The organism is Pseudoxanthomonas sp. SGT-18, from assembly GCF_003931645.1.
Lineage (GTDB): Bacteria > Pseudomonadota > Gammaproteobacteria > Xanthomonadales > Xanthomonadaceae > Pseudoxanthomonas.
Window position 1 is genome coordinate 112723 of the sequence record NZ_RRYJ01000005.1, and the last position, 110018, is coordinate 222740.

Sequence of the window (110018 nt, forward strand, 5' to 3'; positions counted from 1 at the left end):
GCGCCGGGTCATCGGCCCGAAGCGCAGCGCCGTGGCCAGCCCGTCCAGCATCTCCGGATCGGCCGCCCCGCGCGGCGTGGCCGGGACGGCGTAGTCCAGCGGCGCATCGCAGGCGATGGTGGTCAGCTGGCGGAACAGCAGTGCCAGCTCGCGCTGCTCGCGCAGCCGCGCCGCGACCTGGGCGGCGCCGCGCAGGCGCAGGAAGGCAACCTCGTCGACCCGCTCCAGCAGCGCGTCCAGGCTGCCGAAGTGGGATAGCAGCACCGCCGCGGTCTTGGCGCCGATGCCGCCCACGCCGGGGATGTTGTCCACCGCGTCGCCGGTCAGGGCCAGGTAGTCGGCGATCTGGTGCGCGTGTACGCCGTGGCGCGCCTTCACCCCGGCCGCGCCCCAGCGCTGGCCGCGGGCGAAGTCCCACTGCTCGTCGTGCTCGCCCAGCAGCTGCGACAGGTCCTTGTCGGCCGAGACGATCACCCCGCGGAAGCCCGCCGGCCGCGCCCGGTGCAGGGCGCTGCCGATCAGGTCGTCGGCCTCGTATTCGGTATGCGCCAGCACCGCCAGGCCCAGCGCCGCGCAAAGCGCCTTGCAGTGCGCGAACTGGCGGCGCAGTTCCTCCGGCGCCGGCTCGCGGTTGCCCTTGTAGGCCGGGTAGATGCGGTGGCGGAAACAGCTGTCCAGCGCCTCGTCGAAGGCGATGGCGATGTGCCCCGGGCGCTCGCGTTCCAGCAGCTCCAGCAGGAAGCGGGCGAAACCGTGCACCGCGTTGGTCGGCCAGCCCTGGGCGTCGCGGAAGGCATCGGGCATCGAATGCCAGGCGCGGAACACGTACAGGCTGGCGTCGACCAGGTAAAGCGGCGGCCGCGGCGCGGGCACCGCGGAGGCGGGCAGGCCTGGCCCGGCGGCGCTCACGGCGCCCAGTCCGACAGCAGGGCGCGGGGATCCGGACGCGGGCGTTCCGGCGCCTCGGCCTGTGGCGTGCCGATGTGGACGAAGCCGACGATGCGCTCGTTCGCCGCCAGCCCCAGCACCCGCGCCACCTCCGGGTCGTAGGCCATCCACGCGGTCAGCCACTGCGCACCGAAGCCCATGGCCTGGGCGGCCTGCAGCAGGGCGAAACAGGCGCAGCCGGCACTCAGCAGCTGTTCCTGCTCGGGCACCTTGTGCCCGGCCTGGAGGCGGGCGACCACCGCCACCACCAGCGGGGCGCGGGAAAACCTCATCCGGTCCTTCTCCACCGCCGCCGGCGGTGCCTGCGGGTCGCGCTGCAACGCACGCGCGGCGACGAACTCGCCCAGCGCGTGGCGCGCGTCGCCGGCAATGCGCAGGAAGCGGAACGGGACCAGCTTGCCGTGGTCGGGTACCCGTGCCGCCGATGCCAGCATGCGCAGCAGGGTGGCCTCGTCGGGACCGGGCTCGCCCAGTTGCATGGACGGGACGGAACGGCGCTGGTCCAGCGCCTCCAGGCTGGGGAAAGTGGGCATGGACTCCTGGCCGCGGGGGGCGGCGTATGTTGCCGAAGTCATTGATTATAGGTGAGCCGGCGCGGGAGGCCGGGGCGCGTGGGCGGCGTGGGCGCGGCACCGCAGGCAGGAGCCGCCACTGCTGTTAAAGTTCCTGACCGCCAGCCGCGAATTGCCGACCCGATCACGGTTGCTTCGCGGAAGCAGGACGTACGATGCAGGAGCGGTAGGGAGCCGCCCCCCATTCGTAATGTCCTCCGCCTTCGTGCCGGAGCCCCACGCGCATGAGTCCAGCCCAAGCCGAGTTCCACCGCCTGAAGGCCCCCGATGCCGCGCTGCTCGCGCAGGCGAAGGAAGCCTTCCTGCCGGCGCTGGGCGAGGCCTTCTCGGTGGCGGTGGCGCGCTACGACGACGTGCTGTTCGACCGCGCCGAGCGCGCCGGCTCCTCGCAGCTGCTGTTCCTGGACGGCATGCGCGAGCTGCGCCGCCGGCGCGAGGAGATCGCCGTGCGCTTCCGCGAGCACCTGGCCCGTGCCTGGCGCGCGCTGGAGCAAGGCGAGCCGCTGTCGGCCGAGGGCGCCCTGTCCGGGCAGCAGGGCGGGCTGAGCCTGGTCTCCGAGCAGGAGCTGGAATCGCGCCTGGCGGTGCGCAACCTGGCCGCCGCCCTGCAGCGCGAATGCAAGGACGTGCTGGCCCGGCTGGAGCGCCGCCTGGCCTGGGTGGCCGGGGGCGAGGTGCTGGACGCTGACAGCAACCCGATCGGCCCCGAGCACATCGGCGTGGCCGTGCACCAGGCCTTCGCCGCCTGCGAGCTGGCGCCGGAAGTGCGCCTGGTGCTGATCAAGCTGTGCGAGCGCGACCTGGCGCCGCTGGTGGCCCGGCTCTACGAGGGCCTGGACCAGCGCCTTGCCCGCGCCGGAGTGCAGGGCCCGGCCCCGGCGCGCCCGGCCGCGCGCCCGGCACCGCCGCCGCGCCCGGCCACCGCGCCCGGCGAGGACCTGTTCGAACGCGTGCCCGAGGAACCGCAGGCCGGCCAGGCCTGGGCCGAGGCGCCGGTGGAGGAGTATTCCCCGGCCTGGGCGGCGCGCTTCATGGAGCGCTGGGCCGGCGGCCAGCGCATGGCCGGCGAGCATTCCGCGCCCGGCGCTGCGGCCGCGGGTGCCGGTGCCGGTGCCGGCGGGCAGGGTTTCCTGCCCGGCGACCCGGCGGCCCAGGGCATGCTGCTGGAAGCCCTGCACCACCTGCTGGAGCACAGCCGCCAGCTGCGCGGCGGCGCCGAGCAGGCGGCCGGCACCATCCAGCAGGCGCAGGGCCAGCAGCGCCCGCTGACCCAGCGCGAGATGCTGTCGGTGCTGTCGCTGCTGCAGGCCACGCCCACCGCGACCCTGCGCGCGGCCATCGGCGACCAGCACGAGTCGCTGTCGCAGCGACTCAAGAGCGAGGTCCTGGCCAATGCCAGCCAGCTGGGCGTGGACCCGGCCAGCACCCGCCTGGATCCCAAGGACGAGGACGCGATCGACCTGGTCGGCATGCTGTTCGACGTGCTGCTGGACGAGCGCGACCTGGCCGACCGCCCGCGCGAGCTGATCGGCCGCCTGGTGGTGCCGTTCGTGAAGGTGGCCCTGCTGGACCGCCGCATGTTCGTGCAGAAGACCCACCCGGCGCGGCGCCTGCTCAACGCCCTGGCCGAGGCCTGCGAGGGCAACCAGGGCGAGAGCGCGGCCGAGCGCACGCTGCTGGCCAAGGTCGAGGAGATCATCGAGCGCCTGGTGGCCGAGTTCAACGAGAACCTGTCCATCTTCATGACCCTGGAGGAGGAATTCCGCGAATTCCTCGAGCAGCACCGCCGCCGGGTCGAGATCACCGAGCGCCGCGCGGCCGAGATCCAGCGTGGCCAGGAGCGCCTGGAGCAGGCGCGCCAGCGCGCCCAGCAGGAGCTGGCGGCGCGCGTGGAGGGGCTGGAGCTGCCGCGGGCGATTTCCGAGTTCCTGCACAACGCCTGGCAGCACCACGTGACCCTGGCGCTGCTGCGCGAGGGCGACGCCGGCGCCGCCTTCGTCGAGGCCATGGCGCTGGCCGACGGCGTGCTGGACGAGGTGGCCGAGGCGCGCCGGCACGTGGTCGGCAAGCCGTGGCTGCAGGCCTGGCAGCCGGCGCTGCTGAAGGTGCTGGCCAGCGTCGGCCTGCACGGCGACGCCGCCAGCGCCGCGATCGCGGCGATGGGCGACACCCTGCAGGCGGTCGCCGCCGCCCGCCCGGAACTGGAGAAGGCCCTGCCGGAGCTGCCGGCAGTGGCCCTGCCGCAGCCGGCGCCGGTGGAGAACAGCCCGGTCGACCTGGCCGGGCTGGACGAGGCCCAGGGCTTCGACAAGGCCGATGTCGACTACATTCGCGGCCTGCCGGTGGGCACCTGGCTGGACTTCATCGACAAGGACGGCCGCGTGCAGCCGGGCAAGCTGTCCTGGATCAGCCCGATCTCGCAGCGCCTGCTGTTCGTCAACCGCCGCGGCGTGCGCTTCTGCGTGGCCTCGGCCGAGGAGCTGGCGGCGATGGTGCGGCTGGGCCGGCTGCGCATGCACGTGGCCGACGAGGGCGCGTTCGATGCCGCCATGCAGGGCGTGATCGAGCGCCTGGACAGCGTGGTCGCCGCGCGCGGCAGCGCCACCTTGCACTGAGTCCGGGCCGCCGCCCGGGTGCGCCCGCGGCGGGCGGATGCCGCTGAAACCATCGAACCGCCGCCGGCCGCGTTTGCTAGCATCCGGCCGGTCTGACATTGCGAGGGGACGCGGCATGACGGTGGAAGTGCTGGTGCTGAAGGAAGCCGCCGCTGGCGAGCGCCGCGTGGCCGCCACGCCGGAGACGGTGCGCAAGCTGGTCGCCGCGGGGGCCACGGTGCGGGTGGAGCCGGGCGCCGGGCTGGGCGCCGGCATCAGCGACCAGGCCTATGCCGAGGCCGGCGCGCTGCCCGCCGCCGCCGATGCCCGCGCCAGCGCCGAGGTGGTGCTGTGCGTGCAGCCGCCGGCGCCGGAACTGATCGGCGCGCTGCGCGAGGGCGCGGTGCTGGTGGGCATGCTGCACCCGCAGGCCGATCCGGCCCGCGCCGCGGCGCTGCAGGCGCGCCGGATCCGGGCGTTCCCGCTGGAGCGCCTGCCGCGCACCACCCGCGCCCAGGCCATGGACGTGCTCAGCTCGCAGGCCGGAATGGCCGGCTACAAGGCCACCCTGATCGCCGCGCAGCTGGCGCCGCGCTTCTTCCCCATGCTCACCACCGCCGCCGGCACCATCCGCCCCTCGAAGGTGCTGGTGGTCGGTGCCGGCGTGGCCGGCCTGCAGGCGATCGCCACCGCGCGCCGGCTGGGCGCGCAGGTGGAGGGCTTCGACGTGCGCCCGGAGACCCGCGAGCAGATCGAGTCGCTGGGCGGCAAGTTCCTCGACCTGGGCGTGAGCGCGGCCGGCGAGGGCGGCTACGCGCGCGCGCTGACCGACGAGGAGCGCGCCGAGCAGCAGCGGCGCCTGGCCGAGCATGTACGCAACATCGACGTGATCGTGTGCACTGCCGCGGTGCCGGGCCGGCCGGCCCCGAAGATCATCAGCGCGGCGATGGTGGCGGGCATGAAGCCCGGCAGCGTGATCGTGGACCTGGCCGCCGAGACCGGCGGCAACTGCGAGCTGACCGAGCGCGGGCAGACCGTCGAGCGCCACGGCGTGACCATCGCCGGTCCGCTCGACCTGGCCAGCATGGGCGCGGTGCACGCCAGCGAGATGTACGCGCGCAACGTCTTCAACTTCGTGGCCCTGTTCCTGAAGGACGGCGCGCTGTCCTTCGACTGGAACGACGAACTGCTGGCGAAGACCGCCTGGCCGGAACCGCCGGCGGCGACCGCCGCGGCCTGAGCCGCCGGCCGCTGGCCGGCCCGCGCGACTCAGTGCGCGTCCCTGGCCGGATGCGCGCGCAGCCATTCCTGGCGCTGCGCCGGGCTCATCTGCTCCCACTCCTTGCGGAAACGCTCGCGCTGCTCCGGCGTCATCTGCCGGGTGGCCTCGAAGATCGCACGCGCGCGCTGGCGCTGCTCCGGGTCCATCTGCTCGAAGCGGCGCATGCCGCGGCGGGCGCGTTCGCGCGCCTCCGGCGGCAGTTCCTTCCAGCGCTGGGCACGCTCGAGCATGCGTGCGCGCTCCTGCGGGTTGTCGTTCCAGCGGTCGCGCAGCGGCGCGACCAGCAGCTCGCGCTGTTCGGCGCTCAGCTGTTCCCAGCGCGGCAGTTCCGCCTGGCGCGCGGCGGGTGCCGGCGCGGGCGCGGGTTGGGCGGGCCGGGCGGCGGCCACGGTCGGCAGCAGCAGCGCGGCAAGGCAGAGGGACAGGCGCAGGTTCATGGCGGTTACTCCAGGGCCAGGGCGGTGACGTCGGCCGAGGCCAGCCACAGGTAGAAGCCGGGATCCTCCTTCAGGTGGACGGCCGGATCCTCGAGCGTGGCGGCGGCCACGCCGGCGGCGGGGAGGGCGTCGGGTTGCGGCGGCGCCGGGTCCGGGCGCAGGACCACCGCCAGCACCAGGGCCGCGGCCATGGCGCCGCCGGCCAGCCACGAGGGCAGCCGCCAGGACGGGCGCTCCGTACCGGCGGAGATGGCCTCGTGACGGGCCCGGCGCAGGCGCGCGCGCACCTCGGGGGAGACATGCGCCAGCGCTTCGGCGTGCAGCTGCCGGGCGCGGCGGTCGAGGGAATCGGGTGCGGTCGTCACAGGACGTCCTCCAGTTGCGAATTCAGGGCCTGCCGCGCACGCGACAGGTGGGTCTTCACCGAGCCTTCCGAGCAGCCCATCACCTGCGCGGTGGTGGCCACGTCCAGTTCTTCCAGCACGCGCAGGGTGAACGCCTCGCGCTGGCGCGGCGGGAGCTGGCGCAGCGCCTCCACCAGGCGCGCGTAGGTCTCGCCACGCTCCTGGGCCTCGGCCGGGCCGGGGCTGGTGTCGGCCCAGTCGATGCCGGTGTCTTCGCCGCGCGGATCGTCGCTGGCCACCGCCGGCAGCATCCAGCGCAGGCGGAAGCGCGAGCGCCGCTGCAGGTCGATGATCCGCCGCCGCAGGATGCTCCAGAACAGCGGCGTCCATTCGGCGGCCGGGCGGTCCTGGTAGGCGAGCATGCGCATCATCGCGTCCTGCACCGCGTCCAGCGCATCGTCGCGGTTGCGCAGGCCGGCCTCGGCGAAGCGGAACGCGCGCGTGCCGATGTCGGCCAGGAACGCGTCCAGCGAGGCCCAGGCCGGGGTGGCGGGCGCGTCCGTGTCGGGCGATGCGGGCGGAGTCACCAGCACAGCTTAACGGCCCCCGGTACGGGTACCGTGGATCCGGGCGGACGCCACGGCCATGGCGGGCAACGGCGGCGGGATCGTCGGTTTCATCTGCACCCGTTCGTGGCGGTTCGATGCACCAGTAAACGCCCGCCGCGGGCCGCGGTTGACACGCGCCAGCCGGGTTCAGCCTGCGGTTATCATCCGGGCGGGCACGTGCCCGGGGAGGCAGGACGCAATGAACGACGGTTTCGTAGCGCTGTACATCTTCATGCTCGCGGCCATCGCGGGCCACGTGATCATCTCGCGGGTGCCGGTGATCCTGCACACGCCGCTGATGTCCGGATCCAACTTCATCCACGGCGCGGTGCTGATCGGCGCGATGGTGGTGCTCGGCCACGCCGACACCACCCTGGAAAAGGCGCTGGGCTTCATCGCCGTGGCCCTCGGCGCGGGCAACGCCGCCGGCGGCTACGTGGTGACCGAGCGCATGCTGGAGATGTTCAAGTCCTCGAAGAAGCCCGGGGGCAAGGCATGAGCGGCGGCTTCGACCTGCGCCTGTGGCTGGTCGGCGCCAGCTACCTGGTGGCCGCCACCCTGTTCCTGCTCGGCCTGCAGCGCATGGCCTCGCCGGCCACCGCGCGCAGCGGCATCCACTGGGCCGGCGTCGGCATGCTGCTGGCCACCGCCGCGACCTTCCTGCTGCCGGACCTGCACAACCTGGCGCTGATCGTCGCGGCGCTGGTGCTGGGCACGGTGCTGGCCTGGGTCTCCGGCAAGAAGGTGGCGATCACCGACATGCCGCAGATGGTCGCGCTGTACAACGGCATGGGCGGCGGTTCGGCCGCGGCGATCGGCGCGGTGGAGCTGCTGCGCTACTCCGGGCTGGCGCAGGCCGCGCCGGCCGGGGCTCCGGCGGCCGGCCCGGGCGCAGTGGTACTGGCGCTGGCGGTGCTGGGCTCGGCGATCGGCGCGGTGTCGCTGTCCGGCTCGGTGGTCGCCTGGGCCAAGCTCGACGGGCGCCTGGACAAGCGCGTGGCCTTCCCGGGCCAGCAGGCGTTCAACCTGCTGGTGGCGCTGGCCATGGTGGTGCTCGGGGCATGGGCGGCCACCAGCCTGCAGCCGGTGGCGATCATCGCCTTCTTCCTGGTGGCACTGTTGCTGGGCGTGCTGATGACCCTGCCGATCGGCGGCGCCGACATGCCGGTGGTCATCTCCCTCTACAACGCCTTCACCGGGCTGGCGGTGTCGTTCGAGGGCTACGTGCTGGGCAACGAGGCGCTGATCATCGCCGGCATGATGGTCGGCGCGGCCGGCATCCTGCTGACCCGGCTGATGGCCAAGGCCATGAACCGGCCGATCCGCAACGTGCTGTTCGGCAGTTTCGGCGCCGCCGGCCAGGCGCAGGAGATCAGCGGCTCGCAGAAGCCGATCGAGGCCGGCGACGTGGCGGCGATGATGGCCTACGCCGAGCGCGTGGTGATCGTGCCCGGCTACGGCCTGGCCGTGGCCCAGGCCCAGCACAAGATCTGGGAGCTGGCGCAGCGGCTGATCGAGCGCGGGGTGAAGGTGAAGTTCGCGATCCACCCGGTGGCCGGGCGCATGCCGGGGCACATGAACGTGCTGCTGGCCGAGGCCGGCGTGCCGTACGACCTGATCGCGGACATGGACGACATCAACCCGGAGTTCCCGAACACCGATGTGTCGCTGGTGATCGGCGCCAACGACGTGGTCAACCCGGTGGCCAAGACCGATCCGTCCAGCCCGATCTACGGCATGCCGATCCTCGACGTGGTCGAGTCGAAGAACGTCATCGTGATCAAGCGCGGCAAGGGCACCGGTTTTGCCGGCATCGAGAATGCACTGTTCTACGCCGACAACACCCGCATGCTCTACGGCGACGGCGCGGACATGGCCAACGCCCTGGTCAGCGAACTGAAGGCGCTGGACGGCGGCCATTGAGGCGGACGCGGCCCCGGCGCGCGCCGCCGGGGCCTGCGTGGCGGCTCAGCGTCCGGCGCGCAGCGCCAGCAGCGGCGCCAGCGCCAGGCACCACAGGTCCAGGCGGGTATTGGCCAGCTGGCTGAGGGTCAGCACGAAGCGCGGCCCCATCTTCGGCAGCGCCTGCCATGGTGCCATGCCCATCTGCGCGCCGATATGGCCGGCGGCAATCGCCCACTGCACCGCGACCACCACCAGCACGGTGGCCACGGCGGCGGCAACGGCGCGTCCCCAGCCGGGGCGCATCCCGCCCAGGCGCAGCATCAGTCCCGACTCCAGCGCCACCAGCAGCGCCACCCAGCCGTGCTGGCGGCCGCTGGCCAGGCCCAGGGCGCCCCAGGCGACCACCGCGGTGGCCATGGCCAGCAACAGCAGGGGAAGCCACAGCCAGGCGCGGCGTGGGCGGCCATGGGAATGCAGGGTTCGGGGCATCGGGTGGATCCGGAAGGGGTCGCCAAGGATACGCCCGGCGGGCATGCGCTAGAATGAGCGTCCTCCCCACACCGGCCGCTGGCCGCCTTGCATATGCGGGCGGGCTGCCCCATATCCGCCGCATGTACTCCCGCAGCAGCGAACCCGTCCGCTTCGAACGCGACTGCGCCGCCGTCATGGTGCCGCAGGGCGAGGCGGTGACCCTCCCTGCCGGCAGCGTCGGCTACATCACCCAGGGATTGGGCGGCAGCTATACCGTGTTCGTGGAAGGCAACCTGTTCCGGATCGCGGGCAAGGATGCCGACGCGATCGGCAAGGAAGTGCCGCCGCAGCTGGAACTGCCGGCCGACGCCAGCGACGAGGAGGTCGAGGCCATGGTCTGGAGCCAGCTGCGCACCTGCTTCGACCCGGAGATCCCGTTCAACATCGTCGACTTGGGCCTGGTCTACGAGGCCAGCCTGAAGCACCTGGACGACGGCACCCGCGGCATCGACGTGAAGATGACCCTGACCGCGCCCGGCTGCGGCATGGGCGAGATCCTGGTGGACGACGTGCGCGCCAAGCTGGAGCAGATCCCGACCATCAGCCAGGCCGACGTGGAACTGGTGTTCGACCCGCCGTGGGGCCGGCACATGATGTCCGAGGCCGCGCGCCTCGAGACCGGGATGTACTGAGTCCGCATCGCGCACCCTGGGCGCCGGGATTCGGGATCGGGATTCGGGATCGGGATTCGGGATTCGTGGGTGGCGTAGCCGGACACGGCTGCGTGCGGCTATGCGCGGCTGATCGCCGCCACCTGCGCCTGCAGCACCTGCACCGCATCCGCCGGCGCCAGCTCCAGCAGCAGGCCGCGCTGGCCGGCATTGATGAACACACTCGGCTGGGCCAGCGCGTCGCGCTCGAAGCACACGGGCGCCGGCCGCTGCTGGCCGAACGGGCTGATACCGCCGACCCTGTAGCCGCTGCGGCGCTCGGCCTCGGCCACTTCCATCATCCGCGCGGCCTTGCCGCCGGCGGCCGCCGCCAGCGCCTTGAGCTGGACCTGGCGGTCGCTGGGCAGGACCACGCACACCGCCTGGGCGTCGACCCAGGCCATCAGCGTCTTCAGTACCCGCTCCGGTGCCACGCCCAGCGCGGCGGCCGCCTGCAGGCCCTTGCCGCCCGCCAGGACGCTGGCCTCGGCGTCGTAGTCGTACGGATGCAGGCGGTAGACGACGCCGGCGGCGTCGAGGACGCGGGTGGCGCGGGTCGCCTTCGACACGGGCCTGGCCTCAGGCCGGCTCGAAGCGGTTGGCGGCCACGTTCTTGCGCACCTTGTCCGGGGTCCAGACCCGGCCGTTCATGGCGATGTACACGCCCGGCGGCAGGGTCTGCACCGCGCCGATCGCGCAGCCGATGTTGAACTCCGCGTCCGAACCGCGGAACCGCGCCGGGCTCAGTGCGCCGGTCATGACGATGGTCTTGTCCGCGATCGAGCGCAGCACCATGCCGGTCTGGACCATGGTGTCGGTGCCATGGGTCACCAGCACGTGGCGCGCCGGCTGCGCGGCGATGGTGGCGCGCACCAGCTCGCGGTCGGCGTCGGTGATGTGCAGCGAGTCCTTGCGCAGGATCGGGATCACGGTGAAGCGGAAGTTCACCCCCAGCTCGCGCAGGATCATGCCGATCTGCGGCTCGCCGATCTGGTAGTCGGATTTGTCGTCGAAGTAGATCTTGTCGATCGTGCCACCGGTGGTGACGATCAGCAGTTCTTCCATGGAGCGGCTCCTGCGGTGCGGCCGCGGCCGCACCCGTGGACGGGGGAGGGCGGTGCCGGGCACCGCCGCGGCGCGATTATCGCGCCGGTGGGCGAAAAGGTGCGAATGAAACCTTCGCTCAGCCGCGGCGGCCGAAGCGCGCCTTCAGCCCCGGCCAGCTGGAGGCCATGACCACCACCAGCGACAGCGCGATCGCGGCCCAGGCGAACAGCCCGGCTTCCGGATGCGCCCAGGCGTGCATCACCCCGTGGCTGAACCAGAACAGCGCCAGCACGCCCGACCAGAACGCGGCCTTGCGCCCGCCGCGCCAGGCCGGCCCCGCCAGCAGCAGCGGCGGCAGGGCGAACACCAGCAGCGCCGCGGCGGCGTGGCGGTCGTCGTGGAACCAGGCCAGGTAGAGCCCGGCCAGGGCCAGCAGGGCGATGCCCAGCACCCGGTGCGAAGGCGCGCGCATCAGCGGGCCAGCCTCGCGGCGATATCGGCCAGGCGCCGGCCCAGTGCGCGCGCCAGCACGGCCTCTTCCTCGCTCGGCTGCGGGTCGTCGTCGGCGCCGGCGACGTGGCTGGCGCCGTAGGGCGTGCCACCGCTGCGGGTGCTGCTCAGCAGCGGCTCCGTATAGGGGATGCCGACGATCACGCAACCGTGGTGCAGCAGCGGCACGTGCATGCTCAGCAGGGTCGATTCCTGGCCGCCGTGCAGGGTGGCGGTGGAGGTGAACACCGCCGCCGGCTTGCCAGCGAGGGTGCCGCTGGCCCATTCGCCACCAAGCCCGTCGAGGAAGTGCTTGACCGGCGCGGCCATGTTGCCGAAACGGGTGGGGCTGCCCAGGGCCAGGCCGGCGCACCCGGCCAGGTCGGCGCTGGTGACGTAGGGCGCGCCGTCCTCCGGCACCGGCGGGGCGGCCTGCTGGGTCACCGCCGCCACCGGCGGCACCGTGCGAAGCCGCGCCTGCATGCCCGGCACTTCCTCCACCCCGCGCGCGATCTGCCGCGCCAGGCGCGCGACCGAACCGCCGCGGCTGTAGTACAGGACCAGGATCTCGGCCATGCGTGCTGCTTCCTCGGGTATGCCAGGGGCGCAAGTATCGGCGATGCGGCGCGTGCGGCGCATCGGGTAGGCTTGCCCGATGCGCATGGACGGTCTGACCGGAAACTGGCGGGAACGCATGCGCGACCGCGCCCGCGCGGTCGCGTTCGCGCGCTTCCTGTGGCACCGCTTCGTCGACGACCGCCTGTTCCAGGCCGCCGCGGCGCTGGCCTACACCACCGCCTTCGCCCTGGTGCCGCTGGCGGTGGTGGTGCTGGGCGTGCTGGCCGCGTTCCCGGTGTTCGACCAGTGGAGCAACGCCCTGGTCGACTACGTGTTCTCCAACTTCATGCCGACCGCGGCGCGCGCGATCGAGTCCTCGCTGGACCGCCTGGCCGAGAACTCGCGCCAGCTCACCGCCGCCGGCGTCGTTGCGCTGGTGGTCTCGCTGCTGGTCACCCTCAACAGCGTGGAGTCCACCTTCAACCGCATCTGGCGGGTGGCCAGCGCGCGGCCGCGGCTGTCGCGCTACCTGGTGTACTGGACGGTGCTGACCCTGGGCGCGTTGCTGGCCGCCGCTTCGCTGTCGATCTCGGCGCGGATCTTCGCCCTGCCGCTGTTCGCCACCCCGGAAGGGCGCGCCATCGCCGACCTCAGCCTGGGCCTGGCGCCGGTGCTGATCGAACTGGTGGTGGTGGTGCTGGTCTACCGCGTGGTGCCGCACCACACGGTCAAGTGGCGCCACGCCCTGGCCGGCGCGGCGCTGGCGGTGCTGCTGCTGGAAGCGGTGAAGGCCGGGCTGGGCGTGTACCTGGGCAGCTTCCAGGGCTACCAGAAGCTGTACGGCGCGCTGGCCTTCATCCCGATCCTGATGCTGTGGATCTACCTGGGCTGGATCGCGATCCTGCTGGGTGCCTCGCTGGCTTCGTCGCTGGCCGCGTTCCGCTACCAGCCGGCGTCCATGCGCCTGCCGGCCGGCTACGAGGTCTATGCGCTGCTGCGGCTGATCGGCCGCTTCCGCGACGCCCGGCGCGAGGGCCATGGCCTGCACACGGCGGCGATCCTGGAGCTGGAGCCGATGCTCACCGACTCGCTGCTGCAGGAGTTCCTCGCCCAGCTGGCGGAGATCCGCGTGCTGCGCCGGGACGAGCAGGGCGAGTGGCTGCTGGGCCGCGACCTGGACGACGTCTGCCTGGGCGAGCTGTACGAGGCCTGCGGCGTGCGCGTGCCCGCGGACGAGGCCTGGCTGCCGTGCCGCGAGGACCCGCTCGGCCAGGACGCCACCGCGGTACTCGACGACCTGCGCCTGCCGCTGCGCGACGTGCTGCGGCGCCGGGTCGGCTCCCTCTACCCCCATTCCCTCGGAGATTGACCATGCGTTTCCCGATTCCCGCCCTGGCCCTGCTGGCCCTGCTGTGCGCCTGCGGGCGCCAGGCCACGGAGCCGCAGTCCGCGGCCGACGCCAGCCCGCCGCCGTCGGCCGAGGAATTGCCGCCGCCGCTGGAAAGCCCCGGCGTGGTCGACCAGACCGCCGAGTACCCGTCCTTCACCGGCACCGCGGTGGACGGCAAGCCCTACGACCTGGCCGCGCAGCGCGGGCGCTGGGTGGTGGTCAACTTCTGGGCGACCTGGTGCAAGCCCTGCCTGCAGGAGATGCCGGAACTGTCGGCGCTGCACGAGATGCGCGAGGACATCGAGGTGGTGGGCCTGGCCTACGAGGACATCGCCACCGAGGAAATGCAGGCGTTCCTGCGCGAGCGCCCGGTCTCGTACCCGATCGTGGTGCTGGATCCGTACGCGCCGCCGGGCGACTTCGCCACTCCGCGCGGATTGCCGATGACCTACCTGCTCGCGCCGGACGGCAAGGTCGCGCGCCAGTTCCTGGGGCCGGTGAGCGCCAGCGACATCGAGCTGGCGGTGGCCGGCAAGGCGGAGGGCTGAGCCATGGACGCGGCACGTTTCCTGGTCAGCGGCAAGGTGCAGGGCGTGTACTACCGCGCATCCACCCGCGAGCAGGCGCTGCACCTGGGGCTGGATGGCAGCGCGGTGAACCTGCCGGACGGGCGCGTGGAGGTGGTCGCCGCCGGCAGCCCGGAGGCGATCGACGCGCTGGAGCAGTGGCTGCGCCAGGGGCCGCCGACGGCCAAGGTCGAGGCGGTGGAGCGCTTCCCGCACCAGGAGCGGGTGCCGCCGGGCTTCAGCGTCGGCTGACGGGGCTCAGGCCTCGCGCAGGCGCGGGCGCAGTCCGGCCAGGTTGCAGGGCCGGGTGCGCGCGTCCAGCTGGTGGACGATGATCCTTTCCCAGGCCGTGCGGCAGGCCGAGGTCGAGCCGGGCAGGGCGAACAGGAAGGTGGCGTTGGCCACCCCGGCGAAGGCGCGCGACTGCAGCGAGGATGTACCGATCTCGTCCACGCTGATGGCGCGGAACAGTTCGCCGAAGCCGGGCATTTCCTTGTCCAGCAGCGGCAGCAGCGCCTCGGGCGTGGAATCGCGGCCGGTGAAGCCGGTGCCGCCGGTGACCAGGATGCCGTCCACCGCCGGTTCGGCGATCCAGGCCGACACCAGTGCGCGCAGCCTGTAGCGGTCGTCCGGCAGCAGCGCGCGGGCGTGCAGCTGGTGGCCGGCGGCCTGCAGCGCGCCGGCGAGGTAGTCGCCGGAGCTGTCGTTTTCCAGGGTGCGCGTGTCGGACACGGTCAGCACGCACAGCTGCAGCGGGGCGAAGTCGGTCTGGGCGGTCATGCCCCTAGCCTAGCGCGGGCCGCGCCGGCCGCGCTCATTCGGAGGTCAGGCGCGCCAGCTCGTCGGCCTGGTATTCCTGCTGCAGGCGGCTGACCAGCGGGTCCAGGTCGCCCTCGAGGATGTTGGGCAGGTCGTAAAGGGTCAGGCCTTCGACGCGGTGGTCGGTGATCCGGCCCTGGGGGAAGTTGTAGGTGCGGATGCGCTGGCTGCGGTCGCCGCTGCCCACCTGCAGGCGCCGGCTCTCGGCCTGCGCGGCCTGCTGGCGGCTGCGCTCGGCCTCCAGCAGCTGCGCCTTGAGCCGCTTCATCGCCTTGTCGCGGTTGGCGTGCTGGCTGCGCTCGGTCTGGCTTTCCACCACCAGGCCGCTGGGCAGGTGGGTGATGCGGATGGCCGAGTCGGTCTTGTTGACGTGCTGGCCGCCGGCGCCGGAGGAGCGGAAGGTGTCGACCTTCAGGTCGGCCGGGTTGATGGTGATCTCCTCGATCTCGTCGGCCTCGGGGATGATCGCCACGGTGGCCGCCGAGGTATGGATGCGGCCCTGCGACTCGGTGGCCGGCACCCGCTGCACGCGGTGGGTGCCGGACTCGAACTTCAGCTTGGAATACGCGCCGCGCCCGACGATGCGGGCCACGATTTCCTTGTGCCCGCCGTGCTCGCCCGGATTTTCGGACTCGACCTCGACCCTCCAGCCCTGACGCTCGGCGTAGCGCGCGTACATCCGGAACAGGTCGCCGGCGAACAGCGCGGCCTCGTCGCCGCCGGTACCGGCGCGCACCTCCAGGAACAGGTTGCCCTCGTCGCGCGGGTCCCTGGGCACCAGCAGCAGGGCCAGCTCCCGGTCCAGCTGCTGCAGGCGCTCGCGCGCGGTGGCGATTTCCTCCTCGGCCAGCCCGGCCAGCTCCGGGTCCTCGCGCATGGCCTCGGCCGCGGCGAGGTCCTCGCGGGCGCGGGCCTCGGCGGCCAGCGCGGTGGCCACCGGCTCCAGCTGGGCGAACTCGCGCGACAGGTCGCGGAAGCGGGCAGGGTCGCCCATCACGCCGGGATCGGCGAGCAGGCGTTCCAGTTCTTCGCGGCGCTCGGCCAGCGCTTCAAGCTTGCGGCGCAGGCTCGGGGTCATCGGGCAGTCGGGGCGGGGGCAGGTTGGCGGCGGCCGGGTGCGAGTACGGCGCGCGGGCGGGGAACAGGCGGTCGGCGGCGCGCACCAGCTCGGTATCGCCGGCCAGCGCGGCCTCGCGCAGGGCCGCGGTCGGCGGATGCAGCAGCCGGTTGGTGAGGGTGTGGGCGAGGAACTGCAGCACCTCGTCCGGATCGCGCCCGGAGGCCAGCTGCTGGCGGGCGCGGGCGAGGATCTCCTCGCGGGCGGCATCGCCCATGGCGCGCAGGCGGCGCAGGGTGTCCTGGCGCTCGCCGGCGCGCACGGTCTCCATGAAGCGGGACACCTGCAGGTCGATGATCGCCTCGGCCGCCTCGGCGGCCTCGTGGCGGCCGCGGCGGTTGTCCTCCACCGCGCGCTCCAGGTCGTCCACGGTATACAGGTAGGCGTCGTCCAGCGCGGCCACGCCGGCCTCGATGTCGCGCGGCACCGCCAGGTCGAACAGCAGCACCGGCTTGCGCCGGCGCACGGCCAGCGCGGCCTCGACCTGGGTGCGCAGCAGCACCGGCTCGCGCGCGGCGGTGGCGGAGAACACGATGTCGGCCTCGGCCAGGTGCCGGTCCAGCTCGGTCAGCGGCAGGGCATAGCCGCCGTGGCGCTCGGCCAGGGCCTGGGCGTGGGCCAGGGTGCGGTTGGCCACCAGCAGGCGGCGCACGCCGCCCTTCACCAGGTGGCGCGCGGCCAGCTCGATGGTCTCGCCGGCGCCAATCAGCAGCACGGTGGAATCGGCCAGTGGCGCGAACGAATCCTGCGCCAGGCGCACCGCGGTGGAGGCCACCGAAACCGGGTTCGCGCCGATGCGGGTGTCGGTGCGGGCGCGCTTGGCCACCGCGAAGGTCTGCTGGAACAGGCGGTCCAGGCGGCTGCCGAGGGCGCCGTGCTCGCGCGCCCGGGCCCAGGCGTCCTTCACCTGGCCCAGGATCTGTGGCTCGCCCAGCACCATCGAGTCCAGCCCCGTGGCGACCCGGAACAGGTGGCGCACCGCGTCGGCGTCGCGGTGGCGGTACAGGTAGGCGGAGATGCCGGCGCCGTGGCCTTCGAGCCAGTCGGCCAGCACCTGGCCGTCCTCGGCCATGGCGTAGACCTCGGTGCGGTTGCAGGTCGAGAGCAGGGCCGCCTCCGACACCCCGGGCAGGGCGCGCAGCGCGCCCAGCGCCCGGCCCAGCGCTTCGCCGGCAAACGCCACCCGTTCGCGCAGGTCGACCGGCGCGGTCTGGTGGTTCAGGCCGAGGAGCCAAAGCGTCATGTTCAGGTGCTTGCGTTAATCTGCTGGCTTGTTTGGGCCGCCATTTTACGGCCCGGTGGGTGCCAATGCCCGAATTGAAGCTTTCCACCCGCGCCCCGCTGCCTTTCCCGGGCCGCGCGCGCGGCTCCCGGGCCGGCCGCATGCGCCGCCTGGCCCTGTTGCTGGCCCTGGTCCTGGCGCCGCTGGCGCATGCCGGCGAGGGCATGCCTGCCGACGCGCTGGGTCCGCTGCTGGCCGGCGAGTTCGCGCTGCAGTCCGGGCAGCTGGAAGAGGCCGCGCGCTGGTACCTGGAGGCCGCCCGCGGCGCCAGCGACGACGTGCCGCTGGCCGAACGCGCCACCCGCATCGCCATCCTCGCCAACGACGACGCGGTCGCCGGCCGCGCGCTGGCGCTGTGGCGGGAGCGGGCGCCGGAGTCGCCGGCGATGCGCGCGGCCAGCGCCACGCTGGCCCTGCGCGGTGGCCATCTGCGCCGCGCAGGCTCGGAACTGGAGGCGTTGCTGGCCAGCGGCGACCCGCGTGCCTGGCGCTACGCGGCCATGGCCCTCAACGGCGGGCGCGAGCCGCGCGATACCGCGCGCGTGCTGGAGCGCCTGGTCCGGCGCGGCGCGATTCCCGCCGACATCGCCGCCTGGCAGGAGTTCGGGCGCATGGCCCTGCGCCTGGACGACCCGAAGCTGGCGCGGCGGATCATGGACGAAGTGGTCAGGCGCTTCCCGGGCGAGCCGCGGGTGGCGCTGCTGCGCGCGACCCAGCTGCAGCAGGCCGGGCAGGGCGAGCAGGCGCGCCGGATCCTGGCCCAGGTCGAACCGCAGGCCGAGGGCGACCCGGAGATCCGGGCGATGCTGGCGATGGCCTACGAGGCCGCGCGCGACCTGCCGGCCGCGGCCCGGGTGATGGCCCAGGGCCCGCAGGACACCTCGACTTACGGCGTGCGCGCCTCGCTGCTGGCGCGCGCCGGCGACACCGCCGAGCTGGCCGCGCTCTACCAGGAGCTGGCGGCCGACGCGGCCCGTCCGGACCCTTCGCGCCGCCTGCTGCTGGGCCGCATCGCCGAGTTCCTCGAGCGCCCGGCCGAGGCCCTGGACTGGTACCGCGGCGTGCCCGGCGGGCCCCAGCGCACCGAGGCGCGCATGCGCATTGCCGTGGTCCTGCACACCCTGGACCGCCAGGACGAGGCCTATGCCGAGGCACGCGCGCTGCAGGACGACGCGGCCCTGGCCGACGAGGTGCGCCGCGACGCCTACCTGCTGGAGGCGGAAATGCGCCAGCGCCAGGGGGATCCCCAGGGCGAGCTGGAGGTGCTGGGCCGCGGCCTGGCCGCCTGGCCGGACGACCCGGCGCTGCTGTACGCGCGCGGCTTGGCCTGGGAGCGCCAGGACCGGATCGACCGCGCCGAAGCCGACCTGCGCCGGGTGCTGGTGGTGGATCCGGAGAACGTGGCCGCGCTCAACGCCCTGGGCTACACCCTGGCCGACCGCACCGACCGCTTCCGCGAGGCGCTGGAGCTGATCGACCGCGCCCGCACCGCCGAGCCGGACAACGGTGCCATCGTCGACAGCTACGGCTGGGTGCTGTACCGCCTGGGCCGTACCCAGGAGGCGCTGGTGGAATTGCGCCGCGCCTGGGGGCTGATGAAGGACCCGGAGGTCGCCGCCCACCTGGGCGAGGTGCTGTGGACCCTGGGGCGCCGCGCCGAGGCTCGCCGCTACTTCGAGGAGGCCCGTGCGCTGGATCCGGACAACCGCGCCCTGCGCCGGGCGCTGCGGCAGTTCGGGATCAGCCTGGAGCCGGCCGCCGCGCCGGCGGACCCGGCCGGCCACGCGGAGGTGCCCTGATGCATGCCCGGATGCGCCTGGCGGCGCTGCTGCTGCTGCTGTTGCTTGCCGCCTGTACCAGCACCCCCACCCGGACCCCGGCCGCGGCGGTGCCGGCGGCCGAGGCCGAGCGCCAGCAGGCCCAGCGCCGGGAAGTACTGGAAGGGATCGCGGCCTGGTCGCTGCAGGCCCGGGTGGCGATCAGCAACGGCCAGAAGGGCGGCAGCGGCCGCCTGGAGTGGAACTGGCAGGACGGGCAGTACCGGATCTCGCTGGGCGCGCCGGTGACCCGGCAGAGCTGGTCGCTGTCCTCGCTGCCCGGCGGCGGCGCGGTGCTGGAGGGCATCGATGGCGGCCCGCGCCAGGGCGGGGACGCCTCCCTGCTGCTGCGCGAGGCCACCGGCTGGGAGGTCCCGGTGCAGGAGCTGGCCTGGTGGGTGCGCGGCCTGGAGACCCCGGGCGCGGATGCGATCGAATACGGCGCCGATGGCCGGCTTCAGCGGATGCGGGCCGCCGGCTGGAACATCGAGTACCAGGAATGGATGCCGCCGGCCGGCGGCCTGCCGGCCATGCCGCGGCGCATGCAGGCCGAGCGCGGCGAGGCGCGGGTGCGGCTGGTGGTGGATGGATGGAGTACCCCGTGAGTGGATGGAGCCAGTGGCCGGCCCCGGCCAAGCTGAACCTGTTCCTGCGCATCACCGGTCGCCGCACCGACGGCTACCACGAGCTGCAGACCGTGTTCCGCCTGCTGGACTGGGGTGACAGCGTGCGCCTGCGGGTGCGCGGGGACGGGCGGATCGTGCGCCACGGCGACTCGGTGCCTGGCGTGGCGGAGGCCGACGACCTCATGGTGCGCGCCGCCAAACTCCTGCAATCGCACGCCAACTGCGCGCTTGGTGCCGACATCGCCGTGGAAAAGCGCATTCCCGCCGGAGGCGGGTTCGGCGGCGGCTCGTCGGATGCGGCAACCGTGCTGTGCGCCCTGGACCGGCTGTGGGGGCTGGACCTGGGCGAGGACGCGCTGGCGGGCCTGGGCCTGCGCCTGGGCGCGGACGTGCCGGTGTTCGTGCGCGGCCGCAGCGCCTGGGCCGAAGGAGTGGGGGAGCGGCTGCGGCCGCTGCAGCTGCCCCCGGCCTGGTACGTGCTGGCCGACCCCGGCGTCCAGGTGCCGACCGCCGCCCTGTTCGCAGCCCCGGATTTGACGCGTAATTCCCCGCCCGCGACAATAGCGGACTTCGCTGCAGGCACGGTGCTCGACAATGCGTTCGAGCCGGTCCTGCGCCGCCGCGAGCCGGCCGTGCAGGCCGCGTTCGACGCGCTGGCGCGGATCGGCAGGCCCAGGCTCACCGGGACCGGCAGCGGATGCTTCGTCGAGTTTCCCGACCGTGGCAGCGCCGAGGCGGCGCTGGCGCGGTTGCCTCGCGGGTTGCGGGCCTGGCTCGCCGCCGGCGTGGACCAGTCGCCGCTCGGGGCCGCGCTTGCGCGCCCGGCGGCGGTGGAACCGTGACACAGGGGCGTCGCCAAGAGGTCCAAGGCACCGGGTTTTGATCCCGGCATCCGCAGGTTCGAATCCTGCCGCCCCTGCCACGGTCCCGCAGCCCCGTCCGCGGGGCGTGGATGCAAGACGCCGCACGGACTGCGGCAACCGCCAACAACCTTGTCCGAAACGCCAACGATCCGAGCCGCCGCCGGGATGAAGACGATGCAAGAAGACCGCAACCTGCTCATCTTCAGCGGCAACGCGAACCGTCCGCTGGCCGACAGCATCTGCCGCCAGCTGGGCGTGCGCCCGGGCAAGGCCCTGGTCTCCACCTTCTCCGACGGCGAGGTCCAGGTCGAGATCGAGGAGAACGTCCGCCGCCAGGAAGTCTTCGTGATCCAGCCGACCTGCGCGCCGGCGGCGGAGAACCTGATGGAGCTGCTGGTGATCATCGACGCGCTCAAGCGCGCCAGCGCCTCCTCGGTCACCGCGGTGGTGCCGTACTTCGGCTACTCGCGCCAGGACCGCCGCCTGCGCTCCTCGCGCGTGCCGATCACGGCCAAGGTGGCGGCCAAGATGTTCACCGCGGTGGGCACCGACCGGGTGCTGACCGTGGACCTGCACGCCGACCAGATCCAGGGCTTCTTCGACATCCCGGTCGACAACGTCTACGCCTCGCCGCTGCTGCTGGCCGACATCTGGCGCGCCTACGGCACCGAGAACCTGATCGTGGTCTCGCCGGACGTGGGCGGCGTGGTCCGCGCCCGCGCGGTGGCCAAGCGCCTGGACGACGCCGACCTGGCGATCATCGACAAGCGCCGCCCGCGCGCCAACGTGTCGACGGTGATGAACATCATCGGCGACGTGGAGGGCAAGACCTGCGTCATGGTCGACGACATCGTCGACACCGCCGGCACCCTGTGCGCCGCCGCCGCCGCCCTCAAGGCGCGTGGCGCGACCAAGGTCGCCGCCTACTGCACCCATGCCGTGCTCTCGGGCCCGGCGGTGGACAACCTCAACAACTCCCAGCTCGACGAGCTGGTGGTGACCGACACCATCCCGCTGTCGCCGGCGGCCCGCAACTGCCCGCGCATCCGCCAGGTCAGCGTGGCCGAGCTGCTGGCCGAAACCATCCGCCGCATCGCCTTCGGCGAATCGGTCAGTTCGCTGTACGTGGATTAAGAACCGGGATTCGGCATTGGGGATTGGGGATTCGTAAAAGCCCTTCCCAATCACGGATCACGAATCACCGCTTTTTTCCGGCTTCCCTGGTCGCGGGGAAGCCACCCAAGCCGCCGCGAGGCGGTTCATCAACCCAGGTAGTAAAAACAAATGGCAAATCATGTGATCAACGTCGAACGCCGCGAGGACGAGGGTAAGGGTGCGAGCCGCCGCCTGCGTCGCGCGGGCAAGGTGCCGGCCATCGTCTACGGTGGCGAGCTGCCGCCGGTCTCCATCCAGCTGGACCACGAGAAGCTGTGGCTGGCCCAGCAGAACGAGTGGTTCTACTCCTCGATCCTGGACCTGAGCCTCAACGGCGACATCCAGAAGGTCCTGCTGCGTGACCTGCAGCGCCACCCGTACAAGCAGCAGATCCTGCACCTGGACTTCCAGCGCGTGAGCGACGACCAGGTGCTGCGCGCCGCCGTGCCGCTGCGCTTCGTCAACGAGGCCAAGTCCCCGGCCGGCAAGACCGCCGGCGTGGTGATCATGCATGAGCTGACCGAGGTCACCGTGGCCTGCCTGCCGAAGGACCTGCCGGAGGCGGTCGAGGTCGACCTGTCCGACCTGGCCGTGGGCGGCGTCGTCCACCTGTCCGACCTGAAGCTGCCGACCGGCGTGGAGATCCCGGCGCTGGCCCTGGGCCCGGACCACGACGTGGCCGTGGTCGTGGCCAAGGCCGCCCAGGGCGAGGCCGACGAGGCCGCTCCGGCGGGCGAGGGCGAGGCCCAGTAAGTCCGTGCCGTCCCGCCCGGTCCGCCGGGCGGGACGACGGCCGTGTCGCACGCGATGGCAATCCGACTCATCGTCGGGCTGGGCAACCCCGGCCCGGAGCACGCCCTCGACCGCCACAACGCCGGGTTCCGCCTGGTCGACACCCTGGCCGCTCGGCAGGGCGCGCGCTTCGGCCTGGAGCCGAAGCTGTTCGGCGAGACGGCGCGGGTGGAGATCGGCGGGCAGCCGGTGTGGCTGCTGAAGCCGGCAACCTTCATGAACCTGTCCGGCAAGTCGGTGGCCGCCGCGCTGCGGTTCTGGAAGATCGAGCCGGAGCAGGCGCTGCTTGTCCACGACGAGCTGGACCTGCCCCCTGGCACGGCCCGGCTGAAGTTCGACGGCGGCCACGGCGGCCAGAACGGCCTGCGCGACACCATCCGCCTGCTCGGCCACGGCCGCTTCCACCGCCTGCGCATCGGCATCGGCCATCCCGGGCACAAGGACCGGGTCGTGGGCTGGGTGCTGGGCAAGCCGGGCAAGGACGACGATATCCTCATCGGGCGCGCCATCGACGACGCCATCGACGTGCTGCCGCTGGTGGTCAACGGCGACGTCAACGAGGCGATGAAGCGCCTCCACACCAGCAAACCGTAATTGGTGATTGGTGATTGGTGATTCGTGGAAGCCGCGAATCGCCAATCACGAATCACGAATCCCGGATCCTCACATGGGCATCAAATGCGGCATCGTCGGCCTGCCTAACGTCGGCAAGTCGACCCTGTTCAACGCGCTGACCAAGGCGGGCATCGCCGCGGCCAACTTCCCGTTCTGCACGATCGAGCCGAACGTGGGCGTGGTCCCGGTGCCGGACCCGCGCCTCAACCAGCTGGCCGAGATCGTCAAGCCCGAGCGGGTGGTGCCGACGGCGGTGGAGTTCGTGGACATCGCCGGCCTGGTGGCCGGTGCCGCCAGCGGCGAGGGCCTGGGCAACAAGTTCCTGGCCCACATCCGCGAGGTCGATGCGATCGCCCACGTGGTGCGCTGCTTCGAGCACCCGGACATCGTCCACGTCGCCGGCAAGGTCGACCCGCTGTCGGACATCGAGACGATCGACACCGAGCTGGCCCTGGCCGACCTGGACAGCGTGGAGAAGGCGCTCAACCGCGCCGAGCGCGCCGCCAAGGGCGGCGACAAGGATGCTGCGGCGCGCAAGCCGGTGCTGCTGAAGCTGCAGGCCGCCCTGGCCGAGGGCAAGTCCGGGCGCAGCGTCGGCCTGGACGAGGAGGAGCGGGCGCTGGTGCGCGACCTGTTCCTGCTGACCCTCAAGCCGGTGATGTACATCGCCAACGTGCTGGAGGACGGCTTCGACAACAATCCGCACCTGGAGGCCGTGCGCGCCCACGCCGCGGCCGAGGGCGCGGAGGTGGTGCCGGTGTCGGCGGCCATCGAGGAGGAGCTGGCGCAGCTGGACGACGCCGACCGCGACACCTTCCTCGCCGACCTGGGCCTGGACGAGCCGGGCCTGAACCGGGTGATCCGCGCCGCGTACAAGCTGCTGGGCCTGCAGACCTACTTCACCGCAGGCGTGAAGGAGGTCCGCGCCTGGACGGTGAAGGCCGGGGCCACCGCCCCGCAGGCGGCGGCGGTGATCCACACCGACTTCGAGAAGGGCTTCATCCGCGCCGAAACCATCGCCTTCGATGACTTCATCAAGTACCGTGGCGAGGCCGGTGCGCGCGAGGCCGGGCGCATGCGCCTGGAGGGCAAGGAGTACCGCGTCCAGGAGGGCGACGTGCTGCACTTCCGCTTCAACGTCTGATATGAAAAAAAGTTGCCGGAAGCGTTGACAGATCGTTTCGACATGACCAGAATAGCGGGCTGTTTCACCCCGGTCGCATTTGAGCCGCGGTGAGGTCCCGGAGGGATACCCAAGCGGCCAACGGGGGCAGACTGTAAATCTGCTGGCTTACGCCTTCGGTGGTTCGAATCCACCTCCCTCCACCAGTTTTTGAAGAGGTAACACGGAACAACGAGGCAAGGCCCGGAGCGGTAGGCCGGGAAAGCGGTTCCCCTCGCGGGAGTAGTTCAATGGTAGAACCTCAGCCTTCCAAGCTGATGGTGCGGGTTCGATTCCCGTCTCCCGCTCCATTGCGCCGCCCCCGTGGTTCCGACAACAGGTTTCCTGTGCTCACGTAGCTCAGTCGGTAGAGCACCTCCTTGGTAAGGAGGAGGTCGATGGTTCGATTCCATTCGTGAGCACCACCATTCGCGGGGATTCCCCGCAGGAGGCCAGGCGCCACGGCGCCTGGCCGCCACCACAGCAGTCACCCAAACACGAAAACGTCAGCGAGATAGGCAGCCATGTCCAAGGGTAAGTTCGAGCGCACCAAGCCGCACGTGAACGTCGGCACCATCGGCCACGTTGACCATGGCAAGACCACGCTGACGGCCGCGCTGACGAAGGTCGGTGCCGAGCGTTTCGGCGGCGAGTTCCACGCGTACGACGCGATCGACAAGGCGCCGGAAGAGAAGGCCCGCGGCATCACGATCTCGACCTCGCACGTCGAGTACGAATCGCCGACCCGCCACTACGCGCACGTGGACTGCCCGGGCCACGCCGACTACGTGAAGAACATGATCACCGGTGCGGCGCAGATGGACGGCGCGATCCTGGTGGTGTCGGCGGCTGACGGCCCGATGCCGCAGACCCGCGAGCACATCCTGCTGGCCCGCCAGGTGGGCGTGCCGTACATCGTGGTCTTCCTGAACAAGGCGGACATGGTGGACGACGCCGAGCTGCTGGAGCTGGTGGAGATGGAAGTCCGCGAGCTGCTGAGCAAGTACGACTTCCCGGGCGACGACACCCCGATCATCAAGGGTTCGGCGCTGAAGGCGCTGGAAGGCGACCAGTCGGAGATCGGCGTTCCGGCGATCATCCAGCTGGTGGACGCGCTGGACAGCTACATCCCGACCCCGGAGCGCGACGTTGACAAGCCGTTCCTGATGCCGGTCGAGGACGTGTTCTCGATCTCGGGCCGCGGCACCGTGGTGACCGGCCGCATCGAGCGCGGCGTGATCAAGGTGGGCGACGAAGTGGAAATCGTCGGCATCCGTCCGACCCAGAAGACCACCGTCACCGGCGTGGAGATGTTCCGCAAGCTGCTGGACCAGGGCCAGGCGGGCGACAACGCGGGCCTGCTGCTGCGCGGCACCAAGCGTGACGAGGTCGAGCGTGGCCAGGTGCTGGCCAAGCCGGGCACGATCACCCCGCACACCGACTTCGAGGCCGAGGTGTACGTGCTGTCGAAGGACGAGGGCGGCCGCCACACCCCGTTCTTCAAGGGCTACCGTCCGCAGTTCTACTTCCGCACCACCGACATCACTGGCGCCGTCCAGCTGCCGGAGGGCGTGGAGATGGTGATGCCGGGCGACAACGTGAAGATGTCGGTGTCGCTGATCAACCCGGTGGCCATGGACGAGGGCCTGCGCTTCGCGATCCGCGAGGGTGGCCGTACCGTCGGCGCCGGCGTGGTCGCCAAGATCCTGAAGTAAGCCCCCTGCGGGATCCCGGCGACGGGCTCCGCCGCCGGAGAAAGCGCGAAGGGCGGGCCGGAACCCCGGTCCGCCTTCGCCGTCTAAGGGAAGGTCGAGGTTCACGCGTACGCCAGTAGCTCAATTGGCAGAGCAGCGGTCTCCAAAACCGCAGGTTGGGGGTTCGAGTCCCTCCTGGCGTGCCACTTCCCCCGCGACGCGGGGCCGCAACGGTCCCCGCGCCGCAACAGTCAAGAGAGCGACAGCGACTTGAACAGCAAGATCGATCCGGCACAGACCGCCACCAGCGGCGGCGACATGGTCAAGTACGCGCTCGCGGCGCTGCTGGTGCTCGGCGGGCTGTTCGTGTGGTTCTGGTTCGGTGACGCCGCCCGTGCGGCCCGGCTGGGCCAGTGGGCCGGCCAGCTGCGGGCCCTCGCCGTCATCGCCGGCCTGGTCGCCGGCACCTTCGTGTTCATGCTCAGCGCCAAGGGCCGCTCCATGCGCGAGTTCCTGGCCGAGTCGCGCTTCGAGCTGCGCAAGGTCGTGTGGCCGACCCGCCAGGAGGCCACCCGCATGACCTGGGTCGTGGTCGCCGTGGTCGTGGTCCTGAGCCTGATCCTTGCTGGCTTCGATTTCTTCGTTAAGTGGGCGATCGAGCTGTTCCTGAACTTCGGCCGCTGAGGAGAATGTCCAAGTGAAGCGTTGGTACGTGGTCCACGCCTATTCCGGCTTCGAGAAGTCCGTCGCCCAGGCCCTGCGCGACCGCATCGCCATGTACGGCATGGAAGACCGCTTCGGCGAAGTGCTGGTCCCGACCGAGGAAGTGGTGGAGATGCGCTCCGGCCAGAAGCGCCGTTCCGAGCGCAAGTTCTTCCCGGGCTACGTGCTGGTCCAGATCGAGACCCACGACGAGAACGGCATCCCGCGCATCGACAGCGAGAGCTGGCACCTGGTCAAGGAGACCTCCAAGGTCATGGGCTTCATCGGCGGCACCGCCGACCGCCCGCTGCCGATCCGCGACGACGAGGCCGCCGCCATCCTGGATCGCGTCCAGGAAGGCGTGGAGAAGCCGCGCCCGAAGGTCCTGTTCGAGCCGGGCCAGATGGTCCGCGTCATCGACGGCCCGTTCAACGACTTCAACGGCGTGGTCGAGGAAGTCAATTACGAGAAGAGCCGCCTGCGCGTGGCCGTGCTCATCTTCGGCCGCTCCACCCCGGTGGAGCTGGAGTTCGGCCAGGTCGAGAAGGCCTGAGCCGCCGGCCCCGGCAACGGGGCCCCAAAGCTGGTATACTGCGCGGCTTCCTGTCCGGACAGCCGGGCTGCCCCGACGGCCGCCACCCAGGCGGCCTTTCGCGCGACGGGGTACATGAGTTCTACGCGAGGCCGGGACGCGTGATTTTCCCGGAACGATGGGGAGCCTGAACAGGCGTCAGCACCCGGAGATAAACAAAAATGGCAAAGAAAGTCGTCGGTTACATCAAGCTGCAGGTGAAGGCCGGCCAGGCCAACCCCTCGCCGCCGGTCGGTCCCGCGCTGGGCCAGCGCGGCCTGAACATCATGGAGTTCTGCAAGGCGTTCAACGCCGCCACGCAGAAGATGGAGCCGGGCCTGCCGATTCCAGTGGTCATCACCGCCTACTCGGACCGCACCTTCACCTTCATCACCAAGACGCCGCCGGCGACCATCCTGCTGAAGAAGGCCGCGGGCATCACCAGCGGTTCCAAGCGTCCGAACACCGACAAGGTCGGCAAGGTCACCCGCGCCCAGCTCGAGGAGATCGCCAAGGCGAAGGAACCCGACCTGACCGCGGCCGACCTGGATGCGGCGGTTCGTACCATCGCGGGCTCGGCCCGTTCGATGGGTCTGGTGGTGGAGGGCTGAGCACATGGCACTGAACAAGCGACAGAAGGCGATCAAGGCGGCGGTCGAGCCGGGCAAGGCTTACCCCATCGACGAGGCGCTGAAGATCATCAAGGGCTTCACCAAGGCCAAGTTCGTCGAGTCGGTCGACGTGGCCGTGCGCCTGGGCGTGGACGCCAAGAAGTCGGACCAGCAGGTCCGCGGCTCCACCGTGCTGCCGGCCGGTACCGGCAAGAGCGTGCGCGTGGCCGTGTTCTGCCCGCCGGGCGCCAAGGCTGACGAGGCCCTGGCCGCCGGCGCCGACGCCGTCGGCATGGACGACCTGGCCGAGAAGATGCAGGCCGGCGACCTGAACTACGACGTGGTCATCGCCACCCCGGACGCCATGCGCGTGGTCGGCAAGCTGGGCCAGGTGCTGGGCCCGCGCGGCCTGATGCCGAACCCGAAGGTCGGCACCGTGTCGCCGAACCCGGCCGAGGCGGTGAAGAACGCCAAGTCGGGCCAGGTCCGCTACCGCACCGACAAGGCCGGCATCATCCACGCCACCATCGGCAAGGCCGACTTCGCCGACGAGGCGCTGAAGTCGAACCTGCAGGCGCTGCTGCTGGACCTGATCAAGGCCAAGCCGGCGACCTCCAAGGGCCAGTACCTGCAGAAGATCTCGCTCAGCTCGACCATGGGCCCGGGCGTGACCATCGACCAGGGTTCGCTGTCCCTGAAGTGATGCAACGGCGCGCCCGCGCATGCGCGGGCGCCTTTGCGTTGCACCACCCCGGCGCAGGCCGGGAACCAGCGCCCCCGGGGCACGCCCGGGGCGCTGGAAGCTGAAGACATCGGGTCCCGGCTCCGGCCGGGACCAGGGTGAAGGAATCACCGCTGCCGCTTCGGGCTCCGCCCCGGGACGGTGGCGGCTTTTGAGGGCAGTCGGCGCCGCCACGGGCCGACAGCCGTCAAAGACCGCAGGTGCGGTCGGCGCACATCGACGACGGGCACGGATTGCTCGCTATGGCAGGGAATCGCCGTCGGTGCAGCGGGGCTGCTTAATCGGGTCCCCGGGACCTGGCCTGCGTAGATGGTGCCGCCTTCTGGATGTGTTCCCGGCACGACCGAACCTTCGGACGTACGGGTCAGAAAGGCCAGCACCGGGATGCCCCGGGCATCCCCGGCGCGCAGGGAGGGGCGCCGCCAAGGGCCGCAAGCGGCAGGAGCCGCGAGCGGAGTTCATACGGAGGAGTGTTATGGCTCTCAATCTGTCCCAGAAGAAGGAAGTCGTCGCCGAACTGGCCGACGTCGCCGCCAACGCGCACTCCCTGATCGCCGCCGAGTACGCTGGCACCACGGTCGAGCAGATGACCGCGATGCGCAAGAAGGCCCGCGAAACCGGCGTGTTCCTGAAGGTTGTCAAGAACACGCTGGTCGCGCGCGCCGTCGAAGGCACGGAATACGAGTGCGCCAAGGACGCGCTCGTGGGTCCGCTGCTGTATGCGTTCTCGACCGAGGAGCCCGGCGCCGCCGGCCGCCTGATCAAGGAGTTCGCCAAGACCAACGACAAGCTCAAGCCGAAGGTGGTCGCCATGGGCGGCCAGCTGTACCCGGCGAGCCACGTCGAGGTCCTGGCTTCGCTGCCGACCCGCGAGCAGGCCCTGGCCATGCTGGCCCGCGTCCTGGCCGAGCCGGTCACCATGTTCGCCCGCGCGGTCAAGGCCGTCGGCGAGAAGCAGGGTGGCGGCGAGGCTGCGCCGGCCGAGGCTGCCGCCGAGACCGCGTAAGCGTCATCGACGATTTCCGAATCCCTTTCCAGAAAACATTCAGAAGGTAATCACAATGTCCCTTACCAACGAGCAGATCGTCGAAGCCATCGCCGGCAAGACCCTGATGGAAGTGATGGAGCTGGTCAAGGCCATCGAAGAGAAGTTCGGCGTCTCCGCCGCCGCCCCGGTCGCCGTGGCCGCCGGCCCGGTCGCCGCTGGTCCGGCCGCCGAGGAGCAGACCGAGTTCACCGTGGTCCTGAAGGCCGCCGGCGACAAGAAGGTCGAGGTCATCAAGGCGGTCCGCGCCATCACCGGCCTGGGCCTGAAGGAGGCCAAGGACCTGGTCGAGGGCGCCCCGAAGGACGTCAAGGAAGGCGTGTCGAAGGAAGACGCCGAGAAGTTCAAGAAGGAACTGGAAGCCGCCGGCGCCACCGTCGAGCTCAAGTAAGCAGTACCTTGCATCGCCGGAACGCTCGGTGATGCGCCAAAGGCTGGGGGCGAAAGCCCCCGGCCTTCGGTCGTTTCCGGGGCCCATGGCTCCGAAGGGGCCCCGCGAGGGGCCTGCAGTACAGAAAACCCAGTTCCGCACAGGGGAGCTGGTAGTCGGAAGTAGCGGGAGATGGCGTGCTGGTGCCGGCAATACCAGCGACTACCGACTGACAGCTTCATGTTCCCCCGGGTCCGCGGACGCGCGGCCCGCACTGCCAAAGGTGGTACATCCATGACGACGTATTCGTTCACCGAGAAGAAGCGCATCCGCAAGGACTTCGGCAAGCAGCGCTCCATCCTCGAGGTGCCGTTCCTGCTGGCCATCCAGGTCGATTCGTACCGCGAATTCCTGCAGGCCGACACCGACCCCGCCAAGCGCCGCGACACCGGCCTGCACGCGGCGCTGAAGTCGGTGTTCCCGATCGTCAGCTACAGCGGCAACGCCGCGCTGGAGTACGTCGGCTACAAGCTCGGCGAGCCCGTGTTCGACGAGCGCGAGTGCCGCAACCGCGGCCTGTCCTACGGCGCCCCGCTGCGCGTGACCGTGCGCCTGGTGATCTACGACCGCGAGTCCTCCACCAAGGCGATCAAGTACGTCAAGGAGCAGGAGGTCTACCTCGGCGAGATCCCGCTGATGACCGAGCACGGCACGTTCATCGTGAACGGCACCGAGCGCGTCATCGTCTCGCAGCTGCACCGCAGCCCGGGCGTGTTCTTCGACCATGACCGCGGCAAGACCCACAGCTCGGGCAAGCTGCTGTACAGCGCCCGCATCATCCCCTACCGCGGCTCCTGGCTGGACTTCGAGTTCGACCCGAAGGACGCCCTGTACACCCGCATCGACCGTCGCCGCAAGCTGCCGGTGACCATCCTGCTGCGCGCCCTCGGCTACAACAACGAGGAGATGCTGCGCGCCTTCTTCGAGATCAACACCTTCCACATCCTGCCGGAAGGCGTGCAGCTGGAACTGGTGCCGGAGCGCCTGCGCGGCGAAACCCTGGGCTTCGACCTGTCCGACGGCGAGAAGGTCATCGTCGAGGCCGGCAAGCGCATCACCGCGCGCCACGTGCGCCAGCTGGAGCAGTCGGGCATCACCGCGCTGGCGGTGCCGGACGAGTACCTGCTGGGCCGCATCCTGGCCCACGACGTGGTCGACGCCAACACCGGCGAGCTGCTGGCCGCCGCCAACGACGAGATCACCGACGAGCACCTGGCCGCGTTCCGCAAGGCCGGCGTGTCCAGCATCGGCACCCTGTGGGTGAACGACCTCGACCGCGGCCCGTACCTGTCCAACACCTTGCGCATCGACCCGACCCGCACCCAGCTGGAGGCGCTGGTCGAGATCTACCGCATGATGCGCCCGGGCGAGCCGCCGACCAAGGAAGCGGCCCAGAACCTGTTCCACAACCTGTTCTTCACCTTCGAGCGCTACGACCTGTCGGCCGTGGGCCGGATGAAGTTCAACCGCCGCGTCGGCCGCAAGGACGTCGTCGGCCCGGCCGTGCTGTACGACCACAAGTACTTCGCCGAGCGCGCCGACGACGAGTCCAAGGCGCTGGTGTCCGAGCAGGGCGAGACCTCGGACATCCTCGACGTGCTGCGCGTGCTGACCGAGATCCGCAACGGCCGCGGCGTGGTCGACGACATCGACCACCTGGGCAACCGCCGCGTGCGTTCGGTCGGCGAGATGGCCGAGAACGTGTTCCGCGTGGGCCTGGTCCGCGTCGAGCGCGCGGTCAAGGAGCGCCTGTCGATGGCCGAGTCCGAGGGCCTGACCCCGCAGGAGCTGATCAACGCCAAGCCGGTGGCCGCCGCGATCAAGGAGTTCTTCGGCTCCTCGCAGCTGTCGCAGTTCATGGACCAGAACAACCCGCTGTCGGAGGTCACCCACAAGCGCCGCGTCTCGGCGCTGGGTCCGGGCGGCCTGACCCGCGAGCGCGCCGGCTTCGAGGTGCGCGACGTGCACCCGACCCACTACGGCCGCGTCTGCACCATCGAGACCCCGGAAGGCCCGAACATCGGCCTGATCAACTCGCTGGCCGTGTTCGCCCGCACCAACCAGTACGGCTTCCTGGAGACGCCGTACCGCAAGGTCGTGGACGGCCGCATCACCGACGAGGTCGAGTACCTGTCGGCGATCGAGGAGAACGAGTACGTCATCGCCCAGGTCAACGCCGCCCATGACAAGGAAGGCCGCCTGACCGAGGCCTTCGTGCCGTGCCGCCACCAGGGCGAGTCGCTGCTGAAGCCGGCCTCCGAGATCCACTACATGGACGTGTCGCCGATGCAGACCGTGTCGGTCGCCGCGGCGCTGGTCCCGTTCCTGGAGCACGACGACGCCAACCGCGCGCTGATGGGCGCCAACATGCAGCGCCAGGCGGTCCCGACCCTGCGTGCCCAGACCCCGCTGGTCGGCACCGGCATCGAGCGCGCCGTGGCGCGCGACTCGGGCGTGACCGTGAACGCCCGCCGCGGCGGCGAGGTTGTGCAGGTCGACGCCGGCCGCATCGTGGTCAAGGTCAACGAGGAGGAGATCTCCGGCGAGCAGGATGCCGGCGTCGACATCTACACCCTGACCAAGTACACCCGCTCCAACCAGAACACCTGCATCAACCAGCGTCCGCTGGTGCACGTGGGCGACGTGGTCGCGCGCGGCGACGTGCTGGCCGACGGCCCGTCGACCGACATCGGCGAGCTGGCCCTCGGCCAGAACATGCTGATCGCGTTCATGCCGTGGAACGGCTACAACTTCGAGGACTCGATCCTGCTGTCGGAGCGCGTGGTCCAGGAGGACCGCTACACCACGATCCACATCGAGGAGCTGACCTGCGTCGCCCGCGACACCAAGCTGGGCCCGGAGGAAATCACCGCCGACATCCCGAACGTGTCCGAGCAGGCCCTGGGCCGCCTGGACGAGTCGGGCGTGGTGTACATCGGCGCCGAGGTGCGCGCCGGCGACATCCTGGTGGGCAAGGTCACGCCGAAGGGCGAGAGCCAGCTGACCCCCGAGGAGAAGCTGCTGCGCGCGATCTTCGGCGAGAAGGCCTCCGACGTTAAGGACAGCTCGCTGCGCGTGCCGCCGGGCATGGACGGCACCGTCATCGACGTGCAGGTCTTCACCCGCGACGGCATCGAGAAGGACAAGCGCGCCAAGCAGATCGAGGAAAACGAGATCCGCCGCGTCAAGAAGGACTTCGACGACCAGTTCCGCATCCTCGAGGCGGCGATCTACGCGCGCCTGCGCACCCAGATCGTGGGCAAGGTCGCCAACGGCGGCCCGGGCCTGAAGAAGGGCGACACCATCACCGACGCCTACCTGGACGGCCTGAAGAAGTCCGACTGGTTCGCCCTGCGCATGAAGGACGACGACGCCGCCGAGGCGATCGAACGCGCGCAGAAGCAGATCCAGGCCCACGAGAAGGAGTTCGAGCGCCGCTTCGCCGACAAGCGCGGCAAGATCACCCAGGGCGACGACCTGGCCCCGGGCGTGCTGAAGATGGTCAAGGTGTTCCTGGCCGTGAAGCGCCGCATCCAGCCGGGCGACAAGATGGCCGGCCGCCACGGCAACAAGGGCGTCGTGTCCAACGTGGTCCCGGTCGAGGACATGCCGTACATGGCCGACGGCACCCCGGTCGACATCTGCCTCAACCCGCTGGGCGTGCCTTCGCGCATGAACATCGGCCAGATCCTCGAGGTGCACCTGGGCTGGGCCGCCAAGGGCCTGGGCAAGCGCATCCAGAAGATGCTGGACGAGCAGCGCGCCGTGTCCGAGCTGCGCGAGTTCCTGGGCAAGGTCTACAACCACGACAACGAGCTGTTCGGCCAGCGCGTGGACCTGTCGCAGTTCAGCGACGAGGAGCTGGTGGCGATGGCGCGCAACCTCACCGACGGCGTGCCGATGGCCACCCCGGTGTTCGACGGCGCCCACGAGGAGGAGATCCGGCAGATGCTGGAGCTGGCCTACCCGGACGACGACCCGGAGACCGCCCGCCTCGGCTTCAACGCCAGCAAGACCCAGATGCAGCTGTACGACGGCCGCACCGGCGAGGCGTTCGACCGCAAGACCACGGTCGGCTACATGCACTACCTGAAGCTGAACCACCTGGTCGACGACAAGATGCACGCCCGCTCCACCGGCCCGTACTCGCTGGTCACCCAGCAGCCACTGGGCGGCAAGGCGCAGTTCGGCGGCCAGCGCTTCGGCGAGATGGAAGTGTGGGCGCTGGAAGCCTACGGCGCGGCATACACCCTGCAGGAAATGCTGACGGTGAAGTCCGACGACGTGCAGGGCCGCAACCAGATGTACAAGAACATCGTCGACGGCAACCACGAGATGGTCGCGGGCATGCCGGAGTCCTTCAACGTTCTGGTGAAGGAAATCCGCTCGCTGGCCATCAACATGGAGTTGGAGGACGAGTAAGGCGCGCGGCGCGGCCCGCCACGGACGGGCCGCGCTTCCCCCGAATCGCCCGATCGACCGCCTTTACTCCTGACGGAGACAAGAAATGAAAGACCTGCTCAACCTCTTCAACCAGCAGCGCCAGACGCTGGACTTCGACGCGATCAAGATCGCCCTGGCTTCGCCGGACCTGATCCGCTCGTGGTCCTTCGGCGAGGTGAAGAAGCCCGAGACGATCAACTACCGCACCTTCAAGCCGGAGCGCGACGGCCTGTTCTGCGCGGCCATCTTCGGCCCGATCAAGGACTACGAGTGCCTGTGCGGCAAGTACAAGCGCATGAAGCACCGTGGCGTGGTCTGCGAGAAGTGCGGCACCGAGGTCACCCTGGCCAAGGTCCGCCGCGAGCGCATGGGCCACATCGACCTGGCCTCGCCGGTCGCGCACATCTGGTTCCTGAAGTCGCTGCCGTCCCGCATTGGCCTGATGCTGGACATGACCCTGCGCGACATCGAGCGCATCCTGTACTTCGAGGCCTACGTGGTCACCGAGCCGGGCCTGACCCCGCTCGAGCGCCGCCAGCTGCTGACCGAAGAGCAGTACATGCAGGCGCGCCAGGAGCACGGCGACGACTTCGACGCCGCCATGGGCGCCGAGGCGATCTACGAGCTGCTGCGCACCATCGACCTGCAGGCCGAGATGGCGCGCCTGCGCGAGGAGATCGCCGCCACCGGTTCGGAGACCAAGCTCAAGCGCCTGACCAAGCGCATCAAGCTGATCGAGGCGTTCATCGAGTCCGGCAACCGTCCGGAGTGGATGGTCATGACCGTGCTGCCGGTGCTGCCGCCGGACCTGCGCCCGCTGGTCCCGCTGGACGGCGGCCGCTTCGCGACCTCCGACCTGAACGACCTGTACCGCCGCGTCATCAACCGCAACAACCGCCTGCGCCGCCTGCTGGAGCTCAACGCGCCCGACATCATCGTGCGCAACGAGAAGCGCATGCTGCAGGAGTCGGTTGACGCGCTGATGGACAACGGCCGCCGCGGCCGCGCCATCACCGGCACCAACAAGCGCCCGCTCAAGTCGCTGGCCGACATGATCAAGGGCAAGCAGGGCCGCTTCCGCCAGAACCTGCTCGGCAAGCGCGTCGACTACTCGGGCCGTTCGGTCATCGTGGTCGGCCCGTACCTGCGCCTGCACCAGTGCGGCCTGCCGAAGAAGATGGCGCTGGAGCTGTTCAAGCCGTTCGTGTTCGCCAAGCTGCAGCGCCGCGGCCTGGCCACCACCATCAAGGCCGCCAAGAAGCTGGTCGAGCGCGAAGAGGCCGAGGTGTGGGACATCCTCGAGGAGGTCATCCGCGAGCACCCGGTGCTGCTGAACCGCGCCCCGACCTTGCACCGCCTGGGCATCCAGGCGTTCGAGCCGGTGCTGATCGAGGGCAAGGCCATCCAGCTGCACCCGCTGGTCTGCACCGCGTTCAACGCCGACTTCGACGGCGACCAGATGGCCGTGCACGTCCCGCTGAGCCTCGAGGCCCAGCTGGAGGCGCGCGCCCTGATGATGTCGACCAACAACATCCTGTCGCCCGCCAACGGCGAGCCGATCATCGTGCCGTCGCAGGACGTGGTGCTCGGCCTGTACTACATGACCCGCGCCCTGGAGAACAAGAAGGGCGAGGGCATGGTGTTCGCCAACGTGGCCGAGGTTAAGCGCGCCTACGACAACCGCGTGGTCGAGCTGCACGCCAAGGTCAAGGTCCGCATCACCGAGGTGGTGAAGGACGAGGCCGGCAACAAGCACAAGAAGGCGACGATCGTGGATACCACGGTCGGCCGCGCCCTGCTGGCCGAGATCCTGCCGGAGGGCCTGCCGTTCGAGCTGGCCAACACCGAGCTGACCAAGAAGAACATCAGCCGCCTGATCAACAGCTGCTACCGCCGCCTGGGCCTGAAGGACACCGTGGTGTTCGCCGACCAGCTGATGTACACCGGCTTCAGCTTCGCCACCCGCGCCGGCGTGTCGATCGGCATCGACGACATGCTGATCCCGGAGGAGAAGAAGAGCATCCTCGCCGAGGCCGAGGCCGAGGTGCTGGAGATCCAGGAGCAGTACCAGAGCGGCCTGGTCACCGCCGGCGAGCGCTACAACAAGGTGGTCGACATCTGGTCGCGCACCAACGAGCGCATCGCCAAGGCGATGATGGAGACCATCGGCACCGACAAGGTGGTCAACGCCAAGGGCGAGGAAGTCGCGCAGAAGTCGATGAACTCGCTGTACATCATGGCCGACTCCGGTGCCCGTGGTTCGCAGGCGCAGATCCGACAGCTGGCCGGCATGCGCGGCCTGATGGCCCGCCCGGACGGCTCGATCATCGAGACCCCGATCAAGGCGAACTTCCGCGAAGGCCTGAACGTGCAGGAGTACTTCAACTCCACCCACGGCGCCCGCAAGGGCCTGGCCGACACCGCGCTGAAGACCGCCAACTCCGGTTACCTGACCCGCCGCCTGGTCGACGTGGCGCAGGACGTGGTGATCACCGAGGCCGACTGCGGCACGCTGCAGGGCCTGACCATGACCCCGATCGTGGAAGGCGGCGACGTGGTCGAGCCGCTGAAGGACCGCGTGCTGGGCCGCGTCGTGGCCGAGGACGTGTTCCTGCCGGGCAACGACGAGGACCCGATCGTCACCCGCAACACCCTGCTGGACGAGGTGTGGGTGCAGAAGCTGGAGGACGCCGGCGTCCAGTCGATCAAGGTGCGTTCGACCATCACCTGCGAATCGCCCTTCGGCGTGTGCGCGCACTGCTACGGCCGCGACCTGGCCCGTGGCCACCTGGTCAACATCGGCGAGTCGGTGGGCGTCATCGCCGCCCAGTCGATCGGCGAACCGGGTACCCAGCTGACGATGCGTACCTTCCACATCGGCGGCGCGGCTTCGCGTGCCGCCGCGGTGGACAGCATCACGGTCAAGACCACCGGCTCGATCAAGTTCAACAACCTCAAGACCGTCGAGCATTCCGGCGGCCACCTGGTCGCGGTGTCGCGTTCGGGCGAAGTGTCGGTCCTCGACCCGCACGGCCGCGAGCGCGAGCGCTACAAGCTGCCGTACGGCGCCACCATCAACGTCAAGGACGGCGCCGAGGTCAAGGCCGGCCAGACCGTGGCCAACTGGGATCCGCACAACCACCCGATCGTGTCGGAAGTGGCCGGCTTCGTCCGCTTCGTTGACTTCGTCGATGGCGTCACCGTCATCGAGAAGACCGACGAACTGACCGGCCTGGCCTCGCGCGAGATCACCGATCCCAAGCGCCGCGGCTCGCAGGGCAAGGACCTGCGCCCGCTGGTCCGCATCGTCGACAAGGACGGCAACGACCTGACCATCCCGGGCACCGACCTGCCGGCGCAGTACCTGCTGCCGCCGCGCTCGGTGGTGAACCTGCAGGACGGCGCCCCGGTGGGCGTGGGCGACGTGGTCGCCAAGATCCCGCAGGAAGCGTCCAAGACCCGCGACATCACCGGCGGTCTGCCGCGCGTGGCCGACCTGTTCGAGGCGCGCAAGCCGAAGGATCCGGCGATCCTGGCCGAGAAGTCCGGCGTGGTCAGCTTCGGCAAGGACACCAAGGGCAAGCAGCGCCTGATCATCAAGGGCCCGGACGGCGAGGAGCACGAGGAGCTGATCCCGAAGTACCGCCAGATCATCGTGTTCGAGGGCGAGCACGTGACCAAGGGCGAGACCATCGTGGACGGCGAGCCGAGCCCGCAGGACATCCTGCGCCTGAAGGGCGTGGAGGACCTGGCCGCGTACCTGGTCAAGGAGATCCAGGACGTCTACCGCCTGCAGGGCGTGAAGATCAACGACAAGCACATCGAGGTGATCACCCGCCAGATGCTGCGCAAGGTCGAGATCACCGACCAGGGCGATTCCAAGTTCCTCAACGGCGAGCAGGTGGAGAAGCAGCGCGTGATCGAGGAGAACGCGCGCCTGGTGGCCCGCGGCGAGATCCCGGCCAAGTACGAGCCGGTGCTGCTGGGCATCACCAAGGCCTCGCTGGCGACCGAGTCGTTCATCTCGGCGGCCTCCTTCCAGGAGACCACCCGCGTGCTGACCGAGGCGGCCGTCCGCGGCACCCGCGACAACCTGCGCGGCCTGAAGGAGAACGTCATCGTCGGCCGCCTGATCCCGGCGGGTACCGGCCTGGCCTACCACAGCAAGCGCCGCCGCAACGCCACCGGCCTGACCGAGTCGGAGCTGGAGGCGCTGTCTGGCGGCTCCGAGCCGGCGGCGGTGGCCGAGGCCGAGGCGCCGGAGGCGGCCGCCCCGTCCCAGGAGGACGCGGCGGAGTGATGCACCCGGCCGCCGCCGGCGACGGCGGCGGCCCGGGGATACGGCGGGGCAGGGAGGCCCGGCCGCGCCCGCGATCCCTTCCGGCCCCGGCCGGGCGGGGCGCCGGGACCATGGAAGGTGGGTCGGTTGACGCGGTTTTTACCGTCCCGCTATACTTTCATGTCTCGGCAGGCCGTCCTTCGGCCTGCCGTCGTTTTCACGTCCGGCCCCGGTCCGCGGGGCCCCAAGCAGAAGAACCTTAGAATGGCGACGATCAACCAGCTGGTCCGCAAGCCGCGGCAGGCGGAAACGTACAAGAGCGCCTCGCCGGCACTGGAGAAGTGCCCGCAGCGCCGCGGTGTCTGCACCCGCGTCTACACCACCACCCCGAAGAAGCCGAACTCGGCCCTGCGTAAGGTCGCCAAGGTGCGCCTGACCAACGGCTACGAGGTCATCTCGTACATCGGCGGCGAAGGCCACAACCTCCAGGAGCACTCCGTGGTGCTGATCCGCGGCGGCCGCGTCAAGGACCTGCCGGGCGTGCGTTACCACACCGTCCGCGGTTCGCTGGATGCCGCCGGCGTCACCAAGCGTCGCCAGGGCCGTTCGAAGTACGGCGCCAAGCGCCCGAAGAGCTAATCGAGGAAGCCCGACATGTCCCGTAAAGGTTCCACCCCCCAGCGCTCCGTCCTGCCCGATCCCAAGCACGGGAGCGAGACCATCGCCCGCTTCATCAACATGGTGATGAAGAGCGGCAAGAAGTCGATCGCCGAGAACATCGTGTACGACGCGATGGAAGTGATCGGCCAGAAGAACCCCAACGCCATCGAGCTGGTGCAGAAGGCGCTGGACAACGTCGCCCCCGCGGTCGAGGTCAAGTCCCGTCGCGTCGGTGGCGCGACCTACCAGGTGCCGGTCGAGGTTCGCGCCTCCCGCCGCCTGGCCCTGGCCATGCGCTGGGTGATCGATTCGGCCCGCAAGCGCGGCGAGAACTCGATGGCCCGCAAGCTGGCCGGCGAGCTGCTGGACGCGGCCGAGAACCGCGGTGGCGCGATCAAGAAGCGCGAAGAGACCCACCGCATGGCCGAGGCCAACAAGGCCTTCGCCCACTACCGCTGGTAACAGCCCGCGGGCCCCTGGCGGGCCCGCGCGACCAGCCCGGACGGCGCGGCATGTTCCGCGCCCTCCGCATTTCAGGGGGTGCCGCGCAGCCGGCCCCTGCAACCGAAACGCCAAGCTAACGAGAGGCTCCCCGTGGCCCGCACTACTCCCATCGAGCGTTACCGCAATTTCGGCATCATGGCCCACATCGATGCCGGCAAGACCACCACGTCCGAGCGCATCCTGTTCTACACCGGCAAGAGCCACAAGATCGGTGAAGTGCACGATGGCGCCGCGACCATGGACTGGATGGAGCAGGAGCAGGAGCGTGGCATCACGATCCAGTCCGCTGCCACCACCGCGTTCTGGAAGGGCATGGACAAGTCCTTCCCGGAGCACCGCTTCAACATCATCGACACCCCCGGGCACGTGGACTTCACCATCGAGGTGGAGCGCTCGCTGCGCGTGCTGGACGGCGCGGTGTTCGTGCTGTGCGCCGTCGGCGGCGTGCAGCCGCAGTCGGAGACCGTGTGGCGCCAGGCCAACAAGTACCACGTGCCGCGCATCGCGTTCGTCAACAAGATGGACCGCACCGGTGCCAACTTCTTCAAGGTCCGTGACCAGCTGAAGTCGCGCCTGGGTGCCGTGCCGGTCCCGATGCAGATCCCGATCGGCGCCGAGGACAATTTCGTCGGCGTGGTCGACCTGGTCAAGATGAAGGCCATCCACTGGGACGAGAAGACCCAGGGCATGACCTTCGAGTACCGCGACATCCCGGAAGAGCTGAAGGCCCAGGCCGAGGAAGCCCGTTCGTACATGGTCGAGTCCGCGGCCGAGGCGAACGAGGAGCTGATGGACAAGTACCTGGGCGGCGAGGAGCTGACCGAGGACGAGATCTACAGCGCCCTGCGCCAGCGCACCCTGGCCACCGAGATCGTGCCGATGTTCTGCGGCTCGGCGTTCAAGAACAAGGGCGTGCAGGCCATGCTCGACGGCGTGGTCAAGCTGCTGCCGTCGCCGGTCGACGTGCCGGCGGTGAAGGGCGTCGACATGGACGACGAGACCAAGGAGATGACCCGCGAGTCGTCCGACAAGGCTCCGTTCTCGGCCCTGGCGTTCAAGATCATGACCGACCCGTTCGTCGGTTCGCTGACCTTCTTCCGCGTCTACTCCGGCACCCTGAGCGCCGGCGACCAGGTGCTGAACTCGGTCAAGAACAAGAAGGAGCGCATCGGCCGCCTGCTGCAGATGCACTCCAACCAGCGCGACGAGATCAAGGAAGTGCTGGCAGGCGACATCGCCGCCGCGGTGGGCCTGAAGGACGTCACCACCGGTGACACCCTGTGCGCCATCGACGCCCCGATCGTCCTGGAGCGCATGGCGTTCCCGGAGCCGGTGATCTCGATGGCCGTGGAGCCGAAGACCAAGTCCGACCAGGAGAAGATGGGCAACGCCCTGAGCCGCTTGGCCCAGGAAGACCCGTCGTTCCGCGTCCGCACCGACGAGGAGTCCGGCCAGACCATCATCTCGGGCATGGGCGAGCTGCACCTGGACATCATCGTCGACCGCCTGAAGCGCGAGTTCAACGTCGAGGCCAACGTCGGCAAGCCGCAGGTCGCCTACCGCGAGACCATCCGCTCCAGCGACGTCAAGTCGGACTACAAGCACGCCAAGCAGTCCGGTGGTAAGGGCCAGTACGGCCACGTCGTGATCGAGATGTCGCCGATCACCGCCGAGGACCGCGAGAAGTACGCCGACCTGATCAAGGACGACTTCCTGTTCCTCAACGAGATCACCGGCGGCGTGATCCCGAAGGAGTTCATCCCGTCGGTCGAGAAGGGCCTGCGCGAGACCATCACCAGCGGCCCGCTGGCCGGCTTCCCGGTCGTCGGCGTCAAGGTCAAGCTGGTCTTCGGTTCGTACCACGACGTCGACTCGTCGGAAATGGCGTTCAAGCTGGCCGCCTCGATGGCGTTCAAGCAGGGCTTCGCCAAGGCCAGCCCGGTGCTGCTGGAGCCGATCATGAAGGTCGAGATCGTCAGCCCCGAGGATTACCTGGGCGACGTCATGGGCGACGTGAGCCGCCGCCGCGGCGTGCTGCAGGGCCAGGACGACAGCCCGTCGGGCAAGATCATCAACGCGATGATCCCGATGAGCGAGATGTTCGGCTACGCCACCGCGCTGCGCTCGATGACCCAGGGCCGCGCCACCTTCTCGATGGAGTTCGACCACTACGAGGAAGCGCCGAACAACATCGCCGAGACGGTGATCAAGAAGGCGTAAGCGGCGGCGCCCCCGGGCGCGCACATACCAGGCAGGCCATCCCCCGGGGTGGCCCTGCCTCCCAGGAAAAATCCAAGTACAAGAGGTATTTCACCAATGTCCAAGGGTAAGTTCGAGCGCACCAAGCCGCACGTGAACGTCGGCACCATCGGCCACGTTGACCATGGCAAGACCACGCTGACGGCCGCGCTGACGAAGGTCGGTGCCGAGCGTTTCGGCGGCGAGTTCCACGCGTACGACGCGATCGACAAGGCGCCGGAAGAGAAGGCCCGCGGCATCACGATCTCGACCTCGCACGTCGAGTACGAATCGCCGACCCGCCACTACGCGCACGTGGACTGCCCGGGCCACGCCGACTACGTGAAGAACATGATCACCGGTGCGGCGCAGATGGACGGCGCGATCCTGGTGGTGTCGGCGGCTGACGGCCCGATGCCGCAGACCCGCGAGCACATCCTGCTGGCCCGCCAGGTGGGCGTGCCGTACATCGTGGTCTTCCTGAACAAGGCGGACATGGTGGACGACGCCGAGCTGCTGGAGCTGGTGGAGATGGAAGTCCGCGAGCTGCTGAGCAAGTACGACTTCCCGGGCGACGACACCCCGATCATCAAGGGTTCGGCGCTGAAGGCGCTGGAAGGCGACCAGTCGGAGATCGGCGTTCCGGCGATCATCCAGCTGGTGGACGCGCTGGACAGCTACATCCCGACCCCGGAGCGCGACGTTGACAAGCCGTTCCTGATGCCGGTCGAGGACGTGTTCTCGATCTCGGGCCGCGGCACCGTGGTGACCGGCCGCATCGAGCGCGGCGTGATCAAGGTGGGCGACGAAGTGGAAATCGTCGGCATCCGTCCGACCCAGAAGACCACCGTCACCGGCGTGGAGATGTTCCGCAAGCTGCTGGACCAGGGCCAGGCGGGCGACAACGCGGGCCTGCTGCTGCGCGGCACCAAGCGTGACGAGGTCGAGCGTGGCCAGGTGCTGGCCAAGCCGGGCACGATCACCCCGCACACCGACTTCGAGGCCGAGGTGTACGTGCTGTCGAAGGACGAGGGCGGCCGCCACACCCCGTTCTTCAAGGGCTACCGTCCGCAGTTCTACTTCCGCACCACCGACATCACTGGCGCCGTCCAGCTGCCGGAGGGCGTGGAGATGGTGATGCCGGGCGACAACGTGAAGATGTCGGTGTCGCTGATCAACCCGGTGGCCATGGACGAGGGCCTGCGCTTCGCGATCCGCGAGGGTGGCCGTACCGTCGGCGCCGGCGTGGTCGCCAAGATCCTGAAGTAATTCAGGTTCACTGACCCCCTGTCCGCCTGGGCGGGCAGGGGGCTTACCGCGAAAAGAGGTGCAGGAAGCGCCTCGTGTTCGCCAGACAGGGAAAAGTCGCGTGACGCAGAGCGCGGGACAGCCATGTGCTGTTGACGCGCCGTTTTACGCGTTCTATACTTTTCCGTCTGGGCAGGCCGGCTCGCTGGTCTGCCCGCACTTTTGGGGGTCGCCCGGTGCGGCCTCCTGTCCGGCGCGGGACCGGCCGGGCGAACGAACCATACCGGGGCAGGCATCCCAGAGGCCGCGCCCGTCGCTCTTTTAACGAAGGAACTCCGTCATGGCGGACCAAAAGATCCGGATTCGGCTCAAGGCGTTCGATCACCGTCTGATCGACCGTTCGGCCAGCGAGATCGTCGAAACGGCCAAGAGGACCGGCGCGCAGGTGCGTGGCCCGATCCCGCTGCCGACCAAGATCGAACGTTACACCATCCTCGTCTCCCCGCATGCCGACAAGGATGCGCGTGACCAGTACGAGACCCGCACGCACAAGCGCGTGCTCGACATCGTCGACCCCAACGACAAGACCGTGGACGCGCTGATGAAGCTCGAGCTCGCGGCTGGCGTCGACGTCCAGATCAAGCTCGCCTGAGGACTGCCGACATGACGAAGAAGTATTCGTTGGGTCTGGTCGGCCGCAAGGCCGGCATGAGCCGCGTCTTCACCGAGGATGGCCGTTCCATTCCGGTGACCCTGATCGAGGCCACCCCGAACCGCATCACCCAGATCAAGACCGTCGAGGTCGACGGCTACAGCGCTGTCCAGGTGACCACCGGCGCCTGCCGTGCGTCGCTGGTGAACAAGCCGCTGGCCGGCCACTACGCCAAGGCCAAGGTCGAAGCCGGCCGCGGCCTGTGGGAGTTCCGCGTCGCCGACGACAAGATCGGTGATTTCGCCATCGGTGGCGAGATCAAGGCCGACATCTTCGAGGTGGGCCAGAAGGTCGACGTCCAGGGCGTGACCAAGGGCAAGGGCTTCCAGGGCACCATCAAGCGCCACAACTTCACCATGGGCGACGCGACCCACGGTAACTCGCTGTCGCACCGCGCCCCGGGTTCGATCGGCCAGCGCCAGACCCCCGGCCGCGTGTTCCCCGGCAAGAAGATGGCCGGCCACATGGGCGCCGAGACCCAGAGCACGCAGAACCTGGAAGTGGTTCGCGTCGATGCCGAGCGCGGCCTGATCGCCGTTCGCGGCGCCGTCCCGGGTGCCCCGGGTGGCGACGTGATCGTGCGCCCGGCGAGCAAGGCGTAAGGAGAAGCACGATGGAACTCACCATTACGGGTAGCGCCAACAAGCTGTCGGTTTCCGACGCCGTGTTCGGCCGCGAATTCAGCGAGGACCTGGTCCACCAGGTCGTGGTGGCCTACCAGGCCGCGGGCCGTGCCGGCACCAAGGCGCAGAAGACCCGCGCCGAGGTCAACGGCACCACCAAGAAGTCCAAGCGGCAGAAGGGCGGCGGCGCGCGTCACGGCGCCCTGACGGCCCCGATCTTCGTCGGCGGCGGCCGGGCCTTCGCGGCCAAGCCGCGCAGCTACGACCAGAAGGTCAACCGCAAGATGTACCGCGCCGCGATCGCCGCGATCCTGTCCGAGCTGAACCGCCAGGGCCGCCTGAAGGTCGTCGAGTCGTTCGACGTCGACGCCCCGAAGACCAAGGGCCTGGTCGAGAAGCTGGCCGGTTTCGAGCTGGGCAAGCGCCCGCTGATCGTCACCGAGGACGCCTCCGAGAACCTGTTCCTGTCGGCCCGCAACCTGCCGTACGTGCAGGTCCGCGACGTCCAGGGCCTGGATCCGGTCGCCCTGGTCGGCGCCGATTCCGTGCTGATCACCGCCGATGCGGTCAAGAAGGTCGAGGAGTGGCTGGCATGAGCACCAACGAGAAGATTTTCAGCGTACTGCTCGCGCCGCGCGTGTCCGAGAAGACCGCTCGCCTGCAGGAAGTGAGCAACCAGTACGTGTTCGAGGTTTCGAACGACGCCACCAAGGCCGACGTCAAGGCCGCGGTGGAACAGCTGTTCGACGTCAAGGTCGAGTCGGTCAACGTCGTCAACGTGAAGGGCAAGAACAAGTCCTTCCGCTTCCGTTCCGGTCGCCGCGGCGACTGGCGTAAGGCGTACGTGCGCCTGGCCGAGGGCCAGAGCATCGACGTGTCCGCGAAGGCCTGAGGGTGATCCCATGCCATTGATGAAGTTCAAGCCCACCTCTGCCGGCCGCCGCTCCGCGGTCCGCGTGGTCACCCCCGACCTCCACAAGGGTGCCCCGCACGCCGCGCTCGTCGAGAAGCAGAGCAAGTCCGGCGGCCGCAACCACCACGGCCGCATCACCACCCGCCACATCGGTGGTGGCCACAAGCACCACTACCGCCTGATCGACTTCAAGCGCAACAAGGAAGGCATCGCGGCGCGCGTGGAGCGGATCGAATACGATCCGAACCGCACCGCCCACATCGCCCTGCTGTGCTACGTCGACGGCGAGCGCCGCTACATCATCGCCCCGAAGGGCCTGAAGGCCGGCGACCAGGTGATCGCGGGTTCCGACGCCCCGATCAAGGCCGGCAACACCCTGCCGCTGCGCAACATCCCGGTCGGCACCACGGTGCACTGCATCGAGCTGAAGCCGGGCAAGGGCGCGCAGATCGCCCGCGCCGCCGGCGCCGGCGTGCAGCTGGTCGCCCGCGAGGGCGCCTACGCGCTGCTCCGCCTGCGTTCGGGCGAGATGCGCAAGGTGCCGGCCGAGTGCCGCGCCACCATCGGCGAGGTCGGCAACGACGAGCACAACCTGGAGAAGCTGGGCAAGGCCGGCGCCAAGCGTTGGCGCGGCGTGCGCCCGACCGTCCGCGGTGCGGCGATGAACCCGGTTGACCACCCGCACGGCGGTGGTGAGGCCAAGGCCGGCCAGGGTAACCCGCATCCGGTCACCCCGTGGGGTGTCCCGACCAAGGGTTACAAGACGCGCAGCAACAAGCGCACCCAGAAGTTCATCGTCCGCGATCGTAGGGGCTAATCGACCATGCCACGTTCCCTCAAGAAAGGCCCGTTCGTCGATCACCACCTCCTCAAGAAGGTGGAGGCCGCGGGCGGCACCAAGAAGCCGATCAAGACCTGGTCGCGCCGTTCCATGATCCTGCCGGAAATGGTGGGGTTCACCATCGCCGTCCATAACGGCAAGAACCATGTTCCGGTTCTCATCAACGAGAACATGGTCGGCCACAAGCTCGGCGAGTTCGCTGTCACCCGGACCTTCAAGGGTCACGGCGGCGACAAGAAGTCGAAGTAAGGAGATGACCATGGAAGCGAAAGCCATCCTGCGCACCGCGCGCATCTCCCCGCAGAAGGCCCGCCTGGTCGCCGACCAGGTGCGCGGCCTGCCGGCCGAGCGTGCCGTCAACCTGCTGAAGTTCTCCGACAAGAAGGCCGCCGCCCTGATCAAGAAGGTCGTCGAGTCGGCCATCGCCAACGCCGAGAACAACAACGGCGCCGACGTGGACGCCCTCAAGGTCAAGACCATCATGGTCGACGAGGGCCCGACCCTGAAGCGCTTCATGGCGCGAGCCAAGGGCCGCGGCACCCGCATCCTCAAGCGGACCAGCCACATCACCGTCGTCGTGGGAGAGGGCAAGTAATATGGGTCACAAAGTTCATCCCACCGGCATCCGCCTGGGCATCGCCAAGGACTGGAACTCGAAGTGGTACGCGGGCAAGGGCGAGTACGCCGACTACCTGGCGGCCGACCTGAAGGTCCGCAAGATGCTGCGCAAGAAGCTGGCCCAGGCCGGCATCAGCCGCATCCTGATCGAGCGCCCGGCCAAGACCGCCCGCGTCACCATCCACACCGCCCGCCCGGGCGTGGTGATCGGCAAGCGCGGTGAGGACATCGAGAAGCTGCGCCGCGAGGTCAGCGAGCTGATGGGCGTCCCGGCGCACATCAACGTCAGCGAGGTGCGCAAGCCCGAGCTCGACGCCCAGCTGGTCGCCGAGTCCATCGCCCAGCAGCTGGAGCGCCGCATCATGTTCCGCCGCGCCATGAAGCGCGCGGTCGGCAACGCGATGCGCCTCGGCGCCCTGGGCATCAAGGTCAACGTCGCCGGCCGCCTGAACGGCGCCGAGATCGCCCGTTCGGAGTGGTACCGCGAAGGCCGCGTGCCGCTGCATACCCTGCGCGCGGACATCGACTACGGCTTTGCCGAGGCTCACACCACCTACGGCGTGATCGGCATCAAGGTATGGGTCTACAAGGGCGAGATCTTCGACTTCGCCCAGGTTGGACAGGAGAAGCAGGAAGACGCCAGCAGCCCGCGCGGCGAGCGTGGCGACCGCGAGCGTCCCTCCAGTCCGGCACGTGAAGCGAGGTAACGGCGATGTTGCAACCCAAGCGAACCAAGTACCGCAAGCAGCACAAGGGCCGTAACGAGGGCCTGAGCTGGAGCGCCAACGCCGTGTCCTTCGGCGAGTACGGCCTGAAGGCCACTGCCCACGGTCGCCTGACCGCGCGCCAGATCGAGGCGGCCCGCCGCACGATCAGCCGCTACGTCAAGCGCGGCGGCAAGATGTGGATCCGCGTGTTCCCGGACAAGCCGATCACCCAGAAGCCCATCGAGGTCCGCATGGGCTCCGGTAAGGGTAACGTCGAGTACTGGGTGGCCCAGATCCAGCCGGGCCGCATGATCTATGAAATCGAGGGCGTGTCGGAGGAGCAGGCGCGCGAGGCGTTCCGCCTGGCGGCCGCCAAGCTCTCGGTCACCACCACCTTCGTGACCCGCACGGTGCGCTAATGGCTACGATCAACGAACTCCGTGAAAAGTCGGCCGACGAACTGAAGGCTCACCTGCTGGACCTGCGCAAGGAACAGTTCTCCCTGCGCATGCAGCGGGCGACCGGCCAGCTGACGAAGACCCATGAAACCCGCCGGGTGCGCCGCGAGATCGCTCGCGTTAAGACCCTGCTCGGCAGCAACAAGTAAGGGATCGCAGCGATGAGCGAGAACAACAACAAGCCGCTGCGCACGGTCGAAGGCCGGGTGATCAGCAACAAGATGGACAAGACGGTGACTGTCCTGGTCGAGCGCCAGGTCAAGCACCCGCTGTACGGCAAGTACATCAAGCGGTCGACCAAGCTGCACGCCCACGACGCCGAAAACGCCTGCAAGGAAGGCGACGTGGTGCGCGTGACCGAGGTCGCGCCGATTTCCAAGACCAAGAACTGGCGCGTGGTTGAAGTCGTCACCCGCGCGGCCGAATAAGGGAGATCTGAATCATGATCCAGATGCAGAGCTACCTTGACGCCGCCGACAACTCCGGCGCCAAGGAACTGATGTGCATCAAGGTGCTGGGCGGCTCCAAGCGCCGTTACGCCGGCATCGGTGACATCATCAAGGTGACCGTCAAGGACGCGATCCCGCGCGGCAAGGTCAAGAAGGGCGAGGTCTACGACGCCGTCGTGGTCCGTACCCGCAAGGGCGTCCGCCGTGCCGACGGTTCGCTGATCCGCTTCGACGGCAACGCCGCCGTCCTGCTGAACAACAAGCAGGAGCCGATCGGTACCCGTATCTTCGGACCGGTGACCCGTGAGCTGCGTTCCGAGAAGTTCATGAAGATCGTCTCGCTCGCGCCTGAAGTGCTCTGAGCGGAGGAAGCAGACATGGCAAACCGTATCAAGAAGGGTGACCAGGTCGTGGTCATCGCCGGCAAGGACAAGGGCAAGCAGGGCGAGGTGATCAAGGTGGACGGCGACCGCGTGGTCGTCTCCAACGTGAACCTCGTCAAGCGGCACACCAAGCCGAACCCGCAGGCGGGCATCGCCGGCGGCGTGGTCGAGCGCGAGGCCTCGATCCACATTTCCAACGTGATGCCGCTCAATCCGGCTACCGGCAAGGGCGAGCGCATCGGTTACAAGGTCCTGGAGGATGGACGCAAACTGCGTGTGTTCCGCTCCAGTGGTGAGGCGCTCGACGCCTGAGGAATGAAGCAATGACCACGCGGCTCGAAAAGATCTACAAGGAACAGGTTGTGCCGGCTCTCATGGAGAAGTTCGGCTACACCAATCCGATGGAAGTGCCCAGGCTCGTCAAGATCACCGTGAACATGGGTGTGGGCGAGGCGGCGACCAACAAGAAGGTGCTGGAGAACGCCGTTGCCGACCTGGCCAAGATCACCGGCCAGAAGCCGGTGACCACCAAGGCCCGCGTCTCGGTGGCCTCGTTCAAGATCCGCGACGGCTGGCCGATCGGCTGCAAGGTCACGCTGCGCCGGAACCAGATGTTCGAGTTCCTGGACCGCCTGATCAGCGTCGCGCTGCCGCGCGTGCGCGACTTCCGCGGCGTGTCCGGCCGTTCGTTCGACGGCCGCGGCAACTACAACATGGGCGTGAAGGAACAGATCATCTTCCCGGAAATCGACTTCGACGCTGTCGACGCGATCCGCGGCATGGATATCGCCATCACCACGACCGCCAAGACCGACGCCGAGGCCAAGGCGCTGCTCGAGGCGTTCAAGTTCCCGTTCCGCAACTAAGGGTTAGACACATGGCAAAGACCTCGATGGTCAACCGCGACGCGAAGCGGGAGAAGCTGGCCAAGAAGTACGCCGCCAAGCGCGAGGCCCTGAAGAAGGTGATCTCGAGCCAGACCGCCTCCTACGAGGAGAAGCTCGAGGCGGCGACCAAGCTGCAGAAGCTGCCGCGCGACTCGTCCCCGAGCCGCCAGCGCAACCGTTGCGAGCTGTCCGGCCGTCCGCGCGGCGTGTACCGCAAGTTCGGCCTCGGCCGCAACATGCTGCGCGAAGCCACCATGCGTGGCGACGTGCCCGGCCTGCGCAAGGCCAGCTGGTAAGGAAGGCGAGGGCGGCCCCGGCCGCCCCCGCGGGGAAACCGGCCCCACGGGCCGGTTTTCCTGCTATTATTTTCCGCTTGCCCGGCCCAGCCGCGGCGTGGCAAGGGCCCCGGCCCCTCCCGGGACAATCCAGATTTCGCGAAAGCGGATATCGGTGCACTCAAGGAACCACTCATGAGCATGACTGATCCCATCGCCGACATGCTGGTCCGCATCAAGAATGCGGCCGCTGTGGGCAAGCCGACGGTGAAGCTGCCGTCCTCCAAGATCAAGGTTGCCATCGCCAACGTCCTGAAGGACGAGGGCTACATCTCCGACCTGCGCGTCATCCAGGGCGAGAACAACAAGGCCGAACTCGAGATCGTGCTGAAGTACTTCGAGGGCCGTCCGGTCATCGAGCAGCTCAAGCGCGCCTCGCGCTCGGGCCTGCGCATGTACCGCGGCAAGAACGAGCTGCCGAAGGTCCTTGGCGGCCTCGGCGTGGCCATCATCTCCACCTCCCAGGGCATCATGACCGACAAGCAGGCGCGCAACGCCGGCATCGGCGGCGAAGTCCTGTGCTACGTGGCCTAATCGAAGGAGTACGACGACCATGTCCCGCGTAGCCAAGAAGCCGATCGCCCTGCCGAAGGGCGTGGAACTGAACATCCAGGACACCAGCGTCACCGCCAAGGGTCCGAAGGGCACCCTGTCGCTGGCCAAGCCGGCCGGCGTGAAGATCGCCATCGAGGACGGCCAGGCCGTGCTGTCGGCCGCCGAGCCGTCGCTGATCGCCATGACCGGCACCGTGCGCGCCATCCTGGCCAACATGGTCAAGGGCGTGTCCGAGGGCTTCGAGCGCAAGCTCGAGCTGGTCGGCGTGGGTTACCGCGCCGCGATGCAGGGCAAGGACCTGAACCTGTCGCTGGGCTTCTCCCACCCGGTCGTGTTCCAGGCGCCGGAAGGGATCACCCTGTCCACCCCGAGCCAGACCGAGATCCTGGTCCAGGGCGCCGACAAGCAGCGCGTCGGCGAGATCGCGGCCAAGATCCGCGCAGTGCGTCCGCCGGAGCCCTACAAGGGCAAGGGCGTGAAGTATTCCGACGAAGTCATCATTCGCAAGGAAGCCAAGAAGGCGTAATGCGGCTTCCCCGCGCGCCGGCCCGGCCGGCGCCACGGGGGATCCGCCCAAGCCGATCCGCTTCCGAGGACAGAAACCATGAGCATCAAGAACGACGCCCGCCTGCGCCGCGCCAAGTCCACCCGCGCCCACATCCGCAAGCTCGGCGTGCCGCGCCTGTCGGTCCTGCGTACCGGCCAGCACCTGTACGCCCAGCTGTTCACCGCCGACGGCTCCAAGGTGATCGCCGCCGCCAACACCCTGCAGGCCGACGTCAAGGAAGGCCTGAAGAACGGCAAGAACATCGAGGCCGCGGCCAAGGTCGGCAAGATCATCGCCGAGCGCGCCAAGGCCGCCGGCATCGAGAAGGTCGCCTTCGACCGCTCGGGCTACCGGTACCACGGCCGCATCAAGGCCCTGGCCGACGCCGCCCGCGAGGGTGGCCTGCAGTTCTGATCCCGCGGGCCCGCTTGCGCGGGCCCGTCCTGCCGGCGCGGGTCGCGCCGGGCGCCGCCCTCCTTCTGCGGGGGCGTGACGCTCCACCGCTGTAGACCACAACGACAAGCGGCCCACGAGCCGTACAGACCCAATCCACAAGGAAACAGAAATGGCAGAAGAGCGTCAGCCGCGGGGTCGCGATCGCGACCGCAACCGCGAAGAGAAAATCGACGACGGCATGATCGAGAAGCTGATCGCGGTCAACCGCGTCAGCAAGACCGTCAAGGGCGGCCGCCAGTTCACCTTCACCGCGCTGACCGTGGTCGGCGACGGCGAAGGCCGCGTCGGCTTCGGCTACGGCAAGGCCCGCGAGGTGCCGGTGGCCATCCAGAAGTCGATGGAATACGCGCGCAAGGGCATGCTCACCGTCGAGCTGAACAACGGCACCCTGTGGCACCCGGTCAAGGCCGGCCACGGTGCGGCCCGCGTGTTCATGCAGCCGGCTTCCGAGGGTACCGGCGTCATCGCCGGCGGTGCCATGCGCGCCGTCCTGGAAGCGGTGGGCGTGAAGAACGTGCTGGCCAAGGCCGTCGGTTCGCGCAACCCGATCAACCTGGTCCGCGCCACCCTGAAGGGCCTGGAAGCCATGCAGTCCCCGACCCGCATCGCGGCCAAGCGCGGCAAGAAGGCGGAGGAACTCCTCAATGGCTAACGAGTCCAACAAGACCGTCAAGGTGCGCCTGGTGCGCGGCCTGCGCGGCACCCAGGCCCGTCACCGTCTGTCGGTCCGCGCCCTGGGCCTGAACAAGCTCAACGACGTCCGCGAGCTGAAGGACAGCCCGCAGGTCCGCGGCCTCATCAACCAGCTGCACTACCTGGTGCGGGTCGAGGAGTAAGGAGAATCCCATGCGTCTGAATACTCTCAAGCCCGCCGAGGGCGCCCGCAAGGAGCGCACCCGCGTTGGTCGCGGCATCGGCTCCGGCCTGGGCAAGACCGCCGGCCGCGGCCACAAGGGCTCGTTCGCCCGCGCTGGCAAGGGCAAGATCAAGGCCGGCTTCGAAGGCGGCCAGACCCCGATGCAGCGCCGCCTGCCGAAGATCGGTTTCCGCTCGCTGACCGCGAAGGACACCGCCGAGGTGCTGCTGTACAAGCTCGAGCTGGTCCAGGGCGACGTGGTCGACTTCGCGGCGCTGAAGGCCGCCAAGCTGGTCCCGTCCACCGCCAAGCGCGCGAAGATCGTCAAGAAGGGCGAGCTGTCGCGCAAGCTGGTCATCAAGGGCATCGCCCTGACCGCCGGCGCCAAGGCCGCGGTCGAGGCTGCCGGCGGCAGCATCGAGGAGTAAGTCGCACATGGCGCAAGCTGGCATCGGCAATCTCGGCAGTGGCCTGGGCAAGTTCACCGAACTGCGCCAGCGCCTGCTGTTCGTGCTTGGAGCGTTGGTCGTCTACCGCATCGGCTGTTTCGTGCCGGTGCCCGGCGTCAACCCCGATGCCATGCTTGCCATGATGCAGGCGCAGGGCGGCGGCATCGTGGACATGTTCAACATGTTCTCGGGCGGCGCCCTGCACCGTTTCAGCGTGTTCGCGCTGAACGTGATGCCGTACATCTCCGCGTCGATCGTGATGCAGCTGGCGGTGCACATCTTCCCGGCGCTGAAGTCGATGCAGAAGGAAGGCGAGTCCGGCCGCCGCAAGATCACCCAGTACTCGCGCATCGGCGCGGTGTTCCTGGCGATCGTGCAGGGCGGCAGCATCGCGCTGGCGCTGCAGAACCAGACCGCCCCGGGCGGCATGCCGGTGGTGTACAGCCCGGGCATGGGCTTCGTCCTGACCGCGGTGGTCGCGCTGACCGCCGGCACCATCTTCCTGATGTGGCTGGGCGAGCAGGTCACCGAGCGCGGCATCGGCAACGGCGTCTCGCTGATCATCTTCGCGGGCATCGTGGCCGGCCTGCCGGGCGCGGTCATCCAGACCTTCCAGGCCTTCCGCGACGGCAGCATGAACTTCCTGAGCCTGGTGATCATCGCCGCCGTGGTGGCCGGCTTCACCTGGTTCGTGGTGTTCGTCGAGCGGGGCCAGCGCCGGATCACGGTCAACTACGCGCGGCGCCAGGGCGGCCGCAACGCGTACATGAACCAGACCTCGTTCCTGCCGCTGAAGCTCAACATGTCGGGCGTGATCCCCGCGATCTTCGCCTCGTCGATCCTGGCGTTCCCGGCGACCCTGAGCATGTGGTCGGGCCAGGCCACCTCGGCCACCTGGCTGCAGCGCGTGTCCAACGCGCTGGCCCCCGGCGAGCCGCTGCACATGATCGCGCTGGCGGCGCTGATCACCGGCTTCGCGTTCTTCTACACGGCGCTGGTGTTCAACTCGCAGGAAACCGCCGATAATCTCAAGAAGTCGGGTGCCCTGATCCCGGGCATCCGCCCCGGCAAGGCCACCGCCGAGTACATCGACGGCGTGCTGACCCGGCTGACCGCCGCGGGCGCGGCCTATCTGGTGATCGTCTGCCTCCTGCCGGAGCTGATGCGTACCCAGCTGGGCACCTCGTTCTACTTCGGCGGCACCTCGCTGCTGATCGTCGTGGTCGTGGTCATGGACTTCATTGCGCAGGTCCAGGCCCACCTGATGTCGCACCAGTACGAGAGCCTGCTGAAGAAGGCCAACCTCAAGGGTGGCACGCGCGGCCTGCCGCGCGGCTGAGCGGCAAGATTTCCAAGTCCGGCGGACCCATTCCGCCGGCAGGCCGGCCCCACGGGCCGGACCTTCCAGAAATGGGCGGCCCGTGCGACGTCTCGCGCGCGGGTGAGACCTTGCGGTGCCGCGCTGGAGTAGCGCGGCCGGTCCCGGGAAACCGGGGCCAGCGGGGTCCGGCGCCGGAGCATGGGCACACTCCCCATGCCGGGTTCAGGGTCGCAAGGCCTTGGACTTCCAAGCAATCCGGGACATTGATAGAATTCGCTGTTCACTTTTGAACCATTCCTGTCGGGCGTGCCCCTGGGCGACCCCGACCCATCAAGTTTGGAGATCGCGTCATGGCGCGTATTGCAGGCGTCAACCTGCCGACCCACAAGCACGTCTGGGTGGGGTTGCAGAGCATCTATGGCATCGGCCGCACCCGGTCGAAGAAGGTTTGCGAGGCCGCGGGCGTCAACCCGTCGACCAAGATCCGTGACCTGTCCGAGCCGGAAGTCGAGCGCCTGCGCGCCGAAGTCGGCAAGTACATCGTCGAAGGCGACCTGCGCCGCGAAGTCGGCATCGCCATCAAGCGACTGATGGACCTGGGCTGCTACCGCGGCCTGCGTCACCGCCGCGGCCTGCCGCTGCGTGGCCAGCGCACCCGTACCAACGCCCGCACCCGCAAGGGTCCGCGCAAGGCGATCCGGAAGTAAGGGACTAGACAACCATGGCCAAGCCAGCTGCTGCCAAGACCAAGAAGAAGATCAAGCGCGTCGTCACCGACGGCATTGCCCACGTCCACGCTTCTTTCAACAACACCATCGTCACCATCACCGATCGCCAGGGCAACGCGCTGTCGTGGGCGACTTCGGGCGGCGCGGGTTTCCGCGGTTCGCGCAAGTCGACCCCGTTCGCCGCGCAGGTCGCCGCCGAGAAGGCCGGCAAGGCCGCGCTCGACTACGGCGTGAAGTCGCTGGAAGTCCGCATCAAGGGCCCGGGCCCGGGCCGCGAGTCCGCCGTGCGCTCGCTGAACAACGTGGGCTACAAGATCACCAACATCATCGACGTGACGCCGATCCCGCACAACGGGTGCCGTCCGCCGAAGAAGCGTCGCGTCTAAGGGGGCGATAAGAAATGGCTCGTTATATCGGTCCTACCTGCAAGCTCGCGCGCCGCGAAGGCGCCGACCTGTCTCTCAAGAGCCCGGCCCGTGCGCTGGACTCCAAGTGCAAGCTGGAGCAAAAGCCCGGCCAGCACGGCGCCGCGCGCAAGGGCAAGCTGTCCGACTACGCCACCCAGCTGCGCGAGAAGCAGAAGGTCAAGCGCATCTACGGCCTGCTGGAGCGCCAGTTCCGCAACTACTACAAGAAGGCCTCGACCAAGAAGGGCAACACCGGCGAGAACCTCCTGCAGCTGCTGGAAACCCGCCTGGACAACGTCGTCTACCGCATGGGCTTCGCGGTGACCCGTCCCTCGGCCCGCCAGCTGGTCTCGCACCGCGGCGTGCTGGTCAACGGCAAGCCGGTGAACCTGCCGTCGTACCAGGTCAAGGCCGGCGACTCGATCGCCCTGTCCGAGAAGGCGCAGAAGCAGCTGCGCGTCCAGGAGGCCCTGGCCATCGCCGAGCAGCACGACCTGACCCCGTCGTGGATCGAGGTCGACGCCAAGAAGTTCTCCGGCGTGTTCAAGGCCGTGCCTGACCGGGCCGACCTGCCGGCCGACATCAACGAAGCGCTGATCGTCGAGCTGTACTCGAAGTAACAAGTAGTGGCAGGCAGCCGCGCCCTCCGGGGCGCGGCGCCGCATCCCACCACCGGCCGGATCGCGTCGCCCCGCCTTCCGGCCGTCCCCGGATAAGGGGCCACACACCAGGGCCGGCGCCTCCGGATCGTCGGTCCATTGCAGGAGAATCCGCAACATGACGGTTACCGCCAACCAGGTCCTGCGTCCGCGCGGACCGCAGATCGAACGCCTCAATGGCAATCGCGCCAAGATCGTGATCGAGCCGCTGGAGCGCGGCTACGGGCACACGCTGGGCAACGCCCTGCGTCGCGTGCTGCTGTCCTCGATCCCGGGCTTCGCGATTACCGAGGTCGAGATCGACGGCGTGCTGCACGAGTACACCACGGTCGAGGGCCTGCAGGAGGACGTGCTGGAAGTCCTGCTGAACCTGAAGGATGTCGCCATCCGCATGCATAGCGGCGAGAGCACCACCCTGACCCTGAACAAGCAGGGCCCGGGCGTGGTCACCGCCGGCGACATCAAGACCGACCACAGCGTCGAGATCATCAACCCCGACCACGTCATCTGCCACCTGACCAAGGACACCGCGCTGAACATGCGGCTGAAGGTGGAGCGCGGCCTGGGCTACCAGCCGGCCACCTCGCGCCGCCGCCCGGACGAGGAGAGCCGCGCGATCGGCCGCCTGGTCCTGGACGCCTCGTTCTCGCCGGTCCGTCGCGTCGCCTACTCGGTCGAAGCCGCGCGCGTCGAGCAGCGCACCGACCTGGACAAGCTGGTCATCGACATCGAGACCAACGGCACCATCGACGCCGAGGAAGCCGTGCGCACCGCCGCCGACATCCTGAGCGACCAGCTGTCGGTGTTCGGCGACTTCACCCACCGCGACCGCGGTGCGGCCAAGCCGGCCCAGACCGGCATCGACCCGGTGCTGCTGCGCCCGATCGACGACCTGGAGCTGACCGTGCGTTCGGCCAACTGCCTGAAGGCCGAGAGCATCTACTACATCGGCGACCTGATCCAGAAGACCGAGGTCGAGCTGCTCAAGACCCCGAACCTGGGCAAGAAGTCGCTCACCGAGATCAAGGAAGTGCTTGCCCAGCGCGGCCTTTCGCTCGGCATGAAGCTGGAGAACTGGCCGCCGGCCGGCGTCGCCGCCCACGGCATGCTCGGCTGACGAGCCTGGCGACGGCTGGCGTCCCTATGGGCGCCGGCCGTTGCCGCAGCAATACCCGCAGTACCGCAAGACGGCCCCGGCGACGGGGCAACAGCGCCGACGGACCCTTAAGGTCCGCGGCGACTTTCCGGCCAGGGAGGCCGGTAGGGCCAGCGCAGTCCGATGTTCCAGCGCCAGGGATGGCGACGGCGAAGTACAAAGACCCAACATTCATCGATAAGGACAAACCGCCATGCGCCACCAGAAAGCCGGCCGCAAGTTCAACCGCACCAGCTCGCACCGCGAAGCCATGTTCCGCAACATGGCCGCCTCGCTGTTCAAGCACGAGCTGATCAAGACCACCCTGCCCAAGGCCAAGGAACTGCGTCGCGTCGCCGAGCCGCTGATCACCCTGGCCAAGGTCGACTCGGTCGCCAACCGCCGCCTGGCCTTCGCCCGCCTGCGCGACAAGGAAGCGGTCGGCAACCTGTTCACCAAGTTCGGCCCGCGCTACCAGAGCCGTCCGGGTGGCTACCTGCGCATCCTCAAGTGCGGCTTCCGCGCCGGCGACAACGCCCCGATGGCGTACGTCGAACTGGTCGACCGCCCCGAGGCTGCCGCCGAGTAATCCCGGTGTAGCGAGCGAACCGAGAACCCCGGCCCCGGCCGGGGTTTTCCGTTTCAGCTGTCACCCTTTTTCCTGTTCGCGGCCGCGATGCGGAATAATCGGCCCAATCTTTCCTGGCCGTGTCCGATGAATCCGTTCGACTGGAGCTTTCGCGCCCGTTTCCTCGCAGGCTTCCTGGCCTGCGCCGCGCTGCTGGCCTACGCGATCTACACCCAGCTCTACCAGGGGCTGGAGCCGTGCCCGCTGTGCATCTTCCAGCGCCTGGCCTTCGCCGCGCTGGCCCTGGTGTTCCTGGTCGGCGGCCTGCACGCGCCCAAGGGCATCGGTGCCCGCCGCGTGTACGGCGTGCTGCTGCTGGCGGTCGGCGCGGTCGGCGCCGGCATCGCCGGGCGCCACGTATGGCTGCAGAACCTGCCGCCGGAACTGGCCCCGTCCTGCGGGCCGCCGCTGTCCTTCCTGCAGGAGACCATGGGGCCGCTGCAGCTGGTGCGCCGGGTGCTGACCGGCACCGGCAACTGCGGCGACGTGGACTGGACCTTCCTCGGCCTGGGCATGCCGGCGTGGAGCCTGGCCTGCTTCGTGCTGCTGACCGCCTGGGGCCTGCTGGCGGCGCTGCGCCGACCGCGCGGCCGCAGCCGCTACTGAAACCCGGCCCTTTCCCTTCCTTCCGGTAACCCGCCATGAGCACCCCCGAACGCAACCTGCATCCCGTCGACCTGTCCGGTGGCTGGACCCCGGACAGCTGGCGCACCCGGCCGGCGCTGCAGATGCCGACCTACCCGGACCAGGCGGCGCTGGAGCGGGCGCTGGCCGAACTGCGCCACCTGCCGCCGCTGGTGACCTCCTGGGAGATCCTGGCGCTCAAGCGCCAACTGGCCGAGGCCCAGGAGGGCAAGCGCTTCCTGCTGCAGGGCGGCGACTGCGCCGAGAACTTCGCCGACTGCGAGTCCGGCACCATTTCCAACCGGCTCAAGGTGCTGCTGCAGATGAGCCTGGTGCTGGTGCACGGCCTGCGCCTGCCGGTGGTGCGCGTCGGCCGCTTCGCGGGCCAGTACGCCAAGCCGCGCTCGGCGGACATGGAGACCCGCGGCGAGGTCAGCCTGCCCAGCTACCGCGGCGACGTGGTCAACGGCCCGGAGTTCACCGCGCAGGCGCGCGTGCCCGACCCGCAGCGCATGCTGACCGCGCACGCGCACTCGGCGATGACCATGAACTTCGTGCGCGCCCTGATCGACGGCGGCTTCGCCGACCTGCACCACCCGGAGTACTGGAACCTCAGCTGGGTGCGCTGCTCGCCGCTGGCCGAGGACTACCAGAAGATGGTCAACTCCATCGGCGACGCGGTGCGCTTCATGGAGACCCTGGCCGGGGCCGAGGTGCACAACCTCAACCGCATCGACTTCTACACCTCGCACGAGGCGCTGCTGCTGCCGTACGAGGAGGCGCTGACCCGCCAGGTGCCGCGGCAGCACGGCTGGTTCAACCTGTCCACCCACTTCCCGTGGATCGGCATGCGCACCGCCGCGCTGGACGGCGCGCACGTGGAGTACTTCCGCGGCATCCGCAACCCGATCGCGATCAAGGTCGGCCCCTCGGTGCAGCCGGACCAGCTGCTGCGCCTGATCGACGTGCTCAACCCCGAGGACGAGCCGGGCCGGCTGACCTTCATCCACCGCATGGGCGCGGCCCAGATCGCCGGGAAGCTGCCGCCGCTGCTGGAGGCGGTCAGGCGCGACGGCCGCCGCGTGCTGTGGGTGTGCGACGCCATGCACGGCAACACCGAGAGCACCAGCAACGGCTACAAGACCCGGCGCTTCGCCAACATCCTCAGCGAGGTGGAGCAGAGCTTCGACCTGCACGCCGCCGCCGGTACCCGCCTGGGCGGCGTGCACCTGGAGCTGACCGGCGAGGACGTCACCGAGTGCACCGGCGGGGCGCGCGAACTCAAGGACGCCGACCTGGAGCGCGCCTACCGCTCCACCGTCGACCCGCGCCTGAACTACGAGCAGTCGCTGGAGATCGCCATGGCGATCGTGCGCAAGCAGGGCCAGCAGCGCGCCGCCGAAGCGCGCGGCTGACGCCGCGGCTCGGGCAGGGCCGCGTGGGGCGCGCTTGCGCGCTCCTCACGCCGGCATCGGCAGCATGGGGCATCGACCGGTGCGCCATGCCACGGAACACCGCACGGCATGGCTGCCACTCACGGCAACGCGAGGAGCAGACAGATGCCCGATCCGCACTTCCTGATCGCCGGCGTGCCGGTGCCCGACTGGCGCCTGGCCGCCGCCTACGCCATCCCGATCGGCGCGGCCCTGCTGCTGGGCCTGCTGGTGCACTACGTGCTGCGCCGCTACGCGCGGCGCATCGCGCTGAAGGACTCCAGCCGCGCACGGGTGGCGCACGCGGTGATCCTGCCGCTGGCCTTCGCCCTGCCGCTGATCTTCCTCGGCCAGGCCCTGCGCGCGGTGCCGATGCCGGAGGAGCACCTGGCCAACTGGCTGCACCTGTTGCGCCTGGCCGTGTTCGGCTGCTTCACCTGGCTGCTGGTGCGCATCGTCGGCGCGATCGAGGCCTCGATCCTGCGCCACAACCCGATGGAAGTCGCAGACAACCTGCACGCGCGCCGGATCCAGACCCAGACCCGGGTGCTGAGCCGGGTGGTGCAGGGCGGGATCATCCTGCTCGGTGCCGCACTGGCGCTGATGACCTTCCCGGCGGTGCGCCAGGTCGGGGCCACCCTGCTGGCCTCGGCGGGCATCGCCGGCCTGGTCGCCGGCATCGCCGCGCGCCCGGTGTTCGGCAACCTGATCGCCGGCCTGCAGATCGCCCTGGCCCAGCCCATCCGCCTGGACGACGTGGTGATCGTGGAAGGGGAATGGGGCCGGATCGAGGAGATCACCAGCACCTACGTGGTGGTGCGCATCTGGGACGAGCGGCGCATGGTGGTGCCGTTGTCGTGGTTCATCGAGAACCCGTTCCAGAACTGGACCCGGCGCACCGCGCAGATGCTCGGCACCGCCTTCCTGTGGCTGGACTACCGCACGCCGATGGAGGAGGTGCGCACCGAGCTGCAGCGCTTCTGCAACGAGGACCCGCGCTGGGACGGGCGGGTGTGCATCGCCCAGGTCACCGAGACCGGCGAGCACGTGATGCAGGTGCGCCTGCTGGTGAGCGCCCGCGATTCCGGCGAGGCCTTCGACCTGCGCTGCGCGGTGCGCGAGCGGATGATCGACTTCCTCGCCCGCCACCATCCCTACGCGTTGCCGCGGCTGCGCGCGCAGATCGACCGCGACGAAGCGCCGCAGCGCGGCCGCTACCAGGCCCCGCCGGACGTGCCCGATTCGCCGCGCGCCGAGGACGGCGAGGCGGTGGTCGAGCCGCCGGCGCCGGCCTGATCAGCGCGCCGCGGCTGCGTCCTGCAGTTTGGGGGCGCGGCGCGCCCGCAGCAGGGATTCGAAGGCGTGGCCGATGCGCAGCAGGCGCGCCTCGCTCCAGGCCGGGCCGTAGAAGCCCAGGCCCAGCGGCAGTCCGCCGGCCTCGCCCATGGGCACGGTGAGCGAGGGATAGCCGGCCACCGCGGCGGCGCTGTAGCTGGCCGCCACGTCCGGATCGCCGCCGGCCTCGATCTTCCAGGCCACGTCGGTGACCGGCGCGACCAGCACGTCGAGCTGGTGCGCGCGCAGGGTCGCATCGATGCCTTCGGGCCCGGCCAGGCGGCGGGCTCGCTCGCGCGCGGCCAGGTAGCCCGGGTCGTCCAGGCCGCCGGTGGCGGCCGCCTGCTCGAACAGCTCCTGGCCGAACAGCGGCATCACCGCGTCGGCGTGCTCGCGGTTGAACGCCATCAGCGCCTCCAGGGTCTGCAGCGGCGCGTCGTGTTCGCGCAGGTAGCGCTCCAGGCCGGCATGGAACTCGTGCAGCAGGACCTGGAACTCGTCCTTCTTCCACTGGCCCTCGGTCGGCAGGTCGACCTCGACCACGGTGGCGCCGGCCGCGCGCAGCACTTCCATGGCCGCGGTGGTGGCCGCCGCGGCCGCGGGCGAGACCTCCTCCACGTGCTTGCGCAGCAGGCCGATGCGCAGGCCGCGCACGACCCCGGTGCCGTCCAGCTGCGCGGCGTAGTCGGAGCCGGAGCCGGCGATCGCGGCGCTGGCCGGGTCGGCCGGGTCGGCGCCGGCGATGGCCGCCAGCACCAGGGCCGCGTCCTCGACCGTGCGCGCCATCGGGCCGGCGGTGTCCTGGCTGTGCGCGATCGGCACGATCCCGTCGCGGCTGACCAGGCCGACGGTGGGCTTGAGCCCGACGATGCCGGTGACCGCCGCCGGGCAGAGGATGCTGCCGTCGGTTTCGGTGCCGATGCCGACCACCGCGAGGTTGGCGGCCACCGCCACCGCGGTGCCGGAGCTGGAGCCGCAGGGCGAGCGGTCCGGCGCATAGGGATTGCGCGCCTGGCCGCCGGCCGAGCTCCAGCCGGAAATGGAGCGGGTGGAGCGGAAGTTGGCCCACTCGCTGAGGTTGGCCTTGCCCAGGATCACCGCGCCGGCCTGGCGCAGGCGCTGGACCAGGAAGGCGTCGCGCCGCGGGCGCAGGTCCCGCAACGCCAGGCTGCCGGCGGTGGTGGCCATCGGCGTGGCGTCGATGTTGTCCTTGAGCACCACCGGGATGCCGTGCAGCGGCCCGCGCACGCGCCCGGCGCGGCGCTCGGCGTCCAGCGCCGCGGCCTCGGCCAGCGCGTCCGGGTTGAGCGCGATGTAGGCGTTGAGCCGCGGCCCGTTGCGGTCCAGCGCCTCGATCCGCGCCTGGTAGGCCCGCACCAGTTCCTGGCTGCTGGTGCGGCCGCTGGCCATGGCCTCCTGCAGCTGCCGGATCCCGGCCTCGGCATGGGCGAACTCCGCTTCCGGCCGGGCCGCGTCGGCGGCGCAGCCGGCTCCCAGCGCGGCCAGCATGGCCGCCATCACGATCCGCAGTGCAGGCATCGGCAGTTCCCCCGGTTTGGCCCCGCGCAGCCTAGCGGCGCGCGCGCCGGCCCGCAAACGCGAAACGCCGGCGAGGGGCCGGCGTTTCGCAATCCATACGGGGCGCGGCGGGCACGCCCCGGGGCAGGACCTCAGGCCGAGCGCGAGGCGCGCTTGCGATCGCTCTCGGTCAGCAGCTTCTTGCGCAGGCGGATGGCCTTGGGCGTGACCTCGACCAGCTCGTCCTCCTCGATGAACTCCAGCGCCTGCTCCAGCGACATGCGGATCGGCGGGGTCAGCGAGATGGCGTCGTCCTTGCCGGCGGCGCGGATGTTGGTCAGCTGCTTCTCGCGCAGGGCGTTGACGGTCAGGTCGTTGTCCTTGGCGTGGATGCCGACCAGCATGCCCTCGTAGATGTCCTCGCCGGCGTCGATCAGCAGGCGGCCACGCTCCTGCAGGCCCATCAGCGCGTAGCCCGGGGCCTTGCCCTGGCCATTGGAGATCATCACGCCGTTGGGGCGCTTGGCGATCGCGCCTTCCTGCTTCGGGCCATAGTGGTCGAAGATGTGGAACATCAGGCCCGAGCCGGAGGTCAGGGTCTTGAACTCGCTCTGGAAGCCGATCAGGCCGCGCGCCGGGATCATGTAGTCCAGGCGCACGCGGCCCTTGCCGTCCAGCTCCATGTTGCGCAGCTGGCCCTTGCGGATGCCCAGCTTCTCCATCACGCCGCCCTGGTGCTCCTCTTCCACGTCGACCACCAGCTGCTCGTACGGCTCCATCATCTGGCCGTCGATCTCCTTGATGATCACCTCCGGGCGCGACACGCCCAGCTCGTAGCCCTCGCGGCGCATGGTCTCGATCAGCACCGACAGGTGCAGCTCGCCGCGGCCGGAGACCTTGAAGCGGTCCGGGTCCTCGGTGTCCTCCACGCGCAGGGCGACGTTGTGCAGGGTCTCGCGGACCAGGCGCTCGCGGATCTGGCGGCTGGTGAGGAACTTGCCGCCGGAGAAATCCTTGTTGCCGGCGAACGGCGAGTTGTTGACCTGGAAGGTCATCGAGATGGTTGGCTCGTCCACGCTCAGCGCCGGCAGCGCCTCCGGCGCGGACGGGTCGGTGATGGTGTCGGAGATTCCCAGGCCCTCGATGCCGGAGATGGCGACGATGTCACCGGCCTGCGCCTCGGCCACCTCGTGCCGCTCCAGGCCCAGGAAGCCCAGCACCTGCAGCACCTTGCCCTGGCGCTTCTTGCCCTCGCGGTCGACGATCGCCACCGGCATGTTCGGGCGCACGCGGCCGCGCTGGATGCGGCCGATGCCGATCAGGCCGACGTAGCTGTTGTAGTCCAGCTGGCTGATGCGCATCTGGAACGGGCCTTCCAGGTCGACCTGCGGCGGGTTGACGTGCTCCATGATCGCCTCGTACAGCGGGGTCATGTCGCCGCTGCGGGCCTCCGGGTCGAGGCTGGCGTAGCCATTGAGCGCCGAGGCATAGACGATCGGGAAGTCCATCTGCTCCTCGGTCGCGCCGAGGCGGTCGAACAGGTCCCACACCTGCTCGACGACCCAGTCGGGGCGCGCACCGGGGCGGTCGATCTTGTTGACCACCACGATCGGCTTGAAGCCCATCGCGAAGGCCTTCTGGGTCACGAAGCGGGTCTGCGGCATCGGGCCGTCCATCGCGTCCACCAGCAGCAGCACCGAGTCCACCATCGACAGCACCCGCTCCACCTCGCCGCCGAAGTCCGCGTGCCCGGGGGTATCGACGATGTTGATGCGGTTGCCGTTCCAGTTGATGGCGGTGTTCTTGGCCAGGATGGTGATGCCGCGTTCCTTTTCCTGGTCGTTGCTGTCCATCACGCGCTCGCCCAGCTGGGTGCGTTCGCTGAAGGTGCCGGACTGCTTCAGCAGCTGGTCGACGAGGGTGGTCTTGCCATGGTCGACGTGGGCGACGATGGCGATATTGCGCAGGTTTTCGATGGACATGTTTTCTGGGATCGGGAAAGCCGCACCCGGCTGCCAGGAGCTGGACAGGGCGCGGAAGGATGGGGCGGACGAACGGGCTATTATACCCGGTCAATGGCCCGATCCGGGCGCCTGGAGATGAACCAATGACCGTGACTGCCGTCTTCGACACCGCCAAGGGCGTGATCAAGGTGGACCTGCTGGCCGACAAGGCCCCCCTCACCGTGGCCAATTTCGTCAACCTCGCCCGGCGCGGTTTCTACGACGGCCTGAATTTCCACCGCGTGATCGCCGATTTCATGATCCAGGGCGGCTGCCCCGAGGGCACCGGCCGCGGCGGCCCGGGCTACCGCTTCGAGGACGAGACCAGCAACGGCGTGCCGCACGAGCGCGGCGTGCTGTCCATGGCCAACGCCGGCCCGAACACCAACGGCAGCCAGTTCTTCATCACCCATGTGAAGACCGACTGGCTGGACGGCCGCCACACCGTGTTCGGCAAGGTGACCGAGGGCATGGAAGTGGTGGACGCCATCGCCCAGGGCGACACGATCAACTCGGTGAAGATCGAGGGCGACGCCGAGGCGGTGCTGGCCGCCAAGGCCGACCGCGTGGCCGAGTGGAACCGCTACCTGAGCGCCTGATCCACCCGCGGGGCCGCGCGGCGGCCCCTTCGCGCCCCGCCGCGCGAGAGTTTGCGCCAATGGTTGCGATTGGCAGCGTCCGGGGCCGGCCCGGGGCCGCGTGGTAAAATCCGCGGTCCCTGAGCGACGGATTCCCATGCGCATCCTCGGCTTACTGTTGGTCATCGGCCTGGCCGGCGGCCTGTACGCCTGGTGGTCGAAAGCCCCGGCGGAGCTGCATCCGGACGATCCGCGGCGGCTGACCGGCGAGGCCGGCATCGTGATGCTGGCCGCCGACTGGTGCGGCTACTGCCGCCGCCAGCGCAGCGAATTCGAGCGTGCCGGCGTGCCCTACCGCGTGCTGGACGTCGACCGGGAAGAGGGCGGGCTGGCCATGCGCGCGCTGGGCGCGCGCGGCGTCCCGGTCACCGTGGTCGGCCAGGCCGTGGTCCACGGCTACGACCCCGCCGCCTTGGACCAAAGGCTTACCCCGCTGGGCTACGACGTCTATTAACCTGCGCGGCGCCGCACGGTCACGCCGGCGACGCCTTTCCATTACCCGCAACACACACCGAAGGACCTCCACCGATGAAGACCCCCGTTCGAGTTGCCGTGACCGGTGCCGCCGGCCAGATCGGTTATGCCCTGCTGTTCCGCATCGCTTCCGGCGAGATGCTGGGCAAGGACCAGCCCGTGATCCTGCAGCTGCTGGAGCTGCCGATGGAGAAGGCCCAGGCCGCGCTGAAGGGCGTGATCATGGAGCTGGAGGACTGCGCGTTCCCGCTGCTGGCCGGCATCATCGGCACCGACGATCCGGAAGTGGCGTTCAAGGACGCCGACGTGGCCCTGCTGGTCGGCGCGCGTCCGCGCGGCCCGGGCATGGAGCGCAAGGACCTGCTGCTGGAGAACGCCAAGATCTTCACCGCCCAGGGTGCCGCGCTGAACAAGGTCGCCAAGCGCGACGTCAAGGTGCTGGTGGTCGGCAACCCGGCCAACACCAACGCCTACATCGCCATGAAGTCCGCCCCCGACCTGCCGAAGGAGAACTTCACCGCGATGCTGCGCCTGGACCACAACCGCGCGCTGAGCCAGCTGGCCGCCAAGGCCAACGTCGCCGTCGGCGACATCGAGAAGCTGGTGGTGTGGGGCAACCACAGCCCGACCATGTACCCGGACTACCGCTTCGCCACGGTCAAGGGCGAGTCGCTGAAGGACAAGATCAACGACGCCGACTGGAACGCCAACGAGTTCATCCCGAAGGTCGGCAAGCGCGGCGCCGCCATCATCGAGGCCCGCGGCCTGTCCTCGGCCGCCTCGGCCGCCAACGCCGCCATCGACCACATCCGCGACTGGGTGCTGGGCAGCAACGGCAAGTGGGTGACCATGGGCATCCCGTCCGACGGCTCCTACGGCATCCCGGAGGGCGTGATCTTCGGCTTCCCGGTGACCACCGAGAACGGCAAGTACACCATCGTCAAGGACCTGCCGATCGACGAGTTCAGCCAGAAGGCCATCGACAAGACCCTGGCCGAGCTGGAAGAAGAGCGCGCCGGCGTCGCCCACCTGCTGGGCTGATCCGCCGCCGCCGGGCCCGGGCGTGCCGTGCGCGTCCGGGAGCCGGCGCGGAAGCGTGGAAGGGAAAAGCGCCGGACATCGTCCGGCGCTTTTTTTCATCCAGCGGCCGCGTTCCGGCGAGGCCCGCCTTATCCGCCCAGGCCGAGCACGGCGACGTAGTCCGGCAGCTCGAGCAGGCCGTGGGCCTTGCGGTGCCTGGCCGCATGGTCGCCGCCGCCCGGCGCGAAGTGGCCGGCGGCCAGCCTGCGGTTGCGGTGTTCCAGCTCCTCCCGGGTGCGCGGCAGCAGGATCGGTTCGCCATCGGTCGCCAGCGCCTGGTTGGCCTCGACGTAGGGCCGGAGCGCGCGTTCATAGGCCGCGAAGGCCGCTTCCGCGTCGGGCTGGGACGCCAGCTCCCCGGCGAGGACGTAGGCTCCGACCAGGGCGAGGCTGGTGCCCTGTCCCGACAGGAACGAGGGCGCGTAGGCGGCGTCGCCGACCAGCGCCACGCGCCCGGAGGACCAGCGTGGCATGCGGATCTGGCTGACGGTGTCGAAGAACAGGTCGTTCGCCTTCTGCATCGCCTCGACCAGGCGCGGCACCTCCCAGCCGTCGTTCGCGAACACCTCGGCCGTGCGCTTGCGTTGCATGTCCACGTCGCCATGCGAGCGGAACGGCGGCTTGTCGCTGGCGAAGGTGAGGAACGCATGCAGGACCGCGTTGTCGCCGGTCGCGTAGATCCCGGCCATCCGGCCCGGGGCGGCGTAGCTGACGCTCTCGTGGGCGTACCCGGCGTGGTTGGGCATCGAGAACAGGTTGAAGCAGCGCCCGAGGTAGTGATTGAACTTCTCCTCCGGGCCGAACACCAAGGCGCGGGTCCGGGAGTGCAGGCCGTCGGCGCCGATGACGGCATCGAAGCGTTCCCGGGCGCCGCTGTGGAACCACACGTCGATGCCCTTGCCGTCGTCCATCAGGACGTCGATCGCATCGTTGAAGCGGTAGCGGATGCCTTTTTCCCGGGTTGCCTGGTGGAGCAGCGCCGTCAGCGCTCCGCGCGGCAGCTCCAGGTCGCGGCCGGGCACGCTGCCCGTCACCGCCCCGGGCGCCAGGGTGGCGATGGCGGTCCCGTCGCCGTCGACGAAGGTGAGCTTGCGCACTTCCACCTGGGCGGCGCGCAGCCGCGGGAGCAGCCCCATGCGCTCGACCACGTCGACCGCCGTGCCCCTCACGTCGATGGGATACCCCCCGGCGCGGAACCCCTTGGCGCGCTCGACGACCGAAACCTCGAAGCCGTACCGGTGCAGCCAGTACGCCAGCGCCGGGCCGGCGATGCTCGCGCCGGAGACCAGGATCTTCCTGCGGGGAACCTTGGTGCCAGACATCGGAGTACCTTCTAGTTAAGATGCATGCATGCATCGTATTGACGATGGATCGGGTGCGTCAACAAGATGCGTCCATGTATCTTGTGTGGCAGAGTAGGGGCATGACGACCAATTCCCGCAGGCGCGGCGCAGCGCTGGACGAGGCGATCCTCGAGGCTGCCTGGGCCGAACTGATCGACAACGGCTACGCGGGTTTCACCCTGGAAGGGGTGGCCCGGCGTGCCGGCACCAGCCGCCCGGTCCTGTCCCGTCGCTGGGCGGGCAGCGCGGACCTGGCGGTCGCGGCCATGCGCCATTACATCGCGCAGAACCCGATCCGGGCGCCGGACCTGGGCAACGTCCGCGCGGAACTGGTGCGGTTCCTGCGCGAGGTATCCGATCGCCGCGCGATCACCATCGCCCGCGTGCTGTTCGGCATGAGGGACTACTTCATCGAGACGAGTTCCAGCGTGGCCGACCTGCGCAAGGCGCTGCACGAGCAGCTGGGGGCCCGCCCGGTGATCGACGACATCCTCGAGCGGGGCATCCGCCGCGGCGAGATCGATCCGCGCAAGCTGACCGCCCGCCGCATCGCGCTGCCCCTGGAGCTGGTGAGCCACGAAGCGCTCATGACGCTCAAGCCAGTGCCCGCGGCGGTCATCGCCGAGATCCTCGACACGATCTTCCTGCCGCTCGTCGCGGCGGACCGGAAAGCCGCCGCGGCGTGGTGAGCGGGCGCCTGCTGGCGATGGCGCCCGGTGCCTTGCTGCGTTCGCCGGCATGGGCGTGGCTCCTCAGGTGCCCTGGACGATGAAGGCGCGGTACCGCGCTCCCCGGAAGCGGTGGCGGGCGATCGCCTGGTAGGCGTCGCCGTGATACCAGGCACGGGCCGCATCCATGTCGGGGAACTCGAGGATGACGGCCCCTTCGATGGGCGCTCCTTCCAGCATTTCGAATTCGCCGTAGCCCACCCGCACGGTGACGGGGTGGCCGGTGAGCTTGTCCGGTGCCTGGGCGTAGGTCGCCAGTGCTTGCGGATCCAGGGTTTGTTCGCGGGTGAATACGACGTAGGCGGCCATGGGGGACTCCGGTCTGGTCGTGGGGCAGGGTGTGGTGGAGCGTGCCGCGCAGCGGAGGAGGGGGAGGGGCGCTGCGGGCGGGGTGCTCAGGGGGAGCCGGGGGCGCGGGGCGCGGCGTCCGGGAGATCGACGCGGAGCACCTCGAACGGCGGCTGCATGGTTGAGGTGCCGTCGTTGAACGGCGCGGCGCCGTCGATCTGCGCGGCCGGCAGGTAGATGTGTCCCTTGCCGTCCAGGAACGGTGCATCGGCCCAGCGCAGGCGCCGGTCGCGCACGACCGGCGCGGTCGTGCCGTCCGGACGCCGCACCACCAGCGTGTTGTCCGCCAACCGCGTGTAGTACAGGCTGCCGTCCGCCGCCATGGCCGTCCCGCCCACCGGCGGGATCCCGAACCACGGACGCACCAGGCGTGCCAGCGCTTCGTCGTCGATGTCGTCGTCGTCCAGGTAGCGCGTCTGGATCTGTGACAGCGGGCCGGACAGCGGGCCGAAATACAGCACCTGGCCGTCCGGGCTCAGTTCCAGCGGATCCGCGTTGACCTGCAGCGGCTTGCCGTCGCCGCCGCGCAGGACCTTGCCGGCGACCTCGATCGTGTCGCCCGCGCGGGCGCGGACGAACGGCTGGCCGTCGAAGCGGCGGCGGACGCGGCCGTCCTCCAGGTCCAGCACCAGGACCGCGCCTTCGCCCGCGTCGGTCAGGTACGCATGCCTGCCGTGGATGCGTATGTCGTCGACGTAGCTGTGTGCCCGGATCGCCTCGTCCGGGATCAGGTCGGTGCGGACCACCGTGTCGGTGCGGGGATCGACGTGGACCACCTTGGGGCCGTGCCGCACCGGTTCGCCGCCGAACTCCGGGGCGCCGCTGTCGACGATCCACAGGCCGCCTTGCGCGTCCTGGTGGATGGCATTGACGCTGACCAGCACGCCGGCCGCTTCCCTGCCCGGTGCCCAGCTGTTCCAGGCCGCGTCCGGGTAGGGGACCAGGGTGCCGTCTTCGCGGGCGATGGCCACGGCCGGGCGCGTGTCGCCGTTGGCCGTCCATCGCGGCGAGCCGACGATGAAACGGCCATTGCCGTCGACGACGACCGCGTTCCAGGGCATGCGGTCGTTCTGGCGCACGACGACCGGCGGCTGTGCCGCGGCGCGCGGCGCGACGGTGGCCGCGGACCCGGCATCCGGCGCGGCGCGGAGCGGCGATGCCGCGGTCATCAGCGCTGCCAGCGCCAGGGCGGCAGCGAACGGGGCGCGGGTGTTGTCCATGTGCGTCCTCCCTCAGAAGCCGGCCAGCACCACCTTGCCCTGCGCCTTGCCGCTCTCGATCAGCGCATGCGCGCGGCGCAGGTTCCCGGCGTTGATGGTGCCCAGCCGGTGGTTGACCGTGCTGCGGATCCGGCCGGCGTCCACCAGCGCGGCCACTTCGGCAAGCAGCCGGCCCTGCTCGTCCATGTCGGGCGTTTCGAACAGCGGCCGGGTGAACATCAGCTCCCAGTGCAGCGAGATCGACTTCAGCTTCAGCTGCATGACGTCCAGCGGCTCGTCGTCGATCACCGCCATGGCGCCCTGCGGCTTGAGGCTCTCGACGATTTCCGCGAAGTGCTCGCCGGTGCGGGTCAGGGCGGCGACGGCGTCGACCTGGTGGATGCCGGCGGCCCTGAGCGCGGTGGACAGCGGCTGGCGATGGTCGATCACCGCATGCGCGCCCAGCTCCAGGCACCACTGCCGGGTTTCCGGCCGCGAGGCGGTGGCGACGATCCGCAGCTGCGTGAGCTGGCGGGCCAGCTGGATCAGGATCGAGCCGACGCCGCCGGCACCGCCGACGACCAGCAGTGTCTGGCCGGCGCCGCCGCCTCTGGGAACGCGCAGGCGGTCGAACAGCAGTTCGTAGGCGGTGATCGCGGTCAGCGGCAGGGCCGCCGCGGCGGCATCGTCGAGCGAGCGCGGCGCGCGGGCGACGATGCGTTCGTCCACCGCGTGCAGTTCGGCGTTGGTGCCCGGGCGGTTGATCGCGCCTGCGTAATAGACCCGGTCGCCTGGCGCAAACAGGGTGACCCCGCTGCCCACGGCTTCGACCACGCCCACCGCGTCCCAGCCCAGGACCTCGACCTGGCCGTCGGCCGGCTTGCGGCCCTGGCGGATCTTGGTATCGACCGGATTGACGGAGATGGCCTTGACCCGCACCAGGAGATCGCGTGGGCCGTAGGCCGGGGTGGGCAGTTCGACGTCCTCCAGGGCGCGGGCGTCGGTAATGGGCAGGTTGTGGCGATAACCAACGGCTTTCATGGCGGTGCGTCCTCGGCGTGGTGCGGGTGGAGGACCGCACTCTAGGAATTCAAGCTAGAATTGATAATCCAACATGATTTAATTCATATTCAAATGTTGATTGAAAATCTTGGCGACCTGCGGGTGCTCGTGCAGACCGCGCGTACCGGCAGCCTGACCGGCGCCGCACGCGCGCTGGGGATCACGCCGGCGGCCGCCAGCGCGACGCTGAAGCGCCTGGAAGCCCAGCTCGGGGTGCGCCTGTTCGAACGTTCCACGCGGGCGATGCGGCTGACCCCACAGGGCCAGATCCTGCTGGATTACGCCAGCCGCGCGTTCGAGCTGGTGGAGGAAGGCGAGGCGCAGGCCACGGTCGACCGCGCCGGCCTGGTGGGCCTGATCCGCCTGGCTGCGCCCTCGGACCTGGCGCGCGCGACCCTGCTGCCCTGGCTGGACGAATTCATGGCCGCCCACCCCGGCGTGCGCCTCGCGCTGTCGGTCGGCGACCGCCCGCTGGACGTGGTGCGCGACGAGGTCGACCTGGCGATCCGCTATGGCCACCTCGTTGATTCGCGGCTGGTGGCGCGCAGGCTGATGGATACCGCGCCGGTGGTCGTCGCCTCGCCGGCGTACCTGGCGCGGCACCCGGCACCGCAGACGCCGATGGAACTGCTGGGCCACAACTGCCTGGCCTACGACCGCGGCGGCCGCCCGCACCGCACCTGGCGCTTCACCCGCGATGGGCAGTCGGTGGAAGTGCAGGTCGATGGCGACCGCAGCGTGGACGATGCCTCGCTGGCGCGGCAATGGGCGCTCGCCGGCGCCGGCATCCTGATCAAGACCCCGGTCGAACAGCGCCAGGACCTGGCCGAGGGACGCCTGGTGCGGCTGCTGCCGGACTGGCGGACCGAACGCTATCCGCTGAACGCGATCCTGCCCAGCGGACGCTTCGTCCCGGTGCGCGTGCGCGCGCTGGTGGATTTCCTCGCCGCGCGGTTCGAGCGCGTCTCCGCATCGCTGGCCGGATTGCTGGGCTGAACCCGCCGCCGCGAAATACGCCGGCCCCGCGGCCAGGCCCGGCGGGCACGGCGCATTGATCGCATCGATCAACCTGTGGCTTGCAGGAACGCCCGGGAAACCCGGCGTTCCGCGCATTCAGCCCGGTCTTTTCGACCAAGGTCTGACGCGCGGGTCCCATCGACGGGGACTATGCTCGGCCCATTCCCTGCAGGGGAAGTGGGAGAGGGCCATGGGTTACGAAGACTTTTACCGGCGTTCGGTGGAGCAGCCGGAGGAATTCTGGGCCGAAGCGGCCCGCGCCATCGACTGGAAGCAGCCGCCGCAGCGCATCCTCGACTACGACAACCCGCCGTTCCGGCGCTGGTTCGTCGGCGGCACCACCAACCTGTGCCACAACGCCGTTGACCGGCACCTGGCCGAACGCGGCGACCAACTGGCCCTGGTCGGCTGGTCCACCGAGACCGGCCAGGTGCGCGAACTCACCTTCCGCCAGCTGCACCGCGAGGTGAACGCCTTCGCCGCCGTGCTGCAGTCGCTGGGCGCGCGCAAGGGCGAGCGGGTGGTGATCTACATGCCGCACACCGTCGAGGCGGCGGTCGCGATGCTGGCCTGCGCGCGCATCGGTGCGATCCACTCGGTGGTGTTCGGCGGCTTCGCCGCGCACAACCTGGCCGTGCGCATCGACGACGCCAGGCCCGCGGTGCTGGTCTGCGCCGACGCCGGCATGCGCGGCGGCAAGGTGATCCCGTTCAAGCCGCTGGTGGACGAGGCACTGGCGCGCGCGCAGCACCCGCCTGCGCACGTGCTGGTGGTCAACCGCGGCCTGGCCGCCGAGCTGCCGATGCAGGAGGGGCGCGACCTCGAATACGGCCCGCTGGCCGCGCAACACGCGGACGCCGAAGTGCCGGTGGAATGGCTCGAATCCAACGAACCCAGCTACATCCTCTACACCTCCGGCACCACCGGCAAGCCGAAGGGCGTGCAGCGCGACGTCGGCGGCTATGCCGTGGCCCTGGCCCTGTCGATGTGGTCGATCTACGACGTGCGCGCCGGCCAGGCGATGTTCTCCACCTCCGACATCGGCTGGGTGGTGGGCCATTCCTACAACGTCTACGGCCCGCTGATCGCCGGCGCCACCTCGATCCTGTACGAAGGCCTGCCGACCTGCCCGGACCCGGGCATCTGGTGGCGCATCTGCGAGAAGTACGGCGTGCGCACCATGTTCTCCTCGCCCACCGCGGTGCGCGTGCTGAAGAAGCAGGATCCCAAGTGGCTGCGCAGCGCCGACCTGTCGCAGCTGCAGTACCTGTTCCTGGCCGGCGAGCCGCTGGACGAACCCACCGCCGACTGGATCACCAGCGCCCTGGGCAAGACGGTGATCGACAACTACTGGCAGACCGAGACCGGCTGGCCGGTGCTGACCCTGATGCCGGGCGTGGAACTGAAGCCGGTCAAGCTCGGCTCGCCGGGCCTGCCAGCGCCGGGTTACCGCCTGCGCGTGATCGACGAGAACACCGGCCAGGACGTGGGGCCGGGGCAGAAGGGCGTGCTGGCGATCCAGCCGCCGCTGCCGCCCGGCTGCCTGAGCACGGTGTGGGGCGACGACAACCGCTTCATCGCCAGCTACTTCAGCCACTTCAGGGAGCAGCTGTACAGCTCGCTGGACTGGGCGATCCGCGACGAGGACGGCTACACCTTCATCCTTGGCCGCACCGACGACGTGATCAACGTCGCCGGCCACCGCCTGGGCACGCGCGAGATCGAGGAATCGGTGGCCAGCCACCCGGACGTGGCCGAGGCCGCGGTGGTCGGCGTGCACGACGAGGTCAAGGGCCAGGTGCCGGTGGTGTTCGCCACCCTCAAGCGGCCCGACGCCGATCCGGCCGATGCCGCCTGCGCCATGCTGCAGACCGTCACCCGCCAGCTTGGCGCGGTGGCGCGGCCGCAGCGCGTGTACGTGGTCAGCGCCCTGCCCAAGACCCGCTCAGGCAAGCTGCTGCGCCGCTCGCTGCAGGCCCTGGCCGAGCACCGCGACCCGGGCGACCTGTCCACCCTCGACGATCCCAATGCGCTGGAGGAAGTGAAGCGCGCGCTGGAGCGCGGCGCCGACGCCGGCTGCTGAGTGACGGCATGGCGCAAGCGTCCCCCTTCCTGTAGCCGGGCGCATCCGACTCCCCCCGGATCGCCTGCCGGACGATGGAGGCCGGCAGGCGATGGATGCGTCCGGCCACGGGAACCTCCGGCTTGCCATGGAATACGCGGAACCATGGTCCCGGGTCCGGGCCTTGTTTCCACGAGGGTGCGGGTTGGCGATGATGCCGGGACTGCTGCGCAGGAGCAGTCGCGCGCGCCGCCAGGGCCGGGCATGCACGCAGCGGCCGCACGCTGCAGGAGCGGGACAGGCAGCATCCATGGCGCAAGGGGGAAACCATGAAAGAGGACGACTACGCCCGGCTCGAAGCGCTCTGCGCCGGTTTCCAACGGCAGTGGATCGCGGACCTGCGCGACACGCTCCGGGCGCATGGCATCGCCGACGAGGTGGCCAAGTCCGTCTGCGGCGATTTCAGCTTCGCGCTCTCGATGCTGCTGGACCAGGGCGAGATCGCGTACCAGGGCCGCATGTGCCGGCCGTTCGTCGCCTTCGAGGCGGAGTCCGGGGACGAGGAGCCGGGGGAAATGATCGTCGAGCCGCTGGGGCCGGAGTTCCACGAGTACGCCTACGGAACCACGGAAGAAGCCTGGGAGGACACCGGCCGGCCCGATGGCGGCAGCCCGCGGACCTGACCGGCCCCCCGCGCAGCCCGTTCCCGCGCAGACGCCGGCGCACGCTGGACGAAGGACCGGCGCCCGGCCTGGGCGTCCATCCGGCGTCCGCCACCCACGCGCTCACCGCGGCGGTGGAACGGAAACGCCTTCCTCGGTCTGCACCACCGGCTTGAGGGTGCCGTCATCGTTGTACTGCAGGTACTCGACGGTGACCGCGCGGCGGCCGAGGGCGCCTTCCTGGTCGCCGATGGTCAGGGCGGCGTTGTGCAGGAAGATGTACCACTGGCCCTTGAACTCGGCGATGCCCGGGTGGATGGTGAAGCTGTTCTTGCCCGAGCCGGTCAGTTCGCCGCGGTAGGTCCACGGGCCCTGGATCGAGGACGCGGTGGCGTAGGAGATGCGCTCGTCGGTGTGGGTGCTGCGGTCCAGCGAGGCGTAGGTGAGGTAATAGGTGTCGCCGCGCTTGTGCAGCCACGGGCCCTCTTCGAAATGCGGCGGGGTGATCTCGGTGATCGGGCCGTCAAGCTCGATCATGTGCGGCTTGAGCCGGGCGATGTAGCAGTGGCGGTTGCCCCAGGCGATCCAGGTGCTGCCGTCGTCGTCGGTGAACACCGTCGGGTCGATGTCTTCCCAGCTGTGCTCGCCCTTGGGCGTCATCTGGTTGGTGACCAGGGCCGAGCCCCGGGCGTCGACGAACGGGCCGGTGGGCGAATCGGACACGGCCACGCCGATGGCCTTGCCCGGGTGGGTGTCGTCGTGCTCGACCGCGGTGTAGAACCAGTAGCGGCCATCCTTCCCGATGACCTGGGAAGCCCAGGCATCGCCCTTGGCCCACTTGAAGTCGGTGGCCTGCATGACCGGGCCGTGGTAGGTCCAATGCTCCATGTCGCCGGTCGAGTACGCCAGCCACTGGCGCATGTTGAACATTTCCCCGTCGCGCGCCTCGTCGTGGCCGACGTAGAGGTACAGGCGGTCGCCGACCACCAGCGGCGCGGGATCGGCGGTGAAGCGGTCGCGGACCAGCGGATTGGAGCCCGGCGCAGGCCCGGGTGGATGCGCGGCGTGCGGATCCGTGCCGGCCGCGGCAGGCAAGACGGTGCTGCACAGCAGGAGCGCGAGGGCGGCGTGGCGGAGGCAGGAGAAGGTGCGGGACTTCGCAGGCATCGGTGGGCTCCGGGATCTCGGTGGTCCGCGCGGGCGGCCGGGCGAGTGTAGGCGCCGTCCGTCGCCCCACCGATTCGATCCGCGCCCGCCGGGATAACCGTCGGTATATGCCAATGCGCAGGCGCGCACGCCTGCCTCGCGCGGGAAGCGTTGCGCCGCCTGCCCGGCGCCGTGCAGGATCCGTGCCGCGGTATTTCACGCCTGTTTCACGTCGATTTCCCGCTAATCCGCGCGCCGACGCGGAAGCCCGGTTTCCGTTAGGCTCGTCCAACAATGTGGCTGGGGGGATCCGCTGGCATGCCGGGGGTCGTCCGGCTGCGCCCATTACAGGATCCCTGCATGGCCGCTCTCGACCCGCGTACGCTCACCCTCATCCAGTCCCGCCAGGACGCCATCCTCGACGCCTGGGCCGCCGGCTTCGCCCGGGCCGCGCAGGACGGGCGTGCTTCGCCGCTCGAGCTCGACGCGCAGGTGCGCGGGTTCTGGCAGGCCTTCGCCGCCGCGCTCGGCCGCGCCGACGTTTCCAGCCTGCAGGGGGCCGAGTGGGACGACACCCGCCACTTCCTCGAGGACCTGTCGCGCGACCGCGTGCTCAAGGGCTTCAGCGCCGCGGAGACGGCGACCTTCATCTTCTCGCTCAAGCGCCCGCTGTTCGACGCGGTCGAGCAGGGCCTGGCCGCCGATCCGCAGGCCATGGCCGCGCAGTTGCGCGTGGTCTCGGACCTGCTGGACCAGCTGGGCCTGCACACCGTCAAGGTGTTCCAGAAGAACCGCGAGGACGTGATCAAGCGCCAGCAGGAGGAAATGCTGGAGCTGTCCACCCCGGTGGTGAAGCTGTGGGAGGGCGTGCTGGCGCTGCCGATGATCGGCACCCTGGATTCGCAGCGCACCCAGGTGGTGATGGAATCGCTGCTGCAGCGGATCGTGGAGACCGGTTCGGAGATCGCGATCATCGACATCACCGGCGTGCCCACGGTGGACACCCTGGTCGCCCAGCACCTGCTCAAGACCGTCACCGCGATCCGCCTGATGGGCGCCGACGCCATCATCAGCGGCGTGCGCCCGCAGATCGCGCAGACCATCGTCCACCTCGGCCTGGACCTGCAGGGCATCGTCACCAAGGCCAACCTCGCCGACGCCCTGGCGCTGGCGCTCAAGCGCACCGGCGTCACCGTGGCGAAGGCGGCCTGATGGAGCGCATCCCGATCCTGCAAATGGGCGACGTCCTGCTGGTCACCATCCAGGTGGACATGCACGACCGGCTTGCGCTGACGCTCCAGGACGACCTGGCCGAACGCATCCGCGCCACTTCCGCGCGCGGCGTGCTGATCGAGATCTCGGCACTGGACATCGTCGACTCCTTCATCGGCCGCATGATCGCCACCATCTCGGCGCTGGCCGCGGTGATGGACGCACGCACCGTGGTGGTGGGCATGCAGCCTGCGGTGGCGATCACCCTGGTGGAGCTGGGCCTGAACCTGACCGGCGTGAGCACCGCGCTCGACGTGGAGCGGGGCATGCGCCTGCTGCGGCAGGCAGGCGCCGGCGTCGAATGAGCAGCGCAGGGGAGTTGCCGATCCGCACCGAGCAGGACGTGGTGCTCGCCCGCCAGGCCGCCCGCCAGGCGGCGGTGGCCTGCGGCCTGCGCCTGGTCGACCAGACCAAGCTGGTCACCGCCGCCAGCGAGCTGGCGCGCAACGCCGTGGTCTACGGCGGCGGCGGGGCGATGCACTGGCGCGTGGTCGAGGACGGAATGCGCCGCGGCCTGCGCCTGGAGTTCGTCGACCAGGGCCCGGGCATCGCCGACATCGAGCAGGCGTTGACCGACGGCTGGACCTCGGGTGCCGGCATGGGCCTGGGCCTGTCCGGTTCGCGCCGGCTGGTGGACGCGTTCGAGCTGGACAGTGCGCCGGGGCGGGGCACGCGGGTGGCGATCACCAAATGGGCATAGGGTTCGTCGGCCATCCCACGCGCTCCATCGTGGTCGAGGAGTCCTCCCAGGTCGGCCAGGTGCGGCGCGAAGCGCAGTCGCTGGCGCAACTGGCCGGATTCGCCGAACTGGATGCCGGGCGCGTGACGCTGGCGGCGGTGGAAATCGCCACCAACGTGCTGCGCCATGGCCGCGGCGGGCGGGTGCTGTTGTCGCTGCTGCAGGGCCGCGATGGCCGCGGCGTGGAGGTGTGCGGGATCGACCGCGGCCCGGGCTTCTCGCTGCCGCAGTGCCTGCCGGACGGCTATACCACCGGGGTTGGCAGCCCGGGCCAGGGCCTGGGCGCGATCCGGCGCCAGGCCCAGGTGTTCGACGTGTGGTCGGACGGGCGCGGCGCGGTGGTGCTGGCGCGCATCTATCCCGAGCGCAGCCGCGGGCAGGACCTCGGCTACGGCGCGCTGCGCCTGCCCATGCGCCAGGAAAGCGCCTGCGGCGATGCCTGGTTCCTGGGCGGCGACGGCAGCCGCGTGCTGGGCGTGCTGGTCGATGGCCTGGGCCACGGCCTGCTGGCGGCCGAGGCGGCCGATGCCGGCATCGCCGCGGCGGCCACAGCCGCGGACCTGCGCGCGGAGGAGGTGCTGGCGCGCATGCACGCACGCATGTCCTCCACCCGCGGCGCCGCCGCCGCGGTGTTCGAGCACGATCCGCAGGCCGGCGTGGTGCGCTTCGCCGGGGTGGGCAACATCGCCGCGGCGATCCACCTGCCCGGCGCGCCTGCACGCGGCCTGGCCTCGCATCCGGGCATCGTCGGCGCGCAGTACCGGCGCGCACCGGCGTTCGTGCTGCCAGCCGAACCGGGCGCGCTGCTGCTGCTGCACAGCGACGGCCTGCAATCGCGCTGGAGCCTGGGCGCGTACGAGGGCCTGGCCCACCGCCACCCGGCGCTGGTGCTGGCGGTCCTGCTGCGCGACTTCGACCGCGGGCGCGACGACACCGGCGCGCTCGCCATCCGCCTTGGAGGCCGGACGTGAATACCCCCGTTGCCACGGACACCGAACTGCAGCGCCTGCACGCGGAGAACGCCGCGCTGCGCGCCGAGCTGGAGGAGACCAACCAGGGGGTGCTGGCCCTGTACGCCGAGCTGGACCAGCAGGCCGAGCAGCTCAAGGAGGTCTCCGAGCTCAAGAGCCGGTTCCTGTCCTACATGAGCCACGAGTTCCGCACCCCGCTGGGCTCGATCCTGAGCATCACCCGGCTGCTGGAGGAGGGCATGGACGGCCCGCTCAACGACGAGCAGCTCAAGCAGGTGCGCTTCGTCAGCACCGCGGCGGTGGAGCTGCGCGACATGGTCGACGACCTGCTGGACCTGGCCAAGATCGAAGCCGGGCGGATCTCGATCTCCCCGGCCTGGTTCGACCTGATGGACCTGTTCTCGGCGCTGCGCGGCATGTTCCGGCCGCTGGTGGAGGGCGCCAACCACGTCGAGCTGGTGTTCGAGGAGCCGCCGGCGCTGCCGATGCTCTACACCGACGACAAGAAGCTGGCGCAGATCCTGCGCAACTTCATCTCCAACGCGCTCAAGTTCACCCCGCAGGGACGGGTGTCGGTATCGGCGCGGCCCGAAGGCGCGGCGCACATCCGCTTCAGCGTGCGCGACACCGGCATCGGCATCCCCGGGCACATGCTCGGCGCCCTGTTCGAGGACTTCGTCCAGGTCGACTCGCCGATCCAGAAGCGCCTGCGCGGTACCGGCCTGGGCCTGGCCCTGTGCCGCCGCTTCGCCGAACTGCTCGGCGGCAGCGTCGGCGTGCACAGCGTGGTCGGGCAGGGATCGGAATTCCACGTGATCGTGCCCATCGCACTACCGGAGAAGAACGATGACGGGAGCTAGCCGGATCCTGGTGGTCGACGACAACGCCGCCACCCGCTACTCGGTGCGGCGCGTGCTCGAGCGCCAGGGCTTCAGCGTGGCCGAGGCCGGCACGGGCAACGAGGGCCTGGCGCAGCTGGCCGCGGCCGCGTTCGACGCGCTGGTGCTGGACGTGAACCTGCCGGACATGAGCGGCTTCGACCTGGTTCGTACCTTGCGCGCCGACCTGGCCACCAGCCTGCTGCCGGTGATCCACGTCTCCGCCGCCTCGATCGCCCGTGGCGACGTGATCGCCGGCCTCGACGCCGGCGCCGACGCCTACCTGGTGCATCCGGTTGACCATGACGTACTGCTGGCCACGCTGCGCACCCTGCTGCGGGTGCGCAGGGTCGAGGACGCGCTGCACGCCAGCGAGGCGCGCTTCCGCGGGATCTTCGAGAACGTGGGCGCGCCGATCGCGGTGGTGTCCGGCGAGCTGGAGGTGCGCGATTCCAACCACGCCTTCAAGCGCCTGCTGGACGAGGCGGGGGCGCCGGACCTGTCCGCGCTGTTCGGCGATCAGCCGGTGGACGCGCTGTGCGAGGCCTTGCGCAGCGGCGGCAGCTGGAAGGGTACCTACTGCCTGCATACCCCGCGCGGCCGCCGCGTGACCGAGTGGCGGGTTAGCCCGTACAAGGGCCCGGGCGCGGGCCTGCTGTACGTGGAGGACCAGACCGAGCAGCACGCGCGCGAGCAGGAGCACCGCCAGCAGCTGCATTCGGCCACCAGCGAGCTGGCGGTGCAGATCGCCGAGCGCGAGCGCACCGAAGCCGAGCTGCAGCAGGCGATGAAGATGGACGCGCTGGGCAAGCTCACCGGTGGCATCGCCCACGACTTCAACAACCTGCTGACCGGCATCATCGGCGCGCTGGACATGATCAACGCCGCGGTGGAGAACGGCCGCCTGGAGCGCATCCCGCGCTTCGCCGGGGTCGCCACCACCTCGGCGTTCCGCGCCGCGGCGCTGACCCAGCGCATGCTGGCGTTCGCGCGCAAGCAGTCGCTGGATGCCACCGCGTTCGACATCGGCGCGCGCGTGTGCAGCCTGGCCGAGCTGCTCACCCGCTCCATCGGCGAGAACATCGACCTGGCGTTCGACCTGCCGGCGGAAGGCCTGGTCGTGGTGGCCGACGCCAACCAGCTGGAGAGCGTGGTCCTGAACCTGGTGATCAACGCGCGCGACGCGCTGAAGGGTGCCGGGCGCATCACCATCTCCGCGCGCCCGGCCACCCAGGTGCCGTCCGACCTGCCACCGGGCGAGTACGTGAGCCTGGAGGTGACCGACGACGGCCCCGGCATCCCCGCCGACATCATCGACAAGGTGTTCGAGCCGTTCTTCACCACCAAGCCGATCGGGCAGGGCACCGGCCTGGGCCTGTCGATGACCTACGGCTTCGCCCGCCAGAGCGGCGGCACCGCGCGCGTGCACAGCGTCGAAGGCCAGGGCACCACCATCGAGCTGCTGCTGCCGCGCGGGCGCCAGGCCGCGCCGGAGGCGCCGGTGGAGGAGCCGGAGGTACGCGGCGGCGCCGAGAGCATCCTGCTGGTGGACGACAACGAGCTGGTGCGCGGCATGGCGCTGGAAGTGCTGGTGGACGCAGGCTACGAAGTGGTGGCCTGCACCGACGCGGCCGAGGCGCTGCAGGCGGCCGCCCAGCGCGGCTTCGACCTGCTGCTGACCGACGTCGGCCTGCCCGGGATCAGCGGCCGCGAGCTGGCCGACCGCGTGCGCGAGCGGCACCCGGGCACCGCGGTGCTGTTCGTCACCGGCTACGCGGAGAACGCCCAGGACCGCCAGGCCTTCCTCGGCGAGCGCATGGACCTGCTGCTCAAGCCGTTCAACCTCAACGAGCTGCTGCGCGCGGTGCGGCAGAAGCTGGGCTGAGGCACGCGGCTCAGGCGCGCGGCGCGCTGTCTTCGCCGCTTTCCGGCGGCAGCCCGGTGTAGCTGGCGCGCGGCCGGATCAGCCGGCCCAGTGCCTGCTGCTCGAGCACGTGCGCCAGCCAGCCGGCCAGGCGCCCGGCGGCGAAGATCGACAGCGCCGGCGCGGCGGGCAGGCCGTACACGTAGCAGATCGCGGCCAGCATGAAGTCCACGTTGGGGCGGCGCTCGGACACGCCCTCGGCGGCGGCGACTACTTCCTCCACCAGCTGCATCGGTGCCTCCGCCACCGGCTGGGTGCGCAGCATGGCCAGCAGTTCGGTGGCGCGCGGGTCGCCGTCCGGATAAAGCGCGTGGCCGAAGCCGGGCAGGTCCTCGCCCTGGCGCCAGCGCGCGGCGATCAGGCGCTTGACGTCGCGGGTCTGGCGCGCGTCCTCCAGCAGCGCGTAAACCCGCGCGGTGGCGCCGCCATGGCGCGGGCCGGCCAGCGCCGACAGGCCGGCGCACACGGTCGCGTGCAGGTGCGCGCCGGTGGAGGCGACCACGCGCGCGGCGAAGGCGGAGACGTTGAGCTCGTGGTCGGCGCACAGCACCAGCGCGGCGCGCACCAGTTCGGCGAAGCCTTCGTCGCCGGGGCACCAGGTGCCGGCCAGCAGGCGGTGCACCGGGCCGGACGGGCGCCGCGCCACCAGCAGGCCGGCGTTCTGCCGCAGCAGGGTCGCCGCCAGGGCGCGGCGGGTGGCCTGGTCGGCCTGGAACGAATGCGGCACCTGCAGCGCCAGCAGCGGGATCACCGCCATCGCCCGCGCCAGCGGCGGCAGCTCCTGGTCGGTGGCCAGCGCCACCACCCGCGCCGGCCAGTCGCCGGGCGGATCGGCGAACGGATCCTGGCTGCCGCAGTCCCACAGCAGGCGTGCGGTGTCCTCCAGGGTGGCGCCGGCGCGGGCCATGGCGACGGCTGAACGTCCGCGGTAGTAGGGTCCGTCCGGACGGATCAGCGAAATGCGCGTTTCCAGCACCGGCAGGCCGCGGTCCAGGCTCTGCGCGGCGCCGCGCGCCGGGCCGCGGCCGAGGCGCTTGCGCTGCGCCAGCCGCTCCACGTCCTGGCGGCGGTACACCCGGCTGCGGTGGTCGCGGCCGGGGCGGGATTCCAGCAGTCCCCGGCTGACATAGGCGTACAGCGTGGCCGGGCTGATGCCCAGCAGGCGGCAGGCCTCGGTAGCGGGAATCAGGTCGCGGTCCAGGGACATATTGATTTGAAGGATCAAGATTGATCAACCGGTAACAGGGTGACACATTGCCCGCGCCACGTGAACCACGTGCCCAGGAGTCCGCCATGTCCAATGCTTCCGCCGGTGCGCGCTTCCGCGCCGCCCTCGCCGCCGAGTCGCCGCTGCAGGTGATCGGCGCGATCAACGCCAACCACGCCCTGCTGGCCAAGCGCGCCGGCTTCCGCGCCATCTACCTGTCCGGCGGCGGGGTCGCGGCCGGCTCCCTGGGCCTGCCGGACCTGGGCATCAACACCCTCGAGGACGTGCTGATCGATACCCGTCGCATCACCGACGTGTGCGACCTGCCGCTGATGGTCGACATCGACACCGGCTTCGGCCCGTCCGCGTTCAACATCGAGCGCACGATCAAGAGCCTGATCAAGGCCGGCGCCGCCGCCTGCCACATCGAGGACCAGGTCGGCGCCAAGCGCTGCGGCCACCGTCCGGGCAAGGAGATCGTCAGCCAGGGCGAGATGGTCGACCGGATCAAGGCCGCGGCCGACGCCAAGACCGACCCGGACTTCTTCCTGGTCGCGCGCACCGACGCCATCCAGGTCGAGGGCGTGGACGCGGCGATCGAGCGCGTCATCGCCTGCGTCGAGGCCGGCGCCGACGGCATCTTCGCCGAGGCCGCCTACGACCTGGACACCTACCGCCGCTTCGTCGAGGCGGTGAAGGTGCCGGTGCTGGCCAACATCACCGAGTTCGGCAAGACCCCGCTGTTCTCGCGCGAGGAGCTGGCCTCGGCAGGCGTGGCCATCCAGCTGTTCCCGCTGTCGGCCTTCCGCGCCGCCAACAAGGCCGCCGAGAACGTGTACCAGGCCGTGCGCCGCGATGGCCACCAGCGCAACGTGGTCGACGCCATGCAGACCCGCGAGGAACTGTACGACCGCATCGGCTACCACGCCTTCGAGCAGAAGCTCGACGCGCTGTTCGCCGCGAAGAAGTAAGCGCATCCGGCCCGGCCCGGGCGGCCGGCCCCCCCGAACACAGGAGCACGAAGATGAGCGACACCACCGCCACCGCCACGTTCAAGCCGAAGAAGTCCGTGGCCCTGTCCGGTACCGCCGCCGGCAACACCGCGCTGTGCACCGTCGGCCGCAGCGGCAACGACCTGCACTACCGCGGCTACGACATCCTCGACATCGCCAACGCCTGCGAGTTCGAGGAGATCGCCTACCTGCTGGTGCACGGCAAGCTGCCCAACCGCGCCGAACTGGCCGGCTACAAGGCCAAGCTCAAGGCGCTGCGCGGCGTCCCGGCGGCGGTCAAGTCCGCGCTGGAACAGCTGCCGCTGTCGGCCCATCCGATGGACGTGATGCGCACCGGCGTGTCGGTGCTCGGCTGCATCAGCCCGGAGAAGGACGACCACAACCACCCGGGCGCGCGCGACATCGCCGACAAGCTGATGGCCTCGCTCGGTTCGATGCTGCTGTACTGGTACCACTACAGCCACAACGGCAAGCGCATCGAGGTCGAGACCGACGACGACTCCATCGGCGGCCACTTCCTGCACCTGCTGCACGGGGAGAAGCCGCGCGAGAGCTGGGTGCGCGCCATGCACACCTCGCTGATCCTGTACGCGGAGCACGAGTTCAACGCCTCGACCTTCACCGCGCGCGTGATCGCCGGCACCGGCTCGGACATGTACAGCTGCGTCGCTGGCGCGATCGGCGCGCTGCGCGGGCCGAAGCACGGCGGCGCCAACGAGGTCGCGTTCGAGGTGCAGAAGCGCTACGACACCCCGGACGAGGCCGAGGCCGACATCCGCGCCCGGGTCGAGCGCAAGGAAGTGGTCATCGGCTTCGGCCACCCGGTCTATACCGTGGCCGACCCGCGCAACCAGGTGATCAAGGAAGTGGCGCGGCAGCTGTCGGCCGAGCAGGGCAACATGAAGATGTTCGACATCGCCGCGCGTCTGGAGGCGGTGATGTGGGAGATCAAGAAGATGTTCCCCAACCTCGACTGGTTCAGCGCGGTCAGCTACCACATGATGGGCGTGCCCACGGCCATGTTCACCCCGCTGTTCGTGCTGGCCCGCACCGCCGGCTGGAGCGCCCACGTGATCGAGCAGCGCCAGGACGGCAAGATCATCCGCCCCAGCGCCAACTACACCGGCCCGGAGAACCTCCCGTTCGTCCCTCTGGACCAGCGCCCCTGAAGTGCTATCGTGATCCCCGCGTATTCCTGGGGGGGAACCGATGCGCGAGGGGATTTACCGGAAGACCGAGGCGGGTCGCGACGAGATCCGCGACCGCGCCCGCAAGCTGCCGCCGCAACTGCGGACGGTCCTGCTGATGGTGGACGGCCAGCGCACGCTGGCCGAATTGCGCCAGGTGGCCGCCGGGGTCAAGGCCCCGGAGGACGCCCTGGAGCGGCTGCTGGCCGAGGGCCTGATCGAACCGGTGAGCAACGGCTTCGATGCCGCCGGGCTGGCCCAGGTCGCCCGCGGCGGCGGGCCGGGCGCACCGGTGCCGGCCGTGGCCGAAGAGGAGCCGCCGCCGGCACGCACGGCCGACGAGGCCAACGAATACGTGCGCCTGTACGAGGCCATGAGCGAGGCGGTCCGCGCCCACCTGGGCCTGCGCGGCTATTTCATGCAGCTGAAGATCGAGCGCTGCACCGACGCCGCCGGGCTGCGCGAGGTCCTGCCGGAGCTGCGCCAGGCCCTGGCCAAGGCCCGCGGCGAGGAGTTCGCCACGTTCTGGGAGCGCCAGCTTCAGGGCTGAGGGCCGCCGGGGTACTGGCGGCGCGGCGCCGTGGCCGGGCTCAGGCCAGGCCTTCGTCCCGGAGCGCGCGCTGCACGCCCGGGTCGGCGTCCATGCGCCCGCGGAAGGCGACCAGCGCGTCCAGCCCGGACAGGTCCACGCCGGTACGCGTGGCCCAGCGCAGCGCCATATAGAAGTAGGGGTCGGCAAAGCTGCGGAACCCGGCCAGCCAGTCGCGGCTGGCCAGGACCTTGTCCGCGCCCTCCAGCAAGGTGCGGATCCGGGCGCGGGCATTGCTGCGCAGCGCCTCGTGCTGCATCGGGTCGGCCACGAACGCGGCCGGCGCGAACATCGGCTTGAACGCCGGATGCAGGTCGGAATTGACGAAGGCCAGCCAGCGGGTGGCCTCGGCGCGCTGGCGGGCGCTGCCGTCGCCAGCCAGGCCGGACTCGGGGAAGCGGTCGGCCAGGTAGCCGGCGATGGCCACGTTCTGGGTCAGCACGAAGTCGCCGTCCACCAGCACCGGCACCGAGCCGGCCGGGTTCAGCGCCCGGAACTCCGGCGACTTCAGCCCGTCGGCGTCCAGGATCTGCAGCTCGAAGGGCTGGCCGGTCCAGCACAGGTCGATGTGGATCGCGGTGGAGCAGGCGCCGGGCTTGGTGTACAGCTTCATGCAGGTCGGGATGCGGGCTGGGGACGCCGGGAGAGGCGGCGCCGGGGACGGTGGGTCAGGTGCGCGGCTTGAGCCGCTGCACCCGGTAGAAGGTGTGGTCGCCGATGGTCGCCACCTGGTAGGCGTTGGACCAGCTGGGATTGGCGATGGAATGGGCGGCGAAATGGCTGGCGCCAGGCACGATTTCCTTGCGCTGCCCCGCCGGCAGCGCCCAGTTGCGCTCGGCGTCCAGGGCCACGGCCACCGAGCGGTGCCAGGCGTCCAGGTTGCGCAGGCGCGTGTCCGGCGAGACCAGGGTGGGGGCGAACTGCTTGCGCGCGGTGACCACGGCGCACATCGAGTCGCCCCACAGGCCGCTGTCCTTGCGGCGCAGCGCCACCTCGGCAACCGCGTGCTGGCCCTGCAGGCTCTGGTTGCGGGCTTCCAGGTACACGGTGGTGCTAAGGCACAGCGAGTCGGCGGCCGGCTGCGGCAGGAACTGCGACAGCCAGAGGATCCAGGCCAGCTTCATATGTATCTCCTTGCTCCGTCTTCGCGGTCGCAGGCCCGCCGGCAGGGCCGGGGGCAGGCGACGACGCGGGGCGTCATGGGGAGGCGGCCATCTCTCCACGGGCCGCCCGGGTGCCGGCGGAAGTGGTGCCGGCAGGACCCGCCAGTTGATGGGGGCGGGTCGAAGTGGCGCGCACGATAGGTGCGATTTCCCTAACCGAAACTGAATATCCCAGGTTGACAACGGTCACACTCGGTGGCCTGTGGAAAGCCTCCCGAGGGCTTGTTCGAGGCCGCGTGAAGGGCCGAGCGGCGGTTTTCCCGGGGCTTGGCGGAGGTGTGTCACCCGCGCCGGGAGCCCGGAGCAGGCGGCTGAACCGCCCCCGCGCGAACCTGAACAGGCAGGCCGGCTCCGGACCGGATCGGCGTCCACCGGAGGCGCGAATGCGCGGCTCAGAACCCGGCGGCCAGCCGGCTGCCCTGGGCGATGGCGCGCTTGGCATCCAGTTCGGCGGCCACGTCGGCACCGCCAATCAGGTGCACCGGCGCGGCGACCCCTGCCTGTTGCAGCTGCGCGTACAGGTCGCGGCGCGGCTCCTGGCCCGCGCATACGACCACCGTATCCACCGGCAGGACCTGCTCGGCGCCCTCGATCCGCACCCGCAGGCCGCCGGCTTCCATGCCCAGGTACTCGACCCCGCCGTGCATGCGCACCTGCTTGGCCTTGAGCGTGGCGCGGTGGATCCAGCCGGTGGTCTTGCCCAGCCGCGCCCCCGGCCGCCCCGGGCTGCGCTGCAGCAGCCACACCTCGCGCACCGGCGGCTCGGGCCGGGCCGGCACCAGGCCGCCGCGGCCGGAGCCAGCCAGGTCCACACCCCATTCGGCGTGCCAGCGGCCCGGGTCGAGGGTGGGCGATGGGCCCTTCTGGACCAGGAACTCGGCCACGTCGAAGCCGATGCCGCCGGCGCCGATCACCGCCACCCGCGGCCCGGCCTGGACCCGGCCCTCGAGGATGTCCAGGTAGCCGACCACCCGCGGGTCGTCGGCGCCGGGGAAATCCACCCTGCGCGGCACGATGCCGGTGGCCAGCACGATCTCGTCGTAGCCGGCCAGCTCGTCCGGGCCCGCCAGGGTGCCCAGGCGCAGTTCCACCCCGGTCTCGCCGATGCGGTGGCCGAAGTAGCGCAGGGTCTCGACGAACTCCTCCTTGCCCGGGATCCGCGCGGCCAGGTTGAACTGGCCGCCGATCCGCGGCGCGGCCTCGAACAGGGTCACGCGATGGCCGCGCTGCGCCGCCACCGTGGCGCAGGCCAGGCCGGCCGGGCCTGCGCCGACCACCGCGATCCGGCGCGGGGTGGCCGCCGGCACGTAGCGCAGCTCGGTCTCGTGGCCGGCGCGCGGGTTGACCAGGCAGCTGGCGACCTTGCCCACGAAGATGTGGTCCAGGCAGGCCTGGTTGCAGGCGATGCAGGTATTGATGGCGTGGGTGCGCCCGGCGCGGGCCTTGTTCGGCCATTCCGGGTCGGCCAGCAACGGGCGCGCCAGCGAGACCAGGTCGGCCTGGCCGGAGGCGAGGATGCGCTCGGCCACCTCCGGCATGTTGATGCGGTTGACCGCCACCACCGGCACCGAGACATGCGGGCGCAGGCGCGCTGTGATCCCGGCGAAGGCCGCGCGCGGGACCGAGGTGGCGATGGTCGGCACCCGCGCCTCGTGCCAGCCGATGCCCGAGTTGATGATGGTGGCGCCGGCCGCCTCCACCGCGCGCGCCTGCTCGAGGATCTCGTCCCAGGCGTTGCCGTCCTCGACCAGGTCCAGGAGGGAAAGGCGATAGATAAGTATGAAGTCCGGGCCGCAGGCCTCGCGCACCCGGCGCACGATCTCCACCGCGAAGCGCATGCGCCGCTGCGCGTCGCCGCCCCAGGCGTCCTGGCGGCGGTTGGTGCGCGGGGCGGTGAACTGGTTGATCAGGTAGCCCTCCGAGCCCATCACCTCCACGCCGTCGTAGCCGGCGTCGCGGGCGCGGGCGGCGGCACTGGCGAAGGCGCGGATCTGGCGCTCGATGCCGCGTGCGGAAAGCTCGCGCGGGGTGAACGGGTTGATCGGCGCCTTCACTTTCGAAGGCGCCACCTGCAGCGGGTGGTAGCCGTAGCGGCCGGCGTGCAGCAGCTGCAGGCACAGCCTGGCGCCGTGCTCGTGCACGGCGCGGGTGAGCTGGCGGTGCGGGCGCGTTTCCCAGGGCCAGGACAGCTTGCCGCCGAACGGCTTGAGCCAGCCCTCCACGTTCGGGGCGAAGCCGCCGGTGACGATCAGCCCGGCGCCGCCGGCGGCGCGTTCGGCCAGGTAGGCGGCCAGCTTCGGGAAATCCCGGGCGCGGTCCTCCAGGCCGGTGTGCATCGATCCCATCAGCACCCGGTTGCGCAGGGTGGTGAAGCCGAGGTCGAGCGGGGCGAACAGGTGCGGGTAGGGCGTGGCGCTGGCGGTAGGCGTCATGGCGGATACGCTGGCGTACGGAAGGCCGCCATCGTCGATGAAAGCCCGGCGCCGGGCAAGCTGCGCCGCGGGGTCAGTCCCAGCCGGCCAGGGCCAGCTTGCCGATGGTGCGACCGGACTCCAGCCGGCGGTGGGCCTCGCGCAGGTTGGCGGCGTTGATCGGGCCCAGCACCTCGGCCAGGGTGGTCTTCAGCTCGCCGGCCTCGACCAGGCTGCCGACGCGGTTGAGGATGCGGTGCTGGCAGATCATGTCCGCGGTGCGGAAGCGCGGCCGGGTGAACATCGTTTCCCAATGGATACCGATGGCCTTGGCCTTGTAGTCGCCGCCGATGTGCAGCGGGCCCTTCGGCTCCACGATCAGGCCCAGGTGGCCCTGCGGCGCCAACAGCCGGCCCAGTTCCTCCCAGTAGCGGTCGGTGTCGGCCAGGTTCACCGCGGCCTCCACTTCGGCGATGCCCAGCGCCTGCAGCTGCGGACCGAGCGGCTGGCGGTGGTCGACCACCTCGTGAGCGCCCATGCGCCGGCACCACTCGGCGCTCTCCGGGCGGGAGGCGGTGGCGACCACGGTGAAGCCGGCGTGCCGGGCCAGCTGGATGGCCATCGAACCGACCCCGCCGGCGCCGCCGATCACCAGCAGCCGGCGCCCGGCGTTGTCGCCGTCGAAGTCGTAGCGCATGCGCTCGAACAGCAGTTCCCAGGCGGTGAGCGTGGTCAGCGGCAGTGCCGCGGCCTCGGCGAAGTCCAGGGTGATCGGGCGATCGCCGGCGATGTGCTCGTCGACCAGCTGGTAGCGGGCATTGCTGCCGGGACGGGTGATGTCGCCGGCGTAGTACACCTCGTCGCCGGGCTGGAACAGGGCCACCGCGCTGCCGACCGCTTCCACCACCCCGGCCGCGTCGAAACCCAGCACCCGCGGCTGCGCTTCGCTGCCCTCGCGCGGGGCGCGCAGCTTGGTATCGATCGGATTGACCGAGACCGCCTCCACCCGCACCAGCAGGTCGTGCGGCCCGGGGGCGGGCGTGGGCAGTTCCACGTCCAGCAGCGCTTCGGGGTCGTCGATCGGCAGGTAGCGGGTCAGTCCGACGGCTTTCATGCGCAGGCTCCACCTTCGTGGTTGCGGGACCGTCCCATCATACGCAGCGCCCGCGGCCGGACCGGCGCAGGCTCCGGGCGCCGGCCTCTGCTGGAACCTGAACGGCGGTTTTCGTCAATTCACTTGTTACGGGACTGTTAACACCGCCTTCACATTAACGCGCCTAACCTGCGCCCCGACGTCGTGATTACGGCCGTCAGGGATATGCCGCTACCAGCGCATGTCTGCGTGAATCCTGAGGCAAGTGTTTCCACTTACTCCCCCGGATCATCCCCCGAATCATCAAGGAGCTTGAGATGAACAAGAAACTTCTGACCGCTGCGCTGCTGGGCGGCCTGGCTGTGGCCCAGTCGGCTTCCGCGCAGGAGTTTGACGACCGCTGGTACCTGACCGGCTCGGTTGGCTTCAATTTCCAGGACAGCGGCCGCGGTACCGAGGATGCTCCCTTCGGCACGATCGGCCTGGGCAAGTTCATCAGCCCGGTGTGGTCGGTTGACGGCGAACTGAACTACCAGAACCCGTCGTTCGACGACAACAACGACCTGAACTGGAGCCAGTACGGCGCCTCGCTGGACTTCCGGCGCCACTTCATCCAGGAAGGCCGCGGTTTCAACCCGTACCTGCTGTTCGGCATCGGCTACCAGTACTCCGAGGAGGAGTACACCGTCCCGTCGCCGAACTCCCCGGCCCAGCGCGCCGAGGGTAACGTCGCCGCCAAGGTCGGCGCCGGCCTGCAGAGCACCTTCGACAACCGCGTGGCCGTGCGCGCCGAAATCGCCTACCGCGCCGATTTCGACGACCAGGCCGTCAACCCGGCCCGTGCTGGCCGCGACGACGACTGGTACGGCGACCTGCTGGCCTCGGTCGGCGTCGTGATCCCGCTGGGCCCGGCCGCCGCTCCGCCGCCGCCGCCGGCTCCGGCCCCGGTCGCGCCGAGCTGCGCCGACCTGGACGACGACGGCGACGGCGTCAACAACTGCGACGACAAGTGCCCGAACTCGCAGGCTGGCCAGGCCATCGGCCCGGACGGCTGCCCGGTCCCGGTCTCGATCGACCTGAAGGGCGTGAACTTCGACTTCGACAAGGCGACCCTGCGTCCTGACGCGGTGGCCATCCTGTCGGAGGCCGTCGAGATCCTGAAGCGTTACCCCGACCTGCGCGTCGAGGTGGCGGGCCACACCGACTCGAAGGGCACCGACGCGTACAACCAGAAGCTGTCCGAGCGTCGCGCCCAGGCCGTGTACGACTACCTGACCAGCAACGGCATCGACGCCTCGCGCCTGGTTGGCCCGGTCGGCTACGGCGAGAGCCGCCCGATTGCCCCGAACACCAACGCGGATGGTTCGGACAATCCGGAAGGCCGTGCGAAGAACCGTCGCACCGAGCTGAACGTCCAGAACTAAGCTTCCGGACGGACGCAGTCCAGGAGGGCCCGGCGCAAGCCGGGCCCTTTCTTTTTGCATGGCTGCCGGGCCCGCGGGCGCGGGATCAGGACGCCGGTCGCGGCATTTCTGCAGAGGCGTTAGCGATTTGCCAAGGCTCGGTAAGATTCTTCTTGAATCGGCCTGCACGCCGTGCCTACACTCGCCCCGTCTTCCAGGGGGAGTTCCACCATGCGTAAGTTGATTGCGGCAGGGCTGTTCGGCCTCACCCTCGTGTCCGCGGCGGCCATGGCTGCCGACGGTTGCGCCAACGCCCAGCAGTCCGGGGAGAAGGGCTGCGAGGCGGCCGCCAACGCCAGTGATCCGGCTGCGTACAAGCCGCAGACCGAATACGACAACACGCCCTGGCGCTTCGACATGAGCCAGAACGGCAAGCGCATGACCGCCGACGAGTTCGACGCGTGGATGAAGGCGCGCGGGGTGCGCGTGGCCAAGGGCGCCCCGGCTCCGGCCGCGACCGCCTCGGCGCCGGCCACCGAATCGGCGGCGGCACCGACCAAGGATTGAGGCACGGGATGGGCGCGCCTCCACGGTCGCGCCGCCCGAACCCCGCCGCGCCCGGGGCTCCCCGGGCCGGCGTCCGCCATGGTCTGGCCCGGGTCCTGTCCAAGGCCGGGCTGTGCTCGCGCACCGAGGCCGCGCGCTGGATCCAGGCCGGCCGCGTGCAGGTCGACGGCCGCGTCGTGCGCGATCCCGAATACCCCATGCGCGACGGCCTGCGCGGGGTGCTGATCGATGGCCGCGCCCCTGCCGGCCCGGAACGCATCTACCTTGCCCTCAACAAGCCGCGCGGCCTGGTGACCACCGCCCGCGACGAGCAGGGCCGCGACACCGTCTACCGCTGCCTCGACGGCAGCGGGCTGCCGTGGCTGGCCCCGGTCGGCCGCCTCGACCGCGCCAGCGAAGGCCTGCTGCTGTTCAGCAACGATCCCGCCTGGGCCGCGCGCGTGCTGGATCCGGACAGCGGCCCGGACAAGACCTACCACGTCCAGGTCGACGCCATTCCCGACCAGGCCCTGCTGCAGGCGCTGTGTGCCGGGGTCGAGGCCGACGGCGAGCACCTGCGCGCGGCCTCGGCGCGGCTGCTGCGCGCCGGCACCCGCAACGCCTGGCTGGAAATCGTGCTGGACGAGGGCCGCAACCGGCAGATCCGGCGGCTGCTGGCTGCGTTCGACCTGGCCGTGCTGCGCCTGGTGCGGGTGGCGATCGGGCCGCTGCAGCTGGGCACGCTGGACAAGGGACAGTGGCGCTTGCTGGAGCCGGCCGAGCGTGATGCACTGGCGCCGGCCACCGCGGCAGGGACGACGGCGGGGTAAGCGGTCACCGCCATCACCGGATGCGGGACCGCGGCATGCCATCCTCCCCCGGTCCCCTCCAGGAGTTGCCATGAAGGTCCTGCGAGTTTGCCTGGTGCTGTCCCTTCCCGTGCTTTGCGCCTGCGCCAGCCGCCAGGCGCGCGATGCCGCAGCCGTGTTGCCGGAGCCGCCGCCGGAGCCGGACGAGGTCATCATCGTCCGCAGCGACGACCCGCTCGATTACCGCTTCCACATGGAGCAGGAAGGGCGGCGGATGAATGCCGACGAGTTCGATGCGTGGATGAAGTCGCGCGGCGTGCGCATCGCCACCGGCAAGCCGGGGCAGGCGCCGGTGCCGGCCGGCGGCAACTGAGTCGCGCCCGGCGCGGTTTCCTGCGCCGGGCCCATCCGTGCTGCGGCGCCGGCCGGGCCGATGCCGGTGGCGGCGTGGCTCAGGCCTTGGCCACGCCCAGCTCGCGGCCGATGCGGGTGAAGGCGTCGATCGCGCGGTCCAGGTGCTCGCGGGTGTGGGCCGCGCTCATCTGCGTGCGGATCCGCGCCTGGCCCTGCGGCACCACCGGGTAGAAGAAGCCGATGGCGTAGATGCCTTCCTCCAGCAGGCGCTGCGCGAAGCGCTGAGCCAGCGGCGCGTCGTACAGCATCACCGGGCAGATCGGGTGCACGCCGGGCTTGAGGTCGAAGCCGGCAGCGGTCATGCGCTGGCGGAAGTAGGCGGTGTTCTCCTGCAGGCGGGTGCGCAGCTCGCCGGCCGACGAAAGCATGTCGAAGGCCTTGGTGCCGGCGGCGACCACGTGCGGCGGCAGCGAGTTGGAGAACAGGTAGGGGCGCGAGCGCTGGCGCAGCAGTTCGATGATCTCGCGGCGCGCGGTCGTGAAGCCGCCCAGTGCGCCGCCCATGGCCTTGCCCAGGGTGCCGGTGAAGATGTCGATCTTCCCGAGCACGCCCTTGACCTCGGCCGAGCCGCGGCCGGTGGCGCCGAGGAAGCCGGTGGCATGGCACTCGTCGATATGGACCAGGGCGTCGTACTTCCTGGCCAGTGCGGTGATTTCGTCCAGCGGGGCGATGAAGCCGTCCATCGAGAACACGCCGTCGGTGGTGATCATGATGGTGCGCGCGCCGTCGGCCCGGGCCTGCTGCAGCTGCTTCTCCAGGTCGGCCATGTCGCAGTTGGCGTAGCGGTAGCGCCTGGCCTTGCACAGGCGCACGCCGTCGATGATCGAGGCATGGTTGAGCGCGTCGGAGATGATCGCGTCGTTCTCGTCCAGCAGCGGCTCGAACAGGCCGCCGTTGGCGTCGAAGCAGGCGGCGTAGAGGATCGTGTCCTCGGTGCCGAAGAATTGCGCGATCTTCGCCTCCAGCTGCTTGTGCAGGTCCTGGGTGCCGCAGATGAAGCGCACCGAGGCCATGCCGAAGCCGTGCGTGTCCAGCGCCGCGCGCGCGGCGGCGATGATCTCGGGGTGGTCGGCCAGGGCCAGGTAGTTGTTGGCGCAGAAGTTCAGCACCTTGCGCCCGTCGGCCAGTTCGATCTCCGCCGACTGCGGGCTGGTGATCACCCGTTCGGACTTGAACAGGCCCTGCGCGCGCAGGTCTTCCAGCTGGGCGGCGTAGCGGGCGATGGCGGCTTCGGACATGGGCGGACTTCGTTGCAAGGGAAAGCATCATTCTAGCCAGCGTGCGCGCGGCCGCGGCCGTCATGCGCATCCGCTATATCCACCGGCCAGCAAGTCATTTCCGGTTGGCAAACTGAATAGGGAGTATTTTGGCGCACAACCGATGTCCGGCCCCCACCACGGAACTCCCATGCCCAAGCATATCCCCCACCGCCGCCCGCGCCTGCCGGACCGTTCCTGGCTGGCCGGGGCCGTCGCCCTGGCGCTGGCCGGCCCGGCGTTCGCGCAGTCCACCCCCACGGTCGAGGAACTGGCCCGCCGCCTGCAGGCGCTGGAAGCCCGCTATGGCGCCGCCACCAGCGTCGACGGCCAGGAGACCCTGGACCTGCAGGCACTGGACCAGCGGCTGCGCGCGCTGGAGCGCAACCTGGAACTGCAGGAGGAGGCACGCGCGGCGAAGGAGAAGGCCGCGCCGGTGGCGGCGGTCAACGACCGCGGCGCCTCGTTCCGCTCCGGAGACGGTGCCTACGAGGTGAAGATCCGCGGCCTGCTGCAGGGCGACGGCCGCTTCTTCAACAGCGGCGCGCCCGGCGCCAACGACAGCTTCCTGCTGCGCACCGCGCGCCCGACCATCGAGGGCACCCTGGGCAAGTGGGTGGGTTTCCGCTTCACCCCGGAGTTCGCCGGCGACAGCGCCAGCATCGTCGACGCCTACGCCGACCTGCAGTTCTCGCCGGCGGCGACGCTGCGGGTGGGCAAGTTCACCTCGCCGGTGGGCCTGGAGCGGCTGCAGTCCTCGGCCTCGCTGCCGGAAATCGAGCGCGCCCTGGCCAGCGAGCTGCTGCCCAACCGCGACCTGGGCGTGCAGCTGCAGGGCGAGCTGGCCGGCGGCAAGGTGTCCTACGCCATCGGCGTGTTCAACGGCGCGGTCGACGGCCGCGACGCCACCACCACCAACCCGGACGACGAGTTCGAGTACGCCGGCCGCCTGTTCTTCGAGCCGCTCAAGGGCAGCGACAGCTTCTGGGCCGGCCTCGGTTTCGGCATCGGCGCCAGCATCGGCGACGTGGAAGGGGCCGGCAACAACTTCCTGCCGCGCTACCGCACCCCGGGCCAGCAGCAGTTCTTCGCCTACCGCGGCACCGTGGCAGCCGCCGGCCAGCGCAAGCGCTGGTCGCCGCAGGGCTATTTCTACCGCGGGCCGTTCGGGCTGCTGGCCGAATACGCGTCCTCCAGCCAGGAGCTGGGCGCCGGCGGCACCACCGCGGACCTGGAAACCACCGCATGGCAGGCCACCGCCAGCTGGGTGCTCACCGGCGAGGACGCCAGCTACCGCGGGGTCAAGCCCGCGCGCGCCTTCGCCCCGGGCAAGGGCGGCTGGGGCGCCTGGGAACTGGTGGCCCGCTACGGCCGCCTGGAGGTGGACGAGGCGGCGTTCCCGGTGTTCGCCGACCCGGCCGTGTCGGCGCGCGAGGCCAGCGCCTGGGTCGCCGGCGTGAACTGGTACCTCAACAACAACCTCAAACTGGTGTTGAACTACCTGCAGACCGGCTTCGAGGGCGGGGCCGCCGGCGGCGCCGACCGCGAGGACGAGAAGGCGGTGTTCACCCGCCTGCAGGCCGCATTCTGACAAAGCCCCATCCAACCGGAGGTTCGTCCCATGAATACCATCCGCCGTTCCCTCCTGGTGCTGGCCGCGAGCTTCGGCCTGACCCTCGCGGTGGGGGCCCTTGCCAAGGACGCAAGGCTGCTCAACGTGTCCTACGACCCCACCCGCGAGCTTTACCGCGAGTTCAACGCCGCCTTTGCCCGCCACTGGCAGGAGACCCGCGGGCAGAAGGTCGAGATCGAGAACTCGCATGGCGGCTCGGGCAAGCAGGCGCGCGCGGTGATCGACGGACTGGAGGCCGACGTGGTCACCCTGGCCCTGGCCTACGACATCGACTCCATCGCCGAGCGCAAGCTGATCGCGCCGGACTGGCAGAAGCGCCTGCCGCAGAACAGCTCGCCGTACACCTCGACCATCGTGTTCCTGGTGCGCAAGGGCAACCCGAAGAACATCAAGGACTGGCCGGACCTGCTGCGCTCCAACGTCTCGGTGGTCACGCCCAACCCGAAGACCTCCGGCGGCGCGCGCTGGAACTACCTGGCGGCCTGGGCCTTCGCCGAGAAGATCTTCAAGGGTGACGAGGCCAAGGTCCGCAACTTCATGACCGCGCTGTTCCGCAACGTGCCGGTGCTGGACACCGGCGCCCGCGGCTCCACCACCACCTTCGTCCAGCGTGGCATCGGCGACGTGCTGCTGGCCTGGGAGAACGAGGCCTTCCTGTCGATCGAGGAGCTGGGCCCGGACAAGTTCGACATCGTGGTGCCCTCGCTGTCGATCCTGGCCGAGCCGCCGGTGGCGATCGTCGACCGCAACGTCGACAAGAAAGGCACCCGCGAGCTGGCCCAGGCCTACCTGGAGTTCCTGTACTCGCCGGAGGGCCAGCGCATCGCCGCCAAGAACTACTACCGCCCGCGCCATCCCGAGCACGCCGCGCCGGAGGACGTGGCCCGCTTCCCCAAGGTACAGCTGGTGACCATCGACGGCGCCTTCGGTTCCTGGGCGCAGGCGCAGAAGCGGCACTTCAGCGACGGCGGCGAGTTCGACCAGATCCTCGCCGCGGCCAAGGCCCGCTGAGCCGTGGGCCCGGGGCGCAGGCCCCGGGCCTTCCCGCCGCCCCGGCAGCGGGGTCGCAGACCCGAACCCGACGAAGCGAAGCCAAGCGATGTCCAGCGTCCCCAATCCCCTGACGCCGCCGGTGGGCGGCGCGCGCGCGTCCGGCCGGCAGCGCCGGGTGCTGCCCGGCTTCGGGCTGAGCCTGGGCTACACCCTCGCCTGGCTGGGCCTGATCGTGCTGATCCCGCTGGCCGGGGTGTTCGTGTACGCCTCCGGCCTGGGCTGGGACGGGCTGTGGCGGATCTGGACCGAGCCGCGGGTGCTGGCGGCGCTGAAGATCAGCTTCGGCACCGCGCTGGCGGCGGCCGCCTTCAACGCGGTGATGGGCACCCTGGTGGCCTGGGTGCTGGTGCGCTACCGCTTCCCCGGCCGGCGCCTGTTCGACGCCATGATCGACCTGCCGTTCGCCCTGCCCACCGCGGTGGCCGGCATTGCCCTGACCGCGCTGTACGGCGGCAACGGCTGGATCGGCCGCTGGCTGGAGGCGGCCGGGTTCAAGGTGGCCTACACCCCGGTGGGCATCACCGTGGCCCTGGTGTTCATCGGCCTGCCATTCGTCGTGCGGGTGGTGCAGCCGGTGCTGGCCGAGACCGAGGGTGAACTGGAGGAGGCCGCGGCCACCCTCGGCGCGGGGCGCTGGAACACGGTGTGGAAGGTGGTGCTGCCGACGGTGTGGCCGGCGGTGCTGGCCGGCTTCGCCCTGGCGTTCGCGCGCGGGGTCGGCGAGTACGGATCGGTGATCTTCATCGCCGGCAACATCCCGATGGTCTCGGAGATCGCGCCGCTGCTGATCACGATCAAGCTGGAGGAGTTCGACTACGCCGGCGCGACCGCGATCGCGGTGGCCATGCTGCTGCTGTCCTTCGCCCTGCTGCTGGTGATCAACACGCTGCAGGCGCGCCTGGCCCGGCGCCGGGGAGGGGCTTGAGATGGCGCCACAGACGGGTGGTAACGTGCAGGGCGTCATCGCCCTGGATCCGCCGCAACTGACCATGGCCCCGAGCGCGCCCACCGTCGGTGCCCGCCCGGCCTCGCCGACCAGCGAGCCGCGCTGGGTGCAGTGGCTGCTGATCGCCGCCGCGATCGGCTTCCTGCTGGCGTTCCTGCTGCTGCCGCTGCTGCTGGTGTTCGCCGAGGCGCTACGCGGCGGGATCGGCGCGTTCCTGGCCGCGATCCGCGAGCCGGACGCGCTGGCGGCGATAAGGCTGACCCTGCTGGTCACCGCCATCACCGTGCCGCTGAACCTGGTGTTCGGCGTGGCCGCGGCCTGGCTGGTGGCCAAGCACGAGTTCCGCGGCAAGCGCATCCTGGTGAGCCTGATCGACCTGCCGTTCGCGGTCTCGCCGGTGGTGGCCGGCCTGGTGTTCATCCTGGTGTTCGGCGCCCATGGCTGGGCCTGGCCGCTGATCGACGAGGGCGTGCAGCTGTCGCTGCCGCTGCTGGGCCAGGTGCACCTGCAGCTGCCGAAGATCGTGTTCGCGCTGCCGGGCATCGTGCTGGCCACGGTGTTCGTGACCTTTCCGTTCATCGCCCGCGAGCTGATGCCGCTGATGGAGCAGCAGGGCAGCGACGAGGAGCTGGCCGCGCTGAGCCTGGGCGCCAGCGGCTGGCAGGCGTTCTGGCGGGTGACCCTGCCCAACATCCGCTGGGGCCTGCTGTACGGCGTGCTGCTGTGCGGCGCCCGCGCCATGGGCGAGTTCGGCGCGGTCTCGGTGGTGTCCGGCCACATCCGCGGGCGCACCAACACCCTGCCGCTGCACGTGGAGATCCTCTACAACGAATACGCCTACAGCGCCGCCTTCGCGGTGGCCACGCTGCTGGCGCTCAGCGCGCTGGTGACCCTGGTGCTCAAGACCTGGCTGGAGTGGCGCCACGGCGAATCGCTGGCCGCCACGCACCGGCACTGAGGACGCACGATGAAGATCGAGATCCAGAACCTGCACAAGTGCTTCGGCGCGTTCGCCGCGCTGGACGACATCGACCTGGAGATCCGCGACGGCGAGCTGCTGGCGTTGCTGGGCCCGTCCGGCTCGGGCAAGACCACCCTGCTGCGGGTGATCGCCGGGCTGGAGCATGCCGACGGCGGGCGCATCCTGTTCGGCGGCGAGGACGCTTCGCGGCTGACGGTGCAGGAGCGGCGGGTCGGCTTCGTGTTCCAGCACTATGCGCTGTTCCGGCACATGACCGTGGCCGAGAACATCGCCTTCGGGCTGAAGGTGCGCCGCGGCCGCGAGCGCTGGCCGGCGGCCCGGATCGCCGCGCGGGTGGAGCAGCTGCTGTCGCTGGTGCAGCTGCAGGACCTGGGCGGGCGCTACCCGGCGCAGCTGTCCGGCGGCCAGCGCCAGCGCGTGGCCCTGGCGCGTGCGCTGGCGATCGAACCGCGGGTGCTGCTGCTGGACGAGCCGTTCGGCGCGCTCGACGCCCAGGTGCGGCGCGACCTGCGCGGCTGGCTGCGGCAGCTGCACGTGCAGACCGGCCTGACCACGGTGTTCGTGACCCATGACCAGGAGGAGGCGCTGGAGCTGGCCGACCGGGTGGCGATCCTCAACCGCGGCCGGATCGAGCAGCTGGCCACCCCGGCCGAGGCCTACGACCGCCCGGCCAGCCCGTTCGTGTATTCCTTCGTCGGCGCGGTGAACCGCCTGCGCGGGCGACGCCAGGGCGACCGCATCGAGGTTGGCGGCCTGGTGCTGCCGCCGCCGTGCGGGCCGCTGCCGGGCGGGGACTCGGCGGAACTGGACGTGTACGTGCGCCCGGAGGACCTGCGCCTGGGCGAGGGCGGCTGGGAGGCGGTGGTGGTCGATGCCCAGCGTAGCGGCCCGCGCCTGCGGGTGCGGGCACGCCTGCAGGGCGGGCAGGGTCAGGAAGTGGAGGTGGAGCTGCCGGTGGACGCGCAGCAGGCGCATCCGCCGGGGAGCCGGGTCGGGCTGGTGCCGGTGCGCTACGGGGCGTTCGCCGGGGCCTGAGCAGCGGGCGGGGCACCGGGAACTGGTTGACGCTGCAATTGTTGCGTCGCAATATCCGCTGGGTTAAGTATTTGTGAACCGTGACGGCTCCCGGCCGCCCGCGTGCTCCACCCCACCAGAGGAGATCCAAGGATGAAGTCCTTCAAGCTCGCTGCTTCGCTCGCCGTCCTGCTGTCCGCAGTCCCGTTCGTCGCGTCCGCGCAGGAGGAGTCGCCGTTCTCCTGGGAAGTGACCGCCGTTTCCGATTACGTCTGGCGTGGCGTCTCGCAGTCCGACGAGGATCCCACGCTGCAGGCCGGCTTCACCTACACCTCGGCTTCCGGTTTCTACGCCGGCGTCTGGGGTTCGGGCGTGGACTTCGGCCCGGGCGACCCGAACACCGAGGTCGACGGCTTCATCGGCTACAACGTCGACCTGAGCGACGCGGTCAACTTCGACGTGATGATCAACCGCTACACCTACCCGGGTGCCAGCGACCTCAACTTCAACGAGCTGATCACCACCACCACCTTCGCCGAGAACTACTCGCTGACCGTCGCCTACAGCAACGACTTCGGCGGCAGCGACACCAAGGCCTGGTACGTGGCCGGCGGCGCCAGCATCGGCCTGCCGAACGACTTCAGCCTCGACCTGGGCGTCGGCCGCAGCATGTTCGACGACGACTACAGCGACGACTACACCGACTGGAGCGTCGGCCTGAGCCGCAGCTGGGGCCTGTTCAGCGCCTCGCTGGCCTACGTCGGCACCGACGGCAGCGGCCGCGACATCTTCGGCGACCTGGCCGACGACCGCGTGGTGCTGGCCCTCAGCATCGGCCAGTAACGGCCCCCGCGGCAAAGGAAAAAGGCGCCATGCGGCGCCTTTTTTCCGTTCCAGGGCCGGCCGCGTGCTCAGGTCCAGCTGAGCACGACCTTGCCGGCGCGGCCCTGCTCCATCAGGTCGAAGCCCTGCTGGAACTCGTCGATCGGCAGCTGGTGGGTCAGCACCTTGCCCAGCGGGAAGCCGGACAGCACCAGCTGGGTCATCTTGTACCAGGTCTCGTACATCTTGCGGCCGTAGATGCCCTGCACGGTCAGGCCCTTGAAGATGATCCGTTCCCAGTCGCAGCCGGCGCCCTTGGGCATGATCCCGAGCATGGCGATCCTGCCGCCCGGGTACATGCATTCGAGCATGTCGTTGAACGCGCGCGGGTTGCCGCTCATCTCCAGGCCCACGTCGAAGCCTTCCATGTGCAGGTCCGACATCACGTCGCGCAGCGACTGGTTGGCGACGTTGACCACGCGGGTGGCGCCCATGTCGGCGGCCAGCTTCAGGCGGTAGTCGTTGACATCGGTGACCACCACGTTGCGCGCGCCGATGTGCTTGCAGATGCCGGCGGCGATGATGCCGATCGGGCCGGCGCCGGTGATCAGCACGTCCTCGCCGACCACGTCGAACTCCAGCGCGCAGTGCGCGGCGTTGCCGTAGGGGTCGAAGAACGCCGCCAGCTCCGACGGCACCGGATCCGGCACCGGCCACAGGTTGGACGCCGGCATCACGATGTACTCGGCGAAGGCGCCGTCGCGGTTCACGCCGATGCCCACGGTGTGCGGGCACAGGTGCGGGCGGCCGCCGCGGCAGTTGCGGCAGTGGCCGCAGACGATGTGGCCCTCGGCCGACACCCGCTGGCCGACCTTGTAGCCGGACACGCCCGGGCCCAGCTCGGCGATGCGGCCGACGAACTCGTGGCCGATCACCAGGCCAGGCCGGATCGTGCGCTGGCTCCACTCGTCCCACAGGTAGATGTGCAGGTCGGTACCGCAGATGGCGGTCTTCTCGACCTTGATCAGCACCTCGTTGGGGCCGGGCTGCGGCACCGGGACCTGCTCCATCCAGATGCCCCTGGCGGCTTCGCGCTTGACCAGCGCCTTCATGGTTCGGGACATCGGCGGGACCTCGGTGGCAGGGAGGGGAAGGCGCGCATTATAGGTTGCCAAAGAAACCATGGCGTCGGCGGCGCCCGTGCCGGGGGTGGCCATCCCCGGGTTGTCCGGGGAACCTGCCAAAAGTCATGGGCTCTCCCGGGGCGGGCGGGGGCTAGAATCCCGGTTCCTTTCGGTTGGAACCAAATGCCCATGCGCCTGCGCACCCTTTCCCTGTCCGTATTTGCCGCCTTGCTGGGCGCGCCGCTTGCCCATGCCGTGGAAGGCATGTGGGTCCCGCAGCAGCTGCCGGAGATCGCCGGTCCGCTGAAGCAGGCCGGGCTGGAGCTGTCGCCGGAGCAGCTGGCGGACCTGACCGGCGACCCGATGGGCGCGGTGGTCGCGCTGGGCGGCTGCACCGCCAGCTTCGTCTCGCCGCAGGGCCTGGTGGTGACCAACCACCACTGCGCCTACGGCGCCATCCAGCTCAACTCCACCGCCGAGAAGAACCTGATCAAGGAAGGCTTCAACGCCGCCACCCCGGCCGAGGAACTCAGCGCCGGTCCCAACGCGCGCGTGTTCGTGCTGGACGAGATCACCGACGTCACCGCCGAGGCGAAGGCCGCGATCGCCGCCGCGCCCAACGCGCTGGCCCGCACCCGCGCCCTGGAGGCGTTCGAGAAGAAGCTGGTCGCCGAGTGCGAGTCCGAGCCGGGCTACCGCTGCCGCCTTTACAGCTTCTTCGGCGGCAACACCTACCGCCTGTTCAAGAACCTGGAGATCCGGGACGTGCGCCTGGCCTACGCGCCCCCGGGCAGCGTGGGCAAGTATGGTGGCGACATCGACAACTGGATGTGGCCGCGCCACACCGGCGACTTCGCGTTCTACCGCGCCTACGTCGGCAAGGACGGCAAGCCGGCGCCGTTCTCCCCGGACAACGTGCCGTACCAGCCAAAGCACTGGCTGAAGATCGCCGACAAGCCGCTGGGCGCCGGCGACTTCGTGATGGTCGCCGGCTACCCGGGCTCGACCAACCGCTACGCGCTGGCCGCCGAGTTCGACCACACCGCGCAGACGGTGTACCCGGAGACCATCCGCCACTACCGCAACCTGATCGGCATGATCGAGGAGGCCGGGCGCAAGGATCCGGACATCCAGGTCAAGTACGCCAGCAACATGGCCGGCTGGAACAACTACGCCAAGAACTACGAGGGCCAGCTGGAGGGCTTCAAGCGCATCGACGCGGCCGCGCAGAAGCACGCCGAGGAAGCGGCGGTGCTGGCCTGGCTCAAGGGCCAGGGCAGGAAGGGCCGCGAGGCGCTGCAGGCGCACGCGAAGCTGGTGCAGCTGCTGGAGCAGTCCAAGGCGACCCGCAGCCGCGACTACACCCTGGCCATGTTCAACAACACCGGCGTGGTCGGCGCGGCCACCCAGCTGTACCGCCTGTCGCTGGAGAAGGCCAAGCCGGACGCCGAGCGCGAGCCGGGCTTCCAGCAGCGCGACCTGCCGACCATCGAGGGCGCGATGAAGCAGCTTGAGCGCCGCTACGTGCCGGCCATGGACCGCCAGCTGCAGGCCTACTGGCTCAACGAGTACATCAAGCTGCCCGCGGCCCAGCGCGTGCCGGCGGTGGACCAGTGGCTGGGCGGCAACGACGCCGTGGCCGTGGAGCGCGCCCTGGACCGCCTGGCCGCGACGAAGCTGGGCAGCACCGAGGAGCGCCTGAAGTGGCTGTCGGCCGACCGCGCCGCGTTCGAGGCCAGCGACGACCCGGCGATCCAGTACGCGGTGGCGGTGCTGCCGACCCTGCTGAAGCTTGAGCAGGAGCGCAAGGTCCGCGCCGGCGAGAACCTGGCCGCGCGCCCGGTGTTCCTGCAGGCGGTGGCCGACTACAAGAAGAGCCAGGGCAAGGCGGTCTATCCGGACGCCAACCTGTCGCTGCGCATCACCTTCGGCAACGTCACCGGCTACGAGCCGAAGGACGGCATGGCGTACACCCCGTTCACCACGCTGGAGGGCATCGTCGCCAAGGACACCGGCGAGGAGCCGTTCGACTCCCCGAAGGCGCTGCTGGACGCGGTCAAGGCCAAGCGCTACGGCGGGCTGGAGGATCCGCGCATCGGCTCGGTGCCGGTGAACTTCCTGTCCGACCTGGACATCACCGGCGGCAACTCCGGCTCGCCGGTGCTGGACGCCCAGGGCAAGCTGGTCGGCCTGGCCTTCGACGGCAACTGGGAGTCGGTCAGCTCCAACTGGGTGTTCGACCCGAAGATGACCCGTATGATCGCGGTCGACGCCCGCTACATGCGCTGGATCATGCAGGAGGTCTACCCGGCCCCGCAGCTGCTGCAGGAAATGGGTATTACCCGCTGAAACCGTCCGGGCCACGGGCCCGGCGGTCGGGTATCATGCGGCCCCCGTCGCGCGCAGGCGCGGCGGGGGTTTTTTCCCAGAGGGGACTCCATGCGCATCCTGCTTGCACGCCACGGCGAGACGCCGTGGAACGCCGAAGGCCGCTACCAGGGCCAGATCGACATCCCGCTCTCGCCGGTGGGCGAGGCCCAGGCCCGCGCGCTGGGCGAGCGCCTGCGCGACGTGCCGGTCACCCGCGCGGTGGCCTCGCCGCTGTCGCGCGCCCGTCGCACCGCCGAGCTGGCGCTGGGCGAGGACCGCGCCGGGATGCTGCAGCTGGATCCGGACGTGCAGGAGATCGCCCACGGCGAGTGGGAAGGCCTGCTGGCCAGCGAGATCAACGAGAAGGACCCGGCCCGCCTGCGCGCCTGGCGCGAGGAGCCGGACACGGTGCTGATGCCCGGCGGCGAATCGCTGCGCCAGGTGCTGGACCGTTCCTGGCGCGGCCTGGTGCGCGCCACCGAGGGCCTGGGCGCGGACGACATCCTGCTGCTGGTCGCCCACGACGCGGTCAACCGCGTACTGCTGTGCAGGATCCTGGGCCTGCCGATCAGCAAGCTGTGGACCTTCCGCCAGGCGCCGACCACGCTGAACCTGCTCGAAGGCCCGGACGTGGAGCACCTGGAAGTGGTGCGCCTGAACGACTGCTCGCACCACACCCCGTTCTTCGGCGAAGCCAAGCACCGGGCGCTGTAAAGCCCGGCGGCGGCCGGGACGCCTGGCCGCGCGCCCGCGCCGTGACCGGTGCCGAGGCGCCCGCCCGGGCGAGCTGCCATCCTGTTCCCGCGGCGCCGGCCGATGCGGCCGCACGCCGCGCCGTGGCCGCGGCACGCCCGCGGCGCGCCACTACCCTGGACCCGCATGAGCTCCACGTCCCGCACCCTGGCCGAATGGCTGGCCTACATCGAGACCCGGCATCCGCGCAGCATCGAGCTGGGCCTGGAGCGCGTGCGCGAGGTTGCCGCGCGCCTGGGGCTGCAGCGGCCGGCGGCGCAGGTGGTCACCGTGGCCGGCACCAACGGCAAGGGCTCGACCGTGGCCTTCATCGAGGCCATCGCCCGCGCCGACGGCTGGAAGGTCGGCGCCTACAGCTCGCCGCACCTGCTGCGCTACAACGAGCGGGTGCGGATCGATGGCGCCGAGGCCGCGGACGATGAGCTGGCCGCGGCCTTCGCCGCGGTCGAGGCCGCCCGCGGCGACACCCCGCTGACCTATTTCGAGTACGGCACCCTGGCGGCGCTGTGGCTGTTCCAGCAGGCGGGGCTGGACCTGGCGGTGCTGGAGGTCGGCCTGGGCGGCCGCCTGGACGCGGTGAACATCGTCGATCCGGACGTGGCGGTGATCACCACCGTCGACGTGGACCACGTCGACTGGCTGGGCAGCGACCGCGAGGCCATCGGCCAGGAGAAGGCCGGCATCGCCCGGGCCTGGAAGCCGCTGGTGCTGGGCGAGATCGACCCGCCTTCCAGCGTGCTGCGCCATGCCTACGCCATTGGCGCCAACGCGATCCGCGCCGGCAGCGACTACTTCCACGAGCCGGCCGGCGAGGGCCAGTGGCAGTGGCGCGAGATCGGCACCGAGCTGCTGCTGCCCGATCCGCAGCTGGCCGCCCCGGTGCAGCGCGCCAATGCCGCCGCCGCGATCGCGGCCCTGCGCGCGCTGCCGCGCTCGCCGGCGGAACCGGCGTGCGCGGCCGGCGTGGCCGCCGCGCGCATCCCGGGCCGGCTGGAGCGCTTCGAGCACGACGGCGTGGAGGTGGTGGTCGACGTGGCCCACAACCCGCAGGCCGCGCGCGAACTGGCTGCCTGGGCGAAGGCGCGGCCGGCGTCCGGCGCCACCGCCATGGTCCTGGCGGTGCTGGCCGACAAGGACGCGGCGGCAATCGTGCAGGCGCTGGAAGGCTGCGTGGACCGCTGGCACCTGGCGGGTCTGGAGGGCATCGCGCGCGGGGAAGCGGTCGATGCGTTGGCCGCGCGCCTGGCCGGTACCGCGGCCGCCACCGGCAGCCGCGATGCCAGCGTGGAGGCGGCGCTGGCGCGCGCCCTGGCGCAGTCGGCGCCGGGCGACCGGGTGGTGGTGGCCGGCTCGTTCCACACCGCCGCCGCCGCGCTGGCGATGCTGCGTTCAGGGCAATGACGGTTGGCCCGGCCGGGCTCCCCCTATAATTGCCGCCACTTCCCGCCAGGCCCCCAGCTCCCGTGGATACCACGCTGAAACAACGCCTGATCGGCGCGGCCGTGCTGGTCGCGCTCGCGGTCATCTTCCTGCCGATGCTGGTGCAGGGCCCGGCCCCCGACAGTGGCGTGGCCGACGTCTCCACCCGCGTCCCCGATGCGCCGGCCAGCGGCTACGAGACCCGCGAGCTGCCCCTGCTCGGTGCGCCCGCCGAGGTGGATGCCCCGGCGCCCGCCCCCGAGGCCGAAGCCGCCGCGACCGACGGCGAGGCGGCCGAGGCCGCGCCCGACCCGGCCACCGCGGCGGGACGCTGGGCGGTGACCTTCGGTGCCTATGCCAGCGAGAAGGATGCCGAGGCGGTGATCAACCGCCTGCGCCAGGCCGGCCTGGAGGGCTTCAGCGAGCGCACCACGGTGGGCGACCGCCCGGCTTGGCGCGTGCGTGTGGGACCGTTCGCCGACCGCGCCCTGGCCGAAGCCGGGCGCCTGCGCGCGGTGCGCATCCGCAACGACGTCAACGCCCAGGTGATCGCGCTGGACGCAGGCGCCGGGGAAGCCGCGCCGGCCGCCGCCGCGGCGACCGCGCCGGATACCGCGGCCGCTGCCGCTCCTGCTGCGACTACCGCGTCGCCCGCAACGACGGCGACGACGCCGCAGCCCGCCGCGGCGCAGCCCGCGCCGGCGCGCGATGCCCCGCGCCCGGCCGCGACCACGCCGGCGCCGGCGAAGACCACCGCGACCCCGGCCAAGTCGGCCACCGCCAGCACCTCCGCGGCCACCCCGTCCACCAGCGTGCCGGCGCCTTCGCCCACGCCGGCGGCCAGCAACGTGGGCTTCGCGGTGCAGATGGGCGCGTTCTCCAGCCAGGCCGACGCCAATGCGCTGCGCGACCGCCTGCGCGCGGCCGGCTTCAGCGCCATCGTGCAGCCGGTGCGCACCGACAAGGGCACCCTGCACCGGGTGCGGGTCGGGCCGGTGGCCACGCGCGCCGAGGCCGAGCAGCTGCGCGGGCGCCTGGCCGCCCACGGCGGCGGCATGGTGGTGCCGCACCCGTGAGCAGGACCGGCGCCGGCGCGCCGGCCGCGAAGCCATGAACGCGATCGACCTGGTCCTGCTGCTGGTGATTGCCGCTTCGGCCCTGCTGGGCCTGTTGCGCGGCTTCGTCGGCGTGGTCGCCTCGCTGCTGGCCTGGATCGCGGCCAGCTGGTGCGCGTTCCACTACGGCGGGCAGCTGGCCTTCCTGATCAGCGAGGATGGACAGCCCGGCACCTCCGGGCTGCTGGCTGGCTACGCGCTGGCGTTCTTCGGCGTGCTGGTGGCGGTGAGCCTGGTCGGCTGGATCATGCGCAAGCTGCTGCACTCGGTGGGCCTGTCGGGCGTGGACCGTGTGCTGGGCCTGGCCGTGGGCGTGCTGCGCGGCGCGCTGGTGGCCTGCGTGATCGTGCTGCTGATGGCTTTCAGCACCTTGCCGCAGCAACCGGCCTGGGCGCAGTCGCGCGCGCTGCCGCTGCTGCTGCCGGGCGCGCAGTGGCTGGCGCGCTGGCTGCCGGAGTGGGCGGCCGGCGAACTGGACTTTGGCAACGGTCGGGCCGGCGGCGATAATGGCGCCCTTCACCGCGCCGGCGCCATCGTCGAATCCCTTACCGGGGCCCTTCCCGTTCCCGATGACGCGGCGCCGCCGCCACCCGGCGGGGAGCCTCCTTCCTCTTCCAGTCCCAACCCCGGTCAGTAGACCGTCGGAGATTTGCATCATGTGCGGCATCGTCGGAATCGTCGGCAACGACAACGTCGCGGGCCAGTTGTATGACGGCCTGACCGTGCTCCAGCACCGCGGCCAGGACGCGGCGGGCATCGCCACCGCCGACGGTACCCGCCTGCGCCTGCACAAGGACAACGGCCTGGTGCGCGACGTGTTCAACGCCAAGGCGATGAGCGTGCTGGAGGGGCGGGTGGGCATCGCCCATTGCCGCTATCCGACCGCCGGCTCGGAGGGCATGGACGAGGCGCAGCCGTTCTACGTCAACTCGCCCTACGGCATCGCCCTGGCGCACAACGGCAACCTGATCAACACCGAGGCCCTGCGCCAGCAGGTGTTCGCCCAGGACCGCCGCAACATCAACACCGACTCCGACAGCGAAGTACTGCTGAACGTGTTCGCGCACGAGCTGGACGTGCAGGGCGAGCTGACCCCGCAGGCCGCGATCCGCGCGGTCGCCGGGGTGCACCGCCGGGTCAAGGGCGGCTACGCGGTGGTCAGCGTGGTGCTGGGCCTGGGCCTGGTCGCGTTCCGCGACCCGCACGGCATCCGCCCGCTGGTGCTGGGCAAGCGCGA

Annotated in this window: 116 protein-coding genes, 5 tRNA genes and 1 pseudogene (2 of these 122 only partly in view); 95 read left to right on the top strand and 27 right to left on the bottom strand. The window is 70.2% G+C overall.

Annotated elements, in window-relative coordinates; translation table 11 throughout:
* Together EIM47_RS08580 and EIM47_RS08585 are read right to left on the bottom strand one after the other, a co-directional pair.
* Window positions 1-909, bottom strand: the 5' portion of a protein-coding gene (locus EIM47_RS08580) for a 5'-3' exonuclease H3TH domain-containing protein (RefSeq protein ID WP_084220864.1). 66 nt of this gene lie to the left of the window's left edge; the window shows 909 of its 975 coding nt (coding positions 1-909); it begins with the start codon at window positions 907-909; its stop codon lies off the left edge, out of view.
* Window positions 906-1481 carry a nitroreductase gene (locus EIM47_RS08585; RefSeq protein WP_028915657.1) on the bottom strand — a complete coding sequence of 192 codons (576 nt, stop codon included), beginning with the start codon at window positions 1479-1481 and terminating at the stop codon, window positions 906-908. The genes EIM47_RS08580 and EIM47_RS08585 overlap by 4 nt, the downstream gene beginning before the upstream one ends.
* A 263-nt stretch (window positions 1482-1744) precedes the next feature.
* On the opposite strand from EIM47_RS08585, the gene EIM47_RS08590 reads away from it, so the two are divergent.
* On the top strand, window positions 1745-4135 hold the full coding sequence (locus EIM47_RS08590; RefSeq protein WP_125076684.1) for a DUF1631 domain-containing protein: 2391 nt from the start codon (window positions 1745-1747) through the stop codon (window positions 4133-4135).
* A 115-nt stretch (window positions 4136-4250) separates the two neighbouring features.
* The gene (locus tag EIM47_RS08595; protein WP_125076685.1) at window positions 4251-5354 is read left to right on the top strand and encodes an NAD(P) transhydrogenase subunit alpha; all 1104 of its coding nucleotides are present in this window, start codon (window positions 4251-4253) and stop codon (window positions 5352-5354) included.
* A 29-nt stretch (window positions 5355-5383) separates the two neighbouring features.
* On the opposite strand, the gene EIM47_RS08600 is transcribed toward EIM47_RS08595, so the two are convergent.
* From EIM47_RS08600 to EIM47_RS08610, 3 genes are read right to left on the bottom strand one after another with little or no spacing between them, the layout of a single operon-like run.
* Window positions 5384-5833 carry a DUF3106 domain-containing protein gene (locus EIM47_RS08600; RefSeq protein WP_019397136.1) on the bottom strand — a complete coding sequence of 150 codons (450 nt, stop codon included), beginning with the start codon at window positions 5831-5833 and terminating at the stop codon, window positions 5384-5386.
* A 5-nt stretch (window positions 5834-5838) separates the two neighbouring features.
* The gene (locus EIM47_RS08605; RefSeq protein WP_125076686.1) at window positions 5839-6198 is read right to left on the bottom strand and encodes a hypothetical protein; all 360 of its coding nucleotides are present in this window, start codon (window positions 6196-6198) and stop codon (window positions 5839-5841) included.
* Window positions 6195-6770: an RNA polymerase sigma factor gene (locus EIM47_RS08610; RefSeq protein WP_028915652.1), complete on the bottom strand. Its 576-nt coding sequence runs from the start codon at window positions 6768-6770 to the stop codon at window positions 6195-6197. Before EIM47_RS08610 ends, EIM47_RS08605 begins: the two co-directional genes overlap by 4 nt.
* A 214-nt stretch (window positions 6771-6984) precedes the next feature.
* Between EIM47_RS08610 and EIM47_RS08615 the strand changes: the two genes are divergently transcribed.
* Together EIM47_RS08615 and EIM47_RS08620 are read left to right on the top strand one after the other, a co-directional pair.
* Entirely contained in the window at window positions 6985-7284 is a 300-nt protein-coding gene (locus EIM47_RS08615; RefSeq protein ID WP_019397139.1) for an NAD(P) transhydrogenase subunit alpha, read from the top strand.
* Window positions 7281-8708, top strand: a complete 1428-nt coding sequence (locus EIM47_RS08620; protein ID WP_019397140.1) for an NAD(P)(+) transhydrogenase (Re/Si-specific) subunit beta — start codon at window positions 7281-7283, stop codon at window positions 8706-8708. Before EIM47_RS08615 ends, EIM47_RS08620 begins: the two co-directional genes overlap by 4 nt.
* A 45-nt stretch (window positions 8709-8753) precedes the next feature.
* Here EIM47_RS08620 and EIM47_RS08625 read toward each other — a convergent pair whose 3' ends face one another.
* On the bottom strand, window positions 8754-9179 hold the full coding sequence (locus tag EIM47_RS08625) for a hypothetical protein (protein ID WP_019397141.1): 426 nt from the start codon (window positions 9177-9179) through the stop codon (window positions 8754-8756).
* A gap of 122 nt (window positions 9180-9301) precedes the next feature.
* Here EIM47_RS08625 and sufT point away from each other — a divergent pair, with 122 nt between their 5' ends.
* A complete protein-coding gene (gene sufT, locus EIM47_RS08630) occupies window positions 9302-9853 on the top strand; it encodes a putative Fe-S cluster assembly protein SufT (protein ID WP_019397142.1) in 552 nt (183 codons plus the stop codon).
* Window positions 9854-9951: 98 nt separating this feature from the next.
* Here the strand turns inward: sufT and ybaK are convergent, their stop codons facing one another.
* The 4 genes from ybaK to wrbA form a co-directional block, all read right to left on the bottom strand.
* Window positions 9952-10440, bottom strand: a complete 489-nt coding sequence (gene ybaK, locus EIM47_RS08635) for a Cys-tRNA(Pro) deacylase (protein ID WP_019397143.1) — start codon at window positions 10438-10440, stop codon at window positions 9952-9954.
* A gap of 10 nt (window positions 10441-10450) precedes the next feature.
* Window positions 10451-10936: an asparaginase domain-containing protein gene (locus tag EIM47_RS08640; protein ID WP_019397144.1), complete on the bottom strand. Its 486-nt coding sequence runs from the start codon at window positions 10934-10936 to the stop codon at window positions 10451-10453.
* A 118-nt stretch (window positions 10937-11054) separates the two neighbouring features.
* The gene (locus EIM47_RS08645; RefSeq protein ID WP_019397145.1) at window positions 11055-11390 is read right to left on the bottom strand and encodes a DUF2069 domain-containing protein; all 336 of its coding nucleotides are present in this window, start codon (window positions 11388-11390) and stop codon (window positions 11055-11057) included.
* Complete coding sequence (wrbA, locus tag EIM47_RS08650) at window positions 11390-12046, bottom strand: NAD(P)H:quinone oxidoreductase (protein ID WP_186828174.1); 657 nt, start codon at window positions 12044-12046, stop codon at window positions 11390-11392. Before wrbA ends, EIM47_RS08645 begins: the two co-directional genes overlap by 1 nt.
* Before the next feature lie 22 nt (window positions 12047-12068).
* Here wrbA and EIM47_RS08655 point away from each other — a divergent pair, with 22 nt between their 5' ends.
* The 3 genes from EIM47_RS08655 to EIM47_RS08665 are packed head-to-tail and all read left to right on the top strand — an operon-like array spanning window position 12069 to window position 14173.
* The gene (locus EIM47_RS08655) at window positions 12069-13334 is read left to right on the top strand and encodes a YihY family inner membrane protein (protein ID WP_026010193.1); all 1266 of its coding nucleotides are present in this window, start codon (window positions 12069-12071) and stop codon (window positions 13332-13334) included.
* 2 nt (window positions 13335-13336) lie between these two features.
* The gene (locus EIM47_RS08660) at window positions 13337-13903 is read left to right on the top strand and encodes a TlpA disulfide reductase family protein (protein ID WP_019397148.1); all 567 of its coding nucleotides are present in this window, start codon (window positions 13337-13339) and stop codon (window positions 13901-13903) included.
* Window positions 13904-13906: 3 nt separating this feature from the next.
* Window positions 13907-14173 carry an acylphosphatase gene (locus EIM47_RS08665; RefSeq protein ID WP_028915649.1) on the top strand — a complete coding sequence of 89 codons (267 nt, stop codon included), beginning with the start codon at window positions 13907-13909 and terminating at the stop codon, window positions 14171-14173.
* A 6-nt stretch (window positions 14174-14179) separates the two neighbouring features.
* Here the strand turns inward: EIM47_RS08665 and moaB are convergent, their stop codons facing one another.
* Genes moaB through hemA form a run of 3 tightly spaced genes read right to left on the bottom strand, consistent with a single transcriptional unit; the run spans window position 14180 to window position 17100 of the window.
* A complete protein-coding gene (gene moaB, locus EIM47_RS08670) occupies window positions 14180-14701 on the bottom strand; it encodes a molybdenum cofactor biosynthesis protein B (RefSeq protein ID WP_019397150.1) in 522 nt (173 codons plus the stop codon).
* A 34-nt stretch (window positions 14702-14735) separates the two neighbouring features.
* Window positions 14736-15818: a peptide chain release factor 1 gene (gene prfA / locus EIM47_RS08675; protein ID WP_125076687.1), complete on the bottom strand. Its 1083-nt coding sequence runs from the start codon at window positions 15816-15818 to the stop codon at window positions 14736-14738.
* Entirely contained in the window at window positions 15790-17100 is a 1311-nt protein-coding gene (hemA, locus tag EIM47_RS08680) for a glutamyl-tRNA reductase (RefSeq protein ID WP_125076688.1), read from the bottom strand. Before hemA ends, prfA begins: the two co-directional genes overlap by 29 nt.
* A gap of 203 nt (window positions 17101-17303) precedes the next feature.
* Here hemA and EIM47_RS08685 point away from each other — a divergent pair, with 203 nt between their 5' ends.
* From EIM47_RS08685 to EIM47_RS08955, 55 genes are all read left to right on the top strand, one after another.
* A complete protein-coding gene (locus EIM47_RS08685) occupies window positions 17304-18938 on the top strand; it encodes a tetratricopeptide repeat protein (RefSeq protein ID WP_233581660.1) in 1635 nt (544 codons plus the stop codon).
* The gene (gene lolB / locus EIM47_RS08690) at window positions 18938-19561 is read left to right on the top strand and encodes a lipoprotein insertase outer membrane protein LolB (RefSeq protein WP_164514575.1); all 624 of its coding nucleotides are present in this window, start codon (window positions 18938-18940) and stop codon (window positions 19559-19561) included. The genes EIM47_RS08685 and lolB overlap by 1 nt, the downstream gene beginning before the upstream one ends.
* Window positions 19546-20424, top strand: coding sequence for a 4-(cytidine 5'-diphospho)-2-C-methyl-D-erythritol kinase (ispE, locus tag EIM47_RS08695; protein WP_125076690.1), 879 nt, complete (start codon window positions 19546-19548; stop codon window positions 20422-20424). Before lolB ends, ispE begins: the two co-directional genes overlap by 16 nt.
* 3 nt (window positions 20425-20427) lie before the next feature.
* Window positions 20428-20504: transfer RNA gene (locus EIM47_RS08700), tRNA-Gln, on the top strand.
* A gap of 115 nt (window positions 20505-20619) precedes the next feature.
* Entirely contained in the window at window positions 20620-21579 is a 960-nt protein-coding gene (locus tag EIM47_RS08705) for a ribose-phosphate diphosphokinase (RefSeq protein ID WP_026010196.1), read from the top strand.
* A gap of 150 nt (window positions 21580-21729) precedes the next feature.
* Window positions 21730-22353 carry a 50S ribosomal protein L25/general stress protein Ctc gene (locus tag EIM47_RS08710; protein WP_125076691.1) on the top strand — a complete coding sequence of 208 codons (624 nt, stop codon included), beginning with the start codon at window positions 21730-21732 and terminating at the stop codon, window positions 22351-22353.
* A 54-nt stretch (window positions 22354-22407) separates the two neighbouring features.
* Window positions 22408-22986 (top strand): aminoacyl-tRNA hydrolase, encoded by a 579-nt coding sequence (pth, locus tag EIM47_RS08715; protein WP_028915644.1) that lies wholly within the window; start codon window positions 22408-22410, stop codon window positions 22984-22986.
* Between the two features lie 73 nt (window positions 22987-23059).
* Window positions 23060-24151 carry a redox-regulated ATPase YchF gene (gene ychF, locus EIM47_RS08720; RefSeq protein ID WP_028915643.1) on the top strand — a complete coding sequence of 364 codons (1092 nt, stop codon included), beginning with the start codon at window positions 23060-23062 and terminating at the stop codon, window positions 24149-24151.
* Between the two features lie 99 nt (window positions 24152-24250).
* Window positions 24251-24336, top strand: a tRNA-Tyr gene (locus EIM47_RS08725).
* 70 nt (window positions 24337-24406) lie between these two features.
* A tRNA-Gly gene (locus EIM47_RS08730) sits at window positions 24407-24480 on the top strand.
* A 38-nt stretch (window positions 24481-24518) separates the two neighbouring features.
* Window positions 24519-24594 (top strand) — tRNA-Thr (locus tag EIM47_RS08735).
* A gap of 99 nt (window positions 24595-24693) precedes the next feature.
* Window positions 24694-25884 (top strand): elongation factor Tu, encoded by a 1191-nt coding sequence (tuf, locus tag EIM47_RS08740; RefSeq protein WP_028915514.1) that lies wholly within the window; start codon window positions 24694-24696, stop codon window positions 25882-25884.
* Window positions 25885-25993: 109 nt separating this feature from the next.
* Window positions 25994-26069 (top strand) — tRNA-Trp (locus EIM47_RS08745).
* Between the two features lie 64 nt (window positions 26070-26133).
* Window positions 26134-26547 (top strand): preprotein translocase subunit SecE, encoded by a 414-nt coding sequence (gene secE, locus EIM47_RS08750; protein ID WP_019399930.1) that lies wholly within the window; start codon window positions 26134-26136, stop codon window positions 26545-26547.
* Between the two features lie 13 nt (window positions 26548-26560).
* Window positions 26561-27118 carry a transcription termination/antitermination protein NusG gene (gene nusG, locus EIM47_RS08755; protein ID WP_019399929.1) on the top strand — a complete coding sequence of 186 codons (558 nt, stop codon included), beginning with the start codon at window positions 26561-26563 and terminating at the stop codon, window positions 27116-27118.
* 200 nt (window positions 27119-27318) lie between these two features.
* Window positions 27319-27747 (top strand): 50S ribosomal protein L11, encoded by a 429-nt coding sequence (gene rplK / locus EIM47_RS08760; RefSeq protein WP_019399928.1) that lies wholly within the window; start codon window positions 27319-27321, stop codon window positions 27745-27747.
* 4 nt (window positions 27748-27751) lie between these two features.
* Window positions 27752-28450: a 50S ribosomal protein L1 gene (rplA, locus tag EIM47_RS08765; RefSeq protein ID WP_019399927.1), complete on the top strand. Its 699-nt coding sequence runs from the start codon at window positions 27752-27754 to the stop codon at window positions 28448-28450.
* Between the two features lie 514 nt (window positions 28451-28964).
* Window positions 28965-29495: a 50S ribosomal protein L10 gene (rplJ, locus tag EIM47_RS08770; RefSeq protein ID WP_019399926.1), complete on the top strand. Its 531-nt coding sequence runs from the start codon at window positions 28965-28967 to the stop codon at window positions 29493-29495.
* 55 nt (window positions 29496-29550) lie between these two features.
* Window positions 29551-29925, top strand: a complete 375-nt coding sequence (gene rplL / locus EIM47_RS08775; RefSeq protein WP_019399925.1) for a 50S ribosomal protein L7/L12 — start codon at window positions 29551-29553, stop codon at window positions 29923-29925.
* 273 nt (window positions 29926-30198) lie between these two features.
* Window positions 30199-34386, top strand: coding sequence for a DNA-directed RNA polymerase subunit beta (gene rpoB / locus EIM47_RS08780; RefSeq protein WP_019399924.1), 4188 nt, complete (start codon window positions 30199-30201; stop codon window positions 34384-34386).
* An 85-nt stretch (window positions 34387-34471) separates the two neighbouring features.
* A complete protein-coding gene (gene rpoC, locus EIM47_RS08785) occupies window positions 34472-38707 on the top strand; it encodes a DNA-directed RNA polymerase subunit beta' (protein WP_019399923.1) in 4236 nt (1411 codons plus the stop codon).
* 243 nt (window positions 38708-38950) lie between these two features.
* A complete protein-coding gene (rpsL, locus tag EIM47_RS08790) occupies window positions 38951-39325 on the top strand; it encodes a 30S ribosomal protein S12 (protein WP_013536001.1) in 375 nt (124 codons plus the stop codon).
* A 15-nt stretch (window positions 39326-39340) separates the two neighbouring features.
* Window positions 39341-39808: a 30S ribosomal protein S7 gene (gene rpsG, locus EIM47_RS08795; RefSeq protein WP_019399932.1), complete on the top strand. Its 468-nt coding sequence runs from the start codon at window positions 39341-39343 to the stop codon at window positions 39806-39808.
* A 132-nt stretch (window positions 39809-39940) separates the two neighbouring features.
* Entirely contained in the window at window positions 39941-42070 is a 2130-nt protein-coding gene (gene fusA, locus EIM47_RS08800; protein ID WP_026010792.1) for an elongation factor G, read from the top strand.
* A 96-nt stretch (window positions 42071-42166) separates the two neighbouring features.
* A complete protein-coding gene (gene tuf, locus EIM47_RS08805) occupies window positions 42167-43357 on the top strand; it encodes an elongation factor Tu (protein WP_028915514.1) in 1191 nt (396 codons plus the stop codon).
* A 319-nt stretch (window positions 43358-43676) separates the two neighbouring features.
* Complete coding sequence (rpsJ, locus tag EIM47_RS08810; protein ID WP_013535997.1) at window positions 43677-43988, top strand: 30S ribosomal protein S10; 312 nt, start codon at window positions 43677-43679, stop codon at window positions 43986-43988.
* Window positions 43989-43999: 11 nt separating this feature from the next.
* Window positions 44000-44650, top strand: a complete 651-nt coding sequence (gene rplC, locus EIM47_RS08815; protein WP_125076692.1) for a 50S ribosomal protein L3 — start codon at window positions 44000-44002, stop codon at window positions 44648-44650.
* An 11-nt stretch (window positions 44651-44661) separates the two neighbouring features.
* A complete protein-coding gene (rplD, locus tag EIM47_RS08820; RefSeq protein WP_019399186.1) occupies window positions 44662-45267 on the top strand; it encodes a 50S ribosomal protein L4 in 606 nt (201 codons plus the stop codon).
* On the top strand, window positions 45264-45563 hold the full coding sequence (gene rplW / locus EIM47_RS08825; protein ID WP_019399185.1) for a 50S ribosomal protein L23: 300 nt from the start codon (window positions 45264-45266) through the stop codon (window positions 45561-45563). Before rplD ends, rplW begins: the two co-directional genes overlap by 4 nt.
* Window positions 45564-45573: 10 nt before the next feature.
* Window positions 45574-46401 (top strand): 50S ribosomal protein L2, encoded by an 828-nt coding sequence (rplB, locus tag EIM47_RS08830; RefSeq protein WP_028915516.1) that lies wholly within the window; start codon window positions 45574-45576, stop codon window positions 46399-46401.
* A 6-nt stretch (window positions 46402-46407) separates the two neighbouring features.
* Window positions 46408-46674 (top strand): 30S ribosomal protein S19, encoded by a 267-nt coding sequence (rpsS, locus tag EIM47_RS08835; RefSeq protein WP_019399183.1) that lies wholly within the window; start codon window positions 46408-46410, stop codon window positions 46672-46674.
* Window positions 46675-46684: 10 nt separating this feature from the next.
* A complete protein-coding gene (gene rplV / locus EIM47_RS08840; RefSeq protein WP_013535991.1) occupies window positions 46685-47020 on the top strand; it encodes a 50S ribosomal protein L22 in 336 nt (111 codons plus the stop codon).
* Window position 47021: 1 nt separating this feature from the next.
* Window positions 47022-47750, top strand: a complete 729-nt coding sequence (rpsC, locus tag EIM47_RS08845; protein ID WP_125076693.1) for a 30S ribosomal protein S3 — start codon at window positions 47022-47024, stop codon at window positions 47748-47750.
* Window positions 47751-47755: 5 nt separating this feature from the next.
* A complete protein-coding gene (gene rplP / locus EIM47_RS08850; protein WP_019399180.1) occupies window positions 47756-48169 on the top strand; it encodes a 50S ribosomal protein L16 in 414 nt (137 codons plus the stop codon).
* Window positions 48169-48357 (top strand): 50S ribosomal protein L29, encoded by a 189-nt coding sequence (gene rpmC, locus EIM47_RS08855; protein ID WP_019399179.1) that lies wholly within the window; start codon window positions 48169-48171, stop codon window positions 48355-48357. The genes rplP and rpmC overlap by 1 nt, the downstream gene beginning before the upstream one ends.
* 12 nt (window positions 48358-48369) lie before the next feature.
* Window positions 48370-48636, top strand: a complete 267-nt coding sequence (gene rpsQ, locus EIM47_RS08860) for a 30S ribosomal protein S17 (RefSeq protein ID WP_019399178.1) — start codon at window positions 48370-48372, stop codon at window positions 48634-48636.
* 14 nt (window positions 48637-48650) lie between these two features.
* Window positions 48651-49019 carry a 50S ribosomal protein L14 gene (gene rplN / locus EIM47_RS08865; protein WP_014161372.1) on the top strand — a complete coding sequence of 123 codons (369 nt, stop codon included), beginning with the start codon at window positions 48651-48653 and terminating at the stop codon, window positions 49017-49019.
* 15 nt (window positions 49020-49034) lie between these two features.
* On the top strand, window positions 49035-49352 hold the full coding sequence (rplX, locus tag EIM47_RS08870) for a 50S ribosomal protein L24 (protein WP_019399177.1): 318 nt from the start codon (window positions 49035-49037) through the stop codon (window positions 49350-49352).
* Window positions 49353-49363: 11 nt separating this feature from the next.
* A complete protein-coding gene (gene rplE, locus EIM47_RS08875; RefSeq protein WP_019399176.1) occupies window positions 49364-49906 on the top strand; it encodes a 50S ribosomal protein L5 in 543 nt (180 codons plus the stop codon).
* Window positions 49907-49917: 11 nt separating this feature from the next.
* Window positions 49918-50223, top strand: a complete 306-nt coding sequence (gene rpsN / locus EIM47_RS08880) for a 30S ribosomal protein S14 (RefSeq protein ID WP_019399175.1) — start codon at window positions 49918-49920, stop codon at window positions 50221-50223.
* A 174-nt stretch (window positions 50224-50397) separates the two neighbouring features.
* On the top strand, window positions 50398-50796 hold the full coding sequence (rpsH, locus tag EIM47_RS08885) for a 30S ribosomal protein S8 (protein WP_019399174.1): 399 nt from the start codon (window positions 50398-50400) through the stop codon (window positions 50794-50796).
* A gap of 19 nt (window positions 50797-50815) precedes the next feature.
* Window positions 50816-51343, top strand: a complete 528-nt coding sequence (gene rplF, locus EIM47_RS08890) for a 50S ribosomal protein L6 (protein WP_019399173.1) — start codon at window positions 50816-50818, stop codon at window positions 51341-51343.
* A gap of 78 nt (window positions 51344-51421) precedes the next feature.
* On the top strand, window positions 51422-51778 hold the full coding sequence (gene rplR, locus EIM47_RS08895) for a 50S ribosomal protein L18 (protein WP_019399172.1): 357 nt from the start codon (window positions 51422-51424) through the stop codon (window positions 51776-51778).
* 151 nt (window positions 51779-51929) lie between these two features.
* Window positions 51930-52472: a 30S ribosomal protein S5 gene (gene rpsE, locus EIM47_RS08900; RefSeq protein WP_019399171.1), complete on the top strand. Its 543-nt coding sequence runs from the start codon at window positions 51930-51932 to the stop codon at window positions 52470-52472.
* Entirely contained in the window at window positions 52465-52656 is a 192-nt protein-coding gene (gene rpmD / locus EIM47_RS08905; protein WP_019399170.1) for a 50S ribosomal protein L30, read from the top strand. Before rpsE ends, rpmD begins: the two co-directional genes overlap by 8 nt.
* 10 nt (window positions 52657-52666) lie before the next feature.
* Complete coding sequence (rplO, locus tag EIM47_RS08910; RefSeq protein WP_019399169.1) at window positions 52667-53104, top strand: 50S ribosomal protein L15; 438 nt, start codon at window positions 52667-52669, stop codon at window positions 53102-53104.
* 7 nt (window positions 53105-53111) lie between these two features.
* Window positions 53112-54464, top strand: a complete 1353-nt coding sequence (gene secY, locus EIM47_RS08915) for a preprotein translocase subunit SecY (RefSeq protein ID WP_019399168.1) — start codon at window positions 53112-53114, stop codon at window positions 54462-54464.
* A gap of 332 nt (window positions 54465-54796) precedes the next feature.
* A complete protein-coding gene (rpsM, locus tag EIM47_RS08920; protein WP_125076694.1) occupies window positions 54797-55153 on the top strand; it encodes a 30S ribosomal protein S13 in 357 nt (118 codons plus the stop codon).
* Between the two features lie 14 nt (window positions 55154-55167).
* Entirely contained in the window at window positions 55168-55560 is a 393-nt protein-coding gene (gene rpsK, locus EIM47_RS08925) for a 30S ribosomal protein S11 (protein ID WP_013535974.1), read from the top strand.
* A 14-nt stretch (window positions 55561-55574) separates the two neighbouring features.
* Window positions 55575-56201: a 30S ribosomal protein S4 gene (gene rpsD / locus EIM47_RS08930; protein ID WP_019399166.1), complete on the top strand. Its 627-nt coding sequence runs from the start codon at window positions 55575-55577 to the stop codon at window positions 56199-56201.
* Between the two features lie 157 nt (window positions 56202-56358).
* The gene (rpoA, locus tag EIM47_RS08935) at window positions 56359-57357 is read left to right on the top strand and encodes a DNA-directed RNA polymerase subunit alpha (RefSeq protein ID WP_019399165.1); all 999 of its coding nucleotides are present in this window, start codon (window positions 56359-56361) and stop codon (window positions 57355-57357) included.
* Between the two features lie 232 nt (window positions 57358-57589).
* Complete coding sequence (gene rplQ, locus EIM47_RS08940; RefSeq protein WP_028915521.1) at window positions 57590-57964, top strand: 50S ribosomal protein L17; 375 nt, start codon at window positions 57590-57592, stop codon at window positions 57962-57964.
* A 126-nt stretch (window positions 57965-58090) separates the two neighbouring features.
* A complete protein-coding gene (locus EIM47_RS08945; RefSeq protein ID WP_019399163.1) occupies window positions 58091-58609 on the top strand; it encodes a disulfide bond formation protein B in 519 nt (172 codons plus the stop codon).
* A gap of 35 nt (window positions 58610-58644) precedes the next feature.
* Complete coding sequence (locus EIM47_RS08950; protein ID WP_125076695.1) at window positions 58645-60042, top strand: 3-deoxy-7-phosphoheptulonate synthase class II; 1398 nt, start codon at window positions 58645-58647, stop codon at window positions 60040-60042.
* 144 nt (window positions 60043-60186) lie between these two features.
* A complete protein-coding gene (locus EIM47_RS08955) occupies window positions 60187-61356 on the top strand; it encodes a mechanosensitive ion channel domain-containing protein (RefSeq protein WP_125076696.1) in 1170 nt (389 codons plus the stop codon).
* Here EIM47_RS08955 and EIM47_RS08960 read toward each other — a convergent pair whose 3' ends face one another.
* On the bottom strand, window positions 61357-62934 hold the full coding sequence (locus EIM47_RS08960) for an amidase (RefSeq protein WP_125076697.1): 1578 nt from the start codon (window positions 62932-62934) through the stop codon (window positions 61357-61359). It lies immediately after the preceding gene.
* A gap of 131 nt (window positions 62935-63065) precedes the next feature.
* Complete coding sequence (gene typA / locus EIM47_RS08965; protein WP_019399159.1) at window positions 63066-64895, bottom strand: translational GTPase TypA; 1830 nt, start codon at window positions 64893-64895, stop codon at window positions 63066-63068.
* 125 nt (window positions 64896-65020) lie between these two features.
* On the opposite strand from typA, the gene EIM47_RS08970 reads away from it, so the two are divergent.
* The 3 genes from EIM47_RS08970 to EIM47_RS08980 all read left to right on the top strand — a co-directional run bounded on the left by EIM47_RS08970 (window position 65021) and on the right by EIM47_RS08980 (window position 67069).
* Complete coding sequence (locus EIM47_RS08970) at window positions 65021-65515, top strand: peptidylprolyl isomerase (RefSeq protein WP_019399158.1); 495 nt, start codon at window positions 65021-65023, stop codon at window positions 65513-65515.
* 136 nt (window positions 65516-65651) lie between these two features.
* Window positions 65652-66008 (top strand): glutaredoxin domain-containing protein, encoded by a 357-nt coding sequence (locus tag EIM47_RS08975; RefSeq protein WP_125076698.1) that lies wholly within the window; start codon window positions 65652-65654, stop codon window positions 66006-66008.
* A gap of 74 nt (window positions 66009-66082) precedes the next feature.
* The gene (locus EIM47_RS08980) at window positions 66083-67069 is read left to right on the top strand and encodes a malate dehydrogenase (protein ID WP_026010631.1); all 987 of its coding nucleotides are present in this window, start codon (window positions 66083-66085) and stop codon (window positions 67067-67069) included.
* Window positions 67070-67197: 128 nt separating this feature from the next.
* Here the strand turns inward: EIM47_RS08980 and EIM47_RS08985 are convergent, their stop codons facing one another.
* Window positions 67198-68430, bottom strand: a complete 1233-nt coding sequence (locus EIM47_RS08985) for an FAD-dependent monooxygenase (RefSeq protein WP_028915525.1) — start codon at window positions 68428-68430, stop codon at window positions 67198-67200.
* A 101-nt stretch (window positions 68431-68531) separates the two neighbouring features.
* Here EIM47_RS08985 and EIM47_RS08990 point away from each other — a divergent pair, with 101 nt between their 5' ends.
* Window positions 68532-69140, top strand: coding sequence for a TetR/AcrR family transcriptional regulator (locus EIM47_RS08990; protein ID WP_125076699.1), 609 nt, complete (start codon window positions 68532-68534; stop codon window positions 69138-69140).
* 63 nt (window positions 69141-69203) lie between these two features.
* Here EIM47_RS08990 and EIM47_RS08995 read toward each other — a convergent pair whose 3' ends face one another.
* The 3 genes from EIM47_RS08995 to EIM47_RS09005 form a co-directional block, all read right to left on the bottom strand.
* Window positions 69204-69488: a DUF1330 domain-containing protein gene (locus tag EIM47_RS08995; protein ID WP_019399153.1), complete on the bottom strand. Its 285-nt coding sequence runs from the start codon at window positions 69486-69488 to the stop codon at window positions 69204-69206.
* Window positions 69489-69574: 86 nt separating this feature from the next.
* Window positions 69575-70747 (bottom strand): L-dopachrome tautomerase-related protein, encoded by a 1173-nt coding sequence (locus tag EIM47_RS09000; RefSeq protein WP_125076700.1) that lies wholly within the window; start codon window positions 70745-70747, stop codon window positions 69575-69577.
* Between the two features lie 12 nt (window positions 70748-70759).
* Window positions 70760-71767, bottom strand: coding sequence for a zinc-binding alcohol dehydrogenase family protein (locus EIM47_RS09005; protein ID WP_028915528.1), 1008 nt, complete (start codon window positions 71765-71767; stop codon window positions 70760-70762).
* Between the two features lie 93 nt (window positions 71768-71860).
* Between EIM47_RS09005 and EIM47_RS09010 the strand changes: the two genes are divergently transcribed.
* From EIM47_RS09010 to EIM47_RS09020, 3 genes are all read left to right on the top strand, one after another.
* Window positions 71861-72784 (top strand): LysR family transcriptional regulator, encoded by a 924-nt coding sequence (locus EIM47_RS09010; protein ID WP_028915529.1) that lies wholly within the window; start codon window positions 71861-71863, stop codon window positions 72782-72784.
* Window positions 72785-72995: 211 nt separating this feature from the next.
* A complete protein-coding gene (prpE, locus tag EIM47_RS09015; RefSeq protein WP_019399149.1) occupies window positions 72996-74888 on the top strand; it encodes a propionate--CoA ligase in 1893 nt (630 codons plus the stop codon).
* 308 nt (window positions 74889-75196) lie between these two features.
* Window positions 75197-75550: a hypothetical protein gene (locus EIM47_RS09020; RefSeq protein ID WP_125076701.1), complete on the top strand. Its 354-nt coding sequence runs from the start codon at window positions 75197-75199 to the stop codon at window positions 75548-75550.
* A 102-nt stretch (window positions 75551-75652) separates the two neighbouring features.
* On the opposite strand, the gene EIM47_RS09025 is transcribed toward EIM47_RS09020, so the two are convergent.
* Window positions 75653-76696: a glycoside hydrolase family 43 protein gene (locus tag EIM47_RS09025; RefSeq protein WP_125076702.1), complete on the bottom strand. Its 1044-nt coding sequence runs from the start codon at window positions 76694-76696 to the stop codon at window positions 75653-75655.
* A 339-nt stretch (window positions 76697-77035) separates the two neighbouring features.
* On the opposite strand from EIM47_RS09025, the gene EIM47_RS09030 reads away from it, so the two are divergent.
* From EIM47_RS09030 to EIM47_RS09055, 6 genes are read left to right on the top strand one after another with little or no spacing between them, the layout of a single operon-like run.
* The gene (locus EIM47_RS09030; RefSeq protein ID WP_028915531.1) at window positions 77036-77887 is read left to right on the top strand and encodes an STAS domain-containing protein; all 852 of its coding nucleotides are present in this window, start codon (window positions 77036-77038) and stop codon (window positions 77885-77887) included.
* Window positions 77887-78252, top strand: a complete 366-nt coding sequence (locus EIM47_RS09035; protein WP_125076703.1) for an STAS domain-containing protein — start codon at window positions 77887-77889, stop codon at window positions 78250-78252. Before EIM47_RS09030 ends, EIM47_RS09035 begins: the two co-directional genes overlap by 1 nt.
* Window positions 78249-78647, top strand: coding sequence for an anti-sigma regulatory factor (locus EIM47_RS09040; protein ID WP_028915532.1), 399 nt, complete (start codon window positions 78249-78251; stop codon window positions 78645-78647). Before EIM47_RS09035 ends, EIM47_RS09040 begins: the two co-directional genes overlap by 4 nt.
* Window positions 78638-79657 (top strand): ATP-binding protein, encoded by a 1020-nt coding sequence (locus tag EIM47_RS09045; RefSeq protein WP_026010630.1) that lies wholly within the window; start codon window positions 78638-78640, stop codon window positions 79655-79657. Before EIM47_RS09040 ends, EIM47_RS09045 begins: the two co-directional genes overlap by 10 nt.
* Complete coding sequence (locus EIM47_RS09050) at window positions 79654-80517, top strand: ATP-binding protein (RefSeq protein WP_019399142.1); 864 nt, start codon at window positions 79654-79656, stop codon at window positions 80515-80517. The genes EIM47_RS09045 and EIM47_RS09050 overlap by 4 nt, the downstream gene beginning before the upstream one ends.
* On the top strand, window positions 80504-82420 hold the full coding sequence (locus EIM47_RS09055; protein WP_125076704.1) for a response regulator: 1917 nt from the start codon (window positions 80504-80506) through the stop codon (window positions 82418-82420). Before EIM47_RS09050 ends, EIM47_RS09055 begins: the two co-directional genes overlap by 14 nt.
* Window positions 82421-82430: 10 nt before the next feature.
* On the opposite strand, the gene EIM47_RS09060 is transcribed toward EIM47_RS09055, so the two are convergent.
* The gene (locus EIM47_RS09060; RefSeq protein ID WP_028915535.1) at window positions 82431-83666 is read right to left on the bottom strand and encodes a citrate synthase family protein; all 1236 of its coding nucleotides are present in this window, start codon (window positions 83664-83666) and stop codon (window positions 82431-82433) included.
* Between the two features lie 86 nt (window positions 83667-83752).
* Between EIM47_RS09060 and prpB the strand changes: the two genes are divergently transcribed.
* From prpB to EIM47_RS09075, 3 genes are read left to right on the top strand one after another with little or no spacing between them, the layout of a single operon-like run.
* Complete coding sequence (gene prpB, locus EIM47_RS09065) at window positions 83753-84637, top strand: methylisocitrate lyase (RefSeq protein ID WP_125076705.1); 885 nt, start codon at window positions 83753-83755, stop codon at window positions 84635-84637.
* A gap of 53 nt (window positions 84638-84690) precedes the next feature.
* On the top strand, window positions 84691-85848 hold the full coding sequence (prpC, locus tag EIM47_RS09070) for a 2-methylcitrate synthase (RefSeq protein ID WP_019399138.1): 1158 nt from the start codon (window positions 84691-84693) through the stop codon (window positions 85846-85848).
* A gap of 40 nt (window positions 85849-85888) precedes the next feature.
* Window positions 85889-86416: a hypothetical protein gene (locus EIM47_RS09075; RefSeq protein WP_125076706.1), complete on the top strand. Its 528-nt coding sequence runs from the start codon at window positions 85889-85891 to the stop codon at window positions 86414-86416.
* A gap of 40 nt (window positions 86417-86456) precedes the next feature.
* Here EIM47_RS09075 and EIM47_RS09080 read toward each other — a convergent pair whose 3' ends face one another.
* The 4 genes from EIM47_RS09080 to EIM47_RS09095 form a co-directional block, all read right to left on the bottom strand.
* A complete protein-coding gene (locus EIM47_RS09080) occupies window positions 86457-87068 on the bottom strand; it encodes a glutathione S-transferase N-terminal domain-containing protein (protein WP_019399136.1) in 612 nt (203 codons plus the stop codon).
* A gap of 55 nt (window positions 87069-87123) precedes the next feature.
* Window positions 87124-87579: a cell wall hydrolase gene (locus EIM47_RS09085; protein ID WP_028915539.1), complete on the bottom strand. Its 456-nt coding sequence runs from the start codon at window positions 87577-87579 to the stop codon at window positions 87124-87126.
* Window positions 87580-88010: 431 nt separating this feature from the next.
* Window positions 88011-90050, bottom strand: a complete 2040-nt coding sequence (locus tag EIM47_RS09090) for an NADPH-dependent 2,4-dienoyl-CoA reductase (RefSeq protein WP_125076707.1) — start codon at window positions 90048-90050, stop codon at window positions 88011-88013.
* A gap of 73 nt (window positions 90051-90123) precedes the next feature.
* The gene (locus tag EIM47_RS09095; RefSeq protein WP_125076708.1) at window positions 90124-91143 is read right to left on the bottom strand and encodes a zinc-binding alcohol dehydrogenase family protein; all 1020 of its coding nucleotides are present in this window, start codon (window positions 91141-91143) and stop codon (window positions 90124-90126) included.
* A 296-nt stretch (window positions 91144-91439) separates the two neighbouring features.
* On the opposite strand from EIM47_RS09095, the gene EIM47_RS09100 reads away from it, so the two are divergent.
* The 4 genes and pseudogenes from EIM47_RS09100 (at window position 91440) to EIM47_RS09115 (ending at window position 94253) form a co-directional block, all read left to right on the top strand.
* The gene (locus EIM47_RS09100) at window positions 91440-92546 is read left to right on the top strand and encodes an OmpA family protein (protein ID WP_019398693.1); all 1107 of its coding nucleotides are present in this window, start codon (window positions 91440-91442) and stop codon (window positions 92544-92546) included.
* Between the two features lie 336 nt (window positions 92547-92882).
* Window positions 92883-93092, top strand: a pseudogene (locus tag EIM47_RS15930) (hypothetical protein); the annotation flags it as partial.
* Window positions 93093-93100: 8 nt separating this feature from the next.
* Window positions 93101-93901, top strand: coding sequence for a pseudouridine synthase (locus tag EIM47_RS09110; RefSeq protein ID WP_028915542.1), 801 nt, complete (start codon window positions 93101-93103; stop codon window positions 93899-93901).
* Between the two features lie 70 nt (window positions 93902-93971).
* Complete coding sequence (locus EIM47_RS09115) at window positions 93972-94253, top strand: hypothetical protein (RefSeq protein ID WP_125076709.1); 282 nt, start codon at window positions 93972-93974, stop codon at window positions 94251-94253.
* A gap of 79 nt (window positions 94254-94332) precedes the next feature.
* Here EIM47_RS09115 and kbl read toward each other — a convergent pair whose 3' ends face one another.
* Window positions 94333-95532: a glycine C-acetyltransferase gene (gene kbl / locus EIM47_RS09120; RefSeq protein WP_125076710.1), complete on the bottom strand. Its 1200-nt coding sequence runs from the start codon at window positions 95530-95532 to the stop codon at window positions 94333-94335.
* A gap of 169 nt (window positions 95533-95701) precedes the next feature.
* On the opposite strand from kbl, the gene EIM47_RS09125 reads away from it, so the two are divergent.
* From EIM47_RS09125 to EIM47_RS09150, 6 genes are all read left to right on the top strand, one after another.
* Window positions 95702-97141: a porin gene (locus tag EIM47_RS09125; RefSeq protein WP_125076711.1), complete on the top strand. Its 1440-nt coding sequence runs from the start codon at window positions 95702-95704 to the stop codon at window positions 97139-97141.
* Window positions 97142-97171: 30 nt separating this feature from the next.
* The gene (locus tag EIM47_RS09130) at window positions 97172-98194 is read left to right on the top strand and encodes a sulfate ABC transporter substrate-binding protein (RefSeq protein WP_019398699.1); all 1023 of its coding nucleotides are present in this window, start codon (window positions 97172-97174) and stop codon (window positions 98192-98194) included.
* Window positions 98195-98282: 88 nt separating this feature from the next.
* Window positions 98283-99161 (top strand): sulfate ABC transporter permease subunit CysT, encoded by an 879-nt coding sequence (gene cysT / locus EIM47_RS09135; protein WP_050992167.1) that lies wholly within the window; start codon window positions 98283-98285, stop codon window positions 99159-99161.
* 64 nt (window positions 99162-99225) lie between these two features.
* Complete coding sequence (cysW, locus tag EIM47_RS09140; RefSeq protein WP_125076738.1) at window positions 99226-100140, top strand: sulfate ABC transporter permease subunit CysW; 915 nt, start codon at window positions 99226-99228, stop codon at window positions 100138-100140.
* Window positions 100141-100149: 9 nt separating this feature from the next.
* Entirely contained in the window at window positions 100150-101199 is a 1050-nt protein-coding gene (locus EIM47_RS09145) for a sulfate/molybdate ABC transporter ATP-binding protein (RefSeq protein ID WP_125076712.1), read from the top strand.
* A 132-nt stretch (window positions 101200-101331) separates the two neighbouring features.
* Complete coding sequence (locus EIM47_RS09150) at window positions 101332-102021, top strand: TorF family putative porin (RefSeq protein WP_125076713.1); 690 nt, start codon at window positions 101332-101334, stop codon at window positions 102019-102021.
* A gap of 68 nt (window positions 102022-102089) precedes the next feature.
* On the opposite strand, the gene tdh is transcribed toward EIM47_RS09150, so the two are convergent.
* A complete protein-coding gene (tdh, locus tag EIM47_RS09155; protein WP_028915546.1) occupies window positions 102090-103124 on the bottom strand; it encodes an L-threonine 3-dehydrogenase in 1035 nt (344 codons plus the stop codon).
* A gap of 264 nt (window positions 103125-103388) precedes the next feature.
* Here tdh and EIM47_RS09160 point away from each other — a divergent pair, with 264 nt between their 5' ends.
* From EIM47_RS09160 to purF, 6 genes are all read left to right on the top strand, one after another.
* Window positions 103389-105473 carry a S46 family peptidase gene (locus EIM47_RS09160; RefSeq protein ID WP_026010534.1) on the top strand — a complete coding sequence of 695 codons (2085 nt, stop codon included), beginning with the start codon at window positions 103389-103391 and terminating at the stop codon, window positions 105471-105473.
* 90 nt (window positions 105474-105563) lie between these two features.
* Window positions 105564-106208 (top strand): histidine phosphatase family protein, encoded by a 645-nt coding sequence (locus EIM47_RS09165; RefSeq protein ID WP_019398706.1) that lies wholly within the window; start codon window positions 105564-105566, stop codon window positions 106206-106208.
* 165 nt (window positions 106209-106373) lie between these two features.
* Window positions 106374-107648: a bifunctional tetrahydrofolate synthase/dihydrofolate synthase gene (folC, locus tag EIM47_RS09170; protein WP_125076714.1), complete on the top strand. Its 1275-nt coding sequence runs from the start codon at window positions 106374-106376 to the stop codon at window positions 107646-107648.
* Between the two features lie 62 nt (window positions 107649-107710).
* Window positions 107711-108742, top strand: coding sequence for an SPOR domain-containing protein (locus tag EIM47_RS09175; protein WP_125076715.1), 1032 nt, complete (start codon window positions 107711-107713; stop codon window positions 108740-108742).
* Between the two features lie 34 nt (window positions 108743-108776).
* On the top strand, window positions 108777-109418 hold the full coding sequence (locus EIM47_RS09180) for a CvpA family protein (RefSeq protein ID WP_019398184.1): 642 nt from the start codon (window positions 108777-108779) through the stop codon (window positions 109416-109418).
* Window positions 109419-109437: 19 nt separating this feature from the next.
* A protein-coding gene (gene purF / locus EIM47_RS09185; protein WP_019398185.1) for an amidophosphoribosyltransferase crosses the window boundary here: on the top strand, window positions 109438-110018 show its beginning. The gene runs 889 nt beyond the window's last position; 581 of the gene's 1470 nt are visible here — the first part of the coding sequence; the start codon lies at window positions 109438-109440; the stop codon falls past the right edge of the window.

Coding starts and splice junctions, on each gene's coding strand:
- rplJ (WP_019399926.1), top strand. CDS start 28,965: ATGGCTCTCAATCTGTCCCAGAAGAAGGAAGTCGTCGCCGAACTGGCC.
- rplR (WP_019399172.1), top strand. CDS start 51,422: ATGAGCATCAAGAACGACGCCCGCCTGCGCCGCGCCAAGTCCACCCGC.
- rpsQ (WP_019399178.1), top strand. CDS start 48,370: ATGAGCGAGAACAACAACAAGCCGCTGCGCACGGTCGAAGGCCGGGTG.
- lolB (WP_164514575.1), top strand. CDS start 18,938: ATGCATGCCCGGATGCGCCTGGCGGCGCTGCTGCTGCTGCTGTTGCTT.
- rplK (WP_019399928.1), top strand. CDS start 27,319: ATGGCAAAGAAAGTCGTCGGTTACATCAAGCTGCAGGTGAAGGCCGGC.
- EIM47_RS08955 (WP_125076696.1), top strand. CDS start 60,187: ATGCCCGATCCGCACTTCCTGATCGCCGGCGTGCCGGTGCCCGACTGG.
- EIM47_RS09060 (WP_028915535.1), bottom strand. CDS start 83,666: ATGTCCCTGGACCGCGACCTGATTCCCGCTACCGAGGCCTGCCGCCTG.
- EIM47_RS09080 (WP_019399136.1), bottom strand. CDS start 87,068: ATGAAGCTGTACACCAAGCCCGGCGCCTGCTCCACCGCGATCCACATC.
- EIM47_RS08980 (WP_026010631.1), top strand. CDS start 66,083: ATGAAGACCCCCGTTCGAGTTGCCGTGACCGGTGCCGCCGGCCAGATC.
- rpoB (WP_019399924.1), top strand. CDS start 30,199: ATGACGACGTATTCGTTCACCGAGAAGAAGCGCATCCGCAAGGACTTC.
- EIM47_RS09100 (WP_019398693.1), top strand. CDS start 91,440: ATGAACAAGAAACTTCTGACCGCTGCGCTGCTGGGCGGCCTGGCTGTG.
- rplN (WP_014161372.1), top strand. CDS start 48,651: ATGATCCAGATGCAGAGCTACCTTGACGCCGCCGACAACTCCGGCGCC.
- tdh (WP_028915546.1), bottom strand. CDS start 103,124: ATGTCCCGAACCATGAAGGCGCTGGTCAAGCGCGAAGCCGCCAGGGGC.
- EIM47_RS08625 (WP_019397141.1), bottom strand. CDS start 9,179: ATGCCCCGAACCCTGCATTCCCATGGCCGCCCACGCCGCGCCTGGCTG.
- EIM47_RS09000 (WP_125076700.1), bottom strand. CDS start 70,747: ATGGACAACACCCGCGCCCCGTTCGCTGCCGCCCTGGCGCTGGCAGCG.
- EIM47_RS09110 (WP_028915542.1), top strand. CDS start 93,101: ATGGGCGCGCCTCCACGGTCGCGCCGCCCGAACCCCGCCGCGCCCGGG.
- rpsN (WP_019399175.1), top strand. CDS start 49,918: ATGGCAAAGACCTCGATGGTCAACCGCGACGCGAAGCGGGAGAAGCTG.
- EIM47_RS09010 (WP_028915529.1), top strand. CDS start 71,861: ATGTTGATTGAAAATCTTGGCGACCTGCGGGTGCTCGTGCAGACCGCG.
- rpsH (WP_019399174.1), top strand. CDS start 50,398: ATGAGCATGACTGATCCCATCGCCGACATGCTGGTCCGCATCAAGAAT.
- EIM47_RS09020 (WP_125076701.1), top strand. CDS start 75,197: ATGAAAGAGGACGACTACGCCCGGCTCGAAGCGCTCTGCGCCGGTTTC.
- rplC (WP_125076692.1), top strand. CDS start 44,000: ATGACGAAGAAGTATTCGTTGGGTCTGGTCGGCCGCAAGGCCGGCATG.
- sufT (WP_019397142.1), top strand. CDS start 9,302: ATGTACTCCCGCAGCAGCGAACCCGTCCGCTTCGAACGCGACTGCGCC.
- pth (WP_028915644.1), top strand. CDS start 22,408: ATGGCAATCCGACTCATCGTCGGGCTGGGCAACCCCGGCCCGGAGCAC.
- EIM47_RS09095 (WP_125076708.1), bottom strand. CDS start 91,143: ATGAAAGCCGTCGGACTGACCCGCTACCTGCCGATCGACGACCCCGAA.
- rplW (WP_019399185.1), top strand. CDS start 45,264: ATGAGCACCAACGAGAAGATTTTCAGCGTACTGCTCGCGCCGCGCGTG.
- EIM47_RS09180 (WP_019398184.1), top strand. CDS start 108,777: ATGAACGCGATCGACCTGGTCCTGCTGCTGGTGATTGCCGCTTCGGCC.
- EIM47_RS08665 (WP_028915649.1), top strand. CDS start 13,907: ATGGACGCGGCACGTTTCCTGGTCAGCGGCAAGGTGCAGGGCGTGTAC.
- EIM47_RS09160 (WP_026010534.1), top strand. CDS start 103,389: ATGTGGGTCCCGCAGCAGCTGCCGGAGATCGCCGGTCCGCTGAAGCAG.
- rpoA (WP_019399165.1), top strand. CDS start 56,359: ATGACGGTTACCGCCAACCAGGTCCTGCGTCCGCGCGGACCGCAGATC.
- EIM47_RS08710 (WP_125076691.1), top strand. CDS start 21,730: ATGGCAAATCATGTGATCAACGTCGAACGCCGCGAGGACGAGGGTAAG.
- rplL (WP_019399925.1), top strand. CDS start 29,551: ATGTCCCTTACCAACGAGCAGATCGTCGAAGCCATCGCCGGCAAGACC.
- EIM47_RS08975 (WP_125076698.1), top strand. CDS start 65,652: ATGCGCATCCTCGGCTTACTGTTGGTCATCGGCCTGGCCGGCGGCCTG.
- rpsK (WP_013535974.1), top strand. CDS start 55,168: ATGGCCAAGCCAGCTGCTGCCAAGACCAAGAAGAAGATCAAGCGCGTC.
- ychF (WP_028915643.1), top strand. CDS start 23,060: ATGGGCATCAAATGCGGCATCGTCGGCCTGCCTAACGTCGGCAAGTCG.
- EIM47_RS08595 (WP_125076685.1), top strand. CDS start 4,251: ATGACGGTGGAAGTGCTGGTGCTGAAGGAAGCCGCCGCTGGCGAGCGC.
- EIM47_RS09040 (WP_028915532.1), top strand. CDS start 78,249: ATGAGCAGCGCAGGGGAGTTGCCGATCCGCACCGAGCAGGACGTGGTG.
- rplD (WP_019399186.1), top strand. CDS start 44,662: ATGGAACTCACCATTACGGGTAGCGCCAACAAGCTGTCGGTTTCCGAC.
- rplQ (WP_028915521.1), top strand. CDS start 57,590: ATGCGCCACCAGAAAGCCGGCCGCAAGTTCAACCGCACCAGCTCGCAC.
- EIM47_RS08950 (WP_125076695.1), top strand. CDS start 58,645: ATGAGCACCCCCGAACGCAACCTGCATCCCGTCGACCTGTCCGGTGGC.
- rplA (WP_019399927.1), top strand. CDS start 27,752: ATGGCACTGAACAAGCGACAGAAGGCGATCAAGGCGGCGGTCGAGCCG.
- rpoC (WP_019399923.1), top strand. CDS start 34,472: ATGAAAGACCTGCTCAACCTCTTCAACCAGCAGCGCCAGACGCTGGAC.
- prpE (WP_019399149.1), top strand. CDS start 72,996: ATGGGTTACGAAGACTTTTACCGGCGTTCGGTGGAGCAGCCGGAGGAA.
- rplP (WP_019399180.1), top strand. CDS start 47,756: ATGTTGCAACCCAAGCGAACCAAGTACCGCAAGCAGCACAAGGGCCGT.
- EIM47_RS08620 (WP_019397140.1), top strand. CDS start 7,281: ATGAGCGGCGGCTTCGACCTGCGCCTGTGGCTGGTCGGCGCCAGCTAC.
- rpmC (WP_019399179.1), top strand. CDS start 48,169: ATGGCTACGATCAACGAACTCCGTGAAAAGTCGGCCGACGAACTGAAG.
- EIM47_RS08685 (WP_233581660.1), top strand. CDS start 17,304: ATGCCTGCCGACGCGCTGGGTCCGCTGCTGGCCGGCGAGTTCGCGCTG.
- rpsJ (WP_013535997.1), top strand. CDS start 43,677: ATGGCGGACCAAAAGATCCGGATTCGGCTCAAGGCGTTCGATCACCGT.
- EIM47_RS09165 (WP_019398706.1), top strand. CDS start 105,564: ATGCGCATCCTGCTTGCACGCCACGGCGAGACGCCGTGGAACGCCGAA.
- EIM47_RS09090 (WP_125076707.1), bottom strand. CDS start 90,050: ATGACGCCTACCGCCAGCGCCACGCCCTACCCGCACCTGTTCGCCCCG.
- rpsG (WP_019399932.1), top strand. CDS start 39,341: ATGTCCCGTAAAGGTTCCACCCCCCAGCGCTCCGTCCTGCCCGATCCC.
- EIM47_RS08985 (WP_028915525.1), bottom strand. CDS start 68,430: ATGTCTGGCACCAAGGTTCCCCGCAGGAAGATCCTGGTCTCCGGCGCG.
- rplE (WP_019399176.1), top strand. CDS start 49,364: ATGACCACGCGGCTCGAAAAGATCTACAAGGAACAGGTTGTGCCGGCT.
- typA (WP_019399159.1), bottom strand. CDS start 64,895: ATGTCCATCGAAAACCTGCGCAATATCGCCATCGTCGCCCACGTCGAC.
- secY (WP_019399168.1), top strand. CDS start 53,112: ATGGCGCAAGCTGGCATCGGCAATCTCGGCAGTGGCCTGGGCAAGTTC.
- EIM47_RS09145 (WP_125076712.1), top strand. CDS start 100,150: ATGAAGATCGAGATCCAGAACCTGCACAAGTGCTTCGGCGCGTTCGCC.
- kbl (WP_125076710.1), bottom strand. CDS start 95,532: ATGTCCGAAGCCGCCATCGCCCGCTACGCCGCCCAGCTGGAAGACCTG.
- EIM47_RS09130 (WP_019398699.1), top strand. CDS start 97,172: ATGAATACCATCCGCCGTTCCCTCCTGGTGCTGGCCGCGAGCTTCGGC.
- EIM47_RS08590 (WP_125076684.1), top strand. CDS start 1,745: ATGAGTCCAGCCCAAGCCGAGTTCCACCGCCTGAAGGCCCCCGATGCC.
- EIM47_RS08705 (WP_026010196.1), top strand. CDS start 20,620: ATGCAAGAAGACCGCAACCTGCTCATCTTCAGCGGCAACGCGAACCGT.
- prfA (WP_125076687.1), bottom strand. CDS start 15,818: ATGACCCCGAGCCTGCGCCGCAAGCTTGAAGCGCTGGCCGAGCGCCGC.
- rplF (WP_019399173.1), top strand. CDS start 50,816: ATGTCCCGCGTAGCCAAGAAGCCGATCGCCCTGCCGAAGGGCGTGGAA.
- rplX (WP_019399177.1), top strand. CDS start 49,035: ATGGCAAACCGTATCAAGAAGGGTGACCAGGTCGTGGTCATCGCCGGC.
- rpsS (WP_019399183.1), top strand. CDS start 46,408: ATGCCACGTTCCCTCAAGAAAGGCCCGTTCGTCGATCACCACCTCCTC.
- EIM47_RS09005 (WP_028915528.1), bottom strand. CDS start 71,767: ATGAAAGCCGTTGGTTATCGCCACAACCTGCCCATTACCGACGCCCGC.
- rpsE (WP_019399171.1), top strand. CDS start 51,930: ATGGCAGAAGAGCGTCAGCCGCGGGGTCGCGATCGCGACCGCAACCGC.
- EIM47_RS09025 (WP_125076702.1), bottom strand. CDS start 76,696: ATGCCTGCGAAGTCCCGCACCTTCTCCTGCCTCCGCCACGCCGCCCTC.
- EIM47_RS08615 (WP_019397139.1), top strand. CDS start 6,985: ATGAACGACGGTTTCGTAGCGCTGTACATCTTCATGCTCGCGGCCATC.
- rpsC (WP_125076693.1), top strand. CDS start 47,022: ATGGGTCACAAAGTTCATCCCACCGGCATCCGCCTGGGCATCGCCAAG.
- EIM47_RS09045 (WP_026010630.1), top strand. CDS start 78,638: ATGGGCATAGGGTTCGTCGGCCATCCCACGCGCTCCATCGTGGTCGAG.
- rpmD (WP_019399170.1), top strand. CDS start 52,465: ATGGCTAACGAGTCCAACAAGACCGTCAAGGTGCGCCTGGTGCGCGGC.
- EIM47_RS09035 (WP_125076703.1), top strand. CDS start 77,887: ATGGAGCGCATCCCGATCCTGCAAATGGGCGACGTCCTGCTGGTCACC.
- EIM47_RS08995 (WP_019399153.1), bottom strand. CDS start 69,488: ATGGCCGCCTACGTCGTATTCACCCGCGAACAAACCCTGGATCCGCAA.
- EIM47_RS08960 (WP_125076697.1), bottom strand. CDS start 62,934: ATGCCTGCACTGCGGATCGTGATGGCGGCCATGCTGGCCGCGCTGGGA.
- tuf (WP_028915514.1), top strand. CDS start 24,694: ATGTCCAAGGGTAAGTTCGAGCGCACCAAGCCGCACGTGAACGTCGGC.
- EIM47_RS08585 (WP_028915657.1), bottom strand. CDS start 1,481: ATGCCCACTTTCCCCAGCCTGGAGGCGCTGGACCAGCGCCGTTCCGTC.
- prpB (WP_125076705.1), top strand. CDS start 83,753: ATGTCCAATGCTTCCGCCGGTGCGCGCTTCCGCGCCGCCCTCGCCGCC.
- rpsL (WP_013536001.1), top strand. CDS start 38,951: ATGGCGACGATCAACCAGCTGGTCCGCAAGCCGCGGCAGGCGGAAACG.
- EIM47_RS08660 (WP_019397148.1), top strand. CDS start 13,337: ATGCGTTTCCCGATTCCCGCCCTGGCCCTGCTGGCCCTGCTGTGCGCC.
- hemA (WP_125076688.1), bottom strand. CDS start 17,100: ATGACGCTTTGGCTCCTCGGCCTGAACCACCAGACCGCGCCGGTCGAC.
- folC (WP_125076714.1), top strand. CDS start 106,374: ATGAGCTCCACGTCCCGCACCCTGGCCGAATGGCTGGCCTACATCGAG.
- EIM47_RS08945 (WP_019399163.1), top strand. CDS start 58,091: ATGAATCCGTTCGACTGGAGCTTTCGCGCCCGTTTCCTCGCAGGCTTC.
- EIM47_RS08600 (WP_019397136.1), bottom strand. CDS start 5,833: ATGAACCTGCGCCTGTCCCTCTGCCTTGCCGCGCTGCTGCTGCCGACC.
- rpsM (WP_125076694.1), top strand. CDS start 54,797: ATGGCGCGTATTGCAGGCGTCAACCTGCCGACCCACAAGCACGTCTGG.
- EIM47_RS08655 (WP_026010193.1), top strand. CDS start 12,069: ATGGACGGTCTGACCGGAAACTGGCGGGAACGCATGCGCGACCGCGCC.
- rplV (WP_013535991.1), top strand. CDS start 46,685: ATGGAAGCGAAAGCCATCCTGCGCACCGCGCGCATCTCCCCGCAGAAG.
- EIM47_RS08640 (WP_019397144.1), bottom strand. CDS start 10,936: ATGGAAGAACTGCTGATCGTCACCACCGGTGGCACGATCGACAAGATC.
- wrbA (WP_186828174.1), bottom strand. CDS start 12,046: ATGCGCCGCACGCGCCGCATCGCCGATACTTGCGCCCCTGGCATACCC.
- moaB (WP_019397150.1), bottom strand. CDS start 14,701: ATGACCGCCCAGACCGACTTCGCCCCGCTGCAGCTGTGCGTGCTGACC.
- EIM47_RS08990 (WP_125076699.1), top strand. CDS start 68,532: ATGACGACCAATTCCCGCAGGCGCGGCGCAGCGCTGGACGAGGCGATC.
- EIM47_RS09055 (WP_125076704.1), top strand. CDS start 80,504: ATGACGGGAGCTAGCCGGATCCTGGTGGTCGACGACAACGCCGCCACC.
- EIM47_RS09075 (WP_125076706.1), top strand. CDS start 85,889: ATGCGCGAGGGGATTTACCGGAAGACCGAGGCGGGTCGCGACGAGATC.
- EIM47_RS08645 (WP_019397145.1), bottom strand. CDS start 11,390: ATGCGCGCGCCTTCGCACCGGGTGCTGGGCATCGCCCTGCTGGCCCTG.
- EIM47_RS09125 (WP_125076711.1), top strand. CDS start 95,702: ATGCCCAAGCATATCCCCCACCGCCGCCCGCGCCTGCCGGACCGTTCC.
- EIM47_RS09030 (WP_028915531.1), top strand. CDS start 77,036: ATGGCCGCTCTCGACCCGCGTACGCTCACCCTCATCCAGTCCCGCCAG.
- EIM47_RS08970 (WP_019399158.1), top strand. CDS start 65,021: ATGACCGTGACTGCCGTCTTCGACACCGCCAAGGGCGTGATCAAGGTG.
- tuf (WP_028915514.1), top strand. CDS start 42,167: ATGTCCAAGGGTAAGTTCGAGCGCACCAAGCCGCACGTGAACGTCGGC.
- EIM47_RS09115 (WP_125076709.1), top strand. CDS start 93,972: ATGAAGGTCCTGCGAGTTTGCCTGGTGCTGTCCCTTCCCGTGCTTTGC.
- rpsD (WP_019399166.1), top strand. CDS start 55,575: ATGGCTCGTTATATCGGTCCTACCTGCAAGCTCGCGCGCCGCGAAGGC.
- EIM47_RS09150 (WP_125076713.1), top strand. CDS start 101,332: ATGAAGTCCTTCAAGCTCGCTGCTTCGCTCGCCGTCCTGCTGTCCGCA.
- cysT (WP_050992167.1), top strand. CDS start 98,283: ATGTCCAGCGTCCCCAATCCCCTGACGCCGCCGGTGGGCGGCGCGCGC.
- prpC (WP_019399138.1), top strand. CDS start 84,691: ATGAGCGACACCACCGCCACCGCCACGTTCAAGCCGAAGAAGTCCGTG.
- EIM47_RS09085 (WP_028915539.1), bottom strand. CDS start 87,579: ATGAAGCTGGCCTGGATCCTCTGGCTGTCGCAGTTCCTGCCGCAGCCG.
- ispE (WP_125076690.1), top strand. CDS start 19,546: ATGGAGTACCCCGTGAGTGGATGGAGCCAGTGGCCGGCCCCGGCCAAG.
- rplO (WP_019399169.1), top strand. CDS start 52,667: ATGCGTCTGAATACTCTCAAGCCCGCCGAGGGCGCCCGCAAGGAGCGC.
- rplB (WP_028915516.1), top strand. CDS start 45,574: ATGCCATTGATGAAGTTCAAGCCCACCTCTGCCGGCCGCCGCTCCGCG.
- cysW (WP_125076738.1), top strand. CDS start 99,226: ATGGCCCCGAGCGCGCCCACCGTCGGTGCCCGCCCGGCCTCGCCGACC.